We start from the raw sequence: 115,343 nt of genomic DNA, 5'->3' as shown, positions 1-115,343 counted from the left end.
GCGTAGGCATCCGTGATGGAGGTCGGTTCATCGCACACCACCACCATGATGTCCTGGGCCGCGCGGGTGAAGCTCAGCACCATGTCGGAGATACCGGCCGCCGTATCCACCAGCAGGATGTCGACCTGGGTCTTCATCTCGCTGAAAGCGCGGATAAGCTCGGCGTGTTGCACCGGCGAGAGCTCGACCATGGACTGGGTGCCCGAGGTGGCCGGCACTATCATCATGCCGTACGGACCCTCGACTATGATGTCGTCGATCGTGCACTCGCCGGCCAGCACGTGGGACAGGTTGCGATGCACCCGCAGCCCCAGCATGACGTCCACGTTGGCCAGGCCAAGGTCGGCGTCCAGTACCATCACCCGTTTGCCCTGGGCGGCCATGGCTCCCGCCACGTTCAGGGTCACGTTGGTCTTGCCGACGCCACCCTTGCCACCAGACACGGCGATCACTTTTACTCGATTGTTTTGACGCATTTTGCGCAGACCACTCGCCTGATCCATATACATGTTACTCATAAAACTCCGAATCTTCGGCCTCGCCAAAGCCTGTGCCCCAGAAATAGGGTTCTTCTGTTTCCCGCTCCAGCGAGCCCATGGCAGCTCCGACGAGCTGTGCCGCATTGGCGACCTGAATATCTTCCGGAACCCTTTGCCCATCAGTGATATAGCTGATGGGCAATGCATTCTGGATACACACGTTAATCACTTCGCCCAGATTCAGACTCTCATCCAATTTGGTAAGTATGCAGCCGCTCAATGGAATACGCCGGAAATGGTCCACCGCTTCCTGCATCACCCGACGCTGGGAGGTGGCCGACATCACCAGGTAGCTGCGGATGCGCACCTTGGCATTCTTGACCAGGGTATCGAGCTGCTCGGTCAGCCGAATATCCCGCTGCCCCACCCCGGCGGTATCGATGAGCACCAGCCGACGGTGACGGAACTGATAGAGCGCATTGGCCAACTCCTCGGCATCCCGCACCTGCCGCACCGGGCAGCCCATGATGCGACCATAGGTCTGCAACTGCTCATGGGCACCGATCCGGTAGTTGTCGGTGGTGATGAGCGCCACCTGCTCGGCGCCATACTTCATGGCAAACCGCGCCGCCAGCTTGGCAATGGTGGTGGTCTTGCCCACCCCGGTCGGCCCGAGCAGTGCAACCGCCCCGCCCTGCCGCAGAATTTCGTCTTCGCTGATCTTGAGCTGGGCCGTCAACACCTCGGCCAACTGGGCCATGGCCTGATGGATCGACATATCCTCGGGGATAAGGCCAGCCAGCTGATCGGCAAAGGCATCGTCAAACCCTATCTTCTTGAGCTCCTTGATGAGCAGGGCACGCATCGGCTCGCGACGCTCCACCTCCTGCCACATCAGGCCGGAGATCTGATGCTCCAGCAGCTTGCGGATGCTGGCCATCTCCTTGCGCATCCCCTCCATCTCCTGATCCCGCTGGGGGGATTGGGGAGCACGGCCGGGCGCGGCGGCTCTCGCCTTCGGTTTGGCGGGCTCGGGAGCCGCTCCCCATTGCCCCTGCTCGGCCAGAGTACGGGGCGCGCCGCTGGCAGCGGCCGACGGGGCGCCGCTCTGGCCCCCCTGACTGTTCTGGGCCGGGTTCAACTTCTGCTGGCGGGCCAGCAGGGCGGCCAGGGTGTCGGCATAATGTTCGTTCTGCTCCTGGGCCAGACTCGGTGCAGGGCGGGTCATCTGCCGTCCGGCAGACGAGATATTGACGCTCTCATCGTTCAACTGACGGCGAACCGGCGCATCTTTGGGTCCCGGAACCTGGGATTGATAATCGACAGCGGCGACTATCTCCACCCCACCGGTGACCTTCTTGTTGGACATGATGACGGCATCAGGCCCGAGAGTCTCCTTGACCTCGGCCAGAGCCGTTCGCATGTCCTTGGCAAAAAACCGCTTAATCTTCACCCGTCATCTCCGCTAACTAGTTCTGCCCTACCGCACTGACGATGCGGATTTGCTTGTCATCAGGCACTTCCTGATAAGACAGAACGCGCAATCCAGGAATGGCATTCTTGACAAATTTCGCCAGGGTATTGCGCAGTATCCCTGATGTCAGAAGCACGGCCGGTTGGCCTTCCAGTTCTTGTCGTTGAGTGGCTTCCACCAGCGAGCGTTGCATCCGCTCCGCCAGACCCGGCTCGATGCCGGCGCCATCACCACCCCCTGCCTGCAGGGATTGATGCAATATACGTTCCAATTCCGGTGCCAAGGTGATCACCGGCAGTTCGGGATCCGGGCCGGCAATCTCCTGCACGATCAGCCGGCGCAAGGCGATACGGCAGGCCGCCGTCAGCACTTCCGGATCCTGGCTGCGCGGGGCATATTCCACCAGGGTCTGCAGGATAGTGCGCATATCGCGGATTGGCACGCCTTCATTGAGCAAATTCTGCAATACCTTCACCAGGTTACCCATGCTGATGACCTCAGGAACCAGCCCTTCCACCAGCTTGTTCTGGTGCTTCCCAATCATGTCGAGCAACTGTTGTACTTCGTCATGGCCCAGCAACAGGGCGGCATGGTTGGAGAGGATCTGGCTCAGGTGAGTAGCCACAACGGTCGCGGTATCCACCACTGTGTAGCCAAGGGTCTGCGCCTGGGAGACCTGCTCCTTGGCAACCCACACCGCCTCCAGTCCGAAAGCGGGATCCCGGGTCGCAACCCCCTGGATCTGGCCGAACACCTGGCCCGGATTGATGGCCATTTCCTTATCATGGTAAACATTGGCCTCGCCGGTACTGACTCCCATCAAGGTGATGCGATATTGGTTCGGGGCCAGATCCAGGTTGTCGCGGATATGCACCGCAGGCACCAGAAAACCCAGCTCCTGGGAGAGCTTCTTGCGCACCCCCTTGATCCGGTTGAGCAGCTCGCCGCCCTGGTTGCGATCCACCAATGGGATAAGTTGATAACCCACCTCCAAGCCGATGATGTCCACCGGCATCACGTCGTCCCAGCTCAAGTCTTTCTGCTCGTGGGTCTGCTCCGTGCTCGCCGGCATCAGCTCGCCCTTGGCCGCCTTGGCCGCCAGCTGTTTCTCGCGGCGCAGCAGCCACCAGGCACCGGCGGCGGCGATGGCCCCCAGACTGAGGAACGCCAGATGGGGCATACCGGGCACGCTGCCCATCATCAGCAGGATACCGGCCGAAATGATCAGGGCTTTGGGATTGTCGAACAACTGGCCCAGCACCGCGGTGCCCATGTCCTGATCCGTGTTCTGGCGGGTCACTATGATGGCGGCGGCGATGGAGAGCAGCAGCGACGGGATCTGGGCCACCAGACCGTCACCGATGGCGAGCAGGGTATAGATCTGGGCCGCTTCGCCGAAGGTGAGCTGGTGCTGCACCATGCCGATGATGAAGCCGCCCAGGATGTTGATGAACAGGATCATGATGCCTGCCACCGCATCCCCTTTCACGAATTTCGAGGCACCGTCCATGGAGCCGTAGAAGTCGGCTTCCTGAGTCACGTCCTGGCGGCGCTTCTTGGCCTCTTCCTGATTGATGAGGCCGGCGTTCAAGTCCGCATCGATGGCCATCTGTTTGCCGGGCATGGCATCCAGGGTGAAGCGGGCGCTAACTTCTGAGATCCGGCCCGCACCCTTGGTGACCACCACGAAGTTGATGATCATCAGGATCATGAAGACGATGATGCCGACCGTGTAGTTGCCGCCGATCACCACGTTGCCGAAGGCTTCGATCACGTGGCCGGCCGCCGCACTGCCGTTGTGCCCTTCCAGCAACACCACCCGGGTAGAGGCGACGTTGAGCGCCAGCCGCAGCAGAGTCGCTATCAGCAGCACGGTCGGGAAGGCGGCAAATTCGAGCGGACGGCGGGTGTAGACGGCTACCAGCAGCACCACAATGGAGAGCGCGATGTTGAAGGAAAACAGGATATCCAGCATCAGCGGCGGAATGGGCAGCACCACCATGCCAAGAGAGGCCAGCACCAGCAGCGGCGTCCCCAGGCCCTTGGTCAACAGCCACTTGTACTCTTTGATTCGGCCCAATGATGCCTGGAGTTTCATCGTTTTTCTCAATCTCAAACCGCTGATGCCAGATTAAAGCAAACATCAAGCCAATAATACAAGATATTGAAATACAATGATTTTATTTTGACTGTGTCAGAAGTTTGTCATTTGCGGAATTCGGTTGGAATGGGTAGATCCTTGGCCAGCGGATTGGGACGGCGACCACGGCCACGACGGAACTTCTTGAGCTGATAGACATAGGCCAGCACCTGTGCCACGGCGGCAAACAGCCCTTCCGGGATCTCGTGACCAATCTCGGTGGCGTGGTAGATGGCGCGGGTCAACGCCGGGGACGGCATCACCGGGATCTCGTACTCCCTGGCTATCTCTCTGATCTTCATCGCGATTTCATCGGTGCCCTTGGCCACTACCTTGGGCGCGCTGCCCGGCTTGGCGGTATCGTACTTGAGCGCCACCGAGTAGTGGGTTGGGTTGGTGATGACCACGTCCGCCTTGGGTACATCCCCCATCATGCGGCGCATCGCCATCTCCATCTGCAAACGTCGGATCCGCCCCTTCACCTCGGGTTTGCCTTCGCTGTCCTTGAACTCGTCCTTGACCTCCTGCTTGGTCATCTTGAGCTGGCGCATGTGGTTCCACTGCTGGAACGGCACGTCGATGGCCACGATGGGAATGAGGGCGCAGCAGAGGATGATCAGCATCCACAGCAGCAGATCCAGCGCGTCTATGATGCCGCCCGGGTAGCCCTCGAGGGAGAGATTGAGCAGGTGGTTGAACTGGCTGGAGAGCATCCACCAGGCGAACAGGGAGATGAACACCACCTTGGCGATGGACTTGACCAGCTCGACCAGGGATTGCACCCCGAACATCCGCTTGATGCCGTTGAGCGGGCTCAGCTTGCTCCACTTGGGCAGCATGGCCTCGGAGGAGAAGTTCATCCCCCCCATCAGGATGTTGCCGACGAAGGCGGCGATGGCCACCAGCATGAACAGCAGACCGAGTGGGTGCAGCAGCTCGCGCAGCAGGGCCGGCAGCATGGTCATCATGGCATTGGGGTCGAACGCCTGCTCCCGATCCAGAGTAAAGCCCATGGTGAGCACCTTGACCATGGCGCCGGCCAGGCTCTCCTTGACCATCAGCAGGCCAAACACGGCCGCCAGCAGGACGCTGGCGGTACCCAGCTCCTTGGATCGTGCAATCTGCCCTTTTTCCCGGGCTTGTTGCAGTCGTTTGCCCGTGGGTTGTTCGGTACGTTCCTGATCGGTATCAGCCATGCTGACCCCCGCACAGGTCGAGGCAATCCGGCATCAAACCCGCCGGAGCGCCGTTGTTCAGTCGCACCATGCCAACAGGGCAGGTCCAGGCAATCAATCTCGGGCAATGGAGCCCCCAGCCTGCCGCCGGCATCTTACTGCCCCCCCAGGCACTGGGTGCCGATGAGGGTGCAACTGGTCTCCTGCACCCGCTCCCACATGCTGTCGAAATGGCCGAGGAAGCCACCTATGGTGAGCCAGAGGATCAGCAGGCCCGACATCATGCTGACCGCAAAGCCGATACTGAAGATGTTGAGCTGGGGGGCGGCGCGGGTCATGACGCCAAAGGCAAAGTTGATGAGCAGCAGGGCGACGATGGCGGAGAGTGCCATCACCAGCGAGGCCTGATACATGACCCCGAGAAAACCGATCAGATCGCGAATGGAAGGCAGGCTGAGGCCGCTGTCCGACACCGGCAGGGTATCAAAGCTCAGCACCACCATGCGCAGCATGATGAGGTGGCCGTCCACCGCCAGAAACACCAGGGTCGCCAGCATCAGGTAGAACTGGCCCACCACCGGTGCCGACTGGCCGTTCATGGGGTCCACCAGAGTAGCGAAACCAAGACTGGTCTGCATGGCGATGATCTGGCCGGCCATCACGAAGCTCTCCATCAGGAACTGGGTCATGAGACCGAGCGCGACCCCGATGAGCAACTGCTGGCCCAGCACCAGAAAACTGCCGACCGAGAACAGCTCTATCTTGGGCATGGGGGGAAGCAAAGGGGCAATCATCAGGGTCAGCGCCAGCGCCAGGCTGATGCGCACACGGGCCGGTGTCAGCCGGCTGCCAAACACCGCCATCACCATCAGCAGCCCGCTCACCCGCGCCAACGGCCAGACGATGGAAGACAACCACTCCATGATGAGAGCGGTTGTGTAGGTCATCCGGGCACCTTGCGGGCCATCGAGGCCGGCAACGAGCACAGAAGGCCGCCCTGCTCGAGCTGGCCCATCATCCCACCACCTCCGGAATTTGGCTCACCATCAGCAGGAAGAAGTCCATCAGACTCTGCAAGCCCCAGTGCGCCCCCGCCCCCAGTGCAAACAGGGTGACGATGAGACGGGGCAAAAAGCTCAAGGTCTGTTCGTTGATGGAGGTGGCCGCCTGGAAGATGGCCACCAGCAAGCCGACGCAGAGGCTCGGCAGGATCACGGCACACACCATGATGGTGACCAGCCAGAGCGCCTCGCGAAACACGTCGATAAAGGTTTCAGGACTCATGCCGTTCGCTCCTTGCGTTGCTCGCCCTTAGCCACCGGCGCCCAGCCCGAAGCTGTTGGCCAGGGATCCCAGGATCAGGTTCCAGCCATCCACCATGACGAACAACATCAGCTTGAATGGCAGGGAGACCAGCATCGGCGACAACATCATCATCCCCATCGCCATCAGGATACTGGCCACCACCAGGTCTATCACCAGGAACGGCAGAAACAGCATGAAGCCTATCTGGAACGCGGTCTTGAGTTCGCTGGTGACAAACGCCGGGATCAGCACCCGCAGCGGCACGTCGGCGGGCTTGTCCACCTGCACGTTCGCTATCTCCATGAAGGTGTTGAGATCCTTGATCCGGGTCTGGGCCAGCATGAACTGGTGGATGGGCAGCTCGGCCTTCTCCAGCGCCTCCTTGGCCTGGATGGTCTCGGCCAGATAGGGTTGCAGCGCCTCGTTGTTGATGCGATCCAGCACCGGCGACATGATGAAGAACGACATGAACAGGGCAATGCCGATCAACACCTGGTTGGAGGGGCTCTGCTGCAGGCCGATGGCCTGGCGCAGAATGCCGAGCACTATGATGATGCGAGTAAAGGAGGTCATCATGATGACGATGGCCGGCAGGAAGGAGAGCGCCGTCATCAGCGCCAGCACCTGCAGGGTCAGGCTGTATTCCTGGCTGCCATCCGCCATGGTCTTGATGGTGACTGCCGACATGCCGTCCTGGGCCAGCGCCAGCGGCGAGCAGAGGATCAGGAGGGATAACAGGCCGACCAGCAGCCCACCGTGCGGCCGTGAGCCGTTAGCTTTTTTCATGCTTGCCCATCAATTTGCCAAGCTGCTGGGAAAACGCCTGGGGCTGGCTCTCGTCCAGCGGCTCTTCCAGGCGATAGAGAAAGTTGACCTGCTGCGGCGTCACCCCGAGCAACAGTTGCTGTTCGCCCACCTTGACCACCAGCAGCTTCTCCTTGTAGCCCACCGGCAGGCTGGCGATGACCCGCATCTGGCCGCCCCCCATGGCGGTGGCAATCTTGCTCTTCTTGAGCAGGAAACCGAGCACCAGGATGAGGCCTATCACCATCAGGCTGGAGAGCAGCCAGGAGGTGAGGCTGGGCGGATTGGCGCCCGCACCGGGTTCAGCCAGTGCGGGGAGGGAGAGAAGCCACAGCGGGAAGAGACGGATCATTTTAGTTTCTTGATCCTTTCGATCTGACTGATGACGTCAGTCAGCCTGATACCGAACTTGTCGTTCACCACCACTACCTCGCCGTGGGCGATCAGGGTACCGTTCACCAGTACGTCCAGCGGCTCGCCCGCCACCCGATCCAGCTCCACCACCGAGCCTTGGTTGAGCTGCAGCAGGTTGCGGATGCTGATCTGGCTGCGGCCCACTTCCATGGCGATGGTCACCGGAATATCCAGAATGGTATCCAGCTTGCGCCGCTCCTCGGCACTGATGGGGGCATCATCCTTGAGCTCTTCGAGGGGAGCGGGCTTGGCTTCGGCAGTCACCTGCTCTTCCAGCGCGGCTGCCCAGGCGTCCGCCATCAGATCCTCTTCATCAGTTCCGCTCATCTTGAATTCCTTATGCTGCTTTCTTGACGGCCTGCCAGTGCAGATCGCCGTTTATCGTTGTTGATCTTCGATGCTGCGCTCGAGCTCTTCCAGCTCGGCCTCGCCATCAATGCGTACACCGCCCCGGGTCACCAGATGCATCTCGGTCTTGACCCCTTCCGGGCGCTTGAGTTTGTCGGTGATCTTGAGCGCCACATTGTCCTTGGTCCGCCCCATCTTGGCATGGAAGGTGGGCAAGTCCTCCACGAACACCAGCAGGTTCTCCGGCATCTCCACCGGGATGATGTCGCCGGGTTGCAGCTCCATCAGCTCGCGCAGGGTGAGCTCGGTCTCCAGCAACTTGGCCCGCAGCTCCACCTTGACGTCCATGATCTCGTCGCGCAGTGCCTTGCTCCAGCGCACGTCGGTGTCACCCTTGTCGCTCTGCACGCCGGCGTCCAGCAGCTCGCGGATGGGCTCCAGCATGGAGTAGGGCATGGCCACGTGAAAGTCACCGCCACCGCCATCCAGCTCGATGTGGAACGAGCTGACCACGATCACCTCGGTGGGGCTGACGATGTTGGCCATGGCCGGGTTCACCTCGGAGTCGAGGTACTCGAAGCCCACGTCCATCACCGGTGCCCAGGCGTCCTTGTAATCCTCGAACACCAGCTTGAGCAGCATCTGGATAATGCGCCGCTCGGTGGGGGTGAACTCACGCCCCTCGATCTTGGCGTGGTAGCGGCCATCGCCACCGAAGAAGTTCTCCACCAGGATGAAAACCAGCCGTGCCTCCATGGTGATGAGCGCGGTCCCCTTGAGCGGGCGGAAGCGCACCATGTTCAGGCTGGTCGGCACGAACAGGGTGTGCACGTACTCGCCGAACTTGAGCATCTGCACGCCGTTGATGGAGACCTCGGCGGTGCGGCGCATCATGTTGAACAGGCTGATCCGCATGTGACGGGCGAAACGCTCGTTCACCAGCTCCAGGGTCGGCATGCGACCACGGACGATGCGGTCCTGGGAGGAGAAGTCGAACTGGGCGACGCCGGGATCCCCCGCCGCGCCTATCTCTTCCTCTTCGACATCATCGACCCCGTGCAAGAGGGCATCAATTTCGTCCTGACTTAACAGATCGCTCACGCTTCACCCTTATTGCATGACAAAGCCGGTAAACAGCACTTGTTCGATAACGGGGGAAGAGACCAGGTCATTGAGCACCCGACGGCACTCTTCCAGTGAATCCTTGCGCAGCTTCTCCTTGCCCTCGAAGGTCATCAGCTGCTCGCTGGTGGCCGCACTGAAGACCCGCAGCAGGGTGCCTTCGATGAGGGGGATATTCTGCTTGGCCAGTGTCTCGTCAGCGGTACCGCGCACCATCAGCTGGATCTTGATCTGCACCAGCCGGTCGCGCTGACCACCGGAGACGTTGAACACGAAGGGGCGCGGCATGCCCACGTAGAGCGAAGGCTGGGCCGCCGCCTCTTTGGGCTTGGCATCCTTGCCCTCCCCCGCGGCCTCGGCCGCCGGTTTGTCGCCGCCGGACAGCATGAACCAGGCGCCGGCCCCGCCGCCACCCAGCACAATCACGGCCAGGGCGATAATCATGATCAGCTTCTTTTTCTTGCCTGCCGCCGGGTCTTTCAGCGTCAGTTCGTTATCGTCTGCCATCCCTTGTCCACCCTAGTCTCAAACTTGTTCGATATCATAAACTTACTCGGGCTGGCATCAAGCATAGAAATCAATTCCGCTGTCGTTTGTCGATTCCGTCGACAAACGCATGCCGGCGCCCGTGACCTCTGCCTCAGTTTGGCCTGTTTCGGCAAAAGATCCGCTGCCTTTTTGGCCTTGCTGGCCCTGACCGGCAAATGCCGACTGGCCCTGTGACTGCTGCTGCGGCTGTTGTTGCACCAGGGTCTGGCCCAGCTGGATGCCCTGTCCGGCCAGCATATCACGCAGCCGGGGCATGGCCTGCTCCAGCATCTCCCGGGTCTGGCCGTGCTGCACCACGAAATGGACGTTGGCCTGGCTGTCTGCCCCCATCTGTATCTGGATCTTCATCTTGCCAAGGCCGAGGGGATCGAGCTGGATCTCCGCCTGCTGCAGCTTGTCCGCCAGCATCAGGTTGACCTTCTGATGCAACTGGGCCGGCGCCTCCGGATCGGCCAGCTTGAGATGGGGCAGGTTGGCGGGCTCGCGCCGCGCGGCTGCTTCGGTAGCCGCCGGCCGGTTGTCATGACCCACTGCCTGGGGCTGGCTGTTCTGCTGGACCTGCTGACTGCGGCTGCTCTCCGGGGTGGTAGTCGTCTCGCTGCTCTCCTGGGCGCCGCCGCGAGCCAACTCTGCCACCTTCTGCTTCACGTCGACTTTCACCTCGCTGCGGGCCCTGGGGGCGTCGCTGCGCTCGGTGGCTTCCATCTGCTTGAGCCCGGCTGACAGGCTGGCCAGGGACGCTTGTGGGCCCTGCGGCTCGCTGCTGGCCAGCACCTGTTGCGGCGCCACCAGCACGGGTTCGCTGGCGGGGGCAGTGGCCGGCGCCGGTGCGCCGCTGCTGGCGGCAGGAGCAGGCTGACCCTCGGCCTTGGCGGCCACCGGCTTGGACTGCCCATCCCCCTCGGCGGCGGTCTGCGTCGGCGCCTTGTCAGCAGCGGCGCTGCTCGAGCCACCATCGGTGCGGGTCATCCCCTCTTCAAACGCTCTGGCGGCGCCGGGCTGAGTGGCCACGGCCTGATGGGTGGCCTGCAGCGGAGCGGTTTTTACCGGCTCTTCCTTGCCCGCCATGGGCGGCACCACAGGCTTGGCCCCCTTGTCGGCACCCTCCAGCTGGTTCTTGGTGTCATTCTCACCCTGTTCGCTTAACGCGGCGGCGGGCACCTTGCTCAACAAGGCCGCCCGCTCGGCGGTGGAGAACTCGTTTTTGCTCCCCTTGGTCTCTTTGCCATTGTTATCGGCCTGTTGGTCGGCATTGGCGCCGCCGGCACTGCTCTCCTTGCCGCTTCCCTCTTTCCCGGTTTCCCGCAACTGAGCCGCCAGGGCGGCGTCATCCGTCGTGACGGCATCTGGCTGCGCGGCTTTCGCATCAACCGGCACACTGGTGTCTCCCGTGAGCAAGCTGGCAGCCTGACGGGCCAGCGCGGCGGCACTGGTCATCGCCCCCTGTTTATCGCTGCTGCCGGCGAGCGGCTGGGTGAGGGTGGCCGCTGCCTCGGCCGACTCGGCGTCCGCGTCTTTGTGCGGCAACATCTTGCCGTCCGTCTCGACGACGGGCGCCGTGGCGACCAGATTGATGGCAGCCGGGGCGACCAGGGAGGTGTCCTGTTTGAGGGCATCCTGCAGACGCTGCAAGAAATCGTTGGGTGCGAGAGCGGGGTCGAGCTCGCTTCCCTTCTGTGGTTTATCGTCGGCGCCAGCGGCCTCTTCGGCCTCATTCGCCAAAGATTTGGCAGCCTCGCCTTTGGCGGTCGGCACCGGCTTGTTGCTCTCCAATGCACCAGCACTCCCCTGCTCGGCGCCGGGCAGCGCCGGAGCCTTGCCATCAGCCTTGGCAACCTTGCCATCGGTTTTGACATTGGCCTTGTCAGCCTGCTGCACCCGGTTCATCACCTCGGAAAAGCCGACCTTGCCGTCGCTCTGCAGTACCCCTTCACCGCCATCCTGGCTCGCAGTCAGCACAGCGCTCTTGTCGGCAGCGACAGCGGTCGGTGCGGCGGGAGAATTGGTTAACAGTGTCTGCATCATGGTGAAGATTCCTGGCGACATTCGGCTTCGGGTTTATCCTCAGCTCCCCAGGGGAAGTGAGGCGCACACGGGATGGCAAGAAGAAAGCAAGTTACAGGCCAGAATGGTGGAAACGGCGCAGCATGGCGTACTCGTCCAGCATCTTCTGCTCCTGGCGCTGGGCTTTCTGCTGCTCGCGGCCCGCCTGCTTGGCCAGCAGCAACTCCACCGCCTTGCGCCGCTGCTGGGCGGCCAGCCACTCCTCGCGGCGCAATTCCAGTGCCTGGCGTACCTGCAGCACTCCTTCGTACTGCTGGGTGGCCGCCTGCTCGAGCTTGTTGATGAAGGCGTGATACTGGCTGTTCTGCTGGGCACCTATGCCCTGCAGGCCGCGGTCGGTCCACTGCTGGTGGTAGATCTGGCGGTACTGGTTGAGCGCGTCCTGCTGCTCCATGAAGATCTTCAAGTCCTGCTGGGCCTTGGCCAGCGCCAGCGCCGCCTGCTGTTCGGCCTCCACCAGCCGCTCCGACAACATTACCAAGCCTTTACTCATGGGCACGCCTCCCTCTTATCTTCTCGTCAACGCATCAGCGGCATGGCCACCAGCTGCAGGGCCTGCAGGCCCGCATCGTAGTGAATGACCTCGCGCATGCCTTGCTGCAAGAACTGATCCAGATAGGGTTTCTGGATGATGGCGCGGTCGATGCGGGGGTCGGAACCCTGGCTGTAGGCACCGATGGTGATGAGATCGCGGTTCTGCTGGTAGAGGGAGTAAAACTGCTTGAGGGTGCGCGCCAGCTCCATGTGTTCCGGCGAGGTCACCATGGGCATCACCCGGCTGATGGACTTTTCGATGTCGATGGCCGGGTAATGGCCCGCATCGGCCAGCTCGCGCGACAGCACGATGTGGCCGTCGAGGATGGCCCGCGCCGCATCGGCGATGGGATCCTGCAGATCGTCCCCTTCCGTCAGCACGGTGAAGAATGCCGTGATCGAGCCTTGGCCGTCGCTGCCGTTGCCGGCCCGCTCCACCAGTGCCGGCAATTTGGCGAACACCGAGGGCGGATAGCCCTTGGTGGCCGGCGGCTCGCCCACTGCCAGGGCGATTTCGCGCTGGGCCTGGGCGTAACGGGTGAGCGAGTCCATCAGCAGCAATACGTTGAGCCCCTGATCGCGGAAATACTCGGCGATGGCCAGCGCCGTCTCACACCCCTTGAGCCGCATCAGCGGCGAGGCATCGGCCGGCGCCGCCACCACCACGGAGCGGGCACGCCCCTCCTCCCCCAGGATCTCCTCGATGAACTCCTTCACCTCGCGGCCCCGTTCGCCGATAAGCCCCACCACCACCACGTCGGCCACCGAGCCACGGGTCATCATGCCGAGCAGCACGGATTTGCCGACGCCGGAGCCGGCGAACAGCCCCATCCGCTGGCCCTGCCCCACCGTCAGCACGGCGTTGATGGCGCGCACCCCCACGTCCATCGGCTGATGGATCGGGCGGCGGGAGAGCGGGTTGATGCGGTGCTGGGCAAACTGCACCGTCTGGGAAGAGAGGATGGGGCCAAGCCCGTCCAGCGGCTGGCCGATGCCGTCGATGACCCGCCCCAGCAGGTTCATGCCGACCGGGATGCCATGCTCCTCGGTGATGGGCACCACCCGGGCACCGGGAATGACACCCTTGAGCTGCTCGCTCGGCATCAGAAACAGCCGATCGCCGGAGAAACCGACCACTTCGGCCTCCAGCGAGCCATCCTGGGTGTCGATGCGACAGAGCGCTCCGATGGCGGCGCGGCAGCCAATGGCTTCGAGGGTCAGCCCCACCACCCGGGTCAGCTTGCCGGCCACCGGCGGTTTGGGGGCGATATCACGTACCCGATACCCTTGCAACCGATTGAGTAACGAGCCGCTCATCCGGCCTCCTGAGATATGACATTGAATGGGTAGAAAAAGCAGACGGGCCACACCCTGGCAGCCCGCACGCCCTTAGCCGCGGGCATCCTGCGATGCATTGTCGCGCAGGAAGTTGCGCAGCAGCTGATCGATGCGCCCCGCGAGGGCCAGATCGATGCTGGAGAGTTCGGTGGCCAGTTGCAGATCGCCGGGGGAGAGAGTGGGATCGCTTTGCAGCCGCCAGTGGCGCTTGACGCACTCCTCGGCGCCGAACGCCTGCTCGACCCGGGCCAGATCGTCCGGGTGCAGCATCAGGGTGACCCCCAGTTCGGCGGCCGGCAACAGCGCCAGCCCCTGCTTGAGCGCTTCGAGCAACAGCCAGGGCGAGGTTTCGGCCTCGTGACGGATGAGGGCGCGGGCCAGCTGCATCACCAGGGCAATGAGCTGTTGCTCTACCGCGCCGTCCAGCTCCTTGAGCGGGTTGGCGAGGCGATCAATCAGCCCCTGCCAGTGGCTCATCTGCTGATCCACCAACTCGCGACCGAGGGCCAGCCCCTCCTCCTTGCCCTGCTCCAGCCCGGCGGCATGGCCCTGCTGCAGGCCTTCCAGCTTGCCCTCTTCGAGCCCCTTGGCGTAACCGGCTTCACGCCCCTCGGCCATCCCCTCTTCCCAGGCGGCCTGGCGGATCGCTTCGAGCTCCTCGGCAGTGATACTGGGGGCTGGCTCCTCCACCGGCTCTTCGACCGGGACCTCTTCTTCCTGCCGATACCAGTCCGGCGTCAGCCCGAGGGCGTTGGTCTCGACTTCGGCCTCGACCTCCATCTCGGGCCAGCCCCAGGTCTGGACCTGGCTCTCATCCCCATCGGGTCTGACATAACCGCGCAGCTTGTTGTTGTTCATCTGCCTGCCGCACTCCTCGCCATCCCACTGCCCGGTCTGCTATTCACGCCGACGTGACCGCTCATCAGAGGAACTCCTCGCCGCCACCGGCACCCAGCATGATCTCGCCGGCATCCGCCAGACGGCGGGCGATGGAGAGGATCTCTTTCTGGGCCGCTTCCACTTCGGAGACCCGGATCGGCCCCATGGCCTCCAGATCGTCCGCCAGCATCTCGGCGGCCCGCTTGGACATGTTCTTGAATACCTTCTCGCGCATCTGATCGTCGGAGCCCTTGAGCGCCCGTTGCAGCAGATCGCCAGGCACTTCCCGCAGCATGGTCTGGATGCCGCGATCGTCCACGTCGATGAGGTTTTCGAACACGAACATCAAATCCTGGATCTGCTGACTCATCTCCTCGTCCGACTCGCGGATGGAGTCCATCAGCTGGCCTTCGATGTTGGTATCGAGGTAGTTCATGATGTTGGCTGCCGCCTTCAGGCCGCCCATCTTGGCTGCCTGGGCACCCGCCGCACCGGCGAACTGTTTCTCCATGATGTCGTTGAGCTCTTGCAGCGCCGCCGGTTGCACCTCTTCCAGGTTGGCGATACGCATCACCAGATCGAGGCGCACCTGTTCCGGGAACTGGCTCAGGATCTCGGCCGACTGTTCCGGCTCCAGATAGGAGAGAACGATGGTCTGGATCTGCGGGTGTTCGTTCTGGATGATGCTGGCCACCTGGCGGGCATCCATCCACTTGAGCGAGTCGAGGCCGCGGGCACCTGACCCCAGGATGATCTGGTCCACCAGGTTGCTGGCCTTGTCTTCGCCAAGGGCCGCCACCAGCGCCTTGCGCACGAAATCTTCGCTGCCGATACCGATGTTGGTGTACTTCTGGATGTCGTCGATGAATTGACGGTGCACCGCCGCCACCCGGTCGTGACTGAAATCCGACATGGAGGCCATCGACATGCCGAGCCGCTGCACCTGCTTGGGCTCGAGATGGCGGAAGATCTGGGCGGCATCCTCTTCGTTGAGGCTCAGCATCAATACCGCCGCCATCTCCATCCCGCTCATCTGATCCAGGATCTGGCGCTGACTGTCGGTGATGTCATTGCCGGTGACCTGTGTCTTGTTTTCGTCAGCCATCTTTGTTCGCTACCCATTCTTTAATGACCTGTGCGGCCAGATCCGGTTCGTTCGCCACCAGCGCACGTACCGCCTTGAGCAAGTCCTCGTCACGGTGCAGATCCGGCAGTTTCAGATGGCCGTCACGTACCCCGAACACCGGCTCGGATTCAGCCTGAGCCGCCAGCAGACTGAGCTCGTCATCCCCACCCAAGACGGTGTGGTTGTCGAAGTCCAGTTCCCCTTCCGGCTTGGCATCCGGATAGAGCAGGCGCTTGAGCATGGGCCGCACCACGGTGACGATCAACACTATGATGACCAGCACGGAAGCGGCGATGCGCACCGCACGCCAGAACCAGGGCTGCTCGTAGAGCGGCGCTTCGGCCACGCTTTCGAGCTCGGGCCGGTTGAACGGGATGGCGACCACCTCCAGAGTATCACCACGGGTCACATCAAAGCCAAGGCCACCGCTCAGCAGACGGCGCAGGGTATCGAGTTCGGGCTGGGTACGGGGCTCGCGGGTCACCTTGCCATCGGCAGCGGTAGACGCCTTGTAATCCACCGCCACCGAGACGGTCATGCGGCGAATGCCACCCATCTGGCGCCGGATATGGCTGACGGTGGTATCCAGTTCGAAGTTGCGGGTCGCCTCCTTGCGGGAACGGCCGGAAGAGGACGCAGTTGTTTCGGCATTGGGGCCGGTCGCCTGCTGCGGAATGTTGGAGGCGGCAGGCGGCTGGTTGGAGAGGGCGCCGGGCACGCCACCGTTGCTGCCGTTGGCGCTGTTCTCTTCCATGGTCATTTCGGAGCGCACCGCCGGCAAGTCCGGGTTGTAGGTCTTGCGGGTCTGCTCCTGCTGGGAGAAGTCGAGGGAGAGATCGACCTCTGCCGTATAATTGTCGGCGCCGAGCACCGGGATCAGGATGGCGTCAATTTTTTGTTTGTATTCCAGCTCCTGCTTCTGCTGCATCGCAAACTCCTTGCGAGTCTGGGCAGAGACGGGATCCTGGGAGCCCGAGTTGAGCAGGCGGCCGTTCTGGTCGGTCACGGTGACACGGGTCGGCTCCAGACCGTGCACTGCGGAGGCGACCATGTCGACGATGGAGTCCACTTCCCCCTGGCCGAGGGCATTGCCCTTGAGGCTCAGCACCACAGTCGCGCTGGGTTTGCGTTCGTTGCGGGCAAACACGTTGTCTTTCGGGATGGCCAGCAGCACCTGGGCCTTGGCCACGTTCTGGAACTGCTCGATGGCGCTGGCCAGCTGGCGCTCGCGACTCAGCTTGAGACGCTCGCTCTCCATCCGCTGGCTGACGCCGAAGCTGGAGTCCTTGAGCAGGATGTCTTCCCCGTCACTGGTGGTGTCGGTGGCGTTGGCCAGGCCGGCACGGGTCAGCGCCAGCCGGATGCTGGAGTAGTTCTCGGCACTGACCAGCACACTCTTGCCATCCACCTGATAGGGGATCTTCTGCTGATCGAGGTAGTCGAGGGTCTTGACCAGCTCCTGGGTGGTATAGGTGCCAAGGGGCCGCATGTCCGGCTCCTTGCCCCACAGCAGGATGAAAACGGCGATCGCCAGACAGATGGCCAACCCCAGGATCAGGGTGATCTGACGCAGCACATCCGTGTTGGACAGAAAGCCGAGTGCTGAACTCTTCTGCTCATTCTCATCGAGGGCAGCACCGCCCTCATCGTTCATCAGCAGTTCGCCGTTTTGGTCATTAGCCACGATTTATGTCCTTATTGCTGACATGTTCATGATGTTCAGTTGCCATGGTGAGCGCGCTTATACCGGCATGTTCATGATGGTCTTGTAGGCATCGACCATCTTGTTGCGTACCTGCACCGTCGCCTCGAAGGCGATGGAGGATTTCTGCCCGGCGATCATCACCTCGGACAAGTCGACCGAGTTGTCGCCCATGTCGAAACGGGTACGCAGATCGTTGGCGGCACCCTGCAACTCGTTGACGTTGCCAAGGGCCTGTTGCAGCAACTGGCCAAAGTCGGACGTGACCTGGCGGCCGGGCTGGGTCAGCGGCGTGGCGCCGGCTTCGACCTTGAGTGCCTGCATCTCTTGCATCAGGCTGCTTGCACTAATTTCCATATTCCATCCCCAGACAAATCATTGACGCTGTCAGGGTGTAAGCAATTAGGGTGCCAACCAGAGCAACTTACCGAGAAATGGAGAAGGTCTGTTTAACCGAAATGGCAAACCACCCCGCCATAGGGTGGCATGCCCGCCGCAAGTGACGGCTGGATATCAGGAAATGGAGACTGGCCACTTACGCCAGTAGCAACCTCAGGTAACTGAGGTGAAGATCATAGTGTTCACCGGCAGGCAGTTTGACCAGTACCTCATCATACAGGTAGGACGCCTTGGCGCTCGCCTGCTCAGGCACGACCAGCCCCACGTCCACCAGCTTGGCGATGATGGCGATCGAGAGGGCCATGGTTGCCGCCTGTGGTCGGCCCCAGTCAAACCCACCATCATGCTCGAACAGATCGGGCCTGGGCTCGAGGGGAACAACCAGATCTCCCCAAACCCAGAAGGCCATGGGGCTCCCTTCCTGCAGGCGCAGATAGATACTCTGTCTGTCCCACTCCCGGCTCTGTGCCTGTGCGGCGACTGCGGGTTCCTGTGCTTGATCCATACCACTCTCCTGGTGCAACGACATATTCATCCTTTCGCCCATGAAAAAAGAGGGCCCGAGGCCCTCTTTTTACTGCAAGTCGCATTATTTAAACAGACAGTATTTCAACATGATAGAAGAAAAAATACTTGCCATTGTTGCAAAGGATTTTTACTTGGTCAGATCCTCGTCCACCCAGTATTTGGATCCCGAGATATTGGCATCGAGCAGCAAGCCTTTCTCGCCGATCTGGTAGATGGCCATGCCGCCATTGTACTTGGCGCTGAGTTCGGCGCTCTCCTTGCCCGCCACGGCCCCCATCTCGGAGGTGGCCTCCCAGCCTTGGCTCACGAAGGCATCGAACCTGGCCTTGTCTTCAAACAGGATCACCTGCTGGTAGAACTTGCCGCCGAGCCCGGCCGCGAGCCCAGCACCGAACATCTTCATGTAGGTGTGCTTACCGCTGGTACGGTTGACCGCCACCCCGGCCCCCTGGTTGGTGTGCAGCATCAGGGAGAACTTGCGCGAGTCAAACACCGCATAGCCATAAGCCTTGTCAAACAACAGCTTGGCCGAGGGCTGCTGGTTGAACAGCCGCACCAGAGCGGTGTCAGCCATGGTATCGAGGGCAAGCCGCGCCTCGTCGGCCGTCTTGGGTTCGAGCATCTCGTCGAGCTTCTTGTCGGCCACCGTCAGCCACTCCTTGCCGGTCGCCACGCTCTTGTCGGTCCAGACGCCGGCGGTGTTGAACGCCTCCGAGCCCCACTGGGAAACCGATGCCCAGGTCGCCTTGGAGAAGTCGGTGACGCTCTGCCACGCCTCCTTGCTGGTGTCGCTCACCGCGCTGCCGAGCTCGCTCGCGGCCGCCTTCACCTTGGCCCAGTCAGCCAGGCTGGGAGCCGACGCCAGCGCCATGGTCGTTGCTATCACCAGGAATCGAATCTTCATGCTGTACTCCACCCTTTGTGATGAGTTGATGGTCACAGTAGCAGATCTGGCCAGAGCCGGATAAGCCCAAAGGCATGAGGCGGGTCAATCAGTGACGCTCGTCATGATGGGATCCATCCCATTGACGGCCTCGATGGGGCAAAGCCCGCCGCCGCTCTCACGCTATCTCGCGTAGAGCCGCAACAGGGCAGAGCGGGAGTGCGAAAGTAATGACACGGCCCGCCGCCTAGCTTGCTGCGGGCTCTCGGTATTGCTGATGGATGGCGCGAAACGCCTCCTTGTTGCACAGCGCCGCCGCGACGCAGGCGGGGTCGAACTGGTTGCCGGCGTGGGTTTCGAGGTAGGCAAAAGCAGCTTCAAACGTCCAGGCCTGCTTGTAGGGTCGCGCGCTGGTGAGCGCATCGAACACGTCGGCTACCGCGACGATGCGTGCCTCCAGCGGGATCGCCTCCCCCGCCAATCCTTCCGGATAACCCTGCCCGTCGAAGCGCTCGTGGTGGTAGGCGATGATGTTCTTGAGCATGTCGGTGTGATGAATGCCGTCGAGGCCAAACTCGCTGATCATCAGGGCGATCATCTCCCGCCCCTTGAGCGGGTGGATCTTCATCACCCCGTACTCCTCTGGCGTCAGTTTGCCGGGTTTGAGCAAGATGGCGTCGGGCACCGCAATCTTGCCGATGTCGTGCAGCTCGGAGAAGAGATAGATGAACTCCACCTCCTCGTCGCTCAAGGGATAACGGGTGGCCACGGCGCGGGCGATGAGCCGTGAATAGGCCGACATCCGGTGCAGGTGATTGGCGGTCTCTTCATCCCGGTAGCGGCTGAACTCCCGCGCCGTGGTGAGCGCGCCGCTCAGGGTCTGAATCGAGAAAAATTCCACCGCTATGATGGCCGCCAGGATCTGGGCGTATGCCGCCAGTTCGCCGCGGATGGCGGGGTCGAAGTAGCCAGGTTCCCTGGCATCGCAAAACAGAAAACCGAACAGCTTGCTGTTGAAAAACAGCGGCTCGGTGTAGCTGGACTCATAACCGGCCGCCAGCAGCTTGCGGCTGTGCTCGGAGGGGGAGCCCAGCAGCGAGTCCAGCGTGTCGAGCACGCGGGGCTGTTTATGCTCGGCCAGATAGCGCAGAGAGGGGACGTCGCTCAGCTTGACCTCGTACTGCACCAGCGGGGAACTTCCCTCGGTGCTGTGGGCAAAGGTTTTGAGCCTGTCCGTGTGCTGGTCATAAATCGCGATGGCCACCCGGCTCAACTTGTCAAACCGCTGCCTGAGCGTGGCGTGCACGTTCTGCATTCTCTCGCCAAATGAGCTGTACATCCCGTCCTTCCTTCCAGTCTGCCTGCAGGGAGTATAGTGACACCCGTCTTCCCGCTCTCGCAAAATTGAGTTGAAACTCAACAGCCAGCGAACTGACGGAGCAAGGGGGCCGCCATCGCCCCGTATCGGCTCAAAACGGGCCGGCCTTGGCACAATCCTGCCTCACCGCAGATATTGTTCGATTCCGCCGTGCCGGCTGTATAGTTTTTGGTTAGCCATTCCGGTAAAATCCGCGCCCTAAAACTAGAGCCACCTAAGAGTGATTGAGCGATGTCCAACACAAAACAGGCCCCCAAAGTAGGATTCGTCTCCTTGGGTTGACCTAAGATCGCAAGACCAATCCACATCTAATACAGTCAGGCTTGTGCTAGCGGTATCCCATCACTTAGCGCCGGTTATAATCCAAAACAAGCTGAGGCTGGGTTAGCATTACTTTACGAGGTCCAGCGACAAATGCATCCACCGCTGCGGCAAACCACGATGAGCGAAGAGCGGCGGTCTTCCGTTGGAAGACATCAAAGTTGAAGCAACTTGGCTCAAACGGCGTTGTTGCCCAAATCAGCCAGTAAGTCATGACTTCCCCAGCCCCAGGTGACCTCTACACTCTGGGCTGTCTGACAGGTAGGCCCAGGGTATTGAGTTTGTTTATGGCGCTGACATACGCCATGACTTCTCCCACTTGGCCATTTTAGTTACGCAGACTGACTTTCCCCGCCAACAACTGCTTGAACCGATACATTGCCGTCTCTGCCAGCGAGCGACGGTGATACCCCGATATCTTCTTCCAGTGCGCCAGCCCTTCTTTGCGCATCACCAGCACGGCCTCATTTCTTGGGTGCCCCTTTTTCCAGAGTCCAGCGTTCTTGCGAGGCGGGATACAGGCTGTTGCCCCTTTGCGCGAGATAAGCTGATGGCTGGCTTTACTGTCATAGGCTCCATCCGCATAAACATGTCCCAGCTTGCGCCGCAGTGGGTTGAGCAAGGTGGGCAACACCTCGGCGTCATGGACATTTTCCAGCGAGACTTCCGCCGCCACGATATCGTGGGTCACCGGGTCTACTGCCAGATGCAACTTGCGCCAGACTCGGCGCTTCTCAGCGCCGTGTTTTCTGACCTTCCACTCGCCTTCACCAAACACCTTCAGCCCAGTTGAGTCGATGACCAAGTCGGTAATGCGTTCCTTTGGGGGCTGTCGATAAGCCACCGTCACCGTGCGAGCGCGCTTGCTGACACAGCTGTAGTCCGGCGCACACAGCGGCACATTCATCAACTCGAACAGGGAGTCGAGTAGCCCCTGAGTGGCCCGCAGAGTGGGGTTAAAAATCCCCTTGAGCATCAGGAAGGTACAAATGGTCTGGTCGGTGTAGAGCTGGCTGCGGCCCCGCCGCCCATGATGGTCGTGGTGAAACCAGTTGCTCATGGCCTCGGCATCAACCCAGAAGGTGAGTGAACCACGATTAATCAAAGACTTGTTGTATTTAGGCCAGTTGGTGATGGGTTGAAGCGACGTGCCCATGATGTAGACTTGAAGAGGATGTGTGTATGGAGATGGTGGTCATCAGATCACCGACACCTCAGTTAGTTCCATTCAAGCTTCATCGATTTGGGCAACAACGCCGGCTCAAACACAACCTACAAAGATCAATATCGAATCTGTTCAGATAAGTTCAAGGTGCCGGTTAATCAATCCAAAATCAGCAACTGGTTCATACCCTTTCTCTGAAAACATCAGTGCACCTCGCCGCTGCTCTTTCAGATTTGCTATGGCCTGAAAAAAGCAACTCTCGCACAGGTGAACCTCGTAACTTTCGCCATCGTGCTGAGTTCCATAACCGCAGTGGGCACTCAATGTGCCAAACTCGATATTGCTAACAGCCCCCTCCGTTTGGCAACTCTCTTCACAAACATCACAGCGAATATCGCTGATTACCTCGACCTCTTTTTTGGTCATGATTTTCAAATCCAGTTACTCCATTCATGCTGCATCTGCGAATCAACTGCATCGAGTCCGCAGGTTGACCACTCCTCTGCATTGATGATTGCGTGTGATGGTCTCTCTAACTTTGCTACTGCCGCTCTATGTGATTCACCCAAGGGCTGTAGACTGACTGTGGAATACCAAGCATTACTAATGATGCCCCTCCGAGATGAAGATCCGTATGAATTCCGACATCCCATGCCAGAGACTTGTTCAGACCTTCCTTAGCTCCTGAAGCTCCTGAGGTATCGGCCATTGCTCCTTAAAATCCATAAATTCGGCAACAAACGAAGCCATAACACCCTTGACAAATTCATCATATGTGGATTGATTAATAGTGACATGTAAGAATGACTCCACTCTCAGAGAATCTCCTACTGCGGCTAAGAAATCCGCGTTTTGAAAAATTAGTGTCACGGTGCTACTTTTTTGATTCTGACTCAAAACGATCTGTTGATTGGACATTTTCCACCCTCAAATGATGCTTATATGCAGTGTCATTATATAAGTGTACTCATAGCCGTGTACAGTCTACTGTATAATGTAGACCATATCTCCTCTTGTGAGGAGATAACATGGATTCTGACGAGTTTGATCTTGCGGTGCTCGCAACTGCATTCGGTAAAAATGTACGGGAACTGCGGTCTGCACGCGGTATGCAACAGGAAAAACTTGCGCTACTTGCTGGTATAGATCGTGGTCACATGGGAAAAATCGAACGTGGGGAGACTAGGGTAACCTTGGAAAAAGTTTATCTGATCGCCAAAGCTCTTGGGGTCTCGCCTGCATCATTGCTGCCATAACCATAGCTGTTACTCTAACCAAATATTGCACGTTCCAGCATGGGGGGACTTTCTCGCTTGTCTAGGAGCCATAGCACAACGCATCCATCGACTTGAAGGTCAGATGGAGTCCGACGGGATCTGATTGTTCTGGGATTCAACGGGTGCAAGAAAACGATCTGGTTGTGACAACCTGCGACAGGCGCAGCAGAGAAGAGTTTGCATTGGTAAAACAATCATACTCTGCAAAAGCACGTTTTTTATTTTCGCCCAACATGGGCGAATATAGCCATATTTTATTGATACTATGTTTTCTATTTTCTATTTTCTATTTTCTATTTTCTATTTTCTATTTTCTATTTTCTATTTTCTATTTTCTATTTTCTGTCAGATCATAGAAAAACCATTACTAAGTGATGGTGCATTGATTTTCAAGCTAACTTAATGAATTTTAATTCATCAACACCGACTCACTGATTGAATAGAAATAAGGTGTGGGTTTGTAAAACTGGTCTCTCTTCGCTGCGCAGCAGCGGAATGTTGAAATGGAAAAAATTTATTTATAGCTCTCATAATTAGTAAATGGACAGTTTTCCAATTTTTTCAAGTGGGGGGATGTGAAAAAATCTTCAAAATCAATCTGATTGATCAAATTTCAATCTGTTGTGCTAAATAACTGATCCCAATAGTGCTACACCTTCACCGTGCCATAGGGAAGGTGCGAACAAGTGGGACAATTGCCTCGACGTGATGCTCTGGCAGATTTTTTACATGCTCAAAATCTCAAAATGCACCATTTTTCATCAATAAAAGGCGTTATTGCTCTTACAGAGCCTCATTTCGCCGGCAATTTCCGGACTTTAGGCAGATCTCTCCTGCATTCTTATTAACTGATCGACTCGGACCAGGTTCGCCAGGGCAAATAGCATCGCCAGCTGGCTATCGTTTTTCAGCAGCCCTCTGTACCGCGCTTTCACGAAGCCACACTGGCATTTGATGATCCGAAACGGGTGCTCCACCTTGGCCCGGATGCTTGACTTGAGCTTTTCAAATACAATCGCCGCCTTGTTTTTACGAGGATGTTTCTTGAGCTCCTTGAGCTTGCCAGGGCGCATGGCAATGGCCCACTCGGCCTTGACATCCGCCAGCTCGTCACGCTTTTCAGCCCCCTGATAACCTGCTTCGGCGAAGACTAGGTGCATATACAGGGCTAAAGAAGCTACTAATGACAGCTGCGAGAACAATCTTTTTATTCATATAAAATCCATTTTATGTTAATTCTTTTTCCATCAGCCTAACGGAACTGACACCTCTATCAATACGATTTACTCATAAATATGATCTAGCGCATCAATAAAGTTTTAGCTCTATTGATGCGGGTTTACATTTGTTTGATATTGATTCGATCTGCCCTTTTTACAATAAGCTGGCTAATGATTTGCTCATTACTTAATCAGCGGTCTGCAATGCTTACCAAGCTCAAGTTCATCCTGACGTAGTTCATGCCCTTTAATTGCTTCACATTTATCAGTTATGGATTCTACCTTTCTTAACGCTGCATCCAACATCACATCTAAAGTGCTTAAGGTTTTTGCACGTCTAAATTTAATAAGCCAATCTATCTTGGTCATTTTCTACCTTAGTGACGCTTGATTAATCTTCTATAAACTATTCTGATTCATTTTATTGCTTATATAGACATTGTATGACTGATACAATACAAGAACAAAAATAAATACAAAGAAGACGATGCTAGTGCTTGTTACCCCAAATCCAAGCCCACCATGTTTCTCAGATTGTGACAACAAATCACCTATAGATGCACCAAGCGGGCGAGTTAAAACATAAATAATCCAAAAGGTTAACACAACGTTTATTTTTAAAATCAAGTAGGCAGCATATATGATAAATATAAGTCCTCCAAACAAAAAGACAGAATTCATGTATCCTATATCCATACCCTCTGAGACCCAATCTCCCGCAGCGGTTCCCAGTGCAAAAGTCACTAATATAGCACTCCAGTAAAACAACTCCCGCTTAGGTGTATCGATAGACCGTATTGATAATGTCTTTTCCTGGGAGTACCAGAGCCAAAATGTAGCAAGAAGAATAATTGTAAAAACAATTGTTGAAACTTCCAATGGAACACCAACTTGATCTGTTAGGTTATCAGTGACCAAGGTGCCAAAGATACTAACAAGCACTACCGCTAGCCAATACTTCCAGGGGACATATTTATCAGAGTGAAGTTGCATCACCAAGGTGAAGACTAAAATCCCTCCCATGATAATAGATGTAACTGTTAGTCCAAGCCTCATGTTAAATATCAAATAATCAGCTGCCGTTTCACCAACGGTAGTAGACATCATTTTAATGGTCCAAAAAGCTATTGTTACTTCTGGAACCTTATTAAATAAGCCCTGTGCTGATACATTGATATTGTTCATATGGTTACCTATTTATCCCACCTACTATAAATCACCACTATCTGTTTTGACTGACTATAATTGGAGCAGGCATATGCATCATATGACACTGCTCCAACACTATCATTTAATACACTTAGTTATCAGTATCTAAATCCAACGCTACAGTGTCGTTTTGTTTGCTTCTTGTACTTGATATAAATACCAGCACAGCAATCGCTAATAGTAATGCAGCTGAGGCTGAATAGCGGCTAAGTTCTAACCCACCCTTGCTCAATGGCTTATCCAGGAAATCTCCAACAACAGCGCCAAGGGGGCGTGTGATAATAAAAGCAGCCCAAAACAAGAATGTACGAGATATTTTAGTCCATAAGTAGGCTGCAACTATGGCCAGCAACATGCCACCGAATACTACGGAACTCCCTGCATACCCGAATCCGGCATCATCGGCAGTCCAGTCACCCAAGGCTGTACCAAGGGTTTGTGAAAACATGATGGTGATCCAGTAGAACATTTCTGTCCTGGGTGACGAAATTACACTGGATGATATCTCTCCTTGCGTTCGATACCACACCCCAAAGGAACCAAGTAACAAAAGGAAGAGTATGGTCGAACCACCTGCATAACCAATTCCCAAAGAACGGTCTGCAAAGTCAGCCAACGTTGTACCTACCGTGGTGGTTGCGATGATCGTGACCCAATACAGCGTAGGGTTATAAGACTTGGCGGATATCTGAGCACTGACAGCAGCAAAAAAAATGACTGCAAAAATTGCTGTACTCACCAGGTAGCCTAGATCCATCGACATCGATAACGCATCTCCGCCTGTCTCACCAAGCGTTGTTGCTAAAATTTTAATCATCCAAAAGGCCAGTGTGATTTCTGGCACCTTGCTTACGATGTTATCGGTGTTGCTATGCATAGTTCACCCTATCCTTTGGTTAGACGAATCGCCGTCTATGAAAGAGTGTCAGGGATTTATTAAGAAACACTTAAGCTAGATGGCGCCATGCGAAAAAATCTAACATTGAAGCGTAGCGAATTATGGGGTGTCAAATGAACTCAGTGGATTTGACCCCATAGATCCAGACACTTTTTCCCGCTTAGGGTTGTGATACCCGACTGCGCAGATATTCCCGGGGTGAACGGTATCCCAAGGCGCTGTGCGGGTGGTGCTCGTTATAATGCTCAAACGCGATAGCCAAATTGCCTACCGCTGTTCGGCTATCCGGTTTTGGCATCATCTCGATATAGTCTCGCTTCATCGTCTTCACGAAGCTCTCCGCTATACCGTTGCTCTGTGGGCTTCTCACCGCAGTCGTTCTGGGCTCCAACCCGATTTCTCGTGCAAACGCACGGGTCTCATGGGCTCGATACGCCGAGCCATTATCTGTCAGCCATTCCACCGGTGATGCCGGCAACGAATCCCCGAAGCGACGTTCGACAGACCTCAGCATGACATCTTGCACCGTGTCACTGTCGTAACCCCCGGTACTGGCAGCCCAGTCCAACGCTTCCCTATCGCAGCAGTCCATGGCGAACGTGACCCGTAGTTTTTCACCGTTATCACAGCGAAATTCAAAGCCATCCGCGCACCAACGTCGATTGCTCTCTTTGACGGCAACACGCCCCTTATGTGCCTGCTGGGCCAATGGTGCCGCCGGTTTTCTTTCCAGCAGCAGGCCATTATCGCGCATGACGCGATATACCCGCTTGGCGTTTACCACAGGCTGTCGTGTTGCCTCTGACTGACGCCGTAACAGCGCCCAGACCCGGCGATAGCCATAGGAGGGAAGCTCTGCCATCGCCTCCATGATACGGCCAAGTAAGGCTGCATCATCACGCTGGCGATGATGACGACCATCTTGCCAACCCGGTTTTCGATGAACACGAACGGATAGCTGCGCACGCGATACATTAAGGGCCTGGCTCACAGCCCTTAATCGTCGTCCCCTGGCAACAAGGGCGCATGCGCTATCCATTTTTTTGCTCGACCATACTCCACGGCTTCTTTAAGGATCTCGTTCTCCATGGTCTTCTTCCCGAGCAAACGCTGGAGCTCTCGGATCTGCTTGATGGCAGCAGCCAACTCTGAGGCTGGAACAACATCCTCACCGGCGGTGATCGCCGTGAGAGACCCTTCCTGGAATTGCTTACGCCATTTGAAAAGCTGGTTGGCGTTGACGTCGTGCAAGCGAGCGACATGAGAGACGGTCATACCGGGCTCAAAGGTCTGCTGCACGATGGCGATTTTTTCTTGCGGAGTCCGGCGTCGACGGCGCTCAGCCCCTGTTAATACTTCGACCATCTTCTCGTTGCGACTAGTACTGAACATAGTTCCAAGACTACCTCTTAAGTTAAGAGGGGCGAAGTGTCTGGATCTTCAAGGGGCCAATCTACTCACAAACTGGGTGGTTCTACTGGGCTTTCTTGTCTGCAATTTTTGCGAAGGTAGGGGTGGAAGGGGTTGATTCTGACCTTGCAACTTTGATCCGCACAGGAGTGATCATCGTTGTTTTATCAGCATTTATTGCTTGCACAGGGAAGTGGGCCAACCCTTTTGGTCTGACACCAAAAACTTGGATTTTCCTTACTCTGTCAGGTTTAGCAACAGGCGCTTCTTGGGTCTGTTACTTTCGAGCACTAAAGATTGGTGAGGCTTTTAAGGTTGCCCCAGTAGACAAGCTCAGCCTTGTCTTGGTTGCTATTTTTGCTTTCACTTTCCTTGGTGAACGGCCATCGGTCAGAGAATGGTTGGGGATTGGCATGATCGCTGGCGGTGTCTTGCTATTGGCTTTCAAGCGATAGAAAACTGAATGAAGAGCTTCTTAAGACTTCCTTAATTTTGGCTGTGTATCATTTCGGATAAGCGATTCGTGATTGAGATCACATTTTATCAGTAAATGACAAAATGCAAATTAAGCTCACGTACAGCTTTGTTACCATTCATTTTCAACATACAGACAAGATGTATCGTTAGAAAGTGACTGTTGGGCTATTAATGGAGTAAGTATGCCTTCCCTTATAAAAATAAAAATTGTGCCGCTCATATTTTTTTTGGCACTGTATTTTGCATTTATGCTGAACTGGCGTGGAGTTCTCCATTTTTACGAAATTCTTTACAAATTAGAAGACTTTAAATTTGGTTTCGCCATTTCATTACCAATATTGCTTGTTGCAGCGCTTAACTTTGTATTTGTTCCATTTTCGATACGGTATTTAGTAAAGCCTTTTTTTGCACTTCTTATCGCACTTAGCGCAATCGTTAGTTACACAATGATGAAGTATAGAGTCTTGTTTGATCAAAACATGATTCAGAATATTTTTGAAACCAATCAAAATGAGGCATTAGCATATTTAAGCTTGACAATTATAGGATGGGTTACTATTGCTGGCTTTATCCCTGCCATTTTACTTTTCTTTGTTGAAATTGAATATGAGGAAAAATGGTTTAAAGGGATTCTAACTCGCGTCCTATCGATGTTTGCATCCCTTATAGTGATTGCGGTTATTGCAGCACTATACTATCAAGATTATGTTTCAGTGGGGCGCAACAATTCAAACCTCCAGCGTGAAATTGTTCCGGCCAATTTTGTTAATAGTACCGTTAAATATGTTTATAATCGTTATTTTGCAGAACCAATCCCATTTACTACTTTAGGTGATGATGCAAAACGGGATACTAATAAAAGTAAGCCCACGTTGATGTTCCTGGTCGTTGGTGAAACGGCTCGTGGTAAAAATTTCTCGATGAATGGCTATGAGAAAGATACCAACCCATTTACCAGTAAATCTGGTGGTGTGATCTCCTTTAATGATGTTCGTTCGTGTGGGACAGCAACCGCTGTATCTGTCCCCTGCATGTTCTCCAATATGGGGAGAAAGGAGTTTGATGATAATCTCGCTCGTAATAGCGAGGGTTTGTTAGATGTGTTGCAGAAAACGGGGGTCTCCATTTTTTGGAAGGAGAACGATGGCGGCTGCAAAGGCGTCTGCGACCGAGTACCTAACATCGAGATCAAACCGAAGGATCACCCAAAGTTCTGCGATAAAAACACATGCTATGACGAGGTTGTCCTTCAAGACCTCGATAGTGAAATTGCTCAAATGAAAGGGGATAAGCTGGTTGGCTTCCACCTGATAGGTAGCCATGGCCCAACCTACTACAAACGCTACCCTGATGCTCATCGTCAGTTCACCCCTGATTGTCCACGCATTGATATCGAAAACTGCACGGATGAAGAGCTCACCAACACCTATGACAACACCATCCGCTACACCGATTTAGTGATTGCAGAGATGATTGCCAAATTGAAAACCTACGAAGATAAGTACAACACCGCGTTGCTCTACGTCTCTGATCACGGTGAATCACTGGGAGCTATGGGGCTTTACCTGCACGGTACACCGTACAAGTTTGCACCGGATGATCAGACCCGCGTACCTATGCAGATCTGGATGTCACCAGGTTTCATCAAAGAAAAAGGCATGAATATGGAATGTTTGCAGAAAAATGCCACAACCAATCGCTATTCTCATGACAACATATTTTCTTCTGTCCTGGGGATATGGGATGTGAAGACAGCTATCTACGAACAAGAATTAGATATCTTTAAGCAATGTCGGAATAATTGAGTTGCGAATCGTTGATATTTTAATGAAGTGGTTTTTATAGAATTAGACGTTTAACAGGTAATTATTATGTTTTCAGCTGTCAGAATAAAAGTTGTTCCATTTGTACTGCTATTGGCTTTGGTCTTCGCATTTTTGCTGAACTGGCCCGTTCTGCTCCATTTCTATGATATATTGTCTAACATCGAGCACTTCAAAATAGGGTTTGTAGTTTCAATCCCATTCCTACTTATTGCTGCATTAAACTTCGTCTTCATGCCATTCTCGATCCGCTTTCTGATGAAGCCGTTCTTTGCATTCCTGTTTGTTACAGGTTCTATCGCCAGTTACACCATGATGAAATATCGTGTGTTGTTTGATGGTGATATGATCCAGAATATATTTGAAACAAATCAAAGCGAAGCTTTTGCATACGTTAACGCTCCAATAATAGTCTGGGTTCTTTTGACCGGTTTGTTACCCGCAGCATTGATATTTTTTGTGAAAATTGAGTATGCATCTACCTGGTACAAAGGTATCGCCCAGCGATTGTTATCTATGTTTTTCTCCTTGGTAATAGTTGGGATAATTGCTGCCTTGTACTACCAAGATTACGCATCAATTGGTCGTAACAATCAGACTCTAAATCGTGAAATTGTTCCAGCTAACTTCATGTATAGCACCAGTAAGTACCTGTATAGACGCTATATGGCAGAGCCCATCCCTTTTGTTACTTTAGGTGATGATGCCACACGGGTTACGAAAAAGGACAAACCAACATTGATGTTCCTGGTTGTTGGTGAGACGGCTCGTGGTAAGAACTTTTCAATGAATGGCTATGAGAAAGATACCAACCCATTCACAAGTAAGTCTGGTGGTGTGATCTCCTTTAACGATCTCCGCTCCTGTGGGACAGCAACCGCTGTATCCGTCCCCTGCATGTTCTCCAATATGGGGAGAAAGGAGTTTGATGATAATCGCGCTCGCAATAGCGAGGGCCTGCTAGATGTGTTGCAAAAAACGGGGATCTCCATTTTTTGGAAGGAGAACGATGGTGGCTGCAAAGGCGTCTGCGACCGAGTTCCTAACATCGAAATCGAACCAAAAGATCACCCTAAATTCTGCGATAAAAACACATGCTATGACGAGGTTGTCCTTCAAGACCTCGATAGTGAAATTGCTCAAATGAAAGGGGATAAGCTGGTTGGCTTCCACCTGATAGGTAGCCATGGCCCAACATACTACAAACGCTACCCTGATGCTCATCGTCAGTTCACCCCTGACTGTTCACGCAGTGATATTGAAAACTGCACAGATGAAGAGCTCACCAACACCTATGACAACACCATCCGCTACACCGACTTCGTGATTGCAGAGATGATTGCCAAGTTGAAAACCTACGAAGATAAGTACAACACCGCATTGCTCTACGTCTCCGATCACGGTGAATCACTGGGAGCATTAGGGCTTTACCTGCACGGTACACCGTACAAGTTTGCACCGGATGATCAGACCCGCGTACCTATGCAGGTGTGGATGTCACCTGGATTTACCAAAGAGAAAGGCGTTGATATGGCGTGTTTGCAGCAGAAAGCCGCTGATACTCGTTACTCACACGATAATATTTTCTCATCTGTATTGGGTATCTGGGACGTCAAAACATCAGTTTACGAAAAGGGTCTAGATATTTTCAGTAAATGTCGTAATATTCAATAAATTACATTGTTGGGGGCTCAGGCCCCCAATTATCTTTTAAATAATAGGTTTGTTACTATTGTCCGTGTATTTCATGGTTGAAATTTTTTAACGGGCAAAGCAGAAAGAGGAAGCTAAAATGGCAAAGCCTGGTGCAACTGGAATTACCCGAATCATTCATGCCACCAATTATAGTATGAAGGGACTTTCTTCAGCTTGGAGACATGAAGCGGTAATCCCCCCATTTTTAGGGGCATTCAAAAGTAGAGGTCATGCGGCCTGTGCCAGACGCTGTTTCGGCGTGTAGCCACCCAGCGCCATATTGGGCCGCTCATGGTTATAAACCCACAGCCAGTTCGTGGCAAACTCCTGTAGTTCATTCAGTGACTCAAACAGGTAATGGCCCAGCCAGTCGTAGCGCACCGTGCGGTTAAACCGTTCGATGTAGGCATTCTGCTGCGGATTTCCTGGCTGGATATAGCCCAGGGTTATCCCCTCCTGTTTCGCCCATCGCTTGAGCTCTTCGCTGATGTATTCCGGGCCATTGTCACATCGGATAATGGCGGGCTTACCTCGCCACGTGATCACCTGCTCCAGCGCCCGTTTGACTCGTGAGGCGGGTAAGGAGAAATCCACCTCGATGCACAGCGCTTCACGATTGAAGTCATCGATCACATTAAACAGCCGCACCGAGCGGCCATCGCTGAGCTGGTCATGCATAAAGTCCATCGACCAGCACTGATTAGGCTGGTCGGGAACCGCCAACGGCTCTGGCTTAGCCCGAACCAACCGTTTCCTGGGTTTTATCCGCAGATTGAGCTCCAGCGCCCGATAGATCCGGTATACCCGTTTGTGATTCCAGCCAAAGCCTTGGACGTTGCGCAGGTACAAAAAGCATAACCCGAAGCCCCAGTTGCGCTGGCTGGCCGTGATACGTAGCAGCCAATCGGCAATTTCCTGGTTTTCATCGACCAGCACGGGCTGATAGCGATAGCAGCTTTCACTGACCTTGAAGATCCGGCAAGCCAGACGGATGGATATGGCGTAGTGAGTCACGGCTTTGGTCGCCATCTCCCGGCGGGCAGATGGCGTTACCACTTTTTTGCCATGGCCTCGGTGATGATCTCTGCCTTGAGGCGCTCCTCGGCGTACATCTTCTTGAGGCGGCGGTTTTCGTCCTCCAGCTCCTTGAGTCGAGCCATGAGGGAGGCATCCATCCCCCCGAATTTGGAACGCCACTTGTAGAAGGTGGTCGTGCTGATGCCATGCTCGCGGCAGAGCTCCGGGACGGGAGCTCCAGCCTCAGCTTGTTTGAGGATGGCGATGATCTGGGTATCGCTAAAGCGTGATGTTTTCATGTAGAACCTCCTGCGTTCAAGGTACGGGAAAATTCTACTTATGAGCACCCTGGTTTTTCGGGGGGATTACCAAGCGGCTTTTCGTCAGGAACTGCTACTCATTGTGCTGTTGATGCCTCTAGCGTTTTTTGTCGGAGATGGTTTAAATCAAATACTGCTCCTAATGGTTATAAGTTGGCTGGTTGTGATTGTAGAGATCCTGAACTCAGCTATTGAAGCAATAGTAGACAGAATAGGGTCAGAGCATCATGAGCTTTCTGGTCGAGCTAAAGACATGGGCTCTGCGGCTGTCTTCATTGCTCTGATGTTGAATGCCATAGTGTGGGGTACATTGACAGGACGTAATTTATTAGCCTGGTGGTAGTGTTATCATCAATAATATTTTTAATTATTCATGGCAGCCACCATAAATAGTGGCTGCTAAATTATAGATGCTAATGATAAGGTGTAACTTTTTGTCTGTTTAGCCCGCACCATAGGTGCGAAAATAACCATATTTTATTATGGCTGTTTTTCTGCCTTAATTCTACTCATACGAAAATTGACACTTAGTTAAGTAATGATCATGTACAGAACCTTAAGCGGCAAGCGAATTAATAATACCGTCTAACGTGTTGTTTTGCTTGGATTTTCTCTGCCTACTCTTTTTGCCGTTTTTGGATAAATACACCATTGCCCACTCCAACTTCTCTGTTATTTCCTGCCACGCACCATGGATGATGCTCGCCAATATCGGCATTAACCAAAGCGCGCTGTTTTTGGCAATCTTCAGCATCGATAACTCCGCGCTGCCAATCAGCGTCAGCGCCAGCCGACGTTTGACCAGCAAGGCCAGCAAACTAGCCCAGATCAAGCCTTCCGCTATCGCTTTTTGTCGTGTCGCGAACGCCTTCAACCGGTTATGTGATTTCAGCTCTTTGAACAACAGTTCGATCTGCCAACGGCAACGATACAATGCCATCACCTTCTCGGCTGGCCATCGCTCACGCGGAAGATTGGTCATCCATATACAGAACCGTTTTTCCTCTGCAAACCAACGTCTTATGAGTCGATATTTATACTTTCCCGAACTCACATCCAGATCCAGAACCTCGGCTCTGCAGCTTCTCCGATCGATATCCTTGAGCTTTTTTCCGAGTAACTTGGGCATTTCCCTGCCGTCCTGTCGGTAAGCTGCCTGTACTTTGGGATTGAGATTTTGACTCCCTCTGACCAGATAGCTTCCTTTGGCTTTGGTCACATCAGCAAAGTACTCGCGGCTGATGTAACCGGCATCCGCCAATAACAGTTTGTTATTTAACGAATTTGCGGCCGGAAGATGCTTGCGCTCCGATTCGGTATCCGCCGTGATACTCATCGATATCGGCGACTGGTCCAGCAAGGACATGGTCATATGACACTCTACCGCAGCGGGGCTGTGCTTATTGAATCGGCCCGGGAAATGTTCTGCCAATTGCGGATGTAACGCGAATGACGACCCGTCCTGCAGCAGTACCTGCTCAAAGCCTGCCAGTCCGTGGGCGTCCGGTAGACACTCCTTGAGGCGTAAGGCGATGGCTCGTTCAACCAGTGCGCGCATGAACAAGGGAAAACCCTGCTTGCGTAACTGGTTGTGAAAGGGTTTATACGCTATTTGGTCAGTATCATGGAGCTGCAACGCATTGAAATGGCGATGCAAACCAGCAATACCATCCACCTTGTCGCAACCAAGCCCTGAGAGCAGAGCCGGGAGTAGTCTCGCAGGCTGGATATCCCGGAGTCGCTGACAAAAACCGGTAAATTTACCGATCCGGTTGAGTTCAGAAGAGCTATGAAGTTGCTTGAGGTACTGGGTTGCATTTATAATAGTCATGGCTTCGGGCGTGTCGGTTTTTTTTTGCGATTAAATCAGATCACAAACGAAGCCTTTTTTCTATCTATTTCAATTGGTTGTAGCTAAAGATCCTGTACATGACAGGTCACTGCAGCGGCCAAACTGTTGCCACATCTCAGTTCAGGAGGAAACGCAATGACTCAGGAAAGGATCCAGACCCGCTACCCACTCGGCGGCCCCTTCGCCACCCAGGCTGAGCTGGAGCAGGCCATCACCCAGGCCATAACGACCCACAGACAAGATTTCTTCCCTCTGCTGGAACGGCTGGTGGACGTGGGGGACACCCGGGTCAACCTCAGTCAGGAGAACCCGCTGCGGGTGCTCAGCATCGAACTCGCTGACGGCCGTGAAGGAGTGGCCCATATCAACTACGAGTCCAACTTCGCCGAGAGCTGCCTGATTATCAACGAATACGACCAGCACCAGACCAGCCTGGCCTTTCGCCTCGACGGGGATGCACTTATCTTCGACGTCGAACTGCCGATCGCGTGGAATTTCAATAACTGAAGATTCAGCGGTGTAATGCCGCCTGGTTGCTACACCCGGTCAGCCAGCTCCCCTCACCCTAACCCTCTCCCAAAGGGAGAGGGGATCAGCCCGTGCCAACCTCCAGCCGTGGTAGTCACTCCATACTCTGCTGTTATTTCAGGCGCCTGTAATCTTCCCCATATGGCTGTCATCTGAATAGCAATATCCAGCATATAGCCACCATAACCCTCACTCATGTACAGGATCTTTAGCGGCAACCAATTGAAATAGATATAAAAAAGGCTTCGTTTGTGATCTGATTTTATCGCCAAACAAAATCAACACGCGCGAAGCCTATGACTATTATCAACGCTAATTACTATCTGGAGCAACTCTTGGCTCCCGCCGCACTCGAGCGCATTGCTCGGCTCTGCAAGTTTTGTCTGCGTCAGCGTGCCATTACCCCAGCCATGCTCGTACCTGCACTGCTGCGGGCCATGGGAGGCGACCAGGTCAATGACATTGCCGGTTTACACCGCCATTTCAATGCCTTGCAACTGGTAAACACCCATCAGGTTTCTTACAAACCGTTTCACAATCAGCTGCGCAAAGAGAGCTTTGCCCTGTTTATGAAAGCCCTGGTCGAGCGGGCCATCGCCTTGCGTATCGACCATCAACTCAAAGCAGCCTCCCTCGGCGCGTTCAAGCAGGTGTTACTGCACGATGGCACCTCCTTTGCGGTGCATCGGCGCCTTGCTGCTGATTTTCCCGGCCGGTTCAAGACCATCAGTCCGGCAGCTATCGAGTGCCATATGACCATGTCACTGTCGGAGCAGAGCCCGTTGTGCATGAGTGTGTCTGCCGATACCGCAGGGGAACGGCAATTTCTGCCTGAAGCCCACACGCTGACCAACTGCCTGCTGCTGGCTGACGCAGGTTACATTGACAGGGCTTGGTTTGAGCAGGTGAACGACGCTGGCGGATTTTATCTGGTGCGCGGCACGAAAAGCCTGAACCCCAAGATAATCCAAGCCTGGCGCGGTGATGGACGGGAAGTACCCAAGCTGGCGGGACTATCTCTGAGAGAGGCCGGACGGCGACGCTGTCGGGCCGAGGTACTGGATATGGTGGTGAAGTCCGGCCAGGTCGAGTACCGGTTGATCCGGCGCTGGTTTGCTGAGGAAAAGCGGTTCTGTCTGTGGATGACGAACCTACCGCGAGCAGCATGGTCAGCAGAGCAGGTGATGAGCCTGTATCGCTGCCGTTGGCAGGTGGAGTTGTTATTTAAAGAGTGGAAATCGCACAACCGGCTCAAGGGGTTTGTGACGGGCGAGAAAGCGATTGCCGAGGGGTTGGTGTGGACGAGCCTGCTGTCGCTGGTGATGAAGAGACGGGTCGCGCAGAGTGTGATGAGTGGGGCGCTATCGATGCTGAAAGCGTCGAAGAACAGTGCGACGTGGTGGCTACCGCTATTGGAAGCAGTGGCCCATAGGGCGCTGACAGAAATAAGGGAAAGATTGGAATGGGCTGCCGATTATTTGGCCAAGAACGCCTGCCGAACCAAGCAGAGAAAGTCGATACAGAACAGGACCTTGGAAGGCGTTTTAAATGGACTCGCCGCTTAAGGTCCTGTACATGAAGTAATGATAGCATGATTTTTGAGCCTGTTTATTAAAACTTGACATGTTTGCAAAACTAATATGAGTGTCGCTTCTAATAAAGTAGTATGTGGGGAAGTAGTAAAACTGGTTTATCTTCGCTGCGAAGCAGCGGAATGTTTAAAAAAGTCTTTTGTTCTCATAATTAGTAAATGGACAGTTTTCAACATTTTTCAAGTGGCTAAAATTAAAAAATTTGAAAAAAACTGTCTTGATGTTTTTTTGAACTGAAAGATGAGGCAACAGGCTGCCTAAATTTACAGGCACACCCCATGCTGAATCCGTCCCACCAAATTCACAACAGCCTGAACCCCCATCGGTGTATTCAGCAATGTGGCTGGAGCCACGCCACCGAGGCCCCAGGCTGGTCTGTTTAGCCATGACAACGCCTTGGCAGTATCGTTCTTGTTGAGGGATAGTGCCGCATCGAGGGCCTGTACAACGCCGTATACCCTGGCACCCTGAGAGATTGATAGGGGAGCCCCAATCCTCAGCTTGCGAGCAACCGTGTGGCGGCTAATGCCTGCTAGGCGGCATATCAAACCTATGTCTGCACTCATCAATTCAGCCAGTCGATGAATGCTGCCAGGAGCTACGCCAACCACGATCCATAGATGTGACCCCAACGGGTCGTTAGGGATGCCAAGAGCGCTAGATAGCGTCATCACAGAGGCTTCTGTCTTACCTGGATGATAACTCGCATAGGACATAATGAAATCTCCCCTGAACCTACGATACGCGATTACTCTATCCTATCTGTTCCATGTTGCGGTGGCGATGTGTCTGAGAACAATGTTGGATGAGGCACTGAATACAGAGGTTGAAGCGCCCCACGCGGGCAACATCAACTTTTTGTGAATCTCTGGGCTCTTTATGAGACTTGAATTCTCATATATTTACTATGCCATAACCAAGCTAGCTAGCCGAGAGAACATTTAGTGACCATCAATTTTGATTATCGTTGTGGCATCTTAGAGGCAGCCGACACAAAAACTGGCCGAGAATGGTGTAGGTATAAGGGTGATCCCGAGGTTACCAGAACTGAAAATGGCGAGTTATTGAGTTCGATGGGTGTTCCTATCGGAGCCACCGTTGTTGAGGTGAAAACCCTTATTCGCATGGATACCAAAAAGTAACCAAAAACAGGTTGCACCATATATAGTAAGTGCGCGTATGATAACTCCTATTCTCATCAGATTAGGAGCTTAGCATGCTCGTAAAAGAAATTGTGCCAACAGAACAGGTCGTTGACATTCGCTGTGATGTCTGTGGTCGTAGTACAAAAACGAATTTTGGAACCAACCAATACGGCTCGTTATCGGCGGATTTTGGCTATGGTTCCCGTCACGATGGTGAACGTTACAAGGTGCATCTGTGTGAAATGTGCTTTTTCGGTACACTCGCAACAGTGAGGGAGATGCATCGCGAAAATCATATGTTTAACGATGACAATGAGGCAGCAAACCCAGATGTATTTGGGCGTGATTATTCTAATAGGGAAATAATATGAATAATATGAATAATATGAATAATATGAATAATGTGAATAATATGAATAATATGAATAATATGAATAATATGAATAATATGAATAATATGAATAATATGAATAATGAATAATATGAATAATATGAATAATATGAATAATATGAATAATATGAATAATATGCTCCCATACTCTAGTTTGTGTGGAGAGAAATATCTCTTATCATCGACTCATTCTGTGAGCCAATGATATTATCCAATCGGCTCATTTCGTGAGCCGATCATGACCCTTCATCGGCTCATCTGGTGAGTTGGTCTCAACGCTCACTACCACCTAGATTTAGTTTTTGGCTACAAAGTTTCATAGCAGATTGGAGCTAGGCCACTAAGCAGATCCAAACGCGATTTCGCTCACGTCTTTTTGAAGAATGCTATTTCTATAATCGTCTTGGTGCCAAAAATAGTGGAGCTGATGCTGGGATTGAGAGATAATTTTCCTGATATAAAAATGTGATACATGAGGCTATCAATGAACGATTTTTTGAAAACACTGATGAATATTCGCAGTCTGCGAGCTGTACTGCGTGAGCTGTCTTATGAGCAGCTGGTTGAGGCTAAGCAAAAATTTGACGAAATCTATGCCGAACGTGAGCAGCAAGAGAGCAAAATCAGAGCAGAGTCAGCAGAACGCCTGCAAAAGCTGGCTGAGTTTACCGAGATGTTGAAAGAGGCTGGCATCGATCCGAGCGAACTGGTTGGTACTGCGGCTCCAGCGAAAGCTGATGGTTCAGCCAACAAAGCCAAACGCGCTCCTCGTCCTGCAAAATACAAATACATCGAAGACGGTCAGGAGAAGACCTGGACGGGTCAAGGTCGCATGCCCAAGGCTATCGCAGAGGCTGTTGCGGCTGGCAAGGCTCTGGAAGATTTCCTGATCTAATGCTGAGAGCCCATGCCAGCTCGGCGTGGGCCTTTAATTCTATCTGTAGTAGGAGCACTGTCATTTTCAGAAGACGACTGCACGGAATATCAGAAGTCAGCCGCACGACCTTCTCCGATGCCAATTAGGCAGGCCGCTCACGAATCCAAAATCGCAGGCCAATGTCGGCGTGCGAAACAACTCATGCTATGCGTTGCATCCCGGATGATTGCAATCTGATAAACCTTGCAAGATGCCACATGCCTCTATTCGTCGAGCGCCCGAGCATTTTTCACGCAGCGAGAGCAAGTGCCGCTTCAATTGCAACAGCGCTTCGACGCGATCTTCGGTCTGACGAATATGGGCATCCAGTAGTGTATTGACGTCGCCGCAGTCCTGAGCAGGGTTATCTCGTAGGCCCAGCAGTATCCTGATTTCGCTCAGCGTCATGTCAAGCGAACGGCAATGACGAATGAACTGCAAACGCTCGATGTGCACATCGCTGTACAACCGAAAGTTGCCACCGCTTCGCGCTGGCTTTGGCAGCAGCCCTTCCTTTTCGTAGTAGCGGATGGTCACGACCTCGCACCCAGAGCGCTTGGCTAGATCGCCAATTCTGATTTCCATGCCTCAATCTCCATTTATCACTTGACTCTATAGTAACTATAGAGTTTTTAATGGAGGTTGTACAGAAGATTTGAAGGAGTTATCCATGAGTGAATGCGCTTCAAAGGCGTGTGGCTGCTCGGCTGGGCCGATCATGCAATCCACGACACAAGCCCCGCCGACAACCGGATCGGCTCAAGCGGTGTACCGCATCGAGAACATGGATTGCCCCACGGAAGAGGCGCTGATCCGAGGCAAGCTGGTTGGGCTGGCGGGTGTGGTTGGTCTTGAGTTCAACCTGATGCAGCGTACCTTGACCGTGCAGCACGAATTGCCTTCGCTGTCTCCCGTTGAACAGGCACTGAAGGCCATCGGCATGCAAGCTGTGCGCATGGATGAGGCGTCGGCTGGGCAGACAACCAAGCTGTCCATTGCCAAGATGGATTGTCCGACAGAGGAAGCATTGATCCGCAACAAGCTCGGCACCGTGGCCGGGGTTACCGGTCTCGATTTCAACCTGATGCAGCGCACGTTGTCGGTACGCCATGCTGACGGGGTTCTGCCGGATGTGCTTGTGGCACTACAAGCGCTCGGATTCGAGGCGCAGGTCGAGGACAAGGCCATGGCCGCGTCGCCATCGGCGTCCCCTGTGACAACGCAGACCAACTGGTGGCCACTCGGTATTTCCCTCATCGCCGCATCAGCGGCCGAAGCGGTCTACTGGTTCCACAACGGCAATCATTGGTCGGTCGTCATTCTGGCGCTTGTAGCGGTCTTGACGGGAGGCCTGTCCACCTACAAGAAGGGCTGGATCGCGCTCAAGAACCGTAACCTCAACATGAACGCCCTGATGTCGATTGCTGTCACAGGTGCCATGTTCATCGGCCACTGGCCCGAAGCGGCGATGGTGATGGTGCTCTTCGCGCTGGCCGAAGTGATTGAAGCTAAGTCGCTGGATCGCGCTCGCAACGCCATCCGTGGCCTGCTTGATCTCGCGCCAGAACAGGCGACCGTACAGCAGCCGGACGGTACATGGTGCGAAGTGAACGCTAAACAGGTCGCCATTGGAAGCCGGGTTCGGGTCAGACCGGGCGAACGCATTGCGCTGGATGGGCAGGTCGTGGAAGGCTTCTCCACCGTCAACCAAGCACCGATTACCGGCGAAAGCCTCCCGGTCGAGAAAGCCCCCGGTGATTCGGTGTTCGCTGGCACCATCAACGAATCCGGTTCATTCGAGTACCGCGTCACCGCCGTGGCCAGTCACTCCACACTGGCCCGCATCATTCACGCGGTAGAGGCCGCTCAGGGGAGTCGCGCGCCGACTCAACGTTTTGTCGATCAGTTCGCCCGCTGGTACACCCCCGTTGTATTCGGCGTTGCCATCGCCGTCGCGTTGCTGCCGCCGCTGTTCATGGGTGCGGCATGGCTCGACTGGATTTACCGTGCATTGGTTCTGCTGGTTGTCGCCTGCCCGTGCGCACTCGTGATCTCTACACCGGTCAGCATTGTCAGCGGCTTGGCCGCCGCTGCACGCCACGGCATTCTCATCAAGGGCGGCGTCTATCTGGAAGAAGGCCGCAAGCTGCGCTGGCTGGCACTGGACAAGACCGGCACGATCACGCACGGCAAGCCAGCACAAACCGATTTTGTCGCATGGGGCAATGCGCTCGCCTCGGATAGTCGCAGCATCGCTGCCAGTCTGGCGGCCCGCTCAGACCATCCTGTATCCAAAGCGGTGGCACAGGCCGCGCAGACGGACGGGGTTGCCTTGCTCGAAGTGGCCGAATTCAATGCGCTGCCCGGTCGGGGTGTGCAAGGCCAAATCAACGGTGAGGTCTACCATCTTGGCAACCACCGGATGCTCGAAGAGTTGGGGCAATGCACACCAGAACTGGAACAGCGCATCGCGGCGCTGGAAACCGTAGGTAAAACTGTCGTGATGTTGGTCGGCGCAAAGGAGGTTCATGCCTTATTCGCCGTAGCGGACACCATCAAGGACAGTAGCAGGAGAGCCATCGCCGAGTTGCATGCAATGGGTATCAACACCATGATGCTGACCGGCGACAACCCTCACACGGCAAAGGCCATTGCCGCACAAGCCGGGATCGACCGTGCAGAAGGCAATCTGCTTCCAGACGACAAACTGCGCGAAGTTGAGCAATTGGCCCGAAGCGGCAAGGTCGGCATGGTTGGCGATGGCATCAATGATTCACCGGCCTTGGCACGAGCGGACATTGGCTTTGCAATGGGAGCTGCTGGCACGGACACCGCCATCGAGACGGCCGACGTGGCGCTGATGGACGATGACCTGTGCAAGATACCGACGTTCGTGCGCCTGTCGCGTGCGACGGCGCAGGTGCTGATGCAAAACATCGTGCTGGCCCTTGGCATCAAGGCAGTATTTCTGGTGCTTACCTTCACGGGTCAAGCGACTATGTGGATGGCTGTGTTTGCTGATATGGGGGCCAGCTTGCTCGTCGTTGGCAATGGCTTGAGGCTGCTGCGCCGATGAGCTGGAAATTCTTTCTCTATGACTGGGGTGGCCTGAACATCGCGTTGTTCCAAGCCATCAACACGGGTACGCCTGCCGCGCTGGGGCCGCTGGCGTGGTTCTTCAGCCTCGTGGGAAGTTACTGGACGGCGCCGCTGACGATGCTGGGTCTGTGGTGGTGGTCGAAGTCGGCCACCAACCCGGCGCGTGGCGCGGTCGTTTTGCACCGCCTCATTGGTTTTAGCGTGGCCTTCTTGCTGGCTTTACTGGTCGCCACCGTCTTGAAGCTCTGGCTCGACTTTCCACGCCCGCCTGCCGTCCTTGGCGACATGGTGAGCGTGATCGGAAACATCGAGCGTCACTACAGCCTGCCCAGCGGACACTCCACCTATACCGCGCTGGTGGTCGGCGCGCTCTGGCCTTTGATGGGACGCCGTGGTCGTCTCGGTTTAATGCTGTACGCCATGCTGGTCGGTTGGTCACGAATCGCAGCCGGCATGCACTTCCCTGCTGACGTGCTCGCGGGATGGGGACTTGGATTGAGTTGCACGGCGCTCGCCGGGTGGTTGATACCGCTGGCCGCCCCTATGTGGCAATCAGCTCGCCGCACATCAGTTTGGGTCTGGTACGCGGTGGCCGCCGGTGCGGTCATGATCGATCAGCTCGCGAAGTTCGCCATCACCCGCGCGTTCGCCTACGGTGAACAGGTCGAAATCACCCCATTCTTCAACCTGGTCTATGTTCTGAATCCCGGCGCAGCATTTAGCTTTCTAGCCAGCGCTGGCGGCTGGCAACGCTATTTCTTCATTGCGCTGGGTCTGGTCGTTTCTGTTTGGCTGGGACGCATGCTGCGCCAGCAACGGCCACGTCTCGAAGCGGCGGGCTACAGCCTGATCCTTGGTGGTGCGCTCGGCAATGTCGCGGATCGCGTGTTGCGTGGACAAGTCGTGGATTTCCTGGACTTCCATTGGCGGCTCGCGCACTGGCCCGCCTTCAACCTCTCTGATGTGACAATTTCTGCCGGAGCCGTCTGCTTGCTTTTGGCAGTTGTAATCCAAAGAGGTGCAACCGCCGAAGGCGAATTGTCCGGTTGAGCTATACCCTAACTTGTCGTCAAGTGCCGTAGTCGAAATGTGTCATTTTCAGAAGACGAATGCACCAGTTAATTAGGTGTGGCGGCTGTTGTGCGGCCAGCTCCTGACAGTCCAATATCAGAAGTGATCTGCACCAATCTCGACTATGCTCAATACTCGTGTGCACCAAAGCGAGGTGAGCATGGCGACCGACACCCCACGGATTCCCGAGCAAGGCGTGGCCACTCTGCCTGATGAGGCTTGGGAGCGTGCGCGCCGTCGTGCGGAGATCATCGGCCCGTTGGCGCAGTCGGAGACGGTCGGGCACGAAGCGGCCGATACGGCGGCTCAGGCGCTGGGCTTATCTCGGCGGCAGGTGTACGTTCTGATCCGGCGTGCCCGGCAAGGCAGCGGCCTCGTGACGGATCTGGTGCCCGGCCAGTCCGGTGGCGGGAAAGGCAAGGGGCGCTTGCCGGAACCGGTCGAGCGCATCATCCGCGAGCTACTGCAAAGGCGGTTCCTGACCAAGCAGAAGCGCAGCCTGGCGGCCTTTCACCGCGAAGTCACTCAGGTGTGCAAGGCTCAAAAACTGCGAGTGCCGGCGCGCAATACCGTGGCCTTACGGATCGCTAGCCTTGACCCGCGCAAGGTCATTCGCCGGCGGGAAGGCCAGGATGCCGCTCGTGACCTACAAGGTGTTGGCGGCGAGCCTCCTGCCGTGACCGCGCCGCTGGAGCAGGTACAGATCGACCATACGGTCATCGACCTGATCGTGGTCGATGAGCGCGATCGGCAACCGATTGGCCGCCCGTACCTGACCCTCGCCATCGACGTGTTCACCCGCTGCGTGCTCGGCATGGTCGTCACGCTGGAAGCACCGTCTGCCGTTTCGGTTGGCCTGTGCCTCGTGCATGTCGCCTGCGACAAGCGTCCTTGGCTGGAAGGGCTGAAGGTGGAAATGGATTGGCCGATGAGCGGCAAGCCCTTGCTGCTCTACCTGGACAACGCGGCCGAGTTCAAGAGCGAGGCCCTGCGCCGGGGTTGCGAGCAGCATGGCATCCGGCTGGACTATCGTCCGCTGGGACAGCCGCACTATGGCGGCATCGTGGAACGGATCATCGGCACGGCGATGCAGATGATCCACGACGATCTACCGGGAACAACCTTCTCCAACCCGGACCAGCGCGGCGACTACGATTCCGAAAACAAGGCTGCCCTGACGCTGCGCGAGCTGGAGCGCTGGCTCACATTGGCGGTAGGCACCTACCACGGTTCGGTGCACAACGGCCTGCTTCAACCACCGGCGGCGCGGTGGGCCGAGGCCGTGGCGCGTGTCGGCGTGCCGGCCGTCGTCACCCGCGCCACGGCGTTCCTGGTTGATTTCCTGCCCATCCTCCGTCGTACGCTGACCCGCACCGGCTTCGTCATCGACCACATCCACTACTACGCCGATGCGCTCAAGCCGTGGATAGCTCGGCGCGACCGCCTGCCTGCGTTCCTGATCCGGCGCGACCCGCGCGACATCAGCCGTATCTGGGTGTTGGAACCGGAAGGGCAGCACTACCTGGAAATCCCCTACCGCACCTTGTCGCACCCGGCGGTCACGCTGTGGGAACAACGACAAGCTCTGGCGAAATTGCGTCAGCAAGGGCGCGAGCAAGTGGATGAATCGGCGCTGTTCCGCATGATCGGCCAGATGCGCGAGATCGTGACTGCCGCGCAGAAGGCCACGCGCAAGGCGCGGCGCGACACGGATCGACGCCAGCATCTCAAGGCGTCGGTTCCGCCGAACAAGCCGACGCCGCCGGAAACTGATGTTTCCGACCCGCAGGCAGACAAGCAGCCTCCGGCAAAACCTTTCGACCAGATTGAGGAGTGGTAGCCGTGGACGAATATCCCATCATCGACCTGTCGCACCTCTTACAGGCGGCGCAGGGATTGGCCCGGCTGCCGGCGGACGAGCGCATCCAACGCCTTCGCGCCGACCGCTGGATCGGCTATCCCCGTGCGGTCGAGGCTCTGAACCGGCTGGAAACCTTGTATGCGTGGCCGAACAAACAACGCATGCCCAACCTGCTGCTGGTTGGCCCGACCAACAACGGCAAGTCGATGATCGTCGAGAAATTCCGGCGCACGCATCCGGCCAGTGCCGACGCCGACCAGGAGCACATCCCGGTGCTGGTCGTGCAGATGCCATCCGAGCCGTCGGTGATCCGCTTCTACGTCGCGCTGCTCGCTGCGATGGGCGCGCCCTTGCGCCCACGCCCACGGTTGCCGGAAATGGAGCAATTGGCATTGGCCTTGTTACGTAAGGTCGGTGTGCGTATGTTGGTGATCGACGAACTACACAACGTCTTGGCCGGTAACAGCGTCAACCGCCGGGAATTCCTCAATCTACTGCGCTTCCTCGGCAACGAGCTACGCATCCCCCTGGTCGGAGTCGGCACGCGCGACGCCTACCTGGCCATCCGCTCGGATGACCAATTGGAAAATCGGTTCGAGCCGATGATGCTGCCGGTGTGGGAGGCCAACGATGATTGCTGCTCGCTGCTGGCCAGCTTCACGGCTTCGCTCCCGCTGCGCCGCCCCTCGTCGATTGCCACGCTAGACATGGCTCGCTACCTGCTCACACGCTGCGAGGGCACCATCGGCGAACTGGCGCACCTGTTGATGGCGGCGGCTGTCGCTGCCGTGGAAAGCGGTGAGGAAGCAATCAACCACCGCACGCTCAGCATGGCCGACTACACCGGCCCAAGCGAGCGGCGACGACAGTTCGAGCGGGAACTGATGTGAAGCCAGCGCCGCGCTGGCCGCTGCATCCGGCTCCCAGAGAAGGCGAAGCCTTGTCTTCGTGGCTCAACCGCGTGGCCCTTTGCTATCACATGGAAGTGTCCGAGCTGCTGGAGCACGATCTTGGTCACGGCCAGGCTGATGACATGGATACCGCGCCACCACAGTCGCTGCTGACAATGCTCTCCCGGCGGAGCGGCATCGAGCTGGATCGGCTGCGTTGCATGAGTTTCGCCGGCTGGGTGCCTTGGTTACTGGACAGCCTTGATGATCAGATTCCTGGCGCTTTAGAAACCTATACGTTCCAGCTCTCGGTGTTGCTGCCGAAACTCCGCCGTAGGACGCGATCTATCACGAGCTGGCGCGCCTGGCTGCCCAGCCAGCCATTACATCGCGCCTGTCCACTCTGCCTGAACAATCCGGCAAACCAAGCCGTATTGCTTGCGTGGAAGCTGCCCCTGATGCTGAGCTGCCCGCTGCATGGGTGCTGGCTGGAATCGTATTGGGGCGTGCCTGGGCGGTTTCTCGGCTGGGAAAACGCCGACGCCGACCCACGCACGGCCAGCGACGCGATTGCGACGATGGACCGGCGTACCTGGCAGGCACTGACGACCGGCCATGTTGAGCTGCCGCGCCGACGCATCCACGCCGGATTGTGGTTTCGGCTGCTACGCACGCTGCTTGATGAGCTGAACACCCCGCTTTCGGCGTGCGGAACCTACGCGGGGTATCTCCGCCTGATCTGGGAACGCTGTGGGTATCCGCTGCGTGCTGGGCAAAGTCTGTGGCGACCGTATGAAACCCTGAACCTAGCAGTAGGGTTGCAGATGCTGGAGGCTGCGGCAACGGCAATCAGCTTGATCGAGGTGAGGGATATAAGCCCGCCTGGCGAGCATGCAAAGCTATTCTGGTCCGAGCCCCAAACCGAGTTCACCAGTGGCCTGCCGGCGAAAGCGCCGAAGCCCGAACCCGTCAATCACTGGCAACGTGCAGTCCAGGCCATCGATGAAGCCATCATTGAAGCGCGGCACAACCCCGAGACGGCACGCTCGCTGTTCGCGTTGGCTTCCTATGGTCGGCGCGACCCAGCTTCCCTGGAACGGTTGCGAGCCACCTTCGTGAAGGAAGGCATCCCGCCGGAATTTCTGTCACATTACGAGCCTGATGGACCCTTTGCATGTCTTAGACAGAATGACGGGTTAAGTGACAACTTTTGACGGCCTGAGCTTTCCGGCGCACACTGTCACATAATCGAACGTATATGTGACAGGTACGACATGCTGATAGGCTACATGCGGGTATCGAAGGCGGACGGCTCCCAGGCTACCGATTTGCAGCGCGACGCGCTGATTGCCGCCGGGGTCGATCCAGTACATCTTTACGAGGACCAGGCATCCGGCATGCGCGAGGATCGGCCCGGCTTGACGAGCTGCCTGAAGGCGTTGCGAACTGGCGACACACTGGTCGTGTGGAAACTGGATCGGCTCGGACGCGACCTGCGACATCTCATCAACACCGTGCACGACCTGACTGGGCGCGGCATCGGCTTGAAGGTATTAACCGGGCACGGCGCGGCCATCGACACCACGACCGCCGCCGGCAAGCTGGTCTTTGGCATCTTCGCCGCCCTGGCCGAGTTCGAGCGCGAGTTGATCGCGGAGCGCACGATTGCCGGCCTAGCCTCGGCCCGCGCGCGCGGGCGGAAAGGCGGCCGGCCGTTCAAGATGACCGCCGCCAAGCTGCGGCTGGCGATGGCGGCAATGGGTCAGCCAGAGACCAAGGTCGGCGACCTATGCCAGGAACTTGGCGTCACGCGGCAGACCCTGTATCGGCATGTTTCACCCAAGGGTGAGCTACGTCCAGATGGCGAGAAGCTACTCAGCCGAATTTGATGCCGGCATGAGGCAACGTAGCGACAGCGTGGTTTGTCTCAATGGGAAGCGCTCATGATCGATCTTTGAAGGCCCGCAGCAGTCGTGTCACAGACAGGACGAACAAACCGGTCAGCGTGAGGGCTGCGATACCCCAGTACTCTCCGATGAACGCGCCGGCCGTCGTGCCGGCCAGCACAATGGCGAGAATCGGCAAATGGCAGGGACAGGTGAGCACGGCCAGCGCGCCCCACAGGTAGCCGGTGATCGGTTTGTGCGTCTCGGACGGCAAGCGCTCGGGGCTGTTCATGGCAGACTCTCCGCGTGCTGTGCCGGCTCGGTCGGCATGGTGGCCAACTGCACCTCCAGATCGGCCAACGCTTCGCGCCGACGCTCGACGAACTGGCGCAGAACGGCAAGCTGCGCGGCCGCTTCATCGCCGTCCGCAGCATCCAGCGCCCGGCACAGCCGCGCCAGCGCGTCCAGGCCGATGCCCGCCTCGAAGGCCGCCCGCACGAAGCACAGCCGTTGCAAGGCGGCATCATCGAACAGGCCATAGCCGCCCGGGGTGCACGCCACCGGACGCAGCAATCCGCGCAGCAGGTAGTCGCGCACGATATGCACGCTCACCCCGGCATCAAGGGCCAGCCGGGACACGGTGTAGGCGCTCATTGAAAACCTCCTTTTTTTATCCAGCGCAGCAGGAAAGCTGCTTCACGTCCTTGTTGAAGGTCTGCGCCGCAAGCTTCAACCCCTCGACCATTGTCAGGTAGGGGAACAACTGGTCGGCCAGTTCCTGCACCGTCATGCGGTTGCGGATGGCGAGCACCGCCGTCTGGATCAGTTCGCCCGCTTCCGGGGCCACCGCCTGCACGCCGATGAGCCGTCCGCTACCTTCCTCGATGACCAGCTTGATGAAGCCGCGTGTGTCGAAGTTGGCAAGCGCTCGCGGAACGTTGTCGAGTGTCAGCGTGCGACTGTCGGTCTCGATGCCATCGTGGTGCGCTTCCGCCTCGCTGTAGCCCACGGTGGCGACTTGCGGGTCGGTGAACACCACTGCCGGCATCGCGGTCAGATTGAGGGCTGCGTCGCCGCCGGTCATGTTGATCGCGGCACGGGTGCCGGCGGCCGCTGCCACGTAGACGAACTGCGGCTGGTCGGTGCAGTCGCCGGCCGCGTAGATGTTCGGGTTGCTCGTGCGCATGCCTTGGTCGATAACGATGGCCCCTTGCGCATTGACAGTGACCCCCGCCGCGTCCAGCGCGAGGCTGCGCGTATTCGGTGCCCGACCGGTGGCAACCAGCAACTTGTCAGCGCGCAATTCACCGTGTCCGGTGGTCAGCACGAATTCGCCGTTCACATGGGCGACCTGGCTGGCTTGCGTGTGCTCCAGCACCTCGATGCCCTCGGCGCGGAAAGCGGCTGTCACGGCCTCGCCGATGGCCGGGTCTTCCCGGAAGAACAAGGTGCTGCGTGCCAGGATCGTGACCTGGCTGCCGAGCCGGGCAAAGGCTTGCGCCAGTTCCAACGCCACCACCGACGAACCGATCACGGCCAGGCGTGCGGGAATGGTGTCGCTGACAAGCGCTTCGGTGGAAGTCCAGTAGGGTGACTCTTTCAGGCCCGGAATCGGCGGCACGGCCGGACTGGCACCGGTGGCGACCAGGCAGCGGTCGAACGTTACCTCGCGCTCGCCACCCTCGTTCAAACGGACGACCAGGCTCTGGTCGTCCTTGAAACGCGCTTCACCGTGCAAAACGGTGATGGCTGGATTGCCGTCCAGGATGCCTTCGTATTTGGCGTGCCGCAGTTCATCGACACGGGCCTGCTGCTGGGCCAGCAGTTTGCTGCGGTCAATCGCAGGCACAGTTGCCGCAATACCGCCGTCGAACGGACTTTCCCGGCGCAGATGGGCAATATGGGCAGCGCGGATCATGATCTTGGACGGCACACAGCCGATATTGACGCAGGTGCCGCCGATGGTGCCGCGTTCGATCAGCGTGACCGTCGCGCCTTGCTCGACGGCCTTCAGCGCCGCCGCCATCGCGGCCCCGCCGCTGCCAATGATGGCGATATGCAAACCGGCGCCCTCAAGTGCATCACGGATTTTTGGTTCATCTTTGAAATCACCAACCCGGATCGAGCCTTGATAACCCAATGCGGCGATGGCGGCCAGCAGTTGGTTGTGGCTCACGGCGGTGTCTGCCATGACTTGCGCGCGGCTTTCTGGATAGGACACCACAGCGGCATTCACGCCGGGAATCTTTTCCAAAGCATCTTTGACATGGGTGGCGCAGGATGTGCAGGTCATGCCATTCACGGTGATTTCGGTCATTTTTTTACTCCATTGAATTTCGGGGTGCAGCAGGCATCGGCTTGGCGTTTTCGTTGGATGGCGTAGATGGTCAAGCCGATGAAAATCGCCAGCGCAGGCAGCAGCACATAGTCCAGATAGCCGGTCAGCGCGGACAAGCCGACCACACCGAGCAAAATGACCAGAACAGGGGTGAAGCAACACAGCGCCACGAGGGTTGTGCCAATGATGCTGACCCGCAGCAGTGTCTTCGGGTCTTTCATGATCAGTTCTTGACTGATGATGGGTAGCCCGCATCCTCGGTAGCCTTGGTCAGTTTCTGCACGCTGGTCTTGGCATCATCGAAGGTGACCACCGCTTCGCGCGTCTCGAAGGTCACGTCAACTTTACTGACGCCATCGACCTTGGAAATCGCCTTCTTGACAGTGATCGGACAGGCCGAGCAGGTCATGCCCGGTACGGACAGCGTAACGGTCTGGGTGGCGGCCCACACGGGGGCAACAACGGCAGCGAGGGCAAGGGCGGAAAGCAGCTTTTTCATGGTGAACTCCTGTGATCAATAGAAAAATGGCACGACGTAGGGAAATCCGAGCGCGACCAAAACCAGCACGGCCACGCCCCAGAAAATGAGCTTGTAAGTAGCTCGCACTTGGGGAATCGCGCAAACCTCACCCGGTTTGCAGGCGGCTGACGGCCGGTAGATGCGCCGCCAGGCGAAGAACAACGCCACCAGCGCCACGCCGATAAAGATGGGGCGATAGGGTTCCAACACCGTCAAGTTGCCGATCCAAGCGCCGCTGAACCCCAAGGCGATCAGAACCAGCGGCCCGAGGCAGCAAGCCGAGGCGAGGATGGCGGCCAGCCCGCCAGTGAAGAGCGCGCCGCGCCCGTTTTGAGGTTCAGACATACGTTTGTCCTTTCGAATCTGAATTGGATAGCTTAAGCTTACTTCCGTAGTTATGTACGGAGTCAAGCGATATGGAAAACAATTTGGAGAACCTGACCATTGGCGTTTTCGCCAGGACGGCCGGGGTCAATGTGGAGACCATCCGGTTCTATCAGCGCAAGGGCTTGCTCCCGGAACCGGACAAGCCTTACGGCAGCATTCGCCGCTATGGCGAGACGGATGTAACGCGGGTGCGCTTCGTGAAATCAGCCCAGCGGTTGGGCTTCAGCCTGGATGAGATCGCCGAGCTGCTGCGGCTGGAGGATGGCACCCATTGCGAGGAAGCCAGCAGCCTGGCCGAGCACAAGCTCAAGGACGTGCGCGAGAGGATGGCTGACCTGGCGCGCATGGAGGCCGTGCTGTCTGATTTGGTGTGCGCCTGCCATGCGCGGAAGGGGAACGTTTCCTGCCCGCTGATTGCGTCACTGCAAGGGAAGAAAGAACCGCGCAGTGCGGACGCGGTGTAGCCCGAGGGAACTACGCCTTAGCGTGCTTTATTTTCCGTTTTCTGAGGCGACTCCAACGTCAGAAAAGACCGTGCGGTCGACTTTTGATATTTCGTGCTGTCGCCTTCTGAAAGTGACAGAACGGCTTGGCCGTGGCGTTGCGTGAGCTGGGGCGCATCGAGCGCACGTTGTTCATCCTGGACTGGTTGCAAAGCGTCGAGCTGCGCCGCCGCGTGCATGCCGGGTTGAACAAGGGCGAAGCCCGCAACGCGCTCGCCCGTGCCGTGTTCTTCAACCGGCTGGGCGAAATCCGTGACCGCAGCTTTGAGCAGCAGCGCTACCGGGCCAGCGGCCTTAACCTGGTGACGGCGGCCGTTGTGCTGTGGAACACGGTCTACCTGGAGCGTGCGACGCATGCGCTGCGCGGTAACGGCCATGCCGTCGATGAGGCGCTGTTGCAATACCTGTCGCCGCTGGGCTGGGAGCACATCAATCTGACCGGCGATTACCTCTGGCGCAGCAGCGCCAAGATCGGCACGGGCAAGTTCAGGCCGCTGCGCCCTCTGCAATCGGCTTAACGTGCTTTATTTTCCGTTTTCTGAGACGACCCCAATCAGCTTGTTGCCAAATCCAAAATGGTTCCATTATTTCCTCATTCAACGTGCCAGGGTTTCAATAATGAGCCGACCCAGCCCATCATTCAGCTCAATGTTTGAGCCGAATATAACACATGCAGCACACTATCAGAGCAAGTAATGAGGATGGAGAACCAGGCTGAAAATCTCAGACCGGGGCTAATGAAAAACTGGATTTATTGCTGCTGGGTGGCGCTACAGCAATCAGTAGATAGACCAGGCGGGGTATCAGTGCGGTCGGTATCAAAATAAGTTGCGAGATGGGTACTCAGGCGGGTACTCAGTTTCTGAGGGCTTTGGTGAGCTTGCAGCTTACGCTGCATGGGGCCACATCTAAGAAATACTATTAGGGTATCTCCCCCTCGTGCCACCTCGTCTGCTTGTTCAGATACCTGATGGTACGCATCATGATGTCAATATATAGCATTGCTTATCTTCTCAGGAAAATAAGAGAAATCCCACACATCAATCACTAACAAAAATCAAAAATATTACAACCTACCTATTCTCTGCTGAATTTAAAGGACCCAGCTTTCAAATTTTTCAATTGCAGCACGCATTTCCTCACTCATGGCCTGATTCTTTAAGGTACTTACTCTTTCATTGAGATAAAAGTCATCAGAGGTGATAAAATGTGTGCCATTAACCATGTCCAACATCCTAATACACCTTCCATCTTTATCGATACACTCGAAGTTATTGGCAAATCTATTGTAAGCTAGGAATGCATCCTCGTTTTCCTGCTGATGGTGCATATCAAAACCGAAATCAGAAATATATTTATTGTCAATAACAATACCATCAGTCATCATTCCACCAAACAACTCAACCTGTATGTAGAAACAGCTAGTAACAGAATGTACCTTTACGGATTTCACTGTCTTATATATTATATCCCTGACCTCATCTCTTATATCAGCCTGATTATAGTCAATGAAATTACGTGGTATCTGCATATATATATCTGGGTTAATAGAAGCCTCTGTATGACTAATCTCAATGGTCAATTCTTCATTCAACTTTTTACGTTCCCTAGATAATTTATCTAGTCGTTCAGTCAACAGGATATGTATATCCCCCTCTGTGGTCGCCCCCACAGATTGAATCATAATTTCTATTTTTGAACTTATCGACTCTATTTTATTTTTAATCGAAGCAATTTTATTCTCACTTGTATTTTTCTTAGGCTGAAGTATCACGCTGCCAATCAGCAACATTAGTGCATACTCAAAATATCTATTATCAAATGTTGCAGCTGTGCAACTTTTCACCGAAGTGTCTGACCTTCCGCTGCATTTATAACGGAGCTTTTCATCTTTTTTCCCAGCTTTGCTACGGTAGACCTGTAGCGAACTGCCACAGTTCCCACAAGTTGCGATACGCATTCCAGTAACGATGCCCATCGCGCTTTTCAACTTACTAGTAAACTGTTTTTTTTCACTACGCACACGCTTAGCTTGTGCAAATTCAGCCTCAGTGCAAACAGCCGGATAATAATTTCCCAACAGATGCTCGCGACCATCAATATGAATTATTTTTTCGCCTAAAACTGCTCGATCACTGATAATCTTTTTAATAAGATTTATTCCCCACCCCTCTTTATTAGAATTTTGAGCTATTGTAGGGGGGTATAGTTTTCATCTAAATACTTTTTAATTGTTATATGTCCCTTCCCTTCTCGAATCATCACAATTACTTCCTTAACTACAGGAAAATAATATGGATGAGGGCGAACAAATCCGGTTGTAGTATCAACCCAAAATTTGTTCTTTCCGAAACCATTAATCGCTGCCGGATAACCATCCGTATCGCGAACACCATCTAGGTGCCGCTTTAAAGCAACACGTGCAGCACCAGTAACTCGAGCAGAAAGCCTATTTGTATAATCATTACTACTTTCAAGCTTGACAAGTGCGAAAATGGCAGATGCCAAATTATCTTTTTGATATACCGCCCCATCAATCCAGGTATAAACAAAAACATTAGCAGCAAGTACACATGTTAAATACTCACTTGCTCTTGTTAACGCTAGGCGAGAGAAACGATCTATATTTTCCATGGCCAATACAGAGCCGGGGGCGATTTGACCTGAACGGCATAGTTCAATAAAATCGCCAAGACGTCCATGTTCAATATTTTCCCCTTTACTGGCTGACATGCCGTTATCTGACATATGAACAACAGGCATACTACTATATTTTGCCTTTGTTGCTTCAACCAATGCACCTTCAGTCTGACGTTGCACGCCAGTTTTATTACCAGCGGCTTGTTTTTCAGTACTTACACGACTATACAAATATAGTGTTGGTGCAGATGACATTAAATTCATAACATCTCCAAAAAATCGACTCTATGACGAAGATCTATATGCTAGATAAATCACTATATTTGTAAGCTATCTGTACGATTAGATTAAAAAACAGATATATGGCATCCAATAAAATGAAGAACCACACCGATGATTTATATCACAGGGTGATCTCAGTCGGTTCTATTTTAATTTTGATGTCTTGAGGTGCTTAATGAAATCTGCTGGGCGAACACCGCACAGATTCGCAATATGCTGTTTTGATTTTGCGTGCTGCTTCGCCCTAATGGGGTGCATATCATCGCCGATCATGATATTGCGACAGCAGGGCTGCCACTCCTTGCTGCTCAATTGAAAGACATCCTTTGTATAGTGACCGTCAGGCATATCCAGACCAGCCCGCCGTCTACGATACAATAATTCAGCTCTTTTCATTTTCTCACTATCAACACTGTCACCGGATTTCTTCATATAGCCCTCGCCGATCTTTTGGTGGAAGATTATATCCGAAAACACTAGATATCAACCCCCACTAGAAAATATTTTCATCACCAGGATGGAATTATCAATAATCTCTAATATTTATTTTTACTTATATTTTTCAGGCTTGAAGTGGGGAGGGACTGATAAAGCCATGCGGAGTTAACGCTGACAACCTAGCGCCCCCCCCAGAAGTGTCACTGGTTATTTTGCAACATTTCACAAACATATTGACAGAAGGTTTCTTTTCAGTTTTACGCAAAAAAAACATTGCACATCTTCATTTTTCATGATAATTTAATGTTGTATTTTTTATCAAAAAAATACGCCATAGATGCCTTGTTTTTCACTTTCTTTATAAAGACTTTCTTCTTTTAACACCTTAAAACCTCACATCTTTAAATATCTGGCTCCCCTTCGCGCTGAAACGAAGTGAAAGCGCGGAATAGATATATATGTTTGAGAACAAAAAAAGATTTTATATTTAAATTTTTAAATAAAACAAAACGTTTAAAAATTGTTAAAACTGCAATATTTTTGCTACCAACTTTACCACCCAAGTTAGGTTAGCTGCATGTGTATCTAGCCATCATAGTGTCAGTATCGTGCCGTCATTGCTCCTTTCCCAGGCGTTGTTTCCCAAATCGATGCAGCTTGAGGAACTAACTGAGGACTTGGTGATCTGATCACCACCATCCTCTTCAAGTCTGCATCATGGGCACGTCGCTTCACTCCTTGGCAGCGGCGAAGGCATCGGCAACCCTTGCATCCAACTTATGACGGACCAGGGTCCGGGCCGAGACAGTTTCTTACCTAGCACACCATGCATAGAATCCGCTACGTGCCACACCCAGGACGCGAGTCATTGCAGCCACCTGAAATTGTCCGATATGCTCGGCGATAAAGGCGTACTTCACTTCAGGTGTTTGGCAAAGTTCGCGGCGGCTTTTTTTACCAGAGCTAGTTCTTCTGCTTGCTCGGCGAGTTGGCGTTTAAGTCTTACATTTTCATCCGCTAGTTGTTGCTCTCGCTCACCCGTATTCATGACCTGCCGAGCCTTGATGCGCCAGGCATAGAGCTGTGCCTCTTTAAGCCCAAGTTGTGCTGCGGCTTTGCTCATCCCGACACTTTCGGCCAGGGCCAAGGCTTCATCCTTGTACGGTTGAGAGTAACGGGCTAGGGTCTTTTTATGTTCAGTTGTTGTTTTGCTCATGCTCCACCTCTGTCAGTGATTTTACTCACTTAACGAGGTGTCCATCGAGTGTGGGCAAGAGCAGGGTTTGCGACGTGTACTTTCTCGTTGGTGGTCATACGGTGACTCCAGATAACACGGTAGGGGTACCGTTTTGCTATCCGGTTTGAAGCCGTATGACCACTTCCTTTGTGGGCTACTGTCAGGTGAATATCATCTCCATACACGTAAGAAATCACTAATCTTTCCTCACAGAGTGAACATCTTCAGGTGATAGAACCTTTACTCGTGTATACGTTAACTTTATCATTAGGCACATCACACTTTAAGGTAGCTATTTAATTTAGTGATTTTGCTTAGGGAAGGTGCGAATAAGTCATATGGCACGAGAGCATTTACTGGTAACCCATTGATATTAAATGACTAAAATTTTCATTTTTTGTTCGTGGGATACTTGTTCGCACTTTCCTTAGCTTAAGCATTACTGTTTGGAGAGAATAGATGGCAAGGAAAAGGCGGACATCAAAGAAACTTGGAGATTTTTATCTAATTATACTTGCCATAGTTATCTTTATTATTATCAAGATAATTGAAGCTATTAAAGCGGTTCCTTGGCAATTTTGGGTGGGTGGGTAATCCCCCCATTTTTAGGGGCATTCAAAAGTAGAGGTCATGCGGCCTGTGCCAGACGCTGTTTCGGCGTGTAGCCACCCAGCGCCATATTGGGCCGCTCATGGTTATAAACCCACAGCCAGTTCGTGGCAAACTCCTGTAGTTCATTCAGTGACTCAAACAGGTAATGGCCCAGCCAGTCGTAGCGCACCGTGCGGTTAAACCGTTCGATGTAGGCATTCTGCTGCGGATTTCCTGGCTGGATATAGCCCAGGGTTATCCCCTCCTGTTTCGCCCATCGCTTGAGCTCTTCGCTGATGTATTCCGGGCCATTGTCACATCGGATAATGGCGGGCTTACCTCGCCACGTGATCACCTGCTCCAGCGCCCGTTTGACTCGTGAGGCGGGTAAGGAGAAATCCACCTCGATGCACAGCGCTTCACGATTGAAGTCATCGATCACATTAAACAGCCGCACCGAGCGGCCATCGCTGAGCTGGTCATGCATAAAGTCCATCGACCAGCACTGATTAGGCTGGTCGGGAACCGCCAACGGCTCTGGCTTAGCCCGAACCAACCGTTTCCTGGGTTTTATCCGCAGATTGAGCTCCAGCGCCCGATAGATCCGGTATACCCGTTTGTGATTCCAGCCAAAGCCTTGGACGTTGCGCAGGTACAAAAAGCATAACCCGAAGCCCCAGTTGCGCTGGCTGGCCGTGATACGTAGCAGCCAATCGGCAATTTCCTGGTTTTCATCGACCAGCACGGGCTGATAGCGATAGCAGCTTTCACTGACCTTGAAGATCCGGCAAGCCAGACGGATGGATATGGCGTAGTGAGTCACGGCTTTGGTCGCCATCTCCCGGCGGGCAGATGGCGTTACCACTTTTTTGCCATGGCCTCGGTGATGATCTCTGCCTTGAGGCGCTCCTCGGCGTACATCTTCTTGAGGCGGCGGTTTTCGTCCTCCAGCTCCTTGAGTCGAGCCATGAGGGAGGCATCCATCCCCCCGAATTTGGAACGCCACTTGTAGAAGGTGGTCGTGCTGATGCCATGCTCGCGGCAGAGCTCCGGGACGGGAGCTCCAGCCTCAGCTTGTTTGAGGATGGCGATGATCTGGGTATCGCTAAAGCGTGATGTTTTCATGTAGAACCTCCTGCGTTCAAGGTACGGGAAAATTCTACTTATGAGCACCCTGGTTTTTCGGGGGGATTACCGGTGCATTCTGCGTTTTATTTCTTTTTTTCACATACCGTTACAAAAAAACCACCGGCAACACAGAAAAGCCAACAGTTACAGCCACACCTCATCCAACTAAGCACACTTCACCAGTGCATCGAGAGCCGCCGAGGGCAGCTTTCGCGCCATCACCGGCCCCCAGTCATTCGAAAGCTATAGCCAACGCGGATACAAAGATGCAACCAGAGGCGTTACCCCACCAGCAACCGAATCCAGACACTGAAGATCTGATCAAGGTATCGGCCTCTGACCTCATGATTTCTGGAGTATCAACCCCTTTTGAGCCCACGACCTTGGATGCAAACTCTTTTGCCAACACAAAGCCAGATCCAGATATTGATGCGCCACCAGCCCCCCTTGATTTTGATGACGATGTTTTTACTGTTTTGTCCCTGACAGATAACGATACGGAACTACCCGCGCCCGAGTTCAGCATATCTTTTTCATTCGGAGAACGCGGCCCATCCGTTGTGCCTTCTGAGCAAAATGTACTCTTCACCCCTTCTGAGCTAATGCCTGCGGGGCCCAGCATGGTTGGCCGCTGGATGTCCCCAGGTGTAGAGATCACTCTTGCTGGTCTCAAAATTAGCGGCGGCATGTTCTATGTCGGTAACACAAGGCTGGACGGAGGACTCTTTGAGGAGCCATCCCTCATCGATCCACAAGCTCTTGTCACCATCAAAGATGCGCCCTCAGACCTTCATTTGCATGGATACTATCCGAGCTATAAAAATCTCACTGCCGATGCCAAGAAAAGATATTTGCAATGGATGGCGAATGGGCGCAAAGACCCAGATGTCGCAATTGGGTTTGTTTTCATTTTTTTCTATGGACTTGAGCGCCGTTATTTTATTGATGCCAAGAGAGATGAATTAGCCAAAAGAGAGATGCCATATATTCTCGCCGAAGTAGCCAGATTGGTAAGCATCTATTCGGCGCACCCCTCTTTCGCAAGATACGCCACCAATTTTCTCGAATATGGGATGGCGAAGAACATCAGCAAAGAATATTACCTTTTCCCCGCTCAAGAGGCCGACCTGCTCAGCTACCACGTCCCAATTTCGTTGAAAATCTGCCTCGGGCAGCTGGTTAGAGACGGTAAGCCGGTTCCTGCCGATTGGGCTTTGCTCTGGGCGACCTGTAACGCAACAATCTCCTTACGGACCCCTGCACAGCGCTGCTTTGATATCTTCAAGGTTATGTTCATCGACACCTATAAACGCGAGTATGGCGATGGCATCAAACTGAAAGAGCTCAAATCTCGTGTCGAGGTTTCCTATGCACCGTCTTCTTATGCCGTCAGCCAATTCATTGAACGCTGCGTCACCAATCTATCTGATGTCTCCTTCTCACAGCCATACATCAAAAAGCTGAGTAAGGTTGTTGACCTTTGCACCTCCTTACTTGAACCATATAGCCGGTATCTAGGGAGAAATATTGGGTCAGAAAACACCCTGGAAGCGTTGCTTCATCTGCCATATCAGTATTGGCCAATGGCCATGAAGCAACCTTTCGTGTCGCTGGGAGAGGTTGTTGGTGTTGATGCAATGCTCCTGCCTTGGTCTGACCTTGCAGCGCGTATCAACATCAACAGCACAGGAGGCCTCAATAAAGCGCAGTATGAAGGCTTGGCTAACATCTTAGCTCGCCATCATATGAGCATTGAGCCCAACCCAGAGAGAAGCAATAAGCGCCCGAAGGGAGAAGAACCTGTTGTCATCTATCCGATAAATCCGCAAGAGACACTAAACAAAAATCAGAGCAGTGTGGATACTGTGTCCGCATTTGTAGATCTGGCCTGTGTTGTCCTGAATACCGACGAAGATAAATCGGAAGTCACGATCGCTTTCCTCAAGGAGCAGATCGGTTCAATGACCTTCCTGACCCACTCTCAATCAGTTCGACTGGTCGCAAAAGCGCTGCTGGGCACTCAAGCCTCCCCTACCCTGTCGATCGTAAAGAAAACCATCGATGGCCTCGATGATGAGCAAAAGGCTTTAGTCGGCAAGCTGCTCGTCGCCTTTGTGAAAGCTGACAACTCGATCACCCCAGCCAAAGTGAAGGTACTGGAGCAGCTGTATAAGCTGATCTCTTTGGATGTGAAACAGGTCTACTCAGACCTCCATTCAAATGAGGCCAGGATCGTATCAACGAGCAAATCTGGCAGCGTGACCAAGGCTACTGGCAGTGCCTCCAGTTTGGATATGGCTCGGGTGGCACAGCTCAAACAAGAGACCTCTCAAGTCACTGCAATGCTCGCATCCGTGTTTACAGAGAATGATGGTGAACATGATGATATCCACCAGCCACAACAGGCCAAGACCGAAGCGTCATCAGATCAAGCGGACGAGCCGACAACCCTTGGGGACACTCGTTCTCTATTTGGCCTTGATGATGACCTAAGTCAATTCCTCAGGGCTCTGCTTGCCCGTCCGGAATGGGCTCGTGATGATTTGTCTGCACTTGCCAACACCATGGGCCTGATGCTCGATGGTGCACTTGAACAAATTAACGAAGTCATGCTCGATCACTTTGATGAAATGCTGATCGAGGGTGATGACACCATTGAATTGAACACTGACCTTCTGGAGCAAATTCCTCATGAGTAAAATCAGGCCAAAAGAGCGTGACGCCGTCATTCAATCCTTAAGAGCGGGTGTCGTGCCCAAGGTGGGTCAGCATCTCATCCAGGTTGGCCGCAAAAACGAAATTGACGCCTTCATGACAGACATCAATCGCGTTGCCGATACAGGTTCATCATTCAGGATCGTTGTCGGGGAGTATGGTGCCGGTAAAACCTTCCTTCTCAACCTTGTGCGAGCAATCGCGCTTGAGAAGCAGCTTGTTACCGTTCACGCCGATCTCAATCCCGATCGCCGACTGCATGCCAGCGGCGGCCAAGCGCGTTCCCTCTATTCTGAGCTCGCCAAGAATATGTCCACCCGCACGAAACCTGATGGCGGTGCACTTGCTGGTGTAGTGGAGAAGTTCATCGCTCAGGCGAAAAATGAAGCCAAGGCGAATGGCTCACAACCTGAAGCAGTCATCCGGAAGAAGCTGGAAGATCTCGCCGAGATGGTCAATGGCTATGACTTTGCCGAGGTGATCGCCGCCTACTGCAAAGGGTTCGAAGATGGAAATGACCAGCTGAAGCATGACGCCATCAGATGGCTTCGGGGCGAATTCTCAACCAAGACCGATGCCCGCATGGCGCTGGGTGTCCGGACCATCGTTGATGATGCCACCATGTATGATCAGCTCAAGCTGATGGCCCGTTTCGTTCAGCTGGCAGGCTATTCAGGTTTGCTGGTATGCCTTGATGAGATGGTGAACCTCTATAAGCTTGCCAACACCCAAGCTCGCAACTCCAACTACGAGCAAATCCTGCGGATCCTCAATGACTCTTTACAAGGGACGTCGGTCGGACTCGGGTTCATCCTTGGCGGCACTCCCGAGTTTTTGATGGACACCCGACGCGGCCTCTTCAGCTATTCAGCCCTGCAATCCCGTTTAGCCGAGAACAGCTTTGCTCAGGATGGGCTGGTGGATTACTCAGGGCCAGTACTGCGCCTCTCAAGCCTGACACCTGAGGATTTCTACGTTCTCCTTGAGAAGTTGCGGCATGTCTATGCCTGTGGTGATGAAACCCGTTACACATTGCCAGACGAAGCGTTACCGGCATTTATGGCCCATTGTGAGAGCCGATTGGGGGAAAGCTATTTCAGAACCCCAAGAACGACGATCACCGCCTTTGTGAACCTGCTGGCCGTCCTGGAGCAGAACCCTGATGCAAACTGGAAAGAGCTCATTGGCTTTACCGACATCAAATCTGATCAGGGAGCCGAGTTAGAACTGGCAGTGGAGCCCGATGATGAATTCACCTCGTTCCAGCTCTGACTCCCGACATTTTGAACGGCTGGATGAGCGGATCCGGCGCTGGGTGTGGCAAAAGGGGTGGACCTCTCTTCGTGATGCGCAAGAGCGGGCGATACCGGCCTTATTGGGGGCAGATACAGACGTGATCATCGCTGCTGCCACCGCTGCGGGTAAAACTGAAGCGGCCTTCTTGCCGATATTCACGGTGCTACTGAACAGCCCCGAGCCCGCTACGGTTCTATACATCAGTCCTCTCAAAGCGCTGATCAATGATCAATGGGGACGCCTCAACGAGCTCTGTGACTCATTAGAGCTCCCCGTTACTGGCTGGCATGGTGATATCGCCTACAGCAAGAAGCAGAAATTCTTGAAGCGCCCCAACGGGGTGTTGTTGATCACCCCTGAATCCCTGGAAGCCCTCTTTGTGAATCGGGGGCCATCCATCCCTGGGATGATGGCCAACATCAAGTACATCGTGATTGATGAGCTGCATGCCTTCATCGGCTTTGAGCGAGGAAAACAGATCCAATCCCTGATGCATCGTGTTGAGCTGGCCATCGGTCGTCAGGTCCCCCGCGTTGGGCTCTCTGCTACTCTCGGGGATATGTCGCTCGCGGCAAAATTCTTGCGCCCTTCCCTACCTGATAGCGTCCAGCTCATCGAGTCAAAGGATGGGGGCCAGGAGCTAAAGGTCCTCATCAAAGGCTATATCGAAGGTAAAACGGAACCAGACGAAGAACGAGATGAAGACGACCCGACTTCTCCCTATGTGGCCATCGGCAACGACTTGTATCGAACACTGAGGGGATCAAACAACCTGGTGTTTCCCAACTCCAGATCGAACGTTGAAAAGTACACAGACCGTTTACGTCGTCTTTGTGAACAAGACAGGGTCCCAAACCAGTTTTGGGCGCACCACGGGAGTTTGTCGAAAACATATCGTGAAGAAACCGAACAAGCATTGAAGTCGGGTGACGTGCCAGCGACAGCGATTTGCACCAGTACGTTGGAGCTCGGGATCGACATTGGCTCCGTTAAAAGCATTTGCCAGATCGGTCGCCCCCCTGCCGTATCTTCATTGCGGCAACGTCTGGGTAGATCCGGACGCCGTAAGGGAGAATCCGCCATCCTTCGCGGCTACATCATCGAGCGTGAGCTCTCCCCCAAGACAAGCATCTCGGATTCATTACGTGAGGACCTGATCCAGACTATCGCTATGGTCAGGCTACTGATCAGCGGTTGGTTTGAGCCTCCCCTTACTGGTGGCTTGCACGCCTCAACTCTGGTTCAACAGATCCTTTCTGTTATCAGTGAACGCGGCGGCATCATGGCCAGAGACCTTTGGCATAGCCTGCTCTCCCCTGGTGCACCTTTTGAAGGGTTCACACCTGATGACTTCATCGGGCTTCTCAAGCAGATGGGCAGCTTGAAATTGATACAACAGGACTCATCAGGTTTGCTGCTGCATGGTGAAATTGGCGAAAAATTCGTGAACAATCACGAATTCTTCGCATCATTTGTCAGTGATGAAGAATACAGGCTGATCTGCGCCTCTACTCAGGTTGGTTTGCTCCCAATCAGTAGGCCACTGATCACCGGCCAAAAGATCATTTTTGCCGGTCGTCGCTGGCAAGTTCTCGAAGTTAACGAAGAAAAAAAATTTATACTGGTGACCCCCTCAAAAGGCGGGACTCCTCCTGTCTTCGATAACTGCTTGGCCTCTGTTCACGAAAGAGTCAGAGGAGAAATGCGCAATGTGCTTGCTGGTGGCTTTGACGTTCCATTTCTTGATGCCAAAGCAAAAGAGCTACTGGCCGAAGCAAGAGAAAACTTTAAACGCTATGATCTTGACTCGACTATATTGATTGAAGTGGGCAGTAATACCGTGCTGCTATTCCCGTGGTCCAGTGATATTGCACATGATGCGTTTGTTCTGTTGATGCAAAAAAATGATATTGATGCTGTTAATGAAGGCGTTTACATCTTAATTAATTGCACCAAAGAAAAAATGCTGAATGTTATGGCCAGCATTAATGACTCACATATACTACCGACAGATCTACTGGACGGAGTCCAAAACTTAAATAGAGAAAAGTGGGATTGGGCACTTCCTGATAGGCTTTTGCGTAAATCATTCTCCTCACTTCGGTTAGATCTGGAAGGTGCATTAGGAATCTGTAAGAAAGTCATACTCATGTATGGAAAATAATCTATCATGTTTTAAACAATACGGACATATATTACTGAAATAGTGTACAAAACTCCGACTAGACAGATAGCTGGAACACATGCACCACGACTAGTGGTGCAATATAGGCCCACTTACCTTTGCTACTGAGCTGGCTAGCTGACAGAATACACCTATATAATAACTATGGCCTTTCCTCGCTCTGCGAGAATTGTGAGCGAACCAGGGTTAATCAGATACTTGTTGTATTGATGCCAGTTAATGATGGCGTTAAGCGACGTGTCCATGATGCAGTCTTGAAAAGGATAGTGGTGTTCAAATCACCGAGTCCTCAGTTAGTTCCATTCAGGCTGTATTGAATTGGGTAATAACGCCCATTTAATCTATAAAGTCAAGTTGTCTTTTCATATTTTCCACACATATATTCGTCAACCCTTTGTTGATAACTCTCACTCCATATAGCATCCCTCTCACGCTCACTATCTGTAATTTTCCCACCAGGTAAATCAAATGTGATTTTCAGACATCCATACCACCGTCTCAAACTCATATATAACTCAATTTCCTCAGGTTCAGAGTACGCAGAAATTCCATTTTTCCCATATGAACTTTCCATTTTCTGGTTAACCCAGTCGATAACAGGATCTAATATTTCTTCTAACCTGCCAGCATCCTTACACCGGTCTAACCATGCATAAATTTCGCCCGTATTATTGGGGGATTCCAGGGCATGCCCCGTCTGATACGTTTCACTGATAATTCCAGTAAACTCACCATATCGACAGCCAGTGATATAATCTATATGAGAACCATACAATGCAAACGTAGATTTAGAATCTCTAATTACTGGCCTGCCACCATAAATCCCTCGACTCGCATTTTTTGCAAATGCATTCCGTATTAGACGCTGCTGCTTGTCAGCCCATAACCTGAAATCAACAACCTCATTTTCACTCAAACTGTCAATACGACTAAAATCAGAGTTTATATCTACTGTGGCCACAACCATGCTAGATATAGACCTCTCCCCTCCAACATCATTTTTTTTAGATATACTTTTTGAAAAAATCACTTTTATACTATCACCACACTGTCTCAATTTTGCCGTTGTCATGATAAACCTTTGTTATTGTAATTATAATAGTTAATATCATTTATGATTATGATAGCTCAATGAGAAATTTCTACAAGAAAAATTATACGTTTTTGCTTGTATAATATAAATTGTATTGTTGTCATTTTGTCTTAATATTTTCATCTGACATGACATGCTCAAGATTATTTGGATTGAGTCGCCACAGCAATCCACGCTCTAAATCTTCTTTTATTTCAGGATAATCTCTAGACTCTATCAGATTATGGTCAACCATCTTTTTATTATTATCAATCAGTGATACTGATTGCCACTCATTATCGATTGGTTGTTGATCCCCCTCAACAATACATAGCTGCATCATAGGAGAACAACCAAAGATCGCCTTAATTATCTTCTTTATCATTTCAATAAATGATTCTACTATAGCTGACATAATCGATGTATATTCAAGAGTCCCGCCGACTGCAACATTAACAAACTCTTTTTGACTTATAAAAAATCGATATGGTATACACACTCGATATTTATCTCCATTCGTATATACAGATAAGTCATGATGGTAGATCCCTTGTTTTTTAAGACCACGAACACGCTGAACTCCTCGCGGTGTAATCATCATTGAAACAGAAATATCTAACTGTTTAGCTCCTCCTATCCCGAGGGCAATGTTATCTATTGATGTATAACTAATACCATATCGTTCGATAAGTCTGTTAAAACTGAATTTAGTTTTTTGTATAGCTGAGCCAGAATACCAAACATTCCAATCTCGAGAAAATTTTATACCATTGGGGATTCCTGATTCATCTACTGTAGCCTGAACATATACCCCGCACCTAGCCAGTTTGACAACTAAATCAGTCATCGTTTTAGGTTTATTGTATAAAATCGTACTATTAAGCTTCCCTCTGATATAAGAAATATCATCGTTAGAATCATGCACCATTAATAATGGAGTAACGCTGTCAAGTCCTAGTGCAACATTATCACGCTCTGGGACATAACTGATTTTCTCATGGGTCTGTAATGCCCGCCACGTAAACCTAGTTTTTTTTATACTACTGCCACTTAACCACTTATTACCATCAACTGAGTAGCGAATTCCATTGGGTAACCCATTCAGATCTTTGCATATCTGTGTAGCTACCCCAACATTCCTAAGCCTCATGACAAAATCAGACATTGTTGAAGGTTTACTTGTCTTATATATAATCTTTAGCTTTCTTCGAATTGTTTCAGCATGATCCTCAAATTTGTGTTTTTGGCTGATTCTCAACAGCACCGGTTCTGTTTTAGAATCCTTGTTGAAACTTTTATCAGCATCTATATTGATGCTTAGGCCAAATTCTCGCTCTATAATTCGAGCCGCCCTCATTGCCATATGATAATCATTATGTTGGTTAATGCTGCGACCGTTAGATAAAATGCTGGATGAAACAATATGCATATGTTGGCATTGAGAATCGTTATGGATGGCACCACACCAGACTACAGAGCAATCGTATCCTAGTTGTCGTAAAAGAATCTCTCCAGCATTCTGCCACTGCTGATCTGATAGAGTCTCCTGTGGAGCCAAACTAATAATATAGTGACAACAATGTGACTCATTTTTACCCCTGCATTGAGCCGAGCGTTCTAGAAACTCAGACTCTAATAAATCTATATTAACATTCACCACATCCCCAGTAATTACATATGGATCACGTTGAAATGTAGACCCGCTGATGAATCTGACATTTAACTTCCCCTGCTCATCATGCAGTTTATGCTCATGACTATCACCACGAAATACATAGTTCAGCCTAGCCCTAAAGGATTTTGTCTTTTTTTTAATTTTTGTTATCGTCATCAACTGCCAAGCCTCATAGTATTATTATTTTATCTTTTCTATCATTTGGTTGATCAGTTGCTGAGTAGATGACAAGGTAATGATTAGCTGTGAGTAATCCTTACCAATACTACTATTTATCAAAAATCCATTTATGTTTTTACCTAGTCGCCTTAATTCATACAATGCTTGGTCATCAATTTCACTAGGATTCTTAACTATGAAACGACCATCGTTAAGAAATCCGACAATCATTTTCCGCATGCAAGAGGAAAGGTTAACTCTCTCATTGCGCCCCTTAAATGCATTGTAAAAATGCTTAAACTGTTTTTCAGTTAGACCTATTTTAATAAAATGAGTCACTTTCTCATCTTGTTTTTTTGGTGGACGACCACCGCGACAGTTTGGTTTTTTTCTCGTATCTTTGCTTTCATTCATGGTAGCACCGTTGTTGTTATTGTTTTTATGCTGGAGTAACACTGCATTATCTGAAGAGAATTTTGACCGCGCAGAACCCATTGGGTTTGAGCACGTACATCCCCCATTAGCGCAGAACCCGCAGGGTTTGAGCTATGTGGGGCGGGCTTATTTGACCATGAAAACTCACGAAGTGATGTTTTGATGGTCAAATAATATAGCTCGCGTGTTCCTTCTCTCTCTACTTAATATTAAACCGCCTCTGGTAAAACAAGCAACATTTAAATTAAAGAAAAAGCTTGTTTTCATTGGGAATGATAGTGAGCAAATTAATTACTACATTAAGAAATACCTGTGATAATGATTCTATTTACTACTTTACCGCATATGAATCGTGAAAGTAGATTTAGTAATAAGCTGGATTACTAACTCTGATTTACAAGCACAAAGACAGGCCCCACCACAAATAAAGAAATTTCTTACATGCGGATAGTAAGGAATACCCCCATGAATACGTCATAGGTTGACGCAAGAATTTACAAAAACAGTCTAGCCTCATTCAGCTCTTGCAATGTATTATGGTCGTTTTGTACCCAGCAGCGGAATAAAAATAATAGCAAACGGAACTGGATTGCAATTTACCACCAAGGTTGTGGCTCTGCCCGATACGGCCTTTGCGGTTGCCTCATTTACGCTCGACGAGCAGTTAAGTGAGGCGTTTACATTGAAGCTGGAAGTGGCCAGCCATATGCCCGATGTTGATTTTGCCGATGTGCTAGGGAAGGTGCGAATAAGCGGGGAAATTCTTCTCGGCTGACTCAGTCATTTCATTTCTTCATGTTTGAGCCGATTTTTTCTCCCGTAAATGCCTTGAATCAGCCTATTTAGACCGTTTCTTCGCCATTTAAGGCGTTATTCCCAGTTTTTAGTGAGATCTCTCCCACTGACGTATCATTTGGTCCGCCCGAAACAGGTTGGCCAGCGTGAATAATATCGCCAGTTGGTTATCGTTTTTCAGCAACCCCTTGTATCTGGCTTTCACGAAGCCGAACTGTCGCTTGATGATGCGAAATGGGTGCTCCACCTTGGCCCGGATGCTGGCTTTCATGTATTCGATGTTGATGGCCGTTTTGTTCTTGCGTGGATGCTGTTTCAAGGTTCTTACCTTGCCGGGGCGCTCGGCGATCAGCCAGTCCACATCCACCTCGGCCAGCTCCTCGCGCTGTGGCGCCCCTTGGTAGCCGGTATCGGCTGAGACACATTGCTCCTCTCCATGCAGCAGATTACCCAGCTGATTGAGGTCATGCTCGTTGGCCGCGGTGGTGACTAGGCTGTGGGTCAGGCCACTCTTGGCATCGACACCAATGTGGGCCTTCATGCCAAAGTGTCACTGATTGCCTTTCTTGGTCTGATGCATCTCCGGATCGCGTTGCTGCTCTTTGTTCTTGGTCGAGCTGGGTGCCTCAATGATGGTAGCATCGACCAAGGTGCCTTGAGTCATCATGACGCCTGCTTCGGCCAGCCAGCGATTGATGGTCTTGAACAATTGGCGGGCCAGTTGATGCTGCTCCAGCAGGTGGCGGAAATTCATGATGGTGGTGCGGTCCGGCAAGGCGCTATCCAGGGATAACCGGGCAAACAGACGCATGGAGGCGATTTCGTACAGAGCATCTTCCATCGCGCCATCGCTCAGGTTGTACCAATGCTGCATGCAGTGAATGCGTAGCATGGTTTCCAGCGGATAAGGTCGCCGGCCATTACCAGCCTTGGGGTAAAACGGCTCGATGACTTCCACCATGTTTTGCCATGGCAGGATCTGCTCCATGCGGGACAAGAAAATCTCTTTTCTGGTCTGACGGCGCTTACTGCTGAATTCACTGTCGGCGAAGGTAAGTTGATGACTCATGATGAACCCTGTTCCATGGCTCCAGATGACAAACATGATCTCATATCAGGGACTTGTTCGCACCTTCCCTAGTACTGCATTCGAAGGAGGGAGAATTAAAAAATTCAACAATTGAGACCTATGACATTAATTTTAAAAAGAAATTTGCCCATCAAGTCCACCACTGATATTTATTATGGTTATCTTTTTCGGCAGGCAACAGGAGCTACCGAACATGGCGACTTATCCAACTCCACCAGATGAAGCAGAGCGGCTCAATCTGCTACATGCTCTCAACATCCTAGATACCCCATCAGAGGAATTTTTCGACCGTATAACCCGATTAGTTGCACTCATTTTAGATGTCCCGATTGCATTGGTTTCACTCGTCGACACTGACCGACAGTGGTTCAAGTCGCGGATAGGTATTGATGCAAATGAAACCCCGCGAGAAGTTGCTTTTTGTGCTCATGCCATAGCGCAAACAACACCGCTGATCGTGACAGACACAAAGCAAGACTCCCGTTTCATGAGTAATGCTCTCGTAACGGGGAATCCGAATATTCGCTTCTATGCCGGTGTGCCTTTACGTAGTATCGGCGGGCTCTCAATAGGCACATTATGTGCTATCGACTCCAAACCCCGACAATTGAGTCCTGATGAGATAAGCATTCTAGTTGACCTTGCCGCACTCGTTAGCAAAGAGATGCAAATGCGTGAAGCGATGCTGTTGAGTCATGCTCGTTCCGAACAAGCCATACAGGCCATGGAGGATGTCGAAGCGCGTTTCAGGACGATATTTGAACGTGCAGGCATAGGTATTGCTATGGTTGCACCAGATGGCGGATGGCTACGTGTCAACGATGCGTTATGCCAAATTGTCGGTTACAGCCAAGATGAACTCCTCAAGCTCACATTTCAGGATATCACCCACCCAGACCATTTAGATACTGACTTATTCCTGTTACAGCAATTAATTAATAATGACATCGATCACTATCAGCTGGAAAAACGTTTCATAACCAAATCTAAAAGTTCAGTTTGGATACAGCTAATAGTCACCAAGAAATTGAGTAAAAACGGTGAGCTAGAGTACTTCATTTCAATTATCAAAAATGTACAGGAGCAGAAGGAAGCAGAAGCATCTTTGGCTGAGCTATATAAGGAATTAGAGAACCGAGTAGAGACAAGAACGAGAGACCTACAATTAGCCAATGAAATGCTATCCTCTTCTATCGCTCAGCAGCTTCAGTTTGAGCAAGAGTTACGTAGACACGAAGCTGAACTGCAAATGGTGCTCCAAAACGCTAACGATGCTTACGTATGCATTGATCACCATGGCATGATCCGCGACTGGAATCAACAAGCAGAGCATACCTTCGGTTGGAGTCGTGAAGAAGCAATTGGCCGTCCACTGGATGAAACGATCATCCCGGTCTCAATGCGTGAGGCTCATCGAACAGGGTTAGCAAGCTATCTGACTACCGGTAAGCACCATGTCATCAATCAACATATCGAACTGACAGCAGTACGCCGCGATGGCACAGCCTTACCTGTTGAGGTACGGATCAGACCTTTATTCATTGATGGAAAAACTATTTTTAGTGCGTTTCTGCATGATATCAGCGAGCGAAAAAAGGCAGAAGCAATCCACGAATATGAAGCAACACATGACGCGCTAACTGGATTGCATAACCGGCGTGGTATGTTCAATTTGTTGCCAGAAGCAATAGCTCGCGCGAAGCGGACTCAGACATCGTTAGCGTTACTTTATATAGACCTCGATGGTTTCAAACAAATCAACGATGCACATGGTCATGATGCCGGCGATACCGTATTACGTGTCATAGGAAGTCGCTTAAAGGAAAACATTAGACAAACAGATACAGCTGTACGCTTAGGCGGTGACGAATTTACGATTGTGTTGGAAAATATTAATAACGGAAGTCCAGATGCTAATATGATGGCCCAGAAAATATTGGAATCAATTCAACAGCCAATACAAGTCAACTCGGCAACAGCTGTTATCAGTGCCAGTATCGGCATAGCCATCCATCATGCTGACGATATAATCAATGCCGATCAACTGATTAGCCAAGCTGACTATGCGATGTACGAAGCCAAGAACGCAGGTAAGGCTCGTGTTTGCGTACATAAGTGACAATATGCCTATATACAACGGTGTCTGACAATCGAGTCAGATACCGCTTATCGTTATTGAGTCGCCTGAGCACCGGTTTTCGCTAAGGAAGGTGCGAATAAGCGGGGAAATTCTTCTCGGCTGACCCAGTCATTTCATTTCTTCATGTTTGAGCCGATTTTTTCTCCCGTAAATGCCTTGAATCAGCCTATTTAGACCGTTTCTTCGCCATTTAAGGCGTTATTCCCAGTTTTTAGTGAGATCTCTCCCACTGACGTATCATTTGGTCCGCCCGAAACAGGTTGGCCAGCGTGAATAACATCGCCAGTTGGTTATCGTTTTTCAGCAACCCCTTGTATCTGGCTTTCACGAAGCCGAACTGTCGCTTGATGATGCGAAATGGGTGCTCCACCTTGGCCCGGATGCTGGCTTTCATGTATTCGATGTTGATGGCCGTTTTGTTCTTGCGTGGATGCTGTTTCAAGGTTCTTACCTTGCCGGGGCGCTCGGCGATCAGCCAGTCCACATCCACCTCGGCCAGCTCCTCGCGCTGTGGCGCCCCTTGGTAGCCGGTATCGGCTGAGACACATTGCTCCTCTCCATGCAGCAGATTACCCAGCTGATTGAGGTCATGCTCGTTGGCCGCGGTGGTGACTAGGCTGTGGGTCAGGCCACTCTTGGCATCGACACCAATGTGGGCCTTCATGCCAAAGTGCCACTGATTGCCTTTCTTGGTCTGATGCATCTCCGGATCGCGTTGCTGCTCTTTGTTCTTGGTCGAGCTGGGTGCCTCAATGATGGTGGCATCGACCAAGGTGCCTTGAGTCATCATGACGCCTGCTTCGGCCAGCCAGCGATTGATGGTCTTGAACAATTGGCGGGCCAGTTGATGCTGCTCCAGAAGGTGGCGGAAATTCATGATGGTGGTGCGGTCCGGCAAGGCGCTATCCAGTGATAACCGGGCAAACAGACGCATGGAGGCGATTTCGTACAGAGCATCTTCCATCGCGCCATCGCTCAGGTTGTACCAATGCTGCATGCAGTGAATGCGTAGCATGGTTTCCAGCGGATAAGGTCGCCGGCCATTACCAGCCTTGGGGTAAAACGGCTCGATGACTTCCACCATGTTTTGCCATGGCAGAATCTGCTCCATGCGGGACAAGAAAATCTCTTTTCTGGTCTGACGGCGCTTACTGCTGAATTCACTGTCGGCGAAGGTAAGTTGATGACTCATGATGAACCCTGTTCCATGACTCCAGATGACAAACATGATCTCATATCAGGGACTTGTTCGCACCTTTCCTAGGCCTTGTCACCAAGCAAATAGAGGGCTCCGAAGTTGGCCACAACCAAGGTGATGATCAGCAGCAGGCTGCGATTCATGATGCCGGTGGCAATCAGGTCGGCAGTGCCAGACTGTTTGGCATAGGTCTCCCGCGCATGTTGGCGTCCTTAGAGGCTTACCAGGTCGCTGGCTTGAGGAATTCGAGGCAGAACTCGTGACCGATGGCACTGCCGTTGATGATTGCATCGTCATCACCTCTCAGGAAAAGATACAAAATATCGCGCATTGAAATCTAATATTGCAGGTTAAAAAATGCACATGTCACTTCTTCCTCTTTCCTGCTCATCAGGTATAATCCGCCATCTTTTTTTGCATTAGTGACCAGCGATCCTCTATGACCGTCAACCGTTTTGACCCTAGCTCAGACAGCCTGACACCTGCAACTACGCGGGTTCAGCCATCGGACGACCACACTGTCCAACAAGCGACTTCCAGCATTATTAGGTCTCACCACCCAAGGATTGGTTTTGTGAGCTTGGGATGCCCCAAAAATCTGGTCGATTCCGAGCGCATCCTGACCCAGCTGCGTACCGAAGGGTACGACGTGGTGCCCAGCTATGACGATGCGGAAGTGGTGGTGGTCAACACCTGCGGCTTCATCGACAGCGCGGTACAGGAGTCCCTGGAAGCCATCGGCGAGGCCCTGGCCGAAAACGGCAAGGTGATCGTCACCGGCTGCCTCGGTGCCAAAGAGAACCAGATCCGCGAGATCCACCCCAAGGTGCTCGAGATCACCGGTCCCCACGCCTATGAAGAGGTGCTGGGCCACGTGCACAAGTACGTCGAGAAGCCGACCCACAACCCCTTCACCAGCCTGGTACCGGCCCAGGGCGTCAAGCTGACCCCCCGCCACTACGCCTATCTGAAGATTTCCGAAGGCTGCAACCACCGCTGCACCTTCTGCATCATCCCCTCCATGCGCGGGGATCTGGTGAGCCGTCCCATCGGCGAAGTGCTGGCCGAGGCCAAGCGCCTGAAAGAGGCCGGTGTGAAAGAGATCCTGGTCATCTCCCAGGACACCTCCGCCTACGGTGTCGACGTCAAGCACCGCACCGGTTTCTACGACGGCATGCCGGTCAAAACCAGCATGGTGGCCCTGTGCGAAGAGCTGGCCAAGCTCGGCATGTGGGTGCGCCTGCACTACGTCTACCCGTACCCGCACGTGGATGACGTCATCCCGCTGATGCGCGACGGCAAGGTACTGCCCTACCTCGACATCCCGCTGCAACACGCCAGCCCGCGCATCCTCAAGCTGATGAAGCGCCCGGGCACCGTCGAGCGCACCCTGGAGCGGATCCAGAAGTGGCGCGAGATCTGTCCCGAGATCACCCTGCGCTCCACCTTCATCGTCGGCTTCCCCGGCGAAACCGAAGAAGAGTTCCAGATGCTGCTGGACTTCATCGACAAGGCGGAGCTGGATCGGGTCGGCTGCTTCAAATACAGCCCGGTCGAAGGTGCCAAGGCCAACGAGCTGCCGGATCCGGTACCGGAAGAAGTGCAGGAAGAGCGCTTCCAGCGCTTCATGGAGCTGCAACAGCAGGTTTCCATCCGCAAGCTCGCCCGCAAGGTCGGCAAGGAGATGCTGGTGCTGATCGACGAGGTGGACGAAGAGGGTGCCACCGGCCGCTCCGCCGCCGATGCCCCCGAAATCGACGGTCTGGTCTACCTGAACGGTGAAACCGGCCTCAAGCCCGGCGACATGGTCAAGGTCCGCATCGATGAAGCGGACGAGTACGACCTGTGGGCCAGTCTCATCGACTGATCCGCGACAAGCGCCAACAAAAAAGCCAGTCAGTGACCCTGACTGGCTTTTTTATTGATTGCGCGAACTGACTATACAGGCAGAACAGCAGTATCAAGCATCACTGGACCACCTTTTCTGACGAGGACGGGACGCCGGTATCAGCCACCATCACCAGCACATGAAGGCCTTTATAATGGACCTCCTCAAGGGCCTTGAAACCATGACGGCAATAAACGCCACCGGTCAGGTTCTCGGTTTGCAAGTACAGCTTGCTGATCCCCGCCCTGCGAGCACGGCTTAGGATCTCTGTTACCAGCAAGGAGGCGACCCCCTGCCCGCGCGCTTGTTCAACCACATAGACCCCACCCAACCAATGCTCGTACTCGGGAAACATCGCCATTTCGCGGATCTTGAGCTCGGCAGCCCCTACCCACTCACCGGCCTGGCGGGCCAGTACCATCAGCGGAGCTCGGTCGACCTGGGTGGCCGCCGTGACCTTGGCCAGTACCTGCTCTTGCGTGCAGCGACCCGTGTCGCGGCACCATTCGTCAAAATACCATGAGGCAACCACGCCTGCGGCAGAGGGCGCATCCGCCAGTAACACCAACTCCATAAAATCCTCTTTTACCTATGACCCCTGACCAGCAGGGGAGGATGAACAGGGCGAGATAACGCCTCGAGTCAGGCTTGCGAGCGACGGCCTTGCGGTTCATCGCCTGGGCCCGCTCACCAAAACCAGGTTACCGAATGGATATCATAACCAGCCGGGGAGTGGAAGCTGGCCATGCCGGGAAAGACAGGTGCTGGCAGAATGCTGGCGCTGGTTGTGCGAGGGAGCCAGGAGGCGCGTTCCCGTCATCAGGCAGGGGATGCGACTCACCCCACCCTCTTGCCATAAAAAAACCTGCTCCGAAGAGCAGGTTTTTACCTTATGGGAGGGAAGTCAGGTTGCTCAGGCAACCCGCCCCTTGCCCTGGATCACATCACCCCAGGCCGACTGCACCAGGCTGTTGGCCTGGCTGTCGAGCCGGTTGAGCAGGCCCATGTCGCCCGCTTCGGGGGCGAAGCTGCTCATGGCCTGGATCAGGTTGTCCACCGCCTGATGGGAGAGCGCGCTGTAACTGCGCTCGCCGTCAGCCTGCTGCTCGCCAAGCCCGATCACCAGCTGGGCCCGGTTGTCGGCGAAGTAGTTGCTGAAGGTGGCACTGCCCAGCTGCTCGAACTTGCCCTGCTCGCTGGTGCCGTCGGTGTGACGGTTGACCAGCAGTTGCAGATCGTAGCCGCTGCGCTTGAACCAGAGATCCCGCCAGCTGACATCGTTGAAGACGATGAAGTCCTCCTTGCCGATGTCCTGCACCAGGTTCTCTATCACGGCGCCACTGAACACGAAGCTGTCGACGCCGGTGCCACCGCTGAACTGGTTCTGATAACCGCCCAGCACCAGCAGGTCATCGCCGGCGCCACCATCGAGCTGACTGAACTTGGCGACCTGATCGGCGATCAACCGATCCCGGCCGTCACCGCCCCGAATGGTGGCGTGATAGCCCATCAGCTTGACCTGGTTGTTGCCATGTTCGGCCAGCAGGCGGTTGTGATTGCCAAACACCATGGCAAAGTCGTCGCCCTCTCCGAGCCGGATCTGGTTGTGATGACCTATGGTCACCGTGAAGTCCTGATCCGCGCCGGCATCTATCTGGTTGTAGTTGCCGGAGGTCACCAGATAATCCTGGCCGGTGCCCCCTTCCACTATGCCCTCTTCCCCGAAGATGAAGGCCTGATCGTTGCCCTCCCCCATGAAGGCGCGGTTGACACGGCCGGCCAGCACGGCGACATCGTCACCCTGCCCGCCGAACATCATGTTCTCCCGGCCCATCATGATCCCGGTGTCCTGACCGGCACCTCCGGTGAAGATGTTGGAGGTCCCGGTGGCGTAGAAGACATCGTCCCCGCGGCCACCCCAGAAGTTGTTGTTGTCGCCGAGGTAGGCCCCCAGATCCTTGCCGTCTCCCCCCCAGTTGAAGTTGTAGTTGCCAAGGGAGACATGCATGTCGCCATCCCCCTGCAGGTGACCACTGTTACGCAGGAAGTCGAAGGTCTGCTCCTTCATGTTGAGCAGATCGGCCGTCAGGTTCTGCTTGAGGTTGCTGGCCAGCGCCACCACCTCCGCCTGCTTGTCCCGGTTGAACAGGGTGGCAAACAGGTTGGGCAGACTCAGCGCATTGAAACCGAAGGCCCGCTCCTCGGTGGCGGCTGGCAGCGCCGCCGGCTTGGCGTCGTTCCCCTGCTGCACCGTCACGGTACCGGACTTGGCCTCCTCGGGTGCCTCATCCTGCAGGCCGTGGCTGCGGGCAAAGCTGCTGAGGGCATCCTCCCCCAGATCCAGCCCGGCCTTGAGCTGATCGAGCCACTTGGCCGGATCGGTCAGGCTCTTGAGCTGATCGCCACCAAACTCGGCGATGACCCCCAGCATCTCCTGCAACAGGGCCGGCGCATCGATGGCCGCCCCATCGCGGGCCACCAGCTGGCCACGGGCGTTGTAATCCACACCGAAGATGTCCGCCAGCGTGGTATCGGCCCCCACCCCTGCCAGGCGCCCCAGCAACCGGTTCTGCAGCTGGCGCGGCAGATCGGTCGGGGTGAAGGTAAAGGTGGTTTTCGCCTGCCCGCTGGCAGTGAACTCCTGGGTCATCAGCCCGAACAGGGAGCCCAGGTTGGTGTCCAGCATCGCCTGGATGTTGTCACCGAACACGAAGTTCCAGTTGCCCGTGGTGACCTGGATGTCGGCCCCCTGACCGGCCACCGCGAAGTTGAAGACCAGCTTCTCGTTGGCCTGGCGCAGCTTGTCCGCCCGGCTCAACGGCCCCTGTTCGCCCTGACCGCCGCCCGAGATCCGCTTGTTGAACTCCTTGTTGAGGGTTGCCTCCAGATCGCTCTTGAGCCCGCGGCTGCTGCGCTCATGGTCGCTGTCCAGACGCGTGAGCGAGCCGTATTCGACGCTGCTGGTCTGATCCAGCCCGGCCATGTCGGCCACAAACTTGTTGGCGCCGGCCAGGGTCCACTGATCCCACTGGCTGGCCACCCAATCCGGCTTGGCACCGTCACCGGCGATCTGCTGCAGGGCGCCGGCAATGCGGGCCGCCCCGCCAAACGGATTGACCAGCGGCGGAGTGGGGATGGATTTTTCCAGCATCACGATGAGATCGTTGCTGCGCCCCAGGTTGAAGCTGACGTTGCGTTGCCCCACGAACAGCTGGGCCCCTTCCAGCGCCCGGTAGCCGGCGATGTCGACGCTGTGTTTGCTGTCGCCATCCCCGATGTGCACCATGACGTTGTTGTCGCCGAAGGCCAGCGACTTCATGCCACCCGTGCCCACTTTGACCCCCAGGTTGGTAGTCCCCCAGTTGAGGGCGGTGAACTCGCCATCCCCCACGTTGACCTGGATGTTGCCCGAGTAGCTGACCGCATTGTCGGCCTGGCTCGAGGCCGTTTCCGGCTGGCGTTGTTTGTCGGGTGCGACGAAGGTCTCGTCGTTGTCGGCAATGGCGCCCCGGGCACGGCTTTCGCTCTCTCCCACCTTGGCCAGCACGATATCCCCTTCGGCCACACCGCCGCGCACCCGTTCGTTGTGCACCACGGGTTCGCCGGCGTCATCCAGGGTCAGCACCACCTTGTTGGCTGCCACCTTGCGAGCCCAGACATCCGCCTCATCGCGGGTATGCTTGCGCCCGCCCTGATCGACCGCCACTTCACTGCTGCGGGCCGAGACCTGGGTACGGATCCCCTCGCCATCCAGCGCCTGGATGAAGCGGCGGGCAAAACCGGTCTGCAGGTCGTCGCTCACCAGGGAGCAACCCACCAGACTGATGTGGCTCGGCTTGGTGGTCACACCAGCCTCTTGCTGCAGGCGATCGCCCAGGCGGCGCAGATGACCGGCCAGCTCATCGGCACTGTAGCCGCTGAGACGGCTGTTGTTCTGCCCATCCGCATCACGGCCATGTCCCACCACCTGCCAGCGGATATTGCCGGCCAGTTGCGCAGGGTCGCCATACACCACCCGATAGTTGCCATCCGCATCCAGCTGTACCACCAGACTGCGGTCGGGGTGCTTGCCGGCCAGGCTGGCCGCGGCCTTGGCGGCCACCGGATCATCTTCGGTCTGGATGATGATCTGGCTGGTGAAGCGGGTCTCGCCCCCTTCACTGCCCGGCACCACCTCAGGTCGCTGCCACTGCTCGACCCGCTGGTTGCGAACCGGCAGATCCGCGCCATCCAGCGCCGCCGGCGGCGTCCACTTCCTGCCGACATCGGCGTACTCGACCCGCTGACTGACATCATCCGCCTGCAGATGGAAGCGATTGTCCGCATCCACCTTCAGGGCCGGCAGCCCCAGGCGATGGGTGATGCCGGGCACGAAGCCTTCGATCCCCTTGTGGGACGCCAGGTGCGCACTGCCGTAGATGGCGACGAATTTCTCACCAGCTGGCAGCTTGCCCAGTACGTCGACGGCGACATTGTTGGCTGCCCCGGCCCGGTACATCAGGCCGTGCTCGGTCCCGCCGATGACGGGTCTGGCGGTACTGCCATCGTCCAGCGCCACGATCCGCATCCCCCGCTCCCGGGCCCGTTCGAACAGGGAGGGCTCCAGGTGCTTGCTCTTGAGCATGGTCGCCAGCTCGGGAGACATCTCCCCCCCCGCCAGATAACGGTCGATCAGCGGCTGCGCCAGCTCACCACGCAGATGCTCCAGGCCGATGACGGCCACTCCCTGGGCCTTGAGTGCATCCATCTGTTCATTGACAAACCGCAGGCCGTTGACATCGCTGCCATGGGTTTCACCAATGAGCAGGCCATTGCGGTTATCCAGCAGGCGTGCCAGTTGTCCGGCCAGCGTGCTATCCCCATCCAGCTGCGCGTTCAGCGTCCGCAGGGCGTCGCCACCATAACGGGCATCCCAGGCAGCCACATCGGTCTGTTTGCTGCTGTGATAGATGTTCTCGATCTGCTCGATGCGACGAGACTCCAGCTCACCGAGGTAACGGCGGTCACCGAACTTGTCCAGCATGATGTGCTCGGCAGAGAGTTCCGAACCGGGTGCGGCCTGCTTGGCAGCCTCCTTGATGAAGTAGACCGCCATCTGGGCGGACTGCTCCCCCGTCATGTCCTGCAGCTCCTGATAGGAGTAACCCAGATGCAGCACCTTGCGGGTGTCGTCCAGCACGGCCCGGCTCAGCAGCCCTTTCCCCTGGGCTTCGGTCAACCACTTCTTCAGGTCACCATGGTGTTCGCCCAGCGCGATGTGGAAGCGGGCATCAAACGGCAAATCCGCCGGCACGCCCCCCTGGTATCCAGCCTTGGCCGCCAGATAGGGGTCTTGCGTTGCCCAGCGCAACACCATCTGGGTGAGACCCGGATGCTGGCCCTGCGCCTCTTCGGTGGCCTTGCCGATGACAATGGCAGCCAAGTCCGGGCGGGTCTTGGCCAGCGCCGTTACCTCGGCTTGCAGCGAGGCCAGCTCGCCGCGATAGAGATTGCCGTGAAGCTGACTCTGCAGCTTGCTCAGCGCCGGGTTTCTGCCGGAACCTTCGTGCTTGACCAGGTAGTCGTCGATCAGATTGTTCAACCGCAATGCGGCCTCTACCTTGGCCTGCCCGCTGGCACCGTGCAGCGTGGCGAGCTGATCCAGGATCTGCTGATAAGATTCGCCAATGGGCTTGGCAAAGACCTGGGCGGCTTTTTTCAGCTCATCCGGGCTGTAGACATCGGCAAACAGCTTGGCTGTGTGCTCCGTCACCACCGTTTTGCCCGGCAGCGGCGCCATCGGACTCTCGTCAAATACCGGCAACTGCAGGATCTCCTGCAGGGTGACCTTGTTGGCCAGATCCTTGGACGGCTTGAAGCGGGCGAGCTCGGCGCCGTTCATCTCGCTGACCCTGAAGAACAGCGGCTTGCCGTCCGGCCCCGGCTTGAGGTGGTAGCCGTTGGCCATGTCCAGCCCCTCTTTGCCAAAGAAGCGGGTCATGTAACGACTGAACTTCTCGGCGGAGGAGAATTCGACGATGCCGGCATTGGGATCGTAGAAGCCGTAGATCCGGCCAGACTCTCCCTGCTTGGCCCAGGCCGCCATGGCGTGGCCCGGTGCATCCAGCTCCAGCAACACGGGAGCATCGCTGCCCTTGGCGGTCAGCTTGGTGAGCACTGTGTCGAGGGAGATGGCGTTCTTGCCCTCCCACTTCTCCTTGACGATGTCGTACTTGATGCTGCGCAGGCTGTCGTAGTTGTAGGCAGCAGGCGTGTTGGTATGGATCTCCGCCAGGCTGCCCACCAGCTTGCGGGCATTGTCCAGCTCGGTTGCCGAGTAGCGATCCGGGTTGTTGATGACCGCCGCCGCGGAGTAGAGCTTCTCCATCATGCGCCGCGCCAGATCGGGCTGCCCCTCGCTCTCCAGCTGCTTGGCGACCAGCACCAGCTTGGAGAGGGGATCGCAGCGACCACCGAAGCCGTCATCCGCCAGATTGAGCAGCAACAGCTGGGGAGCCAGATGTTCTCTGGCATGCGGATCCGTGCCACCTTGTGAGGCCACGTCGCGGAACAGACGGTTGGACTGCTCAATCCTGGGCTTGATGGTGCTCTTGAGCGCCCGGTTTTCGATCTCCCAGGCCAGCGCCCCCTGCTGCTGTGGCGACAGGGTCGGCTGGACGAACAGGTCCACCAGCTGGGTCATGCTCATGTCGGGCTGGAAGCCCTCGACCACCTTGCCGGCCAACCCTTGCTGATACCCGGCCAGGAAGGCCTTGGTGGTACGGATGTCTCTGGTCGCCCCATTGCTGCCCACCTGCGGAGCGAGCGCCTCCTGATAGCGCTTGAGATCGCGCCTGATGTCCTCGATGCCCTTGAGCGGCGCCTCAATGTCTGCAGCCGACGGCGTGCGGTTGAACAAGTCACCTACAATCTGCTCGGCGTACTGACCCATCAAGCGGTTGCTGGCCAGATGGCCATAGAAGGTCTGCTCGCCGCTGACCTGATAACCGGCCACCGCCAGCTTGGCCCGCAGTTTTTCCCCTTCGCTGCCGAGCCCTTCGTTGTCGGTCAGCAGCATGATGGGCGTGCTCTTGGGCAGGCCGTCGAGATTTTTCTCCACCGAGAAACGACCGTTGACCGCCTTGGCAAGCGCCCCCACCAGACCGCCCGGGTTGGGCAGCTCGTGGGCCGTGATCGCCTTGCTCATGCTGGGCATGGGGCGATCGAGCAGCAGCCCACCCACCGGCTTGCCCTGCTCGGCGGCATAACGGGCCAGATCGGCGGCGATGGGCCCGCCCATGGAGTAGCCATGGATCAGGATCTTGCCAGGCGCCACCCCGCGCTCTTCCACCAGATAGCGGAACATGGTGCGGGCATCCTGGTAGACCCCCTGCTCGCTGGGTCCGCCATCGCTGGTCCCATAGCCACGCAGGTTGACCGCCAGCATGTCGACGCCCTGCTTCTGATAGTGGCTGCGAACCGCATCGGCCTGCTCCTCAGCGGAAGAACCCGAACCATGCAGGAACAGCACCACCTCGGGCTTGCCATCCTGCGGCGTCCCCGGCTGCTCGGCCCCCTTGTGCAGGTAACCGGACAGACGGCCGGCATCCCCTTGCAGGGTCACCTGCTCGGTCTCGCCCTTGCTCACCGCATGGTCGAGCAGTTGGCGGGTGATGTCGCCCACCTGGCGCCGCTCATCACGGGTACCGTAGAGGTTGTCGTTGAGGAAGCGGGTCAGCGGGTTCAGCGGCTGCTTGTCCAGCGGGGCCGAACCATCGTTTGCCACGGAGACGGGTTTGCCGGAGCCTGCTGGCAGCTCGCCATCGGCAAGCGTATCGCCCTTGCGTGGCGTGCCGAGGGCGACCAGCTCATCGAGCTGCGCCGTATAGGCATGCTGCTGATAGAACTCGAGAGTACGGCCGAAGGCACCATCGAGGGCAGTCTGTACCGACGCCTTGCTGTCTTCGCCAGCCAGATCGACCAGATCCCGGTAGTTGGCGGTATAGCTCTCCAGCACCTGCTTGCGCGCATCCCCGCTCTCCTGCAGCGCCCGATAGACCGTCAGACTCTCGTTCACCGAGTGACCGCCATCGAATACCAGGAAGGCAAGGGTGTTGAGGTAAGCCTGGCTTGGGGAGTAAGCAGGATCTTTGGCAGCCAGATAGTTGTTCAGGTGGACCATGATGTTGGTCGAGCCGGAAGCACCTGTCACCACGGACAGCCCCTTGTCCAGCGCATTGCGCTCAAAGGTGGTCTCCTTGCCCGGTGTCAGAATGCGGCCATCCGCCACGCTGCGCCCGTTCAGGAAATCCTCGTACTTGTCACCACCGGGCTGGTAGTGCAGACCGGTGCCATAGTCGCTGGTGGTACGGCCAGGCAGGTCGACCTGCAGCAGACCATCCTTGGCCGAAGCAACCTCGGTACTGGTCGAGCGCGCCTTGGTGATGACGCTGCCGTAGAAGCGATCGCCCTCTCTCTTCCAGTTGGCCGTGTCCATCCCAAGCTCGGGGTGGGTGGCCATCTTCACCGCCAGGAAGGGGACCTTGATGACATCGAAACCGTTGTCGACCCGGGTCATCATCTGCTTGAAGTTGGCAAAGGTAGGCTCGGCCAGGAACTCGGTCAGACTGGGCACCCGGCTGAACCAGGGACGGGTATCTTTCTTGATGGCCTCGGCGAATGCCGCCATCTTCTTGTCGATGCGCTGGGTGCGGGTGGCCTCATCCAGTTGCAGTGTCTGGATCCAGTCATCAAACTCCTTCACCAGCTTGGATCCCAGCTGTGCCGAGGTATCGAGCGCGGCCTGCGATGGGGCCGTCACCAGCTCATGAGCGATCTCCGAATCGAAGCGACGGCCAAACAGGTTGTCGATGTACTGGCCGGTCGCCTTGCTGCGCTGGGCATCCGCCAGCAGGGATTGGGCCAGCACCTGCAACTGCGGATAATCCCCCAGCATCTTGCTGGCAGTTTCAAACAGGGCGATGGTACGCGGCCCCCGCACGTCGCCAGACAGCCAGAGGGACTTGATCTCTGCGGCCAGCTGACGGGTTTGCGGCGTGTCGAACTGGTTCAGCTGGTGCGCAAATGCGATCAGACTGTCATGCTCGGTGCGTGGCGCCTGTCGCTCGGCGCGGGAGTTGGTCTCGGTCAGTGACCGGATGCCAAGCTCGCTCACCTTGGCGATGTCGGTGGCGCTGAGCTCGCCCACGGCACCGATAATCCGGCCGATGCCATCGAACACCAGTTGATCTTCAAAGCGGGCGGTATGCTCCGGCGGCAAGGCCAGTCCATACACGCCAGCGCTCTTGGCTCTGGAGGCAAACGTGTGGCTCAGCAAGGATGCAGCTTCGAAACGCAGCGCCTTCACTTGCTCGCCGCGCCGGGCAAACTCTTTCGGGTCACGCGTCTGCCACTGGGTCAGGCTCTGTTCCAGCAACCCCAGATTCGCCTCCGATGGTTGCTGTTGCACCCGTACCACGGCCTCACGCACCGCCTTGAGGCGTTCGCTTGGCAGATCGATGGAGAGCTTGCCCAGCTGGCGACGGGTGGAGTCAATGAAGCCGCTGTCTCCACTCTTGAGCAGCTGGAAGGCAAAACCGGCGGTCTCGGGGACAGCCACGGCAGGGCCTCGAACAGGACTCCCCAGCCCGACCAGGGAGACCCCGGACAGACCCAGCTCGGCGCTGTGACGCGAAGACGCATGGCTCGCCGGTACAGTTGTGCTACCCGCTTCGCGCGCACCGACCATTCCGGGCAGGGTGATGGTGGGTGTACCATTCGCCCGGATCTCGGCATTGATCTGCAACCGGTTGACCGCCGCCAGCGCTCCGTCGAGGGCGGACTGCTCCTGCTCGCTCAGCCCGGTGGCGCTTTCGATGGCCGAAGAAGGAACCTCATCAGGAGCCGACAAGGTATTGACGGCGGGCACATCCAGCTCGCCGGTCTGCAACAGGGGCTGCCCGGCTGCCGTCGACGGGCCGGACTGAACGCCCTGGCGGGTCGGCTTGTCGCCGCTTTGCTTTAGGCTCGCCGCATTCTGTTTGGCCTGGTTTGCCTGCAAGCCGGCCTGACTGGCCGCCTGCTCGCCGGCGAGCTGTGCCTGGCTGGCACTCGCTTCGCCCTGCTGCTGCCGCGATGTTGCCTCCCCCTGGCGAGCCAGCGCGTCGAGACGGCGCTGTTCTGCCTGCGCAGCCCTCTGCTGGCCCGCCGCCTCGGCGTCACCCTGCAGCTGTTCGCTGCGCTGCTGACCCGTTTTGGACTTGGCCAGCGCGGTGTCTAGCTGCTGGTGCTGCGCCTCATGGCGGGATCTGGCCTCTTCGATCGCCGTGCCGGCCGTGTTGCCGGCATCGTCCAGATCTTCCTGGACCGTGCTCAGCAGGCGGTCGGCAAAGCCGGTGCGCCAGTGCTGACCGGACGGCTCGCTCGCCGCGTCGGACGCCCTGACCTGCTCGAAGCGGCGCGCCAGCGTATCGAGCTGCGCCGTCATCTCGCGAGATTCTGCCTCGATGGCGGCACGCTGATCCTGACCATTTTGCGCCAGCTTGTGCTGATCGGTGGCCTCCAGCTGGGCCTGGGTGCCCGCAATGGCGGCCAGCTGCTGCCCCTTCTCCTGCTCGAGTCGCTGCTTGTCGGCGTCGGCACTCGCCTGATCGCCTCTCGCCCGGGCCGCGTTGTCGTCTTGCGCCAGCTGGGCGCTGACCTGGCCGATCTCGGCCTTGCCAGAGGCGGTGGCCACCACGTTGTCGAGCAGGTAGCCAAGGCCGTTGCTCTCACCGATACCGCGGAACGCCAGGGTGTTGCGACCCTCGCTGGCCGTCAGCGTCAGTGCCTTGCTCTGCCAGCTACTGGCGTCCCCTTCGCTGGCAAACACCCGCTCGCCATTCCAAAGCACTTCGATGCCGTGTTGCAGGGAAATATTCGCCCGGCGGGCAAAATCAAATGTCAGGTTGACGGTCTCGCCCGCCTTGAGGCCGGCAAGATCCTGGGAAATCTGGGTATTGCGGTCAGTCGACAGTTCGCTGACCCGGGCACCGTGCCCGTCGGCAGCCAGCCCGTAGGTGGCGGCGGAAAAATCGGCTTCAATGCCGGCGCCGGCATGCTGCCAACCGTGGGCGCCCCGCTCGAAATCGCCGTTGACGATGAGATTCTCACCCCCTCGGGCCAATCCCTGCTCATCGAGCTGCAGCGCCTTGTCCATGGCCTGCTCGTCGTGCTCGCCAGCCTGGCTCACCTTGCCGGTCAGACTGCCGGCCAGGGAAGACTTCACCTCGCCAATCTCGTCCAGCCCAAAGCCGCTGAGCCCCTGCACCTCGCCCAGGCTGGCCGCTTGCGGCGCCTTGAGCGGGCCCTCTTCGTCCCCCTGCACCAGATAGTTGATGGCCTGGTTGCCGGCGCTGCCGAGCAGGGTCTGCTTGATGTTGTCAAACAGGGTGCCGAGCTTGTTGCTGCTGGTGTTGCTGCTGGCGATGGCCAGGCTGTAGAAATCGCCGTTGCCGATCTTGATGGCCACGTTGTGGCGGGCATAGGCCGCCGTGATGTCCAGCCCGTCGCCGATCTGGACGTTGGCATTGCCCTTGCCCTTCATGACCGCAACGTTGAGGCCGTCTCCCACCTTGGTGTTGAGGTTGTAGTCACCCCACGCCAGGTTGATGGTGGTGCCATCGCCCACCTTGACGTTGTTGTTGAATTTGCCGTAGGCGGCCGTCACGCTCAGGCCGTCCCCGACCGTGGTGGTCTGGTTGACCTCCCCCTTGGCGAGGGTGACCTGGATGCCGTCTCCCACCCGGGTGACGATGTTGGCCTTGCCGAGCAGCGCCTGATAGCCATCGCCCTTCCCGACCTGGGTCACTATGTTCGCATCGCCCTTGGCCAGCACGACCTGACGGCCATCCCCCACCTTAGTGATGACATTGGCCTTGCCCCAGGCGCCGGTGTAGCCGTCGCCGTTGCCGACCTGGGTGACCAGGTTGGCCTCCCCTTGCAGCACGGCCACTTCCCGGCCATCACCCACCTTGGTCAGCACGTTGGCGCGGCCCTTGGCGAAGCTGTAACGGTCGCCGTTGCCGACCTGGGTCAGCAGGTTGACGTCGCCCCAGGCGCCCTGCACCACCAGCCCGTCACCCACCTTGGTGATGAGGTTGGCGCGCCCCTTGGCCAGACCGATGGTGCTGCCGGCCCCGACGTGGGTCATCACGTTGCCCACCTCGGAGATGAGCAGACCCACCGTGGTGCCGTCACCGATCTTGGTCAGCAGGTTGCCCTTGCCCCACAGCACGCCGGCGGTGGTGCCATTGCCCACGTGGGTCAGCACGTTGGCATCGGCTTTGGCGATGGCACCGAGGAAGTCATCCCCCACCTTGGTGATGATGTTGGCCTTGCCCAGCGCCAGTACGCCGGTCAGACCGCCGCCGACATGGGTCACTATGTTGGCCTTGCCGAACAGGGCTGCCAACGTGGTGCCACTGCCCACCTTGGTCATCACGTTCAGCTCGCCGGCAAACAACCCCAGGCTGGTGCCGTTGCCGATGTGGCTGTAGACGTTGGCCTTGCCGATCATCAGCGCGGCCGTCAGGCCATCGCCCACCTTGGTGAACAGGTTGGCCTGCCCCAGCATGGCGGCGAAGGTTTCGCCAGCACCGACGTGGGTGAAGACGTTGGCATTGCCCACCATGGCGGCCAGCGTCATGCCGTTGCCCACCTTGGTCGCCAGGTTGCCCTGGGCCAGCATCAGCGCCACGGTCAGGCCGTCACCGATATGGGTGAAGACGTTGGCCTTGGCCACCATCAGCGCCAGCGCATTGCCATCGCCGACCTTGGTGAAGACGTTGGCCACCCCGCCCATCAGGGCCCAGGCATCGCCTTGGCCTATCTGGGTAAACAGGTTGCCGGCGCCGATCATGGCGGCAATCGCCGTACCGTCGCCCACCTTGGTAAACAGGTTGCCAGCGGCCCCCATCACGCCCAGGGTGTCGCCGTTGCCGACATGGGTCAGCACGTTGGCGCCCCCCAGCATCACCGCGGAGAGATCGCCATCACCGACCCGGGTCAGCACGTTGGCAGCCCCCAGCAGCAGCGCCTGGGTATCCCCCTGACCAATCTGGGTCAACACGTTGGCGCCGCCTCCCAGAATCGCCTGCACCTTGCCGTTGCCCTTCTTGGTCAACACGTTGGCACCGCCCAGCAGCACGGCGCGGGTGTCGGCAGCCTCCTCGCCCTGAGTGACGTGAGTCAGCACGTTGGCGCCGCCCAGCAGGCCGGCGGTCAGTTGACCCGCACCCAGCTTGGTCAGCACATTGGCCCCACCCACCGACAGGGCGTCGAGCCGGCCGTTGCCGACCTGGGTCAGCAGGTTGAAGCCGCCCCCCGCCAGCCACAGGCCCTGGCCGTCGCCCAGCTGGGTATGGGTGTTGTAACCACCCAGCATGACCACCTGGCTGTCGCCACGGCCCTGCTGCACCGAGATGTTGCCATAGGCCAGCAGACGGGCCAGGTACTCGCCGTCACCGCTGCGCACCAGCACGTTGGCCGCACCGGCCGCATAGACATCCATCCGACCCTGGGCACCCTGATGAACCAGCACGTTGGCCAGGCCCGCCCCACGGAACACCAGGTCGCCGCGCTGGCCGCGCTTGATCAGCACGTTGGCCGCCCCGGCGCCGTTGAAATGGATGTTGCCCTCGGTCACGTCGGACTCGATGATGTTGCCGCCACCGGCGCCGTCAAAGAAGATGTCGCCCTTGCTCTTGCCGCCGCTCTGCTGGCGAGGCAGCAACGGCTGGCTGGAGAACTCGCGGGTGGCCGGCAGTCGATCCGACACGGCCGTGACGGTATCGAGCTGGTAGCGCACCTCGCTCAGGGAGTAGCCCCCCGTCCCCATGGCGGTGAAGCCGGTATGCTCCGAAATGACCTTATCGGCCAGCCCCGCCAGGTGGTTGCCCTCCTTGTACCAGGCCTTGGCGAGGTACTTGAGCGCCCCGGTCTCCCGATCATTGGCCAGCTCCACCACCACTATCTTGGTGTAGGGACCAAGCTGTTTGGCAAACACATAGGTATTGGCCTGCGCCCGGGATTTCACCGCGTTCACGTCGACCTTGGTGCCATCCTCAAAAATGGCGTAGCCGCTCATCTTGGCGCTGGAGAGCGTCACGTCAGCAGCCGCCACGTTCACCCCGCCACCGTAGTTGATCCAGCTGTTTTCAGTCAGATCCGCTTCCACCGCCTCCAGCTTGATGCGCTCACGCCGCTCGAACACCAGATCGCTCAGCCGATAGGCGCCGTCGGTTTGCGTCGAGACGAAGCCGTTGCCCGCATCAATTTGACGACCGGCCAAGCCATCGAGGTGATTGCCCTCCTTGTACCAGGAGGTGGCGTGATAGCGCAGGGCACCGTTCGCGCCATCGTTGGAGAGCTCAACCCGGTTGACCTTGGTGTACATGCCGTCAAAGAAGGCAAACAGGTAGGTATTGGGCTGCAGGCTGGACTTGATGGCCGTGACGGCCTGGGACTGGTTGATCCAGCTGCCGCCCATGGTGGCGGTGGTCAGCGCGATCTCGTCGGCACGGGCGCCGGCGAAGGGGGAACTGTCGCTGTCCGAGCCCTTGCGGGAGAGATGGTTGTAACCCCCCGCCCCCTTGAAGTGGATGTTGCCCTCGGCCACGTCCGACAGCAGCCGGTTGTAGCCACCGGCCCCGTTGAAGCGGATGTCGCCACGGGTCTGCAGGTACTCATCCTGCTCGTTGCGCAAGCGGGAGAGCTCGTTCCAGCCGCCGGCCCCGTTGAAGTTGACGTCCCCCTCGCGCCCCTTGCGGAACACCTTGTTGTAGGCACCGGCGCCGTTCAGGGTGACGTTGCCGGACTCCACCTGGGAGCTGATGATGTTGGCCGCACCGGCCCCCGAGAAGTGGATGTTGCCCTGCGAGCCCTGATACTGGCTGTGCCAGGTGCGGTCCAGCTTGTTGGCCGCCCCGGCCCCGCTGTAGCTCAGATCGCCGCGGTCGGTCTGGTGCCAGAGCTTGTTGTAGCCGCCGGCCCCCTCGAAGCTGACGTTGCCGCTGATCCCCTTGCGGGTCAGGAAGTTGGCCAGCGCGGCCCCCTGATAGCGGATGTCGCCGTCACGCCCCTGGTGATCGATGTTGGTGGCGCCGCTGGCACCGGCGAAGTGGACATTGCCGGACTGGGACTTGCTGATGTCGGCATAGCCAGCCGCCCCCTTAACGGTCAGGTTGCCGGAGTCGTCAACCACCTTGAGGTAGGCGGCACCGCCATAGACGCTGTCGTTGCCCGTACCGGTATAGACGGTGGCGCCGATGGAGCCGACCCTGATGGTGTCGTCACCACCATAGGCATGGATGACGCCACCGAGGCCATAGGCATCGATCTCATTGTTTCCGTCATCTGCCGTGTAATTACCGGTAAAGAAGTACTCAATACTTCTCCATACACTCTTTCCCATGTATTAACTCATTATGATTAAATGGAAAACCACTGCACCCTGCGCACACAATGGCCAAGTTCGGCATGAACATGACCGCGCACAGTGCAGACCCGCTGCCCTTTCCATGGCAAGAATATCCGGCGACGCAGATCGCTCACCACGGCGCGGGCGTGTCCGTATGGCGCTATCATCTCCGGAATAAAAATGTGATCGCCGGATTGCCAATCCTCACGGATCAGCTCCCGCTCGGCGGCCAGCAAGGTGTCACGAATGGATAAAGAGACAAACGCCCAGTTGCAAAATGCAACCGGGCGTCCGCATGAGTCTTCGTAATAGCAGAACTGGTTCAATTCAAATGCTGGCAATATACGTTGCTGCCACTCGGCGACGGAATAACGCCGGTGCAGGGAGGAGTGCTGGCTGAGCAGCATGACACCTCCCAACATATGTTGTTTTTGTTGCCAGTTAGGTTCCGTTGGTTGCAATACCAAGTGCATTGACTCCCCACACCGGAAACTTATTTTTTCTTGCGCGGCGCAGCCTGTGCAGTGGCGGCAGGAGCGGTTTCCTGCGCGTCGGCGGGGGCGGCCGGGATCAGGCCTGCGGCGATCAGCTTGTCGAACTCGGCCGCCATGCGCGGATCTTCAAGCATGTTTTTTATCATTGAAACCATATACATAAAGCCAGCTGCCGGCATGTGCACCGTCTGTTTCAGCGCCAGCTCATTGTCGCTTTCGGCCATGACGCCCTGCGCCATCTTGAGCGGATCCTGGCCGACGAAATAGAGGGAAAAAATACCCTTGTTGTAGTTGACGCTGGATACTGTCTGTACAAACTGCTCTGTCATATAAATTCCATTATCAATAAATATAAGGTAAAACAAAAAACAAAAATCCCACCAAAGATAAATCAACATGGTGCTAACATTTCATTTTTCGCTATATTTACCATATTTGAAAATATTATTTGATTCAATTAAACAATGATTCAAAAATAGAGTAATTACGTCAAAATAAATATCAACAAACTCATTAAGGTTAATAATGAGGCCACACTTGAGATTACCTTTAGATATATTGACCCAGTGAATTTATTATTGATTTTGTCAGCGCACATAATATTTGACAGATAATTATCGGCTCGTTAGTATGCGCGCCCTGCCTGTAACAGGTCACCTTGCCCCATATAAACAGGAGGGGTTTAAACGCGGCAACGGGGTATATTATGACTGCGCATGACGAGTCTGTTTTGGCATGCTTGAAGATTATTACCGGATTATTGGGCTGTCCCCCTAAAGATATAGATATCACGCCAGACGAACCCTTTGATATTATTGTCGATAGGCTGCAACAGCAGACCGACAGCCGGATCCGCCAACGTCACATCGCTCCCCGCAAACTCGCCAAACAGACGCTCCCCCTGGTCCTGCTCAGTGACAACGGCAACCCCTGCGTCCTGGCCCAGCGTCAGGGGGAGCAGGCCCTGATCCTGGACCCCGCCGTCGGCAACCCGCAGGTCATCGACCAGCAGGCGCTGCTGACTCGCTGGAACGGACGAGTCTATCAAGTACGCAGACAACAGAGCCGCTTTGACATCCGCTGGTTCATCCCGGCCTTCCTGCAGCAAAAACGGCTGCTGGGGGAGATATTGCTCTTTTCGCTGGTCTTGCAGCTCCTGGCTCTCATCTCCCCGCTCTTTTTTCAGGTCGTCATGGACAAGGTGCTGGTGCATCAGGCCTGGTCGACGCTCGATGTGCTGGTGTTCGGGCTGCTGATCACCGCCCTGGTGGAGGTCTGTCTGCGCGGTTTGCGGGAGTACCAGTACGCCCACACCGCCAACCGGATCGACATCCAGCTCGGCCTGCGCATGGTGCAGCACCTGTTTGCCCTGCCCCTGCTCTATTTCAAGAGCCGCCAGGTGGGGGCCATCGTGACCCGGGTGCAGGAGCTCAATACCATCCGCGAGTTCCTGACCGGCACCATGTTCACCCTGACGGTGGACGTGCTGTTCATGTTCGTCTTCCTGGCGGTCATGGCCAGCCTCTCCGGCATGCTGACCTTGGTGATCCTGCTCTCCATCCCCGCCTATGTACTGATCGCCTGGTGGGTCACGCCGCGCATGCAGCAGGCGGTCGAACAGCAGTTCGGCCACGCCGCCGCCAACACTGCCTTCTTGAACGAGACGGTCGCCGGCGCCGAGACCCTCAAGAGCCTGGCGCTGGAGCCGCGCTTCGTGCGGCGCTGGGATGAGCAGACCAGCCAGATGGTGACCGCCGGTTACCGGGTTCAACAGCTCAACAATGCCTCCCAGCACGGCGTCATGTGGCTGCAAAAGCTGGTAAGCGCCGGCGTGCTCTGGCTCGGCGCGAGCGAGGTGATCAGCCTGCAGCTCACCATCGGCCAGCTCATCGCCTTCAACATGATGGCCGGCCACGTGGCCCAGCCCCTGTCACGGCTGGTCGAGCTGTGGGGCCAGTTCATCCAGACCCGGATCGCGGTGGATAAATTGGGTGACATGCTCAACCTGCCCCCCGAGCACCAGCGTGACGGCGCGGGTCAGGTGAGTGCCGGCGCCATTCGGCTGGAGCGGGTGCAGTTTCGCTATCAGCCGGACGCCCCCCTCATCATCGATGATCTCTCCCTGACCATAGCGCCCGGCGACACGCTCGGGGTGGTCGGCGGCTCAGGCTCGGGCAAGAGCACCCTGGCCAGGCTGCTGCTGCGTCTCTACCAACCCGAACAGGGCGAGATCTTCATCGATGGCCAGCCCATCCGCCAGCTTCCCCTCCACCACCTGCGTCAGCAGATGGGTGTGGTGCTGCAGGAGAACCACCTGTTCAACAAATCGGTACGGGACAACATCGCCCAGTCGATGCCCCATGCCAGCCTGGACCAGATCATCCGGGCCGCTACCCTGGCCGGCGCCCACGACTTCATTCTGCGGCTGCCCCTTGGCTATGACACAGTGCTGGCGGAGGGGGGCAGCTCGCTCTCCGGCGGTCAGCGCCAGCGCATCGCCATCGCCCGCACCCTGCTGGCCGACCCCAGGATCCTCATCTTCGACGAGGCCACCAGTGCCCTCGACGATGAGTCCCAGGCGCGGATCCAGCGCAACATGCGCCAGATCGCCTGTGGCCGTACCGTCATCACCATCGCCCACCGTCTCTCCACCGTGCGCCAGTGCGACCGCATCATCGTTCTGCAGCGCGGCAAGATCGTCGAGCAGGGCGACCACGCCAGCCTGCTGGCCCGAGGAGAGCATTACGCCCGGCTGTGGCGACTGCAGCAGGACTTGCACGAGGAGACCCCATGAATCTGCGTACCTGGCTGGCCTGCTTTCGCCAACCCCGTCCACCCCGGCAGGCGGATACCCACTACGGCTTTCTGCCGGCCCACCTGGCGCTGGCCGAGACGCCCCCCTCTCCCTTTGCCCGCATCACGGCGCTGACCCTCAGCGCCGGTGTGCTGCTGACCCTGCTATGGGCCTGCTGGGGCGAGCTCGACATCCAGGCCACCGCCAGCGGCCGCTTACTGGTGCTTGGCCGCAGCCAGATGATCCAGTCCTACGAGCAGGCCAGGGTGGTGAGCATCCACGTGGAAGATGGTCAGGCGGTTGCCGCCGATGCGCCGCTGCTGACCCTCAATACCCTGGGGGTCAGTCAGGATCTGAGCCGCTTGCGCCAGCAGCAGGCGTTCCAGTACCAGACGTTGATCCGCTACCAGTCGCTCTACCGTGACCAGGCCCCCGACCAGCATCCGGACTATGTCAGGCTCACGCCGGAGCAGCAGCAGGCGCTGGTGGAGAACTACCAGAGCGAGCTGCACGAATTTCACAGCACCCTCGGCAACCTGCAGGCCGAGCTCGGGGTCAACCAGGCCAACCAGGCCGCCAGACGGGGTGACATGGCTTCTCTCACCACCCTGCTGGCCAACATCCGTCCCCGCCTGCAGGCCCGTCAGACCCTGAGCCAGTCCCATGCCATCTCCCGGGTGGAGTATCTGGAGCAGGAAAAAGAGCTGCTGGAGACCCAGCGTCAGCTCGCCCAGCAGCGGGCGGAGCTCGAGGTGCTGCAATCCCAGCAGCAGAGCCTGCAGGAGCGGCTGGCCGGCTTCAAGGCACAAAAGCAACGGGAGTGGATCGAAAAACGCCAGCAGGCCAGGTTGCAGCTGACTGCCATCGAGCAGGAGCTCGCCAAGCTGCGCGAACGGGAACACCTGGAGGTGATCCGCGCCCCCGTGGCCGGCACGGTGCAGCAGCTGGCCATTCACACCCAGGGCGCCGTGGTGCAGCCGGCCCAGCAGTTGCTGGTGATCGTGCCCAACGAAGGGGTGCAGCTCGCCGAGGTGAAGATCCTCAACAAGGACATCGGCTTCGTGCACGAGGGGCAGGCGGTGAGCATCAAGGTGGATGCCTTCCCCTACACCCGCTACGGCACCATAGATGGCGAGCTGGTGAGCGTGTCGCGCGACGCCACCGCCGATGAGCAGCTGGGGCTGGTCTTTGCCGCCAGGGTCAAGCTGAGCCAGGGCGAGATGCTGATCGACCAGCAGCCCGTCAAGCTCACCCCCGGCATGTCGGTGGTGGCGGAGATCAAGACCGACCGGCGCCGGGTCATCGACTATCTGCTGAGCCCCATTCGCGAGTATCAGGCCGAGGCGCTGCGGGAGCGATGACGATGCAGCAGACCCACTCCGCCGACAGCGCCCCTGTCGCCAATGGCGCCCTCGCCGCCCTCACCCACGCAGCGCACCAGCTGATGCTGACGGCCGATGCCGAACAGCTGGCCCACGCCCTGGGGTGCGATCTGGCACCGCCCGATCTGACGGTGCGGGAAGCCGCTGCCCGTCTTGGCCTGCGCAGCGCCCTGTCGCAGGGGCCTGGCTGCCCGCTCGCGGCGCTGCCGCTGCCGGCCTTGCTCAAGCGGGATGGCTGCTGGTACACCATCACCGCCATCACGCCAGAGGGCTGGCAGCTGTTTGATCCCGCCAGCGGCAGCAGCAGGCTGCAACCGCTGCCGAGCCAGGCCGAGGCGGCGCAGTGGCACTTTCTGTTGCTGGCCCAGCAGGATCTCACCCCGGCCGAGGTCAAATTCGGGCTGAGCTGGTTTAGCCCGGCGGTGCTGCGCCAGCAGAAACAACTGCGGGACGTCTTCTGTTTCGCCATCCTGCTGCAGCTCATCGCCCTCGCCAGCCCGCTGCTGTTCGAGAATATCATCGACAAGGTGCTGGTGGGGCGCAGCCTCGGCAGTCTGCACGTGCTGGCCCTGGCCATGGTGGCGCTGGCCTGCGCCGAGCCGCTCTACGGCTTTCTGCGCGGCCAGGTGTTCGGTCACCTGGCCAACCTGGTCAATGCCGAGCTCTCCGGCAAGCTCTATCGCCATCTGGTCGGCCTGCCCATCGGCTATTTCAAGGCCCGCCAGACCGGCCAGATCATCGCCCGGGTCAAGGAGATGGCCCAGATCCGCCAGTTCCTCACCGGCTCGACCCTGATGCTGGTGCTGGATCTGCTGTTCATCCTGCTGTTCGTCGGGGTCATGTTTCACTACGCCCCGCGCCTGACCGCCTGCGTGCTCGGCTCGCTGCTGATCTACTTCCTGCTCTGGCTGCTGATAGGGCCGCTGGTGCGCAGAAAGGTCGAGGCGGAGTATCAGGCGGATGCCGATGCCACCAGCTTTCTGACCGAGGCGGTCACCGGCATCGAAACCATAAAGACCACGGCCACCGAACGCCGCTTCTACCAGGAGTGGCAGCACCTGCTGGCACGCCAGCTCAGACGGGGTTTTCAGGCCAAGAAGGTGGGACTGGCGGCTGGCCAGGGCATCGACCTGGTGCAAAAACTCACCGCCGCCCTGCTGCTCTGGCTCGGGGTCGGCGAGGTACTGAACGGCCGCATGAGCCCGGGGGAACTGGTCGCCTTCAACATGCTGGCCGGCCACGTCACCCAGCCGGTGCTGCGCCTGGCCCAGGTGTGGCAGGATTTTCAGCACACCCTGATTGCCCTGCGCCGGGTCGGCGACATCCTCGACGAGGCGCCTGAGCATGGCAACTACGGGCTCGCCTCCGTGCCCGCCCTTCAGGGCGCCATCGAGTTTCGCCACATCCGCTTTCGTTACCAGCCGGATGCCCCCGAGGTGCTGGCCAACCTCTCCCTCACCATCGAGCCTGGGCAGTTCATCGGCATCACGGGTCCGTCCGGCTGCGGCAAGAGTACCCTGACCCGTTTGCTGCAGCGGCTCTATGTGCCCCAGCACGGCCAGGTACTGGTGGACAACATGGATCTCGCCATCGCAGATCCCGTCTCCTTGCGCCGCAACATGAGCGTGGTGCTGCAGGAGAGCGTGCTGTTCTCCGGCACCATCGCCGACAACATCCGCATCTGCCGCCCCGATGCCAGCCAGGCCGAGCTGGAGCAGGCGGCGCAGCTGGCCGGTGCCCTCGCCTTCATTCGCGAGCTGCCCCAGGGCTTCGAGCAACAGGTGGGAGAGAAGGGAGCCCGCTTGTCGGGCGGGCAGCGCCAGCGCATTGCCCTGGCCCGCGCTCTGCTGGTCAACCCCAGGATCCTGCTGCTCGACGAGGCCACCTCGGCCCTCGACTATGAGTCGGAAGCGGCCATCATGGCCAACATGGCGGCCATCCGCCGCGGCCGCACCCTCATCAGCATCGCCCATCGCCTCAATACCCTGCGCGAGGCGGACCGCATCCTGGTGATGGAGGCAGGGCAGATAGTGGAGTCGGGCAGCCATGATGAACTGCTGGCCCGCCAGGGGCTCTATGCCAGGCTGTGGCGTCAGCAGACCGGTGCTGAGGCGAGTCAGGCCCTGGCTCACACAGGCTAGGGAGTGGCTAATGATGGGGTGGTGAGTAATGGCGGGCTGATTCAGTCCCGATACAGCCAGGGCTGTTAGGATCCGGATTGACTCTCCCCGTCATAAGCCCTCTAATTGACAGCCTGGATCCCCATGATCGCGCACCTTATGAAAATATTGTTGGTCGAAGACGACAAGCTGCTCAATCACCATCTCAGCACCCTGCTGACCGAAGCCCAGAATCAGGTACACAGCACCGACAGCGCCCAGGTGGCACTGCATTACGCCGCCGACTATCCCATCGACGTGGCCATCATCGATCTGGGCCTGCCGGACATGGACGGCCTGCAGCTCATCCGCCAGCTGCGCGAGCAGCAGATCCCCTTCCCCATCATCGTATTGACCGCGCGTGGCAACTGGCAGGACAAGGTGGAAGGGCTGGAAGCCGGGGCGGACGACTACCTGGTCAAGCCGTTCCAGAAGGACGAGCTGCTGGCCCGCCTCAACGCCCTGGTGCGCCGCAGCGCCGGCTTCATCTCCCCCAGGGTCAAGGCCGGCGACTACGAGCTGGATCTCTCCCGCAAGGAGCTGACCATCGCCGGCACCCCGGTGGTGCTCACCAGCTTTGAATACCTGATCCTCGAATACCTGATGCGCAACGCCCGCCAGGTGGTCTCCAAGCAGCAGCTGCTGGACCAGCTCTACGGCGACGGCGAGGGGGACCCCAACACCATCGAGGTGATGGTGAGCCGGCTGCGCAAGAAGCTGGATCCGGAGGGGATCATCCAGCCCATCTCCACCATCCGCCGCCAGGGTTACATCTTCAACCTGTCGTGCAACTGATGGACTCTCGTCTGCTGCGCCCCATGCGCTTCATCCGCCGCTCGCTGCACATCAAGCTGATGCTGAGCGCCATGCTGGTCATCGCGCTCATCATGGCCTTCTCGGTCTACATCCTCTATCTGGGTCACACCGAGGAGCAGGCTCAGAAGGCCAGCACCCGCATGCAGGAGAACCTCTCCAAGCTGTTCTCCTCCAAGCTGCCGGACGCCCATGCCACCACGGATCTGGGCCGGATCACCCCGGATGCCGTCGACCCCAATCTGGATACCCTGATCTGCCGGGCCGACGGCCAGCTGAGCTGGTCCAGCATGCACATGCCGGAGGTGATCCAGGCCAGGGACACCATCTGCCAGGATCTGATGAAGTATCTGGGCGGGCTGGATCAGGACTACTTCTTCAAGCGCCACACCATCAAGAACGGCGAGAGCTACTTCATCTACAGCCTGCGCTTTTTGCGCAATCACGGCGACGGCCCCACCACCTATTACGTGGTGATGGTCGATTCGGCCAAGCGCTATCTGGCCCAGACCCGCGATTACCTCTACCAGTGCATCCGCCAGGCCCTGCTCGCCTACTCCCTGCTCGGCGCCCTGCTGCTGCTCACCAGTTTCTGGAGCCTGGGCTCCCTGCGCACCATGGCGCGCCAGATGGACGAAATCCGGGCCGGCAAGCGGGAGGCGCTCTCCAACGACTATGAGCGGGAACTGACGCCGCTGACCGAGTCGGTCAACCAGCTGCTGGAGAACGAACGCCAGCAGACCCAGCGCTACCAGCACGCCCTCAACGATCTGGCCCACAGCCTGAAAACCCGGCTGGCGCTGATCCAGATGACGGCGCAGGAGGTCAAGCTGGGGCGCGACATCCACGACAACATCAATGAGCAGATCCTGACCATGGATCAGATCATCCAGTACCAGCTGCGCCGCGCCGTCACCGGCCGCAAGCGCCTCGCCAGCAAGGGCACCGAGCCGGTGCCCCTCATCGAGAAGCTGCTGGCCAGCCTCGCCAAGGTCTATCGCCACAAGAAGCTGCAGACCCGCTTCAAGTTCGATGACGACGTCTTCTTCGCCGGCGAACAGGGAGACCTGATGGAACTGATGGGCAACCTGCTCGATAACGCCTTCAAGTTCGCCATCAGCGAGATCAAGGTAACGGTGAGCCGCCGGCTAGACCGGCTGCGGATCGAAATCGAGGACGACGGCCCCGGCATCGACCCCGGCAAGTCGCAGCAGATCTTCCAGCGCGGGGTGCGCGCCGACAGCTCCCCCGGCCAGGGCATCGGGCTGGCGGTGGTCACCGAAATCGTGCACAGCTACGGCGGCCAGATCATGGTGGATGAATCCCCGCTCGGGGGCGCCCGCTTTACCCTCGACCTGCCCTGAGCCCATCCCTGCCCATGCACTGCGCCCGCCACCCGGCAGGCGCAGTGCATTGCGGCGCAGGCTCATCCTTTCGCAGAGGACGACATCCCCATCCAGCCGGTAACCCGCAGGCATAAAAAAACCGGCCGCGAGGGCCGGTGAAACAGTTCAGGCTTGTCAGGTGACAAACGCACCCAGCGGATGAAGACAAGTCCCAACTCCTTATGGAGCCCTGCCTTCTTGAGTACGTGTAGACACTCTACGCCATGGTCACTGAATCAAGGCTGAACCATGGCTGATCCGTCCCCCGGCAAGCCGCCTGCTTATAACTTGATGCCGAGCGACTGGCGCAGATAGGCGCCGGCACCGAGCAGACCCGGCCCCTCGTGGGTGATGAGGAAGACGGGGATATCCTTGAGGTAGGATTTGAAACGCCCCTTGTCTTCGAAGGCCACCCGAAAGCCCGAGCCGATGAAGAACTCCTGAAAGCGCGGCACTATGCCGCCAGCGATGTAGACGCCGCCGAAGGTGCCCATGTTGAGCGCCAGGTTGCCGGCAAAGCGGCCCATCAGCACGCAGAACAGGCTCAAGGTACGGCGGCAATCCAGGCACTCGCCCGCCAGCGCACGCTCGGTGATGTCCTTGGGTTCGAACGCCTGCGGCTCGCGGCCGTCGGATTTCACCAGCCCACGGTAGATGTTGACGAGGCCGGGACCGGAGAGCAGCCGCTCGGCCGAGACGTGGCCCAGCTCGGCGCGCATCACCTGCAGCACCGCATCCTCTTCTTCGCTGTTGGCGGCAAAGTCCACGTGGCCACCCTCGCCTGGCAGACTCAGCCACTGCTCGCCGGTGTGCACCAGGTGGGCGACGCCAAGGCCGGTGCCGGCCCCGTAGATGGCAATGGGCTTGCCGGCCACCGGCGCCGCGCCCCCCAGCTGGATGCAGTCAGCCGCGTCCAGCACCGGCACCGCCATGGAGACAGCGGTAAAATCGTTGATCACCTGCAACCGGCTCAGGCCCAGATTGGCCTGCATCTCGCTGATGGAAAACTCCCAGCTGTGGTTGGTCATGGCGACCCAGTCGCCATTGATGGGGCAGGCGATGGCGATGCAGGCTTCGCCCACCTGCACCTTGTGCTCATCCAGATAGAGGCGAACCACGGCTTCCAGACTGGGATGGGCCAGCCCGGAATAGGTCTTGGCCTGGGAAATGGTGCCGGTTGCCAGCTCGCACAGGGCCAACCGGGCATTGGTGCCGCCTACGTCGCCGACCAGCGCATGGGTATGCTGCATAAAACAACTCCTTCGTTACTGGGGTCGGGGCGGCCGTTACCGTCCCGCACTTATTATTTGGTGCCAATTCTACCCGAGCCCCTCCCCTTGCGGCGCGTTTGATGGGTGCAACTGTGCGCCCGCTCACAGTGTTGTTGCTTTGCAACATTTGTAAGCGCTTTCACGGAATGACTGGAAGTTTGTAACCAAAACAACGAAATAATTAGACATGAGTCATACTTTGCAGGGCCGAGATTAGTTTCGATAAGAGCTTGTCTTGTATAGTCATCAAGTTGATTGGAAACCTGCTTAGCCATGAATTTAGTGCAAAGACACTGAAGCTAAATTACAAAAACGCCTGGTGGTGATGATGAATACCCTTGATAAAATTACTAATAATTTGGAAAGTTTCAGTAAATCAGAGCGTAAAGTCGCCGAGGTCATCCTGGCCTCCCCGCAGACGGCCATCCACTCCAGTATCGCCACCCTCGCCAAGATGGCTGACGTCAGCGAGCCGACCGTCAACCGTTTCTGCCGCCGTCTCGATACCAAAGGCTTTCCCGATTTCAAACTGCATCTGGCCCAGAGCCTGGCCAACGGCACGCCCTATGTGAACCGCCACGTGGAGGCGGAAGACGGGCCCGATACCTATACCGCCAAGATCTTCGAATCCACCATGGCCTGCCTCGATGCCGCCAAGAACAGCCTGGACATCTCCGCCATCAATCGCTGCGTCGATATCCTGACCCAGTCCAAGAAGATCAGCTTCTTTGGCCTCGGCGCCTCCTCCGCCGTCGCCCGCGATGCCCAGAACAAGTTCTTCCGCTTCAACATCCCGGTAGTGAGCTTCGATGACATCGTCATGATGCGCATGAGCTGCATCAACAGCAGCGAAGGGGACGTGGTGGTGCTCATCTCCCACACCGGCCGCACCAAGGCGCTGGTAGAGATTGCCGCGCTGGCCCGCGAGAACGACGCCACCGTCATCGGCATGACCGCCAAGGATTCCCCGCTGGCGCGCGAGTGCAACCTGGTGCTCTCCATGGACGTGCCGGAAGACACCGACGTCTACATGCCGATGGCCTCCCGCATCGCCCAGCTCGCCCTGGTGGACGTGCTGGCGACCGGTTTCACCCTGCGCCGCGGCATGAAATTTCGCGAAAACCTGAAGAAAGTCAAAGAAGGTTTGCGCGAATCCCGCTTTGATACACCCCACTCTTCGTAAGCAGCGGGGGCCTCGGCCCCCAGCTGTCTCTGCCACCTTCCTTGGTGTAGTATTGTAATTTAGTAACAAAAGCCACCCAGATGGCTTGCAAGCGGGTGCAATGGGTCATGCGCTTGACGGGGCAGTATCTCAAGTCATATCAACTTCAAAACTGGAGTCTTTCATGCCAAGACGTACAAAGATTGTAACCACACTCGGTCCGGCCACCGATCGCGAAGGGATCCTCGAGGGGATCATCCGTGCCGGCGCCGACATGGTGCGGATGAACTTCTCCCACGGCACTGCTGAAGACCACATCCTGCGCGCCAACCAGGTGCGTGACATCGCCGCCAAGCTGGGTCGTCACGTCGCCATCATGGGCGACCTGCAGGGCCCCAAGATCCGCGTTTCCACCTTCAAGGACGGCAAGATCTATCTGGCCGTCGGCGACAAGTTCATCCTCGATGCCGCCCTCGGCAAGGGTGAAGGCTGCCAGGAGCAGGTCGGCATCGACTACAAGAGCCTGCCGAGCGACGTGATCGCCGGCGACATCCTGCTGCTGGACGACGGTCGCGTGCAGCTAAAGGTGGAGCAGGTCGAAGGCACCCGCATCCACACCACGGTCACCGTGGCCGGTCCGCTCTCCAACAACAAGGGCATCAACAAGAAGGGTGGCGGCCTCTCCGCCCCGGCCCTGACCGAGAAGGACAAGGAAGACATCAAGACCGCCGCCCGCATGAATGTGGACTACCTGGCCGTCTCCTTCCCCCGTTGCGGCGATGACCTGCGCTACGCCCGCGAGCTGGCCCGTGAAGCTGGCTCCAACGCCAAGATCGTGGCCAAGGTCGAGCGCGCCGAAACCGTCGCCACCGACGAGGCGATGGAAGACATCATCCTCGGCTCCGATGCCGTCATGGTGGCGCGTGGTGATCTGGGCGTCGAAATCGGCGATCCCGAGCTGGTCGGCGTGCAGAAGAAGCTCATTCGCCACTCCCGTCGCCTGAACCGTGTCGTCATCACCGCTACCCAGATGATGGAGTCGATGATCAACGCGCCGCTGCCGACCCGTGCCGAAGTGATGGACGTGGCCAACGCCGTGCTGGACGGTACCGATGCGGTGATGCTCTCCGCCGAGACCGCCGCCGGCCAGTTCCCCATCGAGACCGTCACCTCCATGGCCAGCGTCTGCGTCGGTGCCGAGAAGCATCCGAGCCTGAACGTCTCCAACCACCGCATGAGCTACACCTTCACCTCGGTGGAAGAGGCCGTCGCCATGTCCACCATGTATGCGGCCAACCACCTGGAAGGGGTCAAGGCGATCGTGGCGCTGACCGAATCGGGCACCACCCCGCTGCTGATGTCCCGCATCAGCTCCGGCCTGCCGATCTTCGCCATGTCACCGCACAACAAGACCCTGGCCTGGACCAACCTCTACCGCGGCGTCACCCCGGTGCTGTTCGACGGCGACGAGACCAAGCCGGTCTACGAAGTGTGCCGCGACGCGCTGGACGTGCTCAAGGCCAAGGGGCTGCTGCAAAGCGGTGACATGGTATTGCTGACCCACGGCGACAAGATGGAAACCGTCGGCAGTACCAACACCTGCAAGGTGATGATGGTCGAGTAATCGCCCTTCACCGGCACCGAAAACGGCTCCCGCGGGAGCCGTTTTTTATGGCGAAATCGCCGCCTCAGCCGCGAAACAGTTCGACCTTGTCGCCGTCCTGCAGGCTGCCGGCACCGCGTACCACCACCCTGTCACCCTGCTTGAGCGCTCCGCTCACCGCCACCTGCCGGCTGTCGCCAAACAGCACGGTCACCGGTACCCGGTTCACCGTCAGCTCCTCGCCGCGCTGCTCCACCTGATAGACCACGCTCCCCTCGGTGTTGAGCACCAGGGCATCGCGCGGCAGCAGCATGGTCTGCTGCTCCGCCAGCGGCAGCGCCACCCGCACCGGCGAGCCGATGATGAAGCGGCCCGCTTCGGGCTTGAGGCGCAGCTCGATGAGGCGCGACTTAGGATCGGCGCTCGCCGCCCGCTGGTAATAGACACCGTGACCGCTGAGCTGCTCCCCCTCCACCCGCAACCGGGTCTGGGGCGCCAGCTGGCCGGCCCAGACGATGGGGGCCTGCAGCCGGATGTCGGGTTGATCGGGATTGACCAGCTCCAACGCCTGCTCGCCAGCATCCACATGCTCCCCCGGCTGAATGAAGTGGTTGTTCACCACCCCGTCGAACGGCGCGAAGATGTGGCTTCTGCGCAGCTGCTCCTCAATCTGGCGCACCTGTACCCGCGCCAGCCGCTCGGCCAGTTCAGCCTGCTCCACGTCGTAGCGCGCCTTGTCATACTGGCTCTGGGAGGTGCTCTTCTGGCGGTGCAGCGTCGCCAGCCGGCCAAACTCGGCGCGGGCGAAACGCACGTTGCTCTCCCACTTGGCCTGCTCGGCCTGGGCCTGCTCCAGCGAGAGCCGCAGCGCCGCACTGTCGAGGCGCAGCAGCTCATCCCCCTTGCTGACCCGGCTACCGAACTCGGCAATCCACTCCACCCGGCCGCTCACCTCGGCGCTGAGCGCCGCCTGCTGGCGGCTCGCCACCGTGCCGCTGACCCAGATACTGGCCGCCGCCTCCCCCCGGGTCACGTCCGCCAGGGTCACCATCTTGCCCTGGGCCAGCGCGGGGAACACGCCCCCCGCCAGCAGCGCCGCGCCCACTACCATCCTTGTAAAACCGTGTGTCATCGATGAACTCCTTGCTCAGGCCCGCTGGCGCAGGGCGAGCGGTGGTTCAGCCCGCTCTCCCAGGCGCAGGAAGGCGGGCAACAGGATCAGGGTAAACAGGGTGCTACAGCTCATGCCGCCGACGATGACGGTGGCCAGCCCCCGGTAGATTTCACTGCCCTCGCTCGGGCTCAGCATCAACGGCAGCATGCCGAAGATGCTGGTGAGGCTGGTCATGGCGATGGGCCGCATCCGGCTTTGCAGGGCATCGGCCACCGCCAGCTGGCGGCTCATCCCCTCCCGCTCCGCGGTGCGGGTCTGATGCACCAGCAGGATGGCGTTGTTGACCACCAACCCCAGCAGAATGACGAAGCCGATGATGGTCAGCAGATCCATCGGCAGCGGCACCAGCAGCCCGCTCAGGTGCAGTGCCAGCACGCCGCCGACGGTGGCAAGCGGCAGGGTCAGCAGCACCAGCACGGCATCCTTGAGGGAGGCAAAGACCCCCCACAACAGGATCAGCAGGATCATCACCGCAAACAGGAAGATGGCCCCCAGGTTGCCCAGCGCCTGCTGCAGGCTGTCGGCATTGCCAGAGACCCGCAGCTCGCCGCCGGCAGGCAGCAGTGGCCGGATGGCGGCAAAGCTTTTGCTCTGCAGAGTATCGAGCACCTGCTCCATGCTCATCCCCGCCGGGGGCGAGATCTGCAGGCTGATGCTGCGCCGGCCATCGGCCCGAAAGATGCTGGCCGGCCCCATGTCGTGCTCCACCCGCAGCAACTCGCCAAGCGGCACGATGCGCCCGGACGGCGTCGCCAGTGGCACCGCCTTGAGCTCGTCCGGGTTGGCCGAGGTCTGCCCCATCAGCATGATGTCGAGCCGCTCCTCCCCATCGAAATACTCGCCGACCCGCAGCCCGTCGCCGAAGGTCTGGATGATGGCGGGCATGGGGGTGCGATCCCAACCCACCTCGGCCAGACGCCTGTCCTGCGGCACCAGCCGCAGCTCGGGGGCGGTGAAATCGAGATCCGGCTGCGGCCTCACCTGAGCGCCCGGCAGATCCTGTTTGACGATGGCCATGGCGGCCCGCGCCGCCTGGTAGAGCTCGGCCAGATCGCCCCCCTGCAGCAGCAGGGAGATGCCGTTCTCGCTGTCAAAGCCGCCGAACAGCGACCCCTGGCCGCCAAACACCTGGGTGTCGGGGATCCCCACCAGCAGCTGCTTCATCAACAGCTGCTCCAGCACCTTGATCTGCTCCTCCTCTTTCGGCCGCACCCCGATCTGGGCGCCGCCCGGGTAGCGCAGGATGTAGTAGTTCTTGAGGGCCGGCTCCCGCTCCCCCTTCATGTAGGGGGCGAGACGGGCGATCAGGGTGTCGATCACCTCCTCGCGCTGGGCCTGCAGGTTGAAGCCCGGGGTGAAGTTCATCCAGACATCCACCGCATCGCGCTTAACGTCCGGCAGATAGTCCATCTTCGGCAACAGAGCCCAGGTGGCCAGCGCCGGCAGACTCATCATCAGGGTGATGACGGTCCAGCGCTGGCGGGGGGTGCCGGTCCAGCGGATCACCCGTCGGGTAGTCCCCTGCCACAGCCCCTCATAGGGATCGATCAACCGCTCACGCCCCATCCAGCGCGCCGCCACCGCCGGCAGCACGGTGACCGCCACCAGCATGGAGACGGTCACCGCGCAGGCAATGGTCAGCGCCAGATCGGCAAACAGCTGCCCCTCCACGTCGTTGAGCAGCAGCACCGGTAGGAAGATGGCGACCGTGGTCAGGGTGGAGGCCACCAGGGCGGTCCACACCCGGCTGGTGCCGTCCAGCGCCGCCTCCGCCTTGCTCAGATCCCCCCGCTCGTGGCGCCGATAGATGCTCTCCAGCACCACGATGGCGGCATCGAGCACCATGCCCACCGCAAAGGCGATCCCCGCCAGCGAGATGACGTTGAGGGTCCGCCCCAGCACCTTGAGCAGGCAGAAGGTGAGCATGATGCTGATGGGAATGGCGATCGCGATCATCAGGGTCGCCTTGAGCTGGCGCAGAAAGACCCAGAGGATGGCGCAGGAGAGCAGCACGCCGAGCCCCAGGTTGGCGGTCACCATGCCCACCGCCCGGTTGATGTAGAGGGAGGCGTCGAACGACTGCTCCATGTGCAGCCCGACCGGCTCCAACACCTCGCGGTTGAGCTCGCCCACCTTGAGTTTGATGGCCTCCAGCGCCGCCAGAGCGTTGGCACCGCTCTCCTTGAAGATTTGGGCCGCGATGGCGGTGTTGCCGTTCTGGATGCGCAGTACCGGGTTCTCCTCCCGGGCCAACCTGACCTCGGCCACATCCCGCAGGTAGATGGGCAGGCCGTCGCGCCAGTCCACCACCTTGTCCCCCAGGGTCGCCACGTCGTAGCGGCCGGCAAAGCGCAGCTTGTACTCCCAGCGGCCAATGTCGAGGGTGCCGGCGGAGACGTCCCAGCCGGTGCTGGCCCGACTGGCCAGTACCGGGATCTCCACCCCCAGCTCGGCGGCGCGGTAAGGGTCGAAACGGATCTGGATCTGGCGCTCGTTGATCCCCTCGATGTCGACCGTCGATACCCCGGTGATCCGCTCCAGCTCCGGCTTGACCCGCGCCTCGATCAGCGCCTGGTGATCGTCGATCTGCCCCTTGGCACCGGGCAGCTGCTGGATGAAGAAGAAGGTGAGGGTGTCGTTGCTGCTGTAGTTGTTGACGTAGGGGCCGCCAATCTTGTCCGGCAGACCGGAGACCCGGTTCAGACGGGAGATGACGTCGAGCTGGGCCCGCTGCATGTCGGTGCCGAGGGCAAACTCCAGGTCGATTTCAGTGAAACCGGGGAAGCTGTTGCTGGTGAGGTTCTTGAGCCCCTGCACCCCCTGCATCTCCTGCTCGATGGGGTCGGTTATCTCCGACTCCATCTCCTGGGGCGAGGCCGAGCGCCAATCCACCGAGATGTTGAGGTGCGGACGATCAATGTCGGGAAACAGCTGGATCGGCAGCCCCCGGATGCTGAGCAGGCCCAGCAGAAAAATCAGCACGATCGAAACCGCCACCCAGATGGGGCGTTCGATCGCCGTTTTGGCGAGATTCATTCACTCTTCCTGAGTTTGTTGTTGTCGGCCATTCCGCTGGCCTTGCTTCCTGCCCCAAGGGTGAGGGGCCATTGCATTAAACTGGAATTAATCGAGGTTGTAAATGCAGGGTTAACAAACAAAAAAACCGGCCATGACGGCCGGTTTCAGGTTCAGGAGTGAGTGCTCTCTCAGGCGGCGTGCACCACCGGATTTTGCTGGGATAACCCCTCCAGCTCGCCCGGGGCGAAGTTGTCCACCTGGATCGCCTCGTAGCGCAGAGCATCGGCGGCCAGCAGCTTGTCCGCTTCGTCCTTGCTCAGGATAGATTGGGACAGGGCTGCGGCGACCAGCTCCGGCAGCGCCAGTTTGCGGGGCAGCTTGCCCTCTTTCTGGGCCTGCACCAGTTTCTTCTCGTAGGGCTGCACTGCGACCATGGCCTGGAAGGCACGCTCCATCAGACCGACCGGGTCCGCCTCGTCCTTGCCGACGTAGCAGAGAGCGGTCAGACGGTCGCGGAACTCGCCCGGCTTCATCATGGCCAGACAGATGGCGTGGCAGCGATCGTCTGCCGGCATCTTGTAACCGACGCCGAACGGGAACACCACCCGCTTGAGCACGGCACCCACCACCTTGTTCGGGAAGTTCTGGAAGAAGCCCTCGAACGCCTTGCCAATCAGGTAGAGGTTGCGCTCCACCGCGTACTGCACGAACGGCAGATCGGAGACCATGCGGCCCTGATCCTCGTAGTGCTTGAGGGTGGCGGAGGCCAGGTAGAGGTGGCTCAGCACGTCACCCAGACGGGCGGAGATCATCTCCTTGCGCTTGAGATCGCCACCCAGCATCAGCATGGAGACGTCGGCGCACAGCGCCAGCCCTTTACTCATGCGAGAGAGCTGCTTGTAGTAGCGGGCAGTTTCGCCAGCCACCGGCGCGCTGTTGAACTGGCCCAGGGTCAGCCCCTGAAACAGGGAACCGAAGAAGTTGCCGGCACCAAAGGCGATGTGCTTCAGCAACAGGGCGTCAAACTTCTCGAGACCGCGCTCCACATCGGTATCGGCCGCCGCTTCCAGCTCGGCAAACACGTACGGGTGGCAGCGGGTGGCACCTTGCCCGAAGATCATCAGGTTGCGGGTCAGGATGTTGGCCCCTTCCACCGTGATGGCCACCGGAATGCCCATGTAGGCGTAGCCGGTGTAGTTTTTCGGGCCCAGCTGGATGGCACGGCCGGCGTGGATGTCCATGGAGTCATCCATGATCTGGCGCGCCATTTCGGTCATGTGGTACTTGGAAATCGCGGTGACGATGGCCGGAGCCTGACCCAAGTCCAGGGAACCTGCGGTCATGCGGCGGGCCCCTTCCAGCTGATAGGTGAGACCGCCGATACGGGCCAGCGCCTCTTGCACCCCTTCAAACTTGCCGATGGACATGCCGAACTGCTTGCGCACATAGGAGTAGGCGCCCACGGTACGGCTCGCCATGTGACCGCAGGCGGTACCCAGAGCTGGCAGCGAGATGCCGCGACCGGCGGAGAGGCACTCCACCAGCATGCGCCAGCCACGGCCGGCGTAATCCGGGCCGCCGATGATCCAGTCGAGCGGAATGAACACATCCTTGCCGAAGGTCGGGCCGTTCAGGAACGCCAGCCCCATGGGGTAGTGGCGATCGCCGACGCGCACGCCGGGGTGGCTGGTGGGGATGAGCGCGCAGGTGATGCCGAGCTCTTCCTTGTCACCCAGCAGTTTTTCCGGGTCATAGAGTTTGAACGCCAGCCCCAGCACGGTGGCACGGGGGGCCAGGGTGATGTAACGCTTGTTCCAGTTGAGGCGAATACCCAGCACCTCTTCACCCTTGTGCATCCCCTTGCAGACGATCCCCTTGTCCGGGATGGCGCCGGCATCGGAGCCTGCTTCCGGCCCGGTCAGGGCGAAGCAGGGCACCTCTTTGCCGTTGGCCAGCCCCGGCAGCCAGAAGTCCTTCTGGGCCTGGGTGCCGTAGTGCATCAGCAGCTCGCCCGGGCCAAGGGAGTTCGGCACCATGACGGTGACCGCCACGCTCAGGCTCTTGGTGGCAATGCGGGTGACGATGGTGGAGTTGGCGATCGCCGAGAATTCACGGCCGCCGTAGGATTTCGGGATGATCAGGGAGAAGAAGCCTTCCTTCTTCAGATAGTCCCAGACCGGCTCCGGCAGGTCTTTGGTTTCGTTGACGATCTTGAAGTCGTCGACCATGGCGAGCAGGGTTTCGACCTGGTTGTCGATGAAGGCCTGCTCCTCGGCGGTCAGCTCAGCTTTACCGTAGCCGTGCAGTTTTTTCCAGTCGGGGTTGCCGCGAAACAGCTCCCCATCCCACCAGACGGAGCCGGCTTCCATGGCCTCCCGCTCGGTGGCCGACAAGGGCGGCAGTATCTTCTTGAAGATGCCGAACACCGGGCGGGTGACCACCTTTTTACGGATGGAGGGCACGCCGAGCACGACGGCTATCGCCAGCACCAGCAGGATAAGCAATGTGATCATACTCAAGTTCCTTCTATTTCACTGTTTCCGTTGATTTATTGTTGGTTGTTACACGGCCAGGGAGAGCCTGGTCGACTCCACGGGCGCCCCGACACCGGACGCCAGATAAGGAATGACGTTGCGTACCAGCCCCTCCACATCGAGCTGCTGGCCGAAATCGGCCTGGGCGATGTCGCGCAGCGCATCGGCCGAGGCCATGGTGAACACGACGGTGCCCAGGGTGAAGTGCAGCCGCCAGAACAGATCCGCCGGCGACAAGGCCGGGTTGGCCTTGGAGATGGCCTGGGTGATCCGCTGCAAAATGGGGCCGTAGTGGGCAGTGATGAAGCGGCGCAGGTGACCCTGACTGTCGATGTAGCCGCGACCAAGCAGTTGCATGAAGATGGCCGGGCCGTTGGTGCGCACAGCCACCAGCTTCATCAGCGGGTCGACGAAGCTCTCGAACACCTGCAGCAGGGTCAGCTGCTCCTGCGCCATCAGGGTATGCAGGCGTGCATCCAGCTCGGGCATAAACAGGCTCAGATAGCGATCGAGCACCGCCTGGATCAGCTCCTTCTTGGAGCCGAAGTGGTAGTTCACCGAGGCCAGGTTGACATCGGCCTCGCTGGTGATCAGACGCAAAGAGGTATCGGCGAACCCCCGTTCGGCAAACAACACCTCAGCGGCATCGAGAATGCGGTTTTTGGTATCGATTTTACTCACAGGACACCTCACTTAAACGAATGTTTAAAAAGTACGTTTCACAACCTTTTGTGTCAAGAGAATGTGAACGGGTGTTAGTGAAATGTTTTTGTTGAAAATGGGGAACAAGGCGGGAACTTCACGGACGAATCGGACTCTATATCTATGCCACTGCAATTAAACATTAAGTCTCGCCCAACCTGCTCCATGCTAGTTGGGCATTTTTTTGCCCAGTAACCGTTCAGCGCGCTGGCAAACAGGCAAAAAAAACCGTCGCAGGGCGCGACGGCGGGGAAATGAGGTTGCACCATCCTGATCCAACCCATCGATGCGAGTTCAGGCTTTCATCGATGACGCCATCATGACCGCCAAGCGTGTTCAAACTTTGTCAGCCAGTCCCCAATTTGTGACAAAGTATGACAAGCCACGACATGGTCTCGACCCGCCGCCTTTGCTATGCTGGCGCCTCACGCCAGAGGGGAAGATAAGATGAAGTACACGGTCGATACCCACACCCACACCGTCGCCAGCACCCACGCCTACAGCACCATTCACGACTACCTGCCCATCGCCAAGGCAAAGGGGATCAAGCTGTTCGCCACCACGGATCATGGCCCCGACATGGCGGACGCCCCCCACTTCTGGCACTTCGTCAATCTGCACGTGTTGCCACGGGTGGTCGACGGGGTCGGCATCCTGCGCGGCATCGAAGCCAACATCAAGAACATCGATGGCGAGATCGACTTCCCCGAACGCTACGAGTCGCGGCTCGACATGATCATGGCGGGCTTTCACGAGCCGGTGTTCCCCCCCTGCGACCAGGCCACCCACACCCAGGCCATGATCAACGCCATCAAGAGCGGCCGGGTCGACATGATAAGCCACCCCGGCAATCCCGCCTTCCCCATCGATATCCAGGCCGTGGTCAAGGCAGCGGCAGAATATCGGGTGGCGCTGGAACTCAACAACTCCTCCTTCAGCCACTCCCGCCCGGGCAGTGAAGGCAACTGCCGCGCCATCGTCGAGGCGGCGCGGGACATGGGTGCCTACCTCACCTTCGGCTCCGACTCCCACGTGGCCTTCAGCCTCGGGGATTTCGAGCACTGCCACCGACTGGTCACCGAGGCCGGCTTCCCGGCAGAGCGGATCCTGGCGCGCTCCCCCCGTGCGCTGCTCGATTTTCTCGAAAGCCGCGGCCGGGCCCATATTCCGGAGTTCGTCGACCTCTGACATTGACCGTAACTCCATGAGCTCACTCATAAAACTGAGTGCAGCTCATTGACTTGCCCCGCTGTTTTCGGGAATCTAGTGGCACGCCGGTATAGCTCAGTTGGTAGAGCAGCGCATTCGTAATGCGAAGGTCGGGGGTTCAACTCCTCTTACCGGCACCAATCACGCACGCCGCATATCTTATGCGGCGTTGTTGTTTATAGGGTGTCCGGGCTCTGCTGCATTGGGCTGGCAGGCTTGAACCGGCTCAAGCCTGCAAATCGCCCGGTTCATAGCAGCAACAGATTGTCCTGTTGACGGGAGGCGGTCACCAGCACCGGGATGGACTTGGAGGTCGGGGTGAAAGAGCCCGCCCCTATGCTGTCGATGGGCACCAGCGGGTTGGTCTCCGGATAGTAGGCCGCGATGTTGCCACGCGGGATCTCGTATATCACCACCACAAAACCGGTCACGCTGCGTTCGCGCCCGTCGTTGCAGATGGCCGCCATGTCGACCCGATCCCCTTCGGCAAAGCCAAGCTGGCGAGCATCCGCCTCGTTCATGAACACCACGTTGCGTTGGCCCTTGATGCCGCGATAGCGGTCATCCATGCCGTAGATGGTGGTGTTGTACTGATCGTGAGAGCGCAGGCTCTGCAGCAGCAGTACCGGCTGATCCGCCATCTGCTCGGCATGGCGGGTACACTCCGGCAGCACTGATTGCGGCAGGGTGCTGGCACGAAACTCGGCCTGACCGCTGGCGGTATTCCAGGTCAGCAGCGCCGCGGAGTTATCGAGGTGAAAACCGCACGGCTGCTGGATGCGGGCATTGAAATCGGTGAAACCGGCGATGGTCTGCTCGATGAGATCGCGGATGCGGCCATAGTCATCGCGCAGGGCCAGCCAGTCGACCCGCTCGCTGCCTACGGTAGCATGAGCCATCCGCGCGACTATGTCGGTCTCGGAGAGGCAGAGTGGCGACACCGACTCGGCCGCACCGGTCGAGGCGTGCACCATGCTGAAGGTGTCCTCCACCGTGATCTTCTGGTTGCCGCTGCGCTGGATATCGAGCTCGGTACGGCCGAGACAGGGCAGGATCAGCGCCGCCTTGCCCACCTGCAGATGGCTGCGGTTGAGCTTGGTGCTGATCTGCACGTTGAGCTCAGCCCTTTTCATCGCCCCGTAAGTGAAGTCGGTATCGGGCGCCGCTGCCGCCAGGTTGCCACCCAGGCAGATGAGCACCTTGCTCTTGCCCTCGTCCAGCGCCTTGAGCGCTTCGTAAACATTGTGACCACGAGCCCGTGGCAGGCTCACCTGCAGGTGACGCTCGAGCCGGTCGATAAAGGCGGCGGTGGGCTTTTCGTTGATCCCCATGGTGCGGTTGCCCTGCACGTTGCTGTGGCCCCGAACCGGACAGAGCCCCGCCCCCGGCTTGCCAATCTGGCCGCGCATCAGGTGCAGGTTGACGATTTCACGGATGGTATCGACCGAGTGCAGATGCTGGGTCACCCCCATGGCCCAGCAGCTGATGATGCGCTGGCTGGTGGCAAACACCCGGGCGGCCTGCACGATATCGGCGCGAGTCAGGCCGGATTGCTGCTCGATCGCCGCCCAGTCGGTGGCACGCACCTGCGCCTCGTACTCGGCAAAGTGGCGGGTATGGCGGGCGATAAAGTCGCGATCCACCGCCTCTGGCGCCTCTTCCAGGATGTACTTGGCCATGCCACGGATGGCGGCCATGTCGCCACCCAGTTTCGGCGTCAGATACTGGTGGCTGATGGTGGTGGCTGCCGGGGTCAGCAGCTCCAGCGGGCTCTGCGGGCTGGCAAAACGCTCCAGCGCCACCTCTTTCAAGTTGTTGAAGCTGACGATCTTGCAGCCGCCGCGCGCCGCCTGGCGCAGGGCATTCATCATGCGTGGGTGGTTGGTGCCCGGATTCTGGCCATAGACAAACACCGCATCGGCCTGGTCGAAGTCATCCAGCACCACAGTCCCCTTGCCGATGCCGACCGACTGGATCAGCGCTACCCCGCTCGCCTCATGGCACATGTTGGAGCAGTCGGGGAAGTTGTTGGTGCCAAACAGGCGGCCAAACAGCTGATAAAGATAAGAAGCTTCGTTGCTGGCACGCCCCGAGGTGTAAAACTCCACCTCGTCCGGGCTATTCAACCCCTTGAGGGTATCGGCGATCAGGGTAAAGGCGTCGTCCCAGCTTGTTGGCTCGTAGTGATCGGTCGCCGGGTTGTAGCGCATCGGCTCGCTCAGCCGCCCCTGATACTCGAGCCAGTAGTCGCTCTGGGTGGCCAGCTGGCGCACCGAGTGGGCGGCGAAAAACTCGGCCCCTACCGTCTTGCCGGTAGATTCCCAGGCCACCGCCTTGGCGCCGTTTTCACAAAACTGGAAGGTGCCGTGGTCGTTGTCACCCCAGGCACAACCCGGGCAGTCGAAACCGTCGGTCTGGTTGACCCGCAGCAGGTTTTTGATGTTCTGACGGGTCTTCTGGCTGCGCAACACCTGCTTCATGGTGGATTGCAGGGACGAAAAACCGCCGGCTTTGGCGGGCTTTTCAATATGACTCATGGCACTCTCCGATGGGATCCGCCGGGCGATAGCTCGAATAGCTGACCGGGGCATCAAACTTGGGAATATGAACGACGTTGAGGTTGTATTTGAGGGCCAGCCTGACCGCCAGCTGGCTGGGCGATGCCAGGCAGATAAGATGACGGGCGCCGAAGCGGGCGGCTTTTTGCACCAGCTCGCTGCCGCAGCGGCTGGTCACCACCAGGGTGTCGCACGCACTGTGCTGACGCAGCAGCAGGCCGATCAGCTTGTCG

The 115,343-nt window shown here is 56.9% G+C and carries 86 protein-coding genes, 1 tRNA gene and 7 pseudogenes (2 of these 94 running past the window's edge); 33 read left to right on the top strand and 61 right to left on the bottom strand.

The window, feature by feature from the left end:
* The 25 genes and pseudogenes from E5E97_RS11720 to E5E97_RS11600 form a co-directional block, all read right to left on the bottom strand.
* Window positions 1-509: the 5' portion of a MinD/ParA family protein gene (locus tag E5E97_RS11720; RefSeq protein WP_010634619.1), read on the bottom strand. 367 nt of this gene lie to the left of the window's left edge; 509 of the gene's 876 nt are visible here — the first part of the coding sequence; the start codon lies at window positions 507-509; its stop codon lies beyond the left edge, outside the window.
* A gap of 1 nt (window position 510) precedes the next feature.
* Window positions 511-1,932, bottom strand: coding sequence for a flagellar biosynthesis protein FlhF (gene flhF / locus E5E97_RS11715; RefSeq protein ID WP_171280285.1), 1,422 nt, complete (start codon window positions 1,930-1,932; stop codon window positions 511-513).
* Window positions 1,933-1,948: 16 nt separating this feature from the next.
* Window positions 1,949-4,051: a flagellar biosynthesis protein FlhA gene (flhA, locus tag E5E97_RS11710; protein WP_024943902.1), complete on the bottom strand. Its 2,103-nt coding sequence runs from the start codon at window positions 4,049-4,051 to the stop codon at window positions 1,949-1,951.
* 107 nt (window positions 4,052-4,158) lie between these two features.
* On the bottom strand, window positions 4,159-5,289 hold the full coding sequence (gene flhB / locus E5E97_RS11705) for a flagellar biosynthesis protein FlhB (protein ID WP_011705284.1): 1,131 nt from the start codon (window positions 5,287-5,289) through the stop codon (window positions 4,159-4,161).
* Between the two features lie 134 nt (window positions 5,290-5,423).
* Window positions 5,424-6,215, bottom strand: coding sequence for a flagellar biosynthetic protein FliR (gene fliR, locus E5E97_RS11700; RefSeq protein ID WP_011705283.1), 792 nt, complete (start codon window positions 6,213-6,215; stop codon window positions 5,424-5,426).
* A 67-nt stretch (window positions 6,216-6,282) separates the two neighbouring features.
* Window positions 6,283-6,552 (bottom strand): flagellar biosynthesis protein FliQ, encoded by a 270-nt coding sequence (fliQ, locus tag E5E97_RS11695; RefSeq protein ID WP_011705282.1) that lies wholly within the window; start codon window positions 6,550-6,552, stop codon window positions 6,283-6,285.
* 27 nt (window positions 6,553-6,579) lie between these two features.
* Window positions 6,580-7,359 (bottom strand): flagellar type III secretion system pore protein FliP, encoded by a 780-nt coding sequence (fliP, locus tag E5E97_RS11690; protein WP_011705281.1) that lies wholly within the window; start codon window positions 7,357-7,359, stop codon window positions 6,580-6,582.
* Window positions 7,346-7,729 (bottom strand): flagellar biosynthetic protein FliO, encoded by a 384-nt coding sequence (fliO, locus tag E5E97_RS11685; RefSeq protein ID WP_005298795.1) that lies wholly within the window; start codon window positions 7,727-7,729, stop codon window positions 7,346-7,348. Before fliO ends, fliP begins: the two co-directional genes overlap by 14 nt.
* Window positions 7,726-8,118, bottom strand: a complete 393-nt coding sequence (gene fliN / locus E5E97_RS11680) for a flagellar motor switch protein FliN (protein WP_011705280.1) — start codon at window positions 8,116-8,118, stop codon at window positions 7,726-7,728. Before fliN ends, fliO begins: the two co-directional genes overlap by 4 nt.
* A 51-nt stretch (window positions 8,119-8,169) precedes the next feature.
* On the bottom strand, window positions 8,170-9,240 hold the full coding sequence (gene fliM, locus E5E97_RS11675) for a flagellar motor switch protein FliM (protein ID WP_011705279.1): 1,071 nt from the start codon (window positions 9,238-9,240) through the stop codon (window positions 8,170-8,172).
* 9 nt (window positions 9,241-9,249) lie between these two features.
* Entirely contained in the window at window positions 9,250-9,768 is a 519-nt protein-coding gene (gene fliL, locus E5E97_RS11670; RefSeq protein WP_118881638.1) for a flagellar basal body-associated protein FliL, read from the bottom strand.
* Between the two features lie 57 nt (window positions 9,769-9,825).
* A complete protein-coding gene (locus tag E5E97_RS11665; RefSeq protein ID WP_171280284.1) occupies window positions 9,826-11,835 on the bottom strand; it encodes a flagellar hook-length control protein FliK in 2,010 nt (669 codons plus the stop codon).
* 91 nt (window positions 11,836-11,926) lie between these two features.
* Entirely contained in the window at window positions 11,927-12,367 is a 441-nt protein-coding gene (fliJ, locus tag E5E97_RS11660) for a flagellar export protein FliJ (RefSeq protein WP_011705276.1), read from the bottom strand.
* A 26-nt stretch (window positions 12,368-12,393) separates the two neighbouring features.
* A complete protein-coding gene (gene fliI, locus E5E97_RS11655; protein ID WP_011705275.1) occupies window positions 12,394-13,725 on the bottom strand; it encodes a flagellar protein export ATPase FliI in 1,332 nt (443 codons plus the stop codon).
* Window positions 13,726-13,797: 72 nt separating this feature from the next.
* Complete coding sequence (fliH, locus tag E5E97_RS11650; RefSeq protein ID WP_171280283.1) at window positions 13,798-14,604, bottom strand: flagellar assembly protein FliH; 807 nt, start codon at window positions 14,602-14,604, stop codon at window positions 13,798-13,800.
* A 64-nt stretch (window positions 14,605-14,668) separates the two neighbouring features.
* A complete protein-coding gene (gene fliG / locus E5E97_RS11645) occupies window positions 14,669-15,730 on the bottom strand; it encodes a flagellar motor switch protein FliG (RefSeq protein ID WP_011705273.1) in 1,062 nt (353 codons plus the stop codon).
* Complete coding sequence (gene fliF / locus E5E97_RS11640; protein ID WP_162901999.1) at window positions 15,723-17,435, bottom strand: flagellar basal-body MS-ring/collar protein FliF; 1,713 nt, start codon at window positions 17,433-17,435, stop codon at window positions 15,723-15,725. Before fliF ends, fliG begins: the two co-directional genes overlap by 8 nt.
* A gap of 57 nt (window positions 17,436-17,492) precedes the next feature.
* Window positions 17,493-17,810, bottom strand: coding sequence for a flagellar hook-basal body complex protein FliE (fliE, locus tag E5E97_RS11635; RefSeq protein ID WP_029301485.1), 318 nt, complete (start codon window positions 17,808-17,810; stop codon window positions 17,493-17,495).
* A gap of 178 nt (window positions 17,811-17,988) precedes the next feature.
* Complete coding sequence (locus E5E97_RS11630) at window positions 17,989-18,357, bottom strand: hypothetical protein (protein WP_118882303.1); 369 nt, start codon at window positions 18,355-18,357, stop codon at window positions 17,989-17,991.
* A gap of 150 nt (window positions 18,358-18,507) precedes the next feature.
* On the bottom strand, window positions 18,508-19,284 hold the full coding sequence (locus tag E5E97_RS11625) for a hypothetical protein (RefSeq protein ID WP_171280282.1): 777 nt from the start codon (window positions 19,282-19,284) through the stop codon (window positions 18,508-18,510).
* A gap of 226 nt (window positions 19,285-19,510) precedes the next feature.
* Window positions 19,511-20,602: an HD domain-containing phosphohydrolase gene (locus E5E97_RS11620; RefSeq protein ID WP_171280281.1), complete on the bottom strand. Its 1,092-nt coding sequence runs from the start codon at window positions 20,600-20,602 to the stop codon at window positions 19,511-19,513.
* A 598-nt stretch (window positions 20,603-21,200) separates the two neighbouring features.
* Window positions 21,201-22,118, bottom strand: a pseudogene (locus E5E97_RS11615) (IS5 family transposase).
* Window positions 22,119-22,259: 141 nt separating this feature from the next.
* Window positions 22,260-22,553 carry a hypothetical protein gene (locus tag E5E97_RS11610; RefSeq protein ID WP_111913075.1) on the bottom strand — a complete coding sequence of 98 codons (294 nt, stop codon included), beginning with the start codon at window positions 22,551-22,553 and terminating at the stop codon, window positions 22,260-22,262.
* Window positions 22,554-22,613: 60 nt separating this feature from the next.
* A pseudogene (locus E5E97_RS11605) lies at window positions 22,614-22,719 on the bottom strand (IS630 family transposase); the annotation flags it as partial.
* Between the two features lie 74 nt (window positions 22,720-22,793).
* Window positions 22,794-23,045: a hypothetical protein gene (locus E5E97_RS11600; protein ID WP_017778755.1), complete on the bottom strand. Its 252-nt coding sequence runs from the start codon at window positions 23,043-23,045 to the stop codon at window positions 22,794-22,796.
* 110 nt (window positions 23,046-23,155) lie between these two features.
* Between E5E97_RS11600 and E5E97_RS11595 the strand changes: the two genes are divergently transcribed.
* Window positions 23,156-23,383 (top strand): helix-turn-helix domain-containing protein, encoded by a 228-nt coding sequence (locus tag E5E97_RS11595; RefSeq protein ID WP_080631782.1) that lies wholly within the window; start codon window positions 23,156-23,158, stop codon window positions 23,381-23,383.
* Between the two features lie 839 nt (window positions 23,384-24,222).
* On the opposite strand, the pseudogene E5E97_RS11590 reads toward E5E97_RS11595, so the two are convergent.
* The 5 genes and pseudogenes from E5E97_RS11590 to E5E97_RS11570 all read right to left on the bottom strand — a co-directional run.
* A pseudogene (locus E5E97_RS11590) lies at window positions 24,223-24,549 on the bottom strand (transposase); the annotation flags it as partial.
* 258 nt (window positions 24,550-24,807) lie between these two features.
* Window positions 24,808-24,993 carry a hypothetical protein gene (locus tag E5E97_RS11585; protein WP_080631783.1) on the bottom strand — a complete coding sequence of 62 codons (186 nt, stop codon included), beginning with the start codon at window positions 24,991-24,993 and terminating at the stop codon, window positions 24,808-24,810.
* A gap of 30 nt (window positions 24,994-25,023) precedes the next feature.
* Window positions 25,024-25,809 carry a membrane protein gene (locus E5E97_RS11580; RefSeq protein WP_043146994.1) on the bottom strand — a complete coding sequence of 262 codons (786 nt, stop codon included), beginning with the start codon at window positions 25,807-25,809 and terminating at the stop codon, window positions 25,024-25,026.
* Window positions 25,810-25,924: 115 nt separating this feature from the next.
* Window positions 25,925-26,710, bottom strand: coding sequence for a membrane protein (locus E5E97_RS11575; RefSeq protein WP_017778758.1), 786 nt, complete (start codon window positions 26,708-26,710; stop codon window positions 25,925-25,927).
* 181 nt (window positions 26,711-26,891) lie between these two features.
* Window positions 26,892-28,096, bottom strand: a protein-coding gene (locus E5E97_RS11570; RefSeq protein WP_085947590.1) for an IS3-like element ISAs17 family transposase whose coding sequence is annotated in 2 segments (ribosomal slippage) — window positions 26,892-27,778 and window positions 27,778-28,096 — 1,206 coding nt in all. Because the reading frame shifts where the segments join, the coding sequence is not laid out codon by codon here.
* An 86-nt stretch (window positions 28,097-28,182) separates the two neighbouring features.
* On the opposite strand from E5E97_RS11570, the gene E5E97_RS11565 reads away from it, so the two are divergent.
* From E5E97_RS11565 to E5E97_RS11550, 4 genes and pseudogenes are all read left to right on the top strand, one after another.
* Window positions 28,183-28,596, top strand: a complete 414-nt coding sequence (locus E5E97_RS11565) for an EamA family transporter (RefSeq protein ID WP_080631784.1) — start codon at window positions 28,183-28,185, stop codon at window positions 28,594-28,596.
* A 204-nt stretch (window positions 28,597-28,800) separates the two neighbouring features.
* A complete protein-coding gene (locus tag E5E97_RS11560; protein WP_017778762.1) occupies window positions 28,801-30,423 on the top strand; it encodes a phosphoethanolamine--lipid A transferase MCR-3.27 in 1,623 nt (540 codons plus the stop codon).
* Between the two features lie 66 nt (window positions 30,424-30,489).
* Complete coding sequence (locus E5E97_RS11555; protein ID WP_017778763.1) at window positions 30,490-32,115, top strand: MCR-3-related phosphoethanolamine--lipid A transferase; 1,626 nt, start codon at window positions 30,490-30,492, stop codon at window positions 32,113-32,115.
* A gap of 118 nt (window positions 32,116-32,233) precedes the next feature.
* A pseudogene (locus E5E97_RS11550) lies at window positions 32,234-32,326 on the top strand (diacylglycerol kinase); the annotation flags it as partial.
* 38 nt (window positions 32,327-32,364) lie between these two features.
* Here the strand turns inward: E5E97_RS11550 and E5E97_RS11545 are convergent.
* Window positions 32,365-33,452, bottom strand: a protein-coding gene (locus E5E97_RS11545; RefSeq protein WP_099368947.1) for an IS3-like element ISKpn10 family transposase whose coding sequence is annotated in 2 segments (ribosomal slippage) — window positions 32,365-33,200 and window positions 33,200-33,452 — 1,089 coding nt in all. Because the reading frame shifts where the segments join, the coding sequence is not laid out codon by codon here.
* 40 nt (window positions 33,453-33,492) lie between these two features.
* Between E5E97_RS11545 and E5E97_RS11540 the strand changes: the two genes are divergently transcribed.
* Complete coding sequence (locus E5E97_RS11540; RefSeq protein ID WP_216368140.1) at window positions 33,493-33,816, top strand: diacylglycerol kinase; 324 nt, start codon at window positions 33,493-33,495, stop codon at window positions 33,814-33,816.
* Window positions 33,817-34,029: 213 nt separating this feature from the next.
* Here the strand turns inward: E5E97_RS11540 and E5E97_RS11535 are convergent, their stop codons facing one another.
* Entirely contained in the window at window positions 34,030-35,304 is a 1,275-nt protein-coding gene (locus E5E97_RS11535; RefSeq protein ID WP_004099019.1) for an IS4-like element ISApu2 family transposase, read from the bottom strand.
* Window positions 35,305-35,460: 156 nt separating this feature from the next.
* Between E5E97_RS11535 and E5E97_RS11530 the strand changes: the two genes are divergently transcribed.
* A complete protein-coding gene (locus E5E97_RS11530) occupies window positions 35,461-35,832 on the top strand; it encodes a hypothetical protein (RefSeq protein WP_004099020.1) in 372 nt (123 codons plus the stop codon).
* Window positions 35,833-36,149: 317 nt separating this feature from the next.
* Complete coding sequence (locus tag E5E97_RS11525) at window positions 36,150-37,418, top strand: IS4-like element ISApu1 family transposase (protein ID WP_011191342.1); 1,269 nt, start codon at window positions 36,150-36,152, stop codon at window positions 37,416-37,418.
* 290 nt (window positions 37,419-37,708) lie between these two features.
* Here E5E97_RS11525 and E5E97_RS11520 read toward each other — a convergent pair whose 3' ends face one another.
* Window positions 37,709-38,116: an antitoxin Xre/MbcA/ParS toxin-binding domain-containing protein gene (locus E5E97_RS11520; protein ID WP_253265158.1), complete on the bottom strand. Its 408-nt coding sequence runs from the start codon at window positions 38,114-38,116 to the stop codon at window positions 37,709-37,711.
* Window positions 38,117-38,661: 545 nt separating this feature from the next.
* Here E5E97_RS11520 and E5E97_RS11515 point away from each other — a divergent pair.
* Both E5E97_RS11515 and E5E97_RS11510 read left to right on the top strand, forming a co-directional pair.
* Window positions 38,662-38,961, top strand: a complete 300-nt coding sequence (locus E5E97_RS11515; protein WP_080631786.1) for a hypothetical protein — start codon at window positions 38,662-38,664, stop codon at window positions 38,959-38,961.
* Between the two features lie 504 nt (window positions 38,962-39,465).
* Window positions 39,466-39,876 carry an H-NS family nucleoid-associated regulatory protein gene (locus E5E97_RS11510; RefSeq protein ID WP_017778765.1) on the top strand — a complete coding sequence of 137 codons (411 nt, stop codon included), beginning with the start codon at window positions 39,466-39,468 and terminating at the stop codon, window positions 39,874-39,876.
* Window positions 39,877-40,062: 186 nt separating this feature from the next.
* Here the strand turns inward: E5E97_RS11510 and cadR are convergent, their stop codons facing one another.
* Window positions 40,063-40,482 (bottom strand): Cd(II)/Pb(II)-responsive transcriptional regulator, encoded by a 420-nt coding sequence (gene cadR / locus E5E97_RS11505; protein WP_005303894.1) that lies wholly within the window; start codon window positions 40,480-40,482, stop codon window positions 40,063-40,065.
* Between the two features lie 85 nt (window positions 40,483-40,567).
* Between cadR and E5E97_RS11500 the strand changes: the two genes are divergently transcribed.
* From E5E97_RS11500 to E5E97_RS11475, 6 genes are all read left to right on the top strand, one after another.
* Complete coding sequence (locus E5E97_RS11500) at window positions 40,568-42,973, top strand: heavy metal translocating P-type ATPase (protein WP_171280279.1); 2,406 nt, start codon at window positions 40,568-40,570, stop codon at window positions 42,971-42,973.
* On the top strand, window positions 42,970-44,046 hold the full coding sequence (gene lspA / locus E5E97_RS11495; protein ID WP_017778766.1) for a signal peptidase II: 1,077 nt from the start codon (window positions 42,970-42,972) through the stop codon (window positions 44,044-44,046). The genes E5E97_RS11500 and lspA overlap by 4 nt, the downstream gene beginning before the upstream one ends.
* A 181-nt stretch (window positions 44,047-44,227) precedes the next feature.
* Window positions 44,228-45,907 (top strand): DDE-type integrase/transposase/recombinase, encoded by a 1,680-nt coding sequence (locus tag E5E97_RS11490; RefSeq protein WP_013124600.1) that lies wholly within the window; start codon window positions 44,228-44,230, stop codon window positions 45,905-45,907.
* 2 nt (window positions 45,908-45,909) lie between these two features.
* Entirely contained in the window at window positions 45,910-46,818 is a 909-nt protein-coding gene (locus tag E5E97_RS11485; RefSeq protein ID WP_013124601.1) for a TniB family NTP-binding protein, read from the top strand.
* The gene (locus E5E97_RS11480) at window positions 46,815-48,032 is read left to right on the top strand and encodes a TniQ family protein (protein WP_026141237.1); all 1,218 of its coding nucleotides are present in this window, start codon (window positions 46,815-46,817) and stop codon (window positions 48,030-48,032) included. The genes E5E97_RS11485 and E5E97_RS11480 overlap by 4 nt, the downstream gene beginning before the upstream one ends.
* A 60-nt stretch (window positions 48,033-48,092) precedes the next feature.
* Window positions 48,093-48,707, top strand: coding sequence for a recombinase family protein (locus E5E97_RS11475; protein WP_000904941.1), 615 nt, complete (start codon window positions 48,093-48,095; stop codon window positions 48,705-48,707).
* A 52-nt stretch (window positions 48,708-48,759) separates the two neighbouring features.
* On the opposite strand, the gene merE is transcribed toward E5E97_RS11475, so the two are convergent.
* The 6 genes from merE to merT are packed head-to-tail and all read right to left on the bottom strand — an operon-like array spanning window position 48,760 to window position 51,907.
* Entirely contained in the window at window positions 48,760-48,996 is a 237-nt protein-coding gene (merE, locus tag E5E97_RS11470; RefSeq protein WP_001087809.1) for a broad-spectrum mercury transporter MerE, read from the bottom strand.
* The gene (merD, locus tag E5E97_RS11465; RefSeq protein ID WP_003465059.1) at window positions 48,993-49,358 is read right to left on the bottom strand and encodes a mercury resistance co-regulator MerD; all 366 of its coding nucleotides are present in this window, start codon (window positions 49,356-49,358) and stop codon (window positions 48,993-48,995) included. The genes merE and merD overlap by 4 nt, the downstream gene beginning before the upstream one ends.
* A 16-nt stretch (window positions 49,359-49,374) precedes the next feature.
* Window positions 49,375-51,021 (bottom strand): mercury(II) reductase, encoded by a 1,647-nt coding sequence (gene merA / locus E5E97_RS11460; RefSeq protein ID WP_000136268.1) that lies wholly within the window; start codon window positions 51,019-51,021, stop codon window positions 49,375-49,377.
* On the bottom strand, window positions 51,018-51,263 hold the full coding sequence (merF, locus tag E5E97_RS11455; RefSeq protein ID WP_000654684.1) for a mercury resistance system transport protein MerF: 246 nt from the start codon (window positions 51,261-51,263) through the stop codon (window positions 51,018-51,020). The genes merA and merF overlap by 4 nt, the downstream gene beginning before the upstream one ends.
* Window positions 51,264-51,265: 2 nt before the next feature.
* Window positions 51,266-51,541, bottom strand: a complete 276-nt coding sequence (gene merP / locus E5E97_RS11450) for a mercury resistance system periplasmic binding protein MerP (RefSeq protein ID WP_000735441.1) — start codon at window positions 51,539-51,541, stop codon at window positions 51,266-51,268.
* Window positions 51,542-51,556: 15 nt separating this feature from the next.
* Window positions 51,557-51,907, bottom strand: coding sequence for a mercuric ion transporter MerT (gene merT / locus E5E97_RS11445; protein ID WP_001294667.1), 351 nt, complete (start codon window positions 51,905-51,907; stop codon window positions 51,557-51,559).
* A gap of 71 nt (window positions 51,908-51,978) precedes the next feature.
* Between merT and merR the strand changes: the two genes are divergently transcribed.
* Both merR and E5E97_RS11435 read left to right on the top strand, forming a co-directional pair.
* Window positions 51,979-52,413 (top strand): Hg(II)-responsive transcriptional regulator, encoded by a 435-nt coding sequence (gene merR / locus E5E97_RS11440; RefSeq protein WP_000429838.1) that lies wholly within the window; start codon window positions 51,979-51,981, stop codon window positions 52,411-52,413.
* Between the two features lie 116 nt (window positions 52,414-52,529).
* Window positions 52,530-52,970: pseudogene (locus E5E97_RS11435) on the top strand (Tn3 family transposase); the annotation flags it as partial.
* Between the two features lie 575 nt (window positions 52,971-53,545).
* Here E5E97_RS11435 and E5E97_RS11430 read toward each other — a convergent pair.
* From E5E97_RS11430 to E5E97_RS11410, 5 genes and pseudogenes are all read right to left on the bottom strand, one after another.
* Window positions 53,546-54,532 (bottom strand): zinc ribbon domain-containing protein, encoded by a 987-nt coding sequence (locus tag E5E97_RS11430; RefSeq protein ID WP_171280278.1) that lies wholly within the window; start codon window positions 54,530-54,532, stop codon window positions 53,546-53,548.
* Between the two features lie 110 nt (window positions 54,533-54,642).
* The gene (locus tag E5E97_RS11425; protein WP_171280277.1) at window positions 54,643-55,356 is read right to left on the bottom strand and encodes a recombinase family protein; all 714 of its coding nucleotides are present in this window, start codon (window positions 55,354-55,356) and stop codon (window positions 54,643-54,645) included.
* 162 nt (window positions 55,357-55,518) lie between these two features.
* Entirely contained in the window at window positions 55,519-55,806 is a 288-nt protein-coding gene (locus E5E97_RS11420) for a hypothetical protein (RefSeq protein WP_026141238.1), read from the bottom strand.
* An 830-nt stretch (window positions 55,807-56,636) separates the two neighbouring features.
* Window positions 56,637-57,028, bottom strand: a pseudogene (locus E5E97_RS11415) (transposase); the annotation flags it as partial.
* Between the two features lie 649 nt (window positions 57,029-57,677).
* A protein-coding gene (locus tag E5E97_RS11410) for an IS3-like element ISKpn10 family transposase (protein ID WP_099368947.1) occupies window positions 57,678-58,765 on the bottom strand; the annotation gives its coding sequence in 2 pieces (ribosomal slippage) (window positions 57,678-58,513 and window positions 58,513-58,765; 1,089 coding nt in all).
* Between the two features lie 269 nt (window positions 58,766-59,034).
* On the opposite strand from E5E97_RS11410, the gene E5E97_RS11405 reads away from it, so the two are divergent.
* From E5E97_RS11405 to E5E97_RS11395, 3 genes are read left to right on the top strand one after another with little or no spacing between them, the layout of a single operon-like run.
* The gene (locus E5E97_RS11405) at window positions 59,035-61,467 is read left to right on the top strand and encodes a TerB N-terminal domain-containing protein (RefSeq protein ID WP_171280276.1); all 2,433 of its coding nucleotides are present in this window, start codon (window positions 59,035-59,037) and stop codon (window positions 61,465-61,467) included.
* Window positions 61,460-62,755, top strand: coding sequence for an ATP-binding protein (locus E5E97_RS11400; protein ID WP_017778773.1), 1,296 nt, complete (start codon window positions 61,460-61,462; stop codon window positions 62,753-62,755). Before E5E97_RS11405 ends, E5E97_RS11400 begins: the two co-directional genes overlap by 8 nt.
* Window positions 62,730-64,943: a DEAD/DEAH box helicase gene (locus tag E5E97_RS11395; protein WP_026141240.1), complete on the top strand. Its 2,214-nt coding sequence runs from the start codon at window positions 62,730-62,732 to the stop codon at window positions 64,941-64,943. Before E5E97_RS11400 ends, E5E97_RS11395 begins: the two co-directional genes overlap by 26 nt.
* Window positions 64,944-65,313: 370 nt before the next feature.
* On the opposite strand, the gene E5E97_RS11390 is transcribed toward E5E97_RS11395, so the two are convergent.
* The 3 genes from E5E97_RS11390 to E5E97_RS11380 form a co-directional block, all read right to left on the bottom strand.
* The gene (locus tag E5E97_RS11390) at window positions 65,314-66,036 is read right to left on the bottom strand and encodes a hypothetical protein (protein ID WP_161646767.1); all 723 of its coding nucleotides are present in this window, start codon (window positions 66,034-66,036) and stop codon (window positions 65,314-65,316) included.
* A gap of 121 nt (window positions 66,037-66,157) precedes the next feature.
* The gene (locus E5E97_RS11385; protein ID WP_161646766.1) at window positions 66,158-67,867 is read right to left on the bottom strand and encodes a hypothetical protein; all 1,710 of its coding nucleotides are present in this window, start codon (window positions 67,865-67,867) and stop codon (window positions 66,158-66,160) included.
* A gap of 24 nt (window positions 67,868-67,891) precedes the next feature.
* Window positions 67,892-68,284, bottom strand: coding sequence for a hypothetical protein (locus tag E5E97_RS11380; RefSeq protein WP_128297483.1), 393 nt, complete (start codon window positions 68,282-68,284; stop codon window positions 67,892-67,894).
* A gap of 610 nt (window positions 68,285-68,894) precedes the next feature.
* Between E5E97_RS11380 and E5E97_RS11375 the strand changes: the two genes are divergently transcribed.
* The gene (locus E5E97_RS11375) at window positions 68,895-69,080 is read left to right on the top strand and encodes a hypothetical protein (protein WP_109422605.1); all 186 of its coding nucleotides are present in this window, start codon (window positions 68,895-68,897) and stop codon (window positions 69,078-69,080) included.
* A 108-nt stretch (window positions 69,081-69,188) separates the two neighbouring features.
* Here E5E97_RS11375 and E5E97_RS11370 read toward each other — a convergent pair.
* Window positions 69,189-70,169, bottom strand: a pseudogene (locus E5E97_RS11370) (IS5-like element IS5 family transposase).
* Between the two features lie 214 nt (window positions 70,170-70,383).
* On the opposite strand from E5E97_RS11370, the gene E5E97_RS11365 reads away from it, so the two are divergent.
* Window positions 70,384-72,309, top strand: coding sequence for a PAS domain S-box protein (locus E5E97_RS11365; RefSeq protein WP_026141496.1), 1,926 nt, complete (start codon window positions 70,384-70,386; stop codon window positions 72,307-72,309).
* Window positions 72,310-72,541: 232 nt separating this feature from the next.
* Here the strand turns inward: E5E97_RS11365 and E5E97_RS11360 are convergent, their stop codons facing one another.
* A complete protein-coding gene (locus tag E5E97_RS11360) occupies window positions 72,542-73,522 on the bottom strand; it encodes an IS5-like element IS5 family transposase (protein ID WP_216368139.1) in 981 nt (326 codons plus the stop codon).
* Window positions 73,523-73,967: 445 nt separating this feature from the next.
* On the opposite strand from E5E97_RS11360, the gene rimO reads away from it, so the two are divergent.
* A complete protein-coding gene (rimO, locus tag E5E97_RS11355; RefSeq protein WP_253265153.1) occupies window positions 73,968-75,395 on the top strand; it encodes a 30S ribosomal protein S12 methylthiotransferase RimO in 1,428 nt (475 codons plus the stop codon).
* 100 nt (window positions 75,396-75,495) lie between these two features.
* On the opposite strand, the gene E5E97_RS11350 is transcribed toward rimO, so the two are convergent.
* The 4 genes from E5E97_RS11350 to E5E97_RS11335 form a co-directional block, all read right to left on the bottom strand.
* The gene (locus E5E97_RS11350; RefSeq protein WP_118881642.1) at window positions 75,496-75,990 is read right to left on the bottom strand and encodes a GNAT family N-acetyltransferase; all 495 of its coding nucleotides are present in this window, start codon (window positions 75,988-75,990) and stop codon (window positions 75,496-75,498) included.
* 339 nt (window positions 75,991-76,329) lie between these two features.
* Window positions 76,330-90,846: an MARTX multifunctional-autoprocessing repeats-in-toxin holotoxin RtxA gene (rtxA, locus tag E5E97_RS11345; protein ID WP_171280274.1), complete on the bottom strand. Its 14,517-nt coding sequence runs from the start codon at window positions 90,844-90,846 to the stop codon at window positions 76,330-76,332.
* 17 nt (window positions 90,847-90,863) lie between these two features.
* The gene (rtxC, locus tag E5E97_RS11340) at window positions 90,864-91,325 is read right to left on the bottom strand and encodes an RTX toxin-activating lysine-acyltransferase RtxC (RefSeq protein ID WP_161772470.1); all 462 of its coding nucleotides are present in this window, start codon (window positions 91,323-91,325) and stop codon (window positions 90,864-90,866) included.
* A gap of 20 nt (window positions 91,326-91,345) precedes the next feature.
* A complete protein-coding gene (locus E5E97_RS11335; protein ID WP_076361215.1) occupies window positions 91,346-91,744 on the bottom strand; it encodes a peptide chain release factor 1 in 399 nt (132 codons plus the stop codon).
* A gap of 332 nt (window positions 91,745-92,076) precedes the next feature.
* Here E5E97_RS11335 and E5E97_RS11330 point away from each other — a divergent pair, with 332 nt between their 5' ends.
* The 5 genes from E5E97_RS11330 (at window position 92,077) to E5E97_RS11310 (ending at window position 99,858) form a co-directional block, all read left to right on the top strand.
* Complete coding sequence (locus E5E97_RS11330; RefSeq protein ID WP_301270967.1) at window positions 92,077-94,140, top strand: peptidase domain-containing ABC transporter; 2,064 nt, start codon at window positions 92,077-92,079, stop codon at window positions 94,138-94,140.
* Window positions 94,137-95,501, top strand: coding sequence for an HlyD family type I secretion periplasmic adaptor subunit (locus E5E97_RS11325; RefSeq protein WP_171280272.1), 1,365 nt, complete (start codon window positions 94,137-94,139; stop codon window positions 95,499-95,501). Before E5E97_RS11330 ends, E5E97_RS11325 begins: the two co-directional genes overlap by 4 nt.
* Before the next feature lie 2 nt (window positions 95,502-95,503).
* Window positions 95,504-97,663: a type I secretion system permease/ATPase gene (locus tag E5E97_RS11320; RefSeq protein ID WP_253265152.1), complete on the top strand. Its 2,160-nt coding sequence runs from the start codon at window positions 95,504-95,506 to the stop codon at window positions 97,661-97,663.
* 138 nt (window positions 97,664-97,801) lie between these two features.
* Window positions 97,802-98,476: a response regulator gene (locus E5E97_RS11315; protein WP_043160091.1), complete on the top strand. Its 675-nt coding sequence runs from the start codon at window positions 97,802-97,804 to the stop codon at window positions 98,474-98,476.
* Entirely contained in the window at window positions 98,476-99,858 is a 1,383-nt protein-coding gene (locus E5E97_RS11310; protein ID WP_029301488.1) for an ATP-binding protein, read from the top strand. The genes E5E97_RS11315 and E5E97_RS11310 overlap by 1 nt, the downstream gene beginning before the upstream one ends.
* 302 nt (window positions 99,859-100,160) lie before the next feature.
* Here the strand turns inward: E5E97_RS11310 and glk are convergent, their stop codons facing one another.
* Window positions 100,161-101,129: a glucokinase gene (glk, locus tag E5E97_RS11305; protein WP_011705258.1), complete on the bottom strand. Its 969-nt coding sequence runs from the start codon at window positions 101,127-101,129 to the stop codon at window positions 100,161-100,163.
* A gap of 349 nt (window positions 101,130-101,478) precedes the next feature.
* On the opposite strand from glk, the gene E5E97_RS11300 reads away from it, so the two are divergent.
* Window positions 101,479-102,333: a MurR/RpiR family transcriptional regulator gene (locus E5E97_RS11300; protein WP_005298732.1), complete on the top strand. Its 855-nt coding sequence runs from the start codon at window positions 101,479-101,481 to the stop codon at window positions 102,331-102,333.
* A 163-nt stretch (window positions 102,334-102,496) separates the two neighbouring features.
* The gene (gene pyk, locus E5E97_RS11295; protein WP_060388857.1) at window positions 102,497-103,936 is read left to right on the top strand and encodes a pyruvate kinase; all 1,440 of its coding nucleotides are present in this window, start codon (window positions 102,497-102,499) and stop codon (window positions 103,934-103,936) included.
* Between the two features lie 64 nt (window positions 103,937-104,000).
* On the opposite strand, the gene E5E97_RS11290 is transcribed toward pyk, so the two are convergent.
* The 4 genes from E5E97_RS11290 to E5E97_RS11275 all read right to left on the bottom strand — a co-directional run bounded on the left by E5E97_RS11290 (window position 104,001) and on the right by E5E97_RS11275 (window position 111,322).
* Complete coding sequence (locus tag E5E97_RS11290; RefSeq protein WP_017408448.1) at window positions 104,001-105,047, bottom strand: efflux RND transporter periplasmic adaptor subunit; 1,047 nt, start codon at window positions 105,045-105,047, stop codon at window positions 104,001-104,003.
* A 15-nt stretch (window positions 105,048-105,062) separates the two neighbouring features.
* A complete protein-coding gene (locus E5E97_RS11285) occupies window positions 105,063-108,125 on the bottom strand; it encodes an efflux RND transporter permease subunit (RefSeq protein ID WP_171280270.1) in 3,063 nt (1,020 codons plus the stop codon).
* A 170-nt stretch (window positions 108,126-108,295) separates the two neighbouring features.
* Entirely contained in the window at window positions 108,296-110,620 is a 2,325-nt protein-coding gene (locus E5E97_RS11280; protein WP_168755062.1) for an acyl-CoA dehydrogenase, read from the bottom strand.
* 48 nt (window positions 110,621-110,668) lie between these two features.
* Window positions 110,669-111,322 (bottom strand): TetR/AcrR family transcriptional regulator, encoded by a 654-nt coding sequence (locus E5E97_RS11275; RefSeq protein ID WP_011705252.1) that lies wholly within the window; start codon window positions 111,320-111,322, stop codon window positions 110,669-110,671.
* A 468-nt stretch (window positions 111,323-111,790) separates the two neighbouring features.
* On the opposite strand from E5E97_RS11275, the gene E5E97_RS11270 reads away from it, so the two are divergent.
* Both E5E97_RS11270 and E5E97_RS11265 read left to right on the top strand, forming a co-directional pair.
* Window positions 111,791-112,531: a phosphatase gene (locus E5E97_RS11270; RefSeq protein ID WP_045529497.1), complete on the top strand. Its 741-nt coding sequence runs from the start codon at window positions 111,791-111,793 to the stop codon at window positions 112,529-112,531.
* 85 nt (window positions 112,532-112,616) lie between these two features.
* A tRNA-Thr gene (locus E5E97_RS11265) sits at window positions 112,617-112,692 on the top strand.
* A 108-nt stretch (window positions 112,693-112,800) separates the two neighbouring features.
* Here the strand turns inward: E5E97_RS11265 and E5E97_RS11260 are convergent.
* Together E5E97_RS11260 and fdhD are read right to left on the bottom strand one after the other, a co-directional pair.
* Window positions 112,801-115,089 (bottom strand): FdhF/YdeP family oxidoreductase, encoded by a 2,289-nt coding sequence (locus tag E5E97_RS11260; protein ID WP_118881650.1) that lies wholly within the window; start codon window positions 115,087-115,089, stop codon window positions 112,801-112,803.
* On the bottom strand, window positions 115,076-115,343 hold the end of the coding sequence (fdhD, locus tag E5E97_RS11255) for a formate dehydrogenase accessory sulfurtransferase FdhD (RefSeq protein ID WP_162902001.1). The gene runs 530 nt beyond the window's last position; 268 of the gene's 798 nt are visible here — the last part of the coding sequence; its start codon lies beyond the right edge, outside the window — the gene reads right to left on this strand; the stop codon is at window positions 115,076-115,078. The genes E5E97_RS11260 and fdhD overlap by 14 nt, the downstream gene beginning before the upstream one ends.

Origin of the sequence: Aeromonas sp. 2692-1 (assembly GCF_013085505.1) — a bacterium.
Taxonomy (GTDB): domain Bacteria; phylum Pseudomonadota; class Gammaproteobacteria; order Enterobacterales; family Aeromonadaceae; genus Aeromonas; species Aeromonas hydrophila.
The sequence above is the reverse complement of the archived record's forward strand: the minus strand, read 5'-3'. Positions and strand labels throughout refer to the sequence as shown.

What these genes read in the sequence shown, in the direction of transcription:
- E5E97_RS11335 (WP_076361215.1), bottom strand. Translation starts at nt 91,744, where the DNA reads ATGTTGATTTATCTTTGGTGGGATTTTTGTTTTTTGTTTTACCTTATA.
- merR (WP_000429838.1), top strand. Translation starts at nt 51,979, where the DNA reads ATGGAAAACAATTTGGAGAACCTGACCATTGGCGTTTTCGCCAGGACG.
- rtxA (WP_171280274.1), bottom strand. Translation starts at nt 90,846, where the DNA reads ATGGGAAAGAGTGTATGGAGAAGTATTGAGTACTTCTTTACCGGTAAT.
- E5E97_RS11385 (WP_161646766.1), bottom strand. Translation starts at nt 67,867, where the DNA reads ATGACGATAACAAAAATTAAAAAAAAGACAAAATCCTTTAGGGCTAGG.
- merT (WP_001294667.1), bottom strand. Translation starts at nt 51,907, where the DNA reads ATGTCTGAACCTCAAAACGGGCGCGGCGCGCTCTTCACTGGCGGGCTG.
- E5E97_RS11310 (WP_029301488.1), top strand. Translation starts at nt 98,476, where the DNA reads ATGGACTCTCGTCTGCTGCGCCCCATGCGCTTCATCCGCCGCTCGCTG.
- rimO (WP_253265153.1), top strand. Translation starts at nt 73,968, where the DNA reads ATGACCGTCAACCGTTTTGACCCTAGCTCAGACAGCCTGACACCTGCA.
- fliP (WP_011705281.1), bottom strand. Translation starts at nt 7,359, where the DNA reads ATGAAAAAAGCTAACGGCTCACGGCCGCACGGTGGGCTGCTGGTCGGC.
- pyk (WP_060388857.1), top strand. Translation starts at nt 102,497, where the DNA reads ATGCCAAGACGTACAAAGATTGTAACCACACTCGGTCCGGCCACCGAT.
- E5E97_RS11530 (WP_004099020.1), top strand. Translation starts at nt 35,461, where the DNA reads ATGACTCAGGAAAGGATCCAGACCCGCTACCCACTCGGCGGCCCCTTC.
- E5E97_RS11350 (WP_118881642.1), bottom strand. Translation starts at nt 75,990, where the DNA reads ATGGAGTTGGTGTTACTGGCGGATGCGCCCTCTGCCGCAGGCGTGGTT.
- cadR (WP_005303894.1), bottom strand. Translation starts at nt 40,482, where the DNA reads ATGGAAATCAGAATTGGCGATCTAGCCAAGCGCTCTGGGTGCGAGGTC.
- E5E97_RS11620 (WP_171280281.1), bottom strand. Translation starts at nt 20,602, where the DNA reads ATGTACAGCTCATTTGGCGAGAGAATGCAGAACGTGCACGCCACGCTC.
- flhB (WP_011705284.1), bottom strand. Translation starts at nt 5,289, where the DNA reads ATGGCTGATACCGATCAGGAACGTACCGAACAACCCACGGGCAAACGA.
- E5E97_RS11300 (WP_005298732.1), top strand. Translation starts at nt 101,479, where the DNA reads ATGAATACCCTTGATAAAATTACTAATAATTTGGAAAGTTTCAGTAAA.
- E5E97_RS11325 (WP_171280272.1), top strand. Translation starts at nt 94,137, where the DNA reads ATGAATCTGCGTACCTGGCTGGCCTGCTTTCGCCAACCCCGTCCACCC.
- E5E97_RS11555 (WP_017778763.1), top strand. Translation starts at nt 30,490, where the DNA reads ATGTTTTCAGCTGTCAGAATAAAAGTTGTTCCATTTGTACTGCTATTG.
- E5E97_RS11290 (WP_017408448.1), bottom strand. Translation starts at nt 105,047, where the DNA reads ATGACACACGGTTTTACAAGGATGGTAGTGGGCGCGGCGCTGCTGGCG.
- E5E97_RS11405 (WP_171280276.1), top strand. Translation starts at nt 59,035, where the DNA reads ATGCAACCAGAGGCGTTACCCCACCAGCAACCGAATCCAGACACTGAA.
- flhA (WP_024943902.1), bottom strand. Translation starts at nt 4,051, where the DNA reads ATGAAACTCCAGGCATCATTGGGCCGAATCAAAGAGTACAAGTGGCTG.
- E5E97_RS11380 (WP_128297483.1), bottom strand. Translation starts at nt 68,284, where the DNA reads ATGAATGAAAGCAAAGATACGAGAAAAAAACCAAACTGTCGCGGTGGT.
- E5E97_RS11535 (WP_004099019.1), bottom strand. Translation starts at nt 35,304, where the DNA reads ATGACTATTATAAATGCAACCCAGTACCTCAAGCAACTTCATAGCTCT.
- merD (WP_003465059.1), bottom strand. Translation starts at nt 49,358, where the DNA reads ATGAGCGCCTACACCGTGTCCCGGCTGGCCCTTGATGCCGGGGTGAGC.
- E5E97_RS11395 (WP_026141240.1), top strand. Translation starts at nt 62,730, where the DNA reads ATGAATTCACCTCGTTCCAGCTCTGACTCCCGACATTTTGAACGGCTG.
- fliE (WP_029301485.1), bottom strand. Translation starts at nt 17,810, where the DNA reads ATGGAAATTAGTGCAAGCAGCCTGATGCAAGAGATGCAGGCACTCAAG.
- E5E97_RS11510 (WP_017778765.1), top strand. Translation starts at nt 39,466, where the DNA reads ATGAACGATTTTTTGAAAACACTGATGAATATTCGCAGTCTGCGAGCT.
- E5E97_RS11630 (WP_118882303.1), bottom strand. Translation starts at nt 18,357, where the DNA reads ATGGATCAAGCACAGGAACCCGCAGTCGCCGCACAGGCACAGAGCCGG.
- E5E97_RS11595 (WP_080631782.1), top strand. Translation starts at nt 23,156, where the DNA reads ATGGATTCTGACGAGTTTGATCTTGCGGTGCTCGCAACTGCATTCGGT.
- fliH (WP_171280283.1), bottom strand. Translation starts at nt 14,604, where the DNA reads ATGAACAACAACAAGCTGCGCGGTTATGTCAGACCCGATGGGGATGAG.
- E5E97_RS11260 (WP_118881650.1), bottom strand. Translation starts at nt 115,089, where the DNA reads ATGAGTCATATTGAAAAGCCCGCCAAAGCCGGCGGTTTTTCGTCCCTG.
- E5E97_RS11285 (WP_171280270.1), bottom strand. Translation starts at nt 108,125, where the DNA reads ATGAATCTCGCCAAAACGGCGATCGAACGCCCCATCTGGGTGGCGGTT.
- fliG (WP_011705273.1), bottom strand. Translation starts at nt 15,730, where the DNA reads ATGGCTGACGAAAACAAGACACAGGTCACCGGCAATGACATCACCGAC.
- E5E97_RS11320 (WP_253265152.1), top strand. Translation starts at nt 95,504, where the DNA reads ATGCAGCAGACCCACTCCGCCGACAGCGCCCCTGTCGCCAATGGCGCC.
- E5E97_RS11425 (WP_171280277.1), bottom strand. Translation starts at nt 55,356, where the DNA reads ATGAATTTAATGTCATCTGCACCAACACTATATTTGTATAGTCGTGTA.
- E5E97_RS11360 (WP_216368139.1), bottom strand. Translation starts at nt 73,522, where the DNA reads ATGAGTCATCAACTTACCTTCGCCGACAGTGAATTCAGCAGTAAGCGC.
- merE (WP_001087809.1), bottom strand. Translation starts at nt 48,996, where the DNA reads ATGAACAGCCCCGAGCGCTTGCCGTCCGAGACGCACAAACCGATCACC.
- E5E97_RS11475 (WP_000904941.1), top strand. Translation starts at nt 48,093, where the DNA reads ATGCTGATAGGCTACATGCGGGTATCGAAGGCGGACGGCTCCCAGGCT.
- rtxC (WP_161772470.1), bottom strand. Translation starts at nt 91,325, where the DNA reads ATGCACTTGGTATTGCAACCAACGGAACCTAACTGGCAACAAAAACAA.
- fliQ (WP_011705282.1), bottom strand. Translation starts at nt 6,552, where the DNA reads ATGAGTCCTGAAACCTTTATCGACGTGTTTCGCGAGGCGCTCTGGCTG.
- E5E97_RS11575 (WP_017778758.1), bottom strand. Translation starts at nt 26,710, where the DNA reads ATGCATAGCAACACCGATAACATCGTAAGCAAGGTGCCAGAAATCACA.
- E5E97_RS11490 (WP_013124600.1), top strand. Translation starts at nt 44,228, where the DNA reads ATGGCGACCGACACCCCACGGATTCCCGAGCAAGGCGTGGCCACTCTG.
- fliL (WP_118881638.1), bottom strand. Translation starts at nt 9,768, where the DNA reads ATGGCAGACGATAACGAACTGACGCTGAAAGACCCGGCGGCAGGCAAG.
- E5E97_RS11270 (WP_045529497.1), top strand. Translation starts at nt 111,791, where the DNA reads ATGAAGTACACGGTCGATACCCACACCCACACCGTCGCCAGCACCCAC.
- E5E97_RS11315 (WP_043160091.1), top strand. Translation starts at nt 97,802, where the DNA reads ATGAAAATATTGTTGGTCGAAGACGACAAGCTGCTCAATCACCATCTC.
- E5E97_RS11580 (WP_043146994.1), bottom strand. Translation starts at nt 25,809, where the DNA reads ATGAACAATATCAATGTATCAGCACAGGGCTTATTTAATAAGGTTCCA.
- E5E97_RS11365 (WP_026141496.1), top strand. Translation starts at nt 70,384, where the DNA reads ATGGCGACTTATCCAACTCCACCAGATGAAGCAGAGCGGCTCAATCTG.
- E5E97_RS11400 (WP_017778773.1), top strand. Translation starts at nt 61,460, where the DNA reads ATGAGTAAAATCAGGCCAAAAGAGCGTGACGCCGTCATTCAATCCTTA.
- E5E97_RS11585 (WP_080631783.1), bottom strand. Translation starts at nt 24,993, where the DNA reads ATGACCAAGATAGATTGGCTTATTAAATTTAGACGTGCAAAAACCTTA.
- E5E97_RS11500 (WP_171280279.1), top strand. Translation starts at nt 40,568, where the DNA reads ATGAGTGAATGCGCTTCAAAGGCGTGTGGCTGCTCGGCTGGGCCGATC.
- E5E97_RS11525 (WP_011191342.1), top strand. Translation starts at nt 36,150, where the DNA reads ATGACTATTATCAACGCTAATTACTATCTGGAGCAACTCTTGGCTCCC.
- E5E97_RS11515 (WP_080631786.1), top strand. Translation starts at nt 38,662, where the DNA reads ATGCTCGTAAAAGAAATTGTGCCAACAGAACAGGTCGTTGACATTCGC.
- E5E97_RS11520 (WP_253265158.1), bottom strand. Translation starts at nt 38,116, where the DNA reads ATGACGCTATCTAGCGCTCTTGGCATCCCTAACGACCCGTTGGGGTCA.
- fliN (WP_011705280.1), bottom strand. Translation starts at nt 8,118, where the DNA reads ATGAGCGGAACTGATGAAGAGGATCTGATGGCGGACGCCTGGGCAGCC.
- fliI (WP_011705275.1), bottom strand. Translation starts at nt 13,725, where the DNA reads ATGAGCGGCTCGTTACTCAATCGGTTGCAAGGGTATCGGGTACGTGAT.
- E5E97_RS11600 (WP_017778755.1), bottom strand. Translation starts at nt 23,045, where the DNA reads ATGTCCAATCAACAGATCGTTTTGAGTCAGAATCAAAAAAGTAGCACC.
- fliR (WP_011705283.1), bottom strand. Translation starts at nt 6,215, where the DNA reads ATGACCTACACAACCGCTCTCATCATGGAGTGGTTGTCTTCCATCGTC.
- E5E97_RS11390 (WP_161646767.1), bottom strand. Translation starts at nt 66,036, where the DNA reads ATGACAACGGCAAAATTGAGACAGTGTGGTGATAGTATAAAAGTGATT.
- merP (WP_000735441.1), bottom strand. Translation starts at nt 51,541, where the DNA reads ATGAAAAAGCTGCTTTCCGCCCTTGCCCTCGCTGCCGTTGTTGCCCCC.
- merF (WP_000654684.1), bottom strand. Translation starts at nt 51,263, where the DNA reads ATGAAAGACCCGAAGACACTGCTGCGGGTCAGCATCATTGGCACAACC.
- E5E97_RS11560 (WP_017778762.1), top strand. Translation starts at nt 28,801, where the DNA reads ATGCCTTCCCTTATAAAAATAAAAATTGTGCCGCTCATATTTTTTTTG.
- fliJ (WP_011705276.1), bottom strand. Translation starts at nt 12,367, where the DNA reads ATGAGTAAAGGCTTGGTAATGTTGTCGGAGCGGCTGGTGGAGGCCGAA.
- lspA (WP_017778766.1), top strand. Translation starts at nt 42,970, where the DNA reads ATGAGCTGGAAATTCTTTCTCTATGACTGGGGTGGCCTGAACATCGCG.
- E5E97_RS11280 (WP_168755062.1), bottom strand. Translation starts at nt 110,620, where the DNA reads ATGATCACATTGCTTATCCTGCTGGTGCTGGCGATAGCCGTCGTGCTC.
- E5E97_RS11625 (WP_171280282.1), bottom strand. Translation starts at nt 19,284, where the DNA reads ATGAAGATTCGATTCCTGGTGATAGCAACGACCATGGCGCTGGCGTCG.
- merA (WP_000136268.1), bottom strand. Translation starts at nt 51,021, where the DNA reads ATGACCGAAATCACCGTGAATGGCATGACCTGCACATCCTGCGCCACC.
- E5E97_RS11540 (WP_216368140.1), top strand. Translation starts at nt 33,493, where the DNA reads ATGAGCACCCTGGTTTTTCGGGGGGATTACCAAGCGGCTTTTCGTCAG.
- E5E97_RS11610 (WP_111913075.1), bottom strand. Translation starts at nt 22,553, where the DNA reads ATGACCAAAAAAGAGGTCGAGGTAATCAGCGATATTCGCTGTGATGTT.
- E5E97_RS11420 (WP_026141238.1), bottom strand. Translation starts at nt 55,806, where the DNA reads ATGAAGAAATCCGGTGACAGTGTTGATAGTGAGAAAATGAAAAGAGCT.
- fliO (WP_005298795.1), bottom strand. Translation starts at nt 7,729, where the DNA reads ATGATCCGTCTCTTCCCGCTGTGGCTTCTCTCCCTCCCCGCACTGGCT.
- E5E97_RS11665 (WP_171280284.1), bottom strand. Translation starts at nt 11,835, where the DNA reads ATGATGCAGACACTGTTAACCAATTCTCCCGCCGCACCGACCGCTGTC.
- glk (WP_011705258.1), bottom strand. Translation starts at nt 101,129, where the DNA reads ATGCAGCATACCCATGCGCTGGTCGGCGACGTAGGCGGCACCAATGCC.